Here is a 113,136-nt window from a genome sequence, read left to right on the forward strand (position 1 = left end):
GCGTCGCGGTCCATCAGGCCGTCGAGCGCACCGGCACCGACGGAGACCTTGATGAGCCAGCCTCCGGCGAACGGCTCGGCGTTCACGAGCGAGGGGTCGTCGACGACGGAGTCGTTGATCTCGACGATCGTGCCCGTGACCGGGGCGTAGAGCTCGCCGACCGACTTGGTCGACTCGATCTCGCCCACGACCGAACCGGCGGTGACCTCGGTGCCGACAGCCGGGAGCTCGACGAAGACGACGTCTCCGAGCTTGTCGGCCGCATAGTCGGTGATGCCGATGGTCACGGTGTCGCCGTCAGCGGCGATCCACTCGTGCTCGTCGGTATAGCGCAGTGCGTTGAGGTCGGTCATTTGGTCCTCCGGTAGAAAGGCAGAGCGGTCACGGTCGCAGGGATCCTGGTTCCCCGCACATCAAGGAATACTGCGGTTCCCGCCGCAGCGGAAGAAGGGGCGACGTAGGCCATTGCGATCGGATGGCCTAGTGTCGGGCTCAGGGCGCCACTCGTGATCTCACCCAGGGCGACACCGTCTGCGTCGACCACGGAGTAGCCCGCCCGTCCGGCGCGCTTGCCCTCGGCGACGAGACCGACGAGAACCGGAGCGTCGGATGCGGCATCCACCGCTCCCTTGCCGATGAAGTCCTCTTTGTCGGACACGACGACGCGACCGAGCCCGGCCTGCGACGGCTTCGTCTCACGGGAGAGCTCGTGGCCGTAGAGCGGCATGCCCGCTTCGAGTCGGAGAGTGTCGCGCGCTGCGAGGCCGGCGGGCACGAGTCCGTGCTTCTGTCCGGCTTCGGTGAGTGCGTCCCAGAGTGCAGGGGCATCGGCGACACGCACGAGCAGTTCGAAGCCGTCTTCGCCGGTGTACCCGGTGCGGGCGAGGAGAAGCGGCGCCCCCAGGAACATCGCGTCGGCCCACGCGTAGTACTTCTGCTCCACCCACGGAGTGCTGAGGTCGGTGATGCCGGCCGTCGACGAGACGATCGCCTCGGATGCGGGGCCCTGCACGGCGAGCAGCGCGTACTCGTCGGAGACGTCCTCGACGTCGACCCCGCGATCTCCGAGGAAGCCCTCGAAAGTGCGGTCCTCCCCTGCGGCGAGCGGCGCACGTTCACGTTCGATCCGCGAGGGGAACGAGCGCACTCGTGAAGCGAACGCCGAGTCGACGAATCCGCGGTTGCCCGCGTTCGCGATCACCAGGAAGCGGTCATCGGCGAGCCGGTAGACGATGACGTCGTCGATGATCCCGCCGTCGTCCGCGAGCATCAGCGAGTACTTCGCCTTGCCCACGGGCATCGCGGAGAGTCGTCCGGCCAGGGAGTAGTCGAGGAACTCGCCGGCGAAGTCACCGGTGACCAGGAACTCGGCCATGTGCGAGATGTCGAAGATCCCGGCGGCCTGCCGCACGGCGTGGTGCTCGGCGAGGTCGGATGTGTAGCGCACCGGCATCTGCCAGCCGCCGAAGTCGGTGAACGAGGCGCCGAGCGCCTCATGGCGCTCACGGAGCGGGGTGTAGCGAGGGTCGGACATGGAGTTCTCCCGGGCTGGGTCGGGCGGAACAGCGCAGACGCCGTTCCTCGGAACTCCCCCTCTGTCATGGGCCTGAGAGCTTCGCCCAGAGACTGGGCTTTCACCGTCGGCGGACCGCCGGCGAAGAGACGGAGACGCGCAGAATGCATGTCGCCAGGGTTTCGACTCGGGCGCCTCCGGCGGCCTCGCTCAACCCGATTTCTCGCTTCGCTGGAAATCGCTTTTCAGAGTGGCCGGAACCGCGCGGTACGCGTACCTGAGAGATTGGCGGGGAGGCTTGCTCCTTCGGTGCCCGGCTGCGTTCGCCGGGGCTCTCCCGCGTGGGTCATTCGGCCTGTCTTCACTTGTGGAATCAGTCTAGCGGGTCGTGTGCTCCGAGACGGATGCCGTTCCGGTCGCCCTTCGTGCCGCGCGAACGAGTGGCCGGCGGCGCGAAGGGGGACCGGAACGGATGCTCAGCGACCGGCGAGCTCCGCCCTGACCTCATCCCGGAGGCGGCCGAGGTTCTCGGGCTCCGGCGCCGCCCCGAGGAGCGTCTTCGTGTACTCGTGCTGCGGATTGAGGATGACCTCGTCAGCGGGCCCGCGCTCGACGACGTCGCCCTTGTAGAGCACCATGATCTCGTCGCTGAAGTGCCGAGCCGTCGCGAGGTCGTGCGTGATGTAGAGCACGCCGAGATTCTCCTCCCGCTGCAGGTCGGCCAGCAGGTTGAGCACGCCCAGCCGGATCGAGACGTCGAGCATCGAGACGGGCTCATCGGCGACGATGAAGCGTGCCCCCGGCGCGAGCGCCCGCGCTATCGCCACACGCTGACGCTGACCACCGGACAGCTCATGCGGGCGGCGCTCGGCGAAGCTCTCGCCGGGTGACAGCCGCACGCGCTCGAGCAACTCGATGGCGCGCGCACGCACTTCCCCACCGGAGAGCTTGGGGTGGTGGAGCCTGATCGGGCGCTCCAGGTGGTGGACGATCGTGTGGAAGGGGTTCAGCGAGGCGAAAGGATCCTGGAAGACCATCTGCACCTGCGAGCGGTAGTCCTCGACTGCGCGGCCCCGCATGCCCGCGTCCTTGCCGTCGAGCAGGATCTGCCCGCTGGTCGGAGTCTCGAGCTTCATCAGCATCCGCGCGATGGTCGATTTGCCCGACCCCGATTCGCCCACGAGGGCGACCGTCTTGCCCGCTTCGATCGTGAACGAGACGTCCTTGACCGCGTGGAGGGTCGATGTCTTGAGCCCGGATCGCAGGGTGAAGTCCTTCACCAGGTTGCGGGCTTCGAGGGTGGGAGCACTCATCGGATCTCCTCCTGACTGGGCTGGTTGCCGGTGCGGACGAAGTCTCCGCGCTCGCCGGTCAGACTCGGGAAGCTCGACAGCAGCTTCTTCGTGTACTCGTGCTGAGGCGTGCGGTAGATCTCCTCGGCGGTGCCCTCTTCCACGATCTGGCCCTGCAGCATCACGGCGATGCGGTCGCTGATCTCGATCAGCATCGGCAGGTCGTGCGTGATGAAGATCACTGCGAACCCGAGCCGCTCGCGCAGCCGCATGATCTCGCGGATGATCCCGCGCTGCACCACGACGTCGAGCGCGGTGGTGGGCTCGTCCATGATCATGACCTGCGGATCCAGCGCGAGCGCCATGGCGATCATCATGCGCTGCCGCATACCCCCCGACAGCTCGTGCGGAAAGCTCGTCAGACGCGACGGGTCGACCCCGACCAGAGTCAGCAGCTCTTCGGCCCGAGCCTGCTTGTCCTTCTTGGACATTCCGGGACGATGCGTGTCGAAGATGTCGAAGATCTGCGCCTTGACGCTGATCACCGGGTTGAGCGAGTTCATCGCCCCTTGGAACACCATCGAGATCTTGTCCCAGCGGAACGCGCGCAGACCGTCGCCGTCGAGCGCGACGATATCGATGTCGTGCCCGTCGCGGTCGTGGAACACGATCTCGCCGCTCGTCATGAGCGCCGGCGCCTTGAGCAGCCGGTTCATGCCGTAGGCGAGGGTGGTCTTGCCGCAGCCCGATTCGCCGGCCAGCCCCAGGATCTCTCCTCGGTTGAGAGTGAGCGAGACGTTGCGAACCGCCTTGACGGGCGGGTCCACCTCGTACTCGATCGACACGTTGCGTGCAGTGAGTACGGCATCCGGAGCGCTCATACAGCGACCCCCTTCGTCTTGGCCGCCTTGCGCACGCGTCGAGCGGCGTCGGGCGCATTGCGCAGCTTGGGGTTGATGACCTCGTCGATCGCGAAGTTGATCAGGGCGAGACCCGCACCGAGCATCGCGATCATGACACCCGGAGGCACGAACCACCACCACGCACCTCGTCCGAGCGCCTGCCCCGACTGCGCGTCGTTGAGGATGGTGCCCCAGGTGATCGAGGAGTTCGGTCCGAGGCCGAGATACGAGAGGCCGGCCTCACCGAGGATGGCGAAGATGATCGCGAACAGGAACTGGGCCGTGAGCAGCGGCAGCAGGTTCGGCATGATCTCGACCAGGATCACCCGGAAGGATCGCTCCCCGGCGACTTTGGACGCGTAGACGTAGTCGAGGGTGCGCAGCGATCGCGTCTGCAGCCGGAGCACGTAGGCGGCCCCGGCCCAGGAGGTGATGCCGAGCACGAAGGCGACGAGCTGCCAGCTTCGCTGCGGGACGAAGGACGAGATCACCATCACGAGCGGCAGGCCGGGGATCACGATCATCACGTTCGTCAGGAGCGCGAGAGTGTCTTCACGCCATCCGCCGAGGTAGCCGGCGAGAACGCCGAACAGCAGGGACAGGATGATGGCGATGCCGCCCGCCACCACGCCGACCAGGAGCGAGCCCTGGGCGCCGATGGCGAGCTGGGCGAACATGTCGTTGCCGAGCTTGGTGGTGCCGAGCCAGTGCTCCGGCGACGGCGGGAGCAGAGCCGGGTTGTCGGTGCTCCGCGGGTTCTGCGAGAACATCGGCGCGATGATCGCGAACAGGACGATCGCGATCACGATCGTCGCCCCGGTGATGAACTTCGGCGAGGTCGTCGGGAGCACCCTCCGGCGCTTGCGTCCCCGCTGCGTGGCCAACGAGATCGTGCTCGCCGGCTGGGTCATGGGCTGATCCTTGGTGATCAGGACTGCGTTCTCGGTGTCAGACATTCTGGCGCGCCCTCGGGTCGATGAATCCATAGACGAGGTCCATGATGAAGTTGGCGGCGAGCACCGTGATGGTGATGACGAGGAAGAGCCCCTGCATCAGCGCATAGTCGTTGTTCGTGACCGCCTGGAACATCAGCTTCCCGATGCCCGGGTAGGTGAACACCTGCTCCATGACGATGGAACCGGCCACCACGAAGCCCAGGGTGATCGAGAAGCCGGCGATCGACGGGATCGCGGCGTTGCGTGCCGCGTAGGTCGTCATGATGCGACGAGGACGGAGCCCCTTGGCCTCGGCCGTGAGCACGTAGTCCTCGGCCATGGTCTGCACCATCATGTTGCGCATGCCGAACATCCACCCGCCGACCGATGAGATGACGATGGTCAGCGCGGGCAGGATCGCGTGCGAGAGCGCGTCCGTGAAGAACGCCCAGGTCGGTTCGGGGCCGTCCGGGAAATCGAACACGTCGTAGCCCCCGAAGATCGGGAACCAGCCGAGCCCGACGGCGAACACCGAGACGAGGAGCAGCGCCATCCAGAAGTACGGGATGGACTGCAGCACGGTGGTCGCCGGGATCAGGTGATCGACCCAGGTTCCGCGCTTCCATCCGGCCCAGGCGCCGAGCACGACGCCGAGGATGAAGGAGATCACGGTCACCGTGCCGACGAGGATGAGCGTCCAGGGCAGGGCCTGCCCGATCAGCTCACTCACCGGGGCCGGGAACTTGGTGACGGAGATGCCCAGGTCGCCCTGGAACATGCGTCCCCAGTACGCGATGTACTGCTCCCAGAGAGACGAGTCGTCGCCGCCGAGCAGCAGCTTGATGTTGCGGATCGTGGTCTCGGAGACCTCGCCGCCCGCTCGCTGCATCTTGGCGATCATGATGTCCGCCGGGTTCCCCGGCATGAGCCGGGGAAGCAGGAAGTTGAGTGAGATCGCGGCCCACAGCGTGAACGCGTAGAACCCGATTCTTCGTGCATAGAACTTCATGTCACTGACCGCGCTTCCTGCTCCCCCGTCTTCATGTGCTTACTTGACCGGCTCGAGCTGCGTCAGGACGTAGCCCGCCGCGATCGCTCCCCAGGACGGCGGGAAGGCGTAGAGGTTTTCCTCCGTCGGCCATCCCGTGAAGTCCTTCGTGTTGTAGAAGGTCTGGGTCGCGTTGATCACGAGCGGGATGTAGGGCAGGTCACGGACGATCTCGGTCTGGATCGTGCCGTACAGCTCCTTCTTCTCCGCCTCGTCGTTCGTGCTGACGGCGGCCTGGATCGCCTGGTCCACGACCGGGTTGCTGTAGCGGCTGAAGTTCCAGCGGCCTGCCGGCACCTCAGTGCCGACCGCAGCCGTCGACTCGACGGCCGTGCCGCCGAACCAGTCGCGGTAGATCTGGAACGGGTCGGCGACCGAGGTGCCGATGACTCCGCCGACGATGAGCTGGAAGTCGCCGCCCTGACGGGCGTCGGAGAACTCCTGCCACTGCACGGTGGATGCCGTGACCTTGATGCCGGCCGCCTCCGCCTGCTCGGCGATCAGCTTGGCGGCGTCGTTGTAGTCGGTCCATCCGTCGACCGAGATCAGGCTGAGCTCGACGGGCACGCCGTCCTTCTCGTAGATGCCGCTCGATCCCTTGGTGTAGCCGGCGGCCTCGAGGATCTCGCCCGCCTCATCGGCGTTCGCCTCCTGAGGGCTGACCTCGTTGGCGGAGTCCGCGACCCACTTCTCGTCGCGCGGCAGCAGTGCGAAGGTGGGCGAGATGTCGCCGGTCAGGCCGACGAACGCCTTGTCCTTGATCGCGGTGCGGTCGATCGCGACGTTGAGCGCCTGGCGAACGGCCACGTCCGTCTGGGGACCGGTGCAGCCGAGCTCGGTGTTCGAGCAGGTGTACAGCACGGTCGGGTCCTGCGGGGTGTTGATCCAGTCGATCGCTCCGTTGCCCGTCACGTCGTCGGGGTTCGGGATGAACATTCCGGTCCAGTCGAGCTTGCCCGCGGCGAGCAGGTCCTGAGCGGTCTGGTTGTTGTCGACGGCGATGTACTGGACCTTCTTGACGCCGAGCTCGTCGGCATCGCGGAAGTTCTCGTTGGCCACGAGCGTGTACGACTCACTCGTCGTCTTGTCGACCACGTAAGCGCCCGAGCCGACCGGCTCCTCGTTGGCGAAGTTCGCGAAGTCGGTGACCTCCGACCACACGTGCTCGGGGAGGATGTAGGTCGAGCCGAGTCGCTGGAACTCGGTCGTGTACTGCGCGGTCGTGTAGGTGAGCACGACGGTGGTGTCGTCGGTCGCCTCGGCGGAGACGAGGCCGTTGCCCTCGGGGTTGTTCGCCTCGTAGGTGAATGAGAACGCGACGTCGGCCGCGGTGAGCGGCTCTCCGTCGCTCCACTTGAGGTCGGGCTTGATCGTGATCGTGATCGCCGTGCCGTCCTCGTTGTACTCGAAGGAGTCGCCGATCAGGCCGACCGGTTCGGCATCCGCCGTCTTGTTGTAGAAGAACAGCGGCTCGTAGATCGGCCCGAGCGCACCGTGGAGCACGGTCGGTGCGAACGGATTGTAGTTCGCGGTGATGGGGGTCTGGCTGCCGGCCCACACGCGAAGAGCACGGTCGCCGTCGCCACCGCTCCCCTCGTTGCCGCCGCCTGCGCCACAGGCTGTCAAACCCAGGGCGAGGACGGATGCCCCCGCCACAGCGGTGAGCGCGATCTTGCGCCTTCCGTTACGGATCATTCTGTATTTCCTCTCGGTGCTGCACTGCAGGAGGGATCTCCGGGATGGAGCCGAGTCCCAGATCGGAACCCGCGACAGATCCCCGCGAAGGGATTTGTTAGGACAGTAACCTAACAAATCGCTTTCATAGCGACAAGAGGTCAGAACGCTGGTATATAACGTTTCGGCCTCAGGACTCATCGGGTCGCGGAGGTGCACTAACAGTCCCGATGACACTAAGATCGGATCAGGAGGTTAAGGTACTTATGACCCAAAGCGGAGGGATCGACGTCGCCGTGTCGACAGTGATCCTCACTCTTCGGCGCACCGATGACGGTTCGGCGGTGCTGGCGCTGCCTCTCGTGCTGCGTACGCGCGAGCCCTTCGCCGACCAGTGGGCCCTCCCCGGAGGGTGGCTCACCGAGACCGAATCACCCGTCGACGCCGCAGCTCGAACCCTTGCGGAGACCACCGGACTGACCCCGAGCTATCTCGAGCAGCTCTATGCGTTCGGGGCGGTCGACCGCTCCCCCACGCGCGTCGTGTCGATCGTGTACTGGGCGCTGCTCCGCCAGGACGACGTCGACGCGCAGAGCTCGGCGCACCGCGCATCGGGTCGCGCCCCCGAGAACGTGCGCTGGTTCGGGCTCGACGAGCTGCCAGCGCTGGCCTTCGACCACGCGAAGATCGTCGAGTACGCCCTGTGGCGGCTGCGGAGCAAAGTCGGCTACAGCCGTGTCGCGCATGGTTTCCTCCCCGCCGAATTCACTCTGGCCGACCTTCGCGAGGCCTACGAGGCGATCCTCGGCAAGAACCTCGATCCCGCCAACTTCCGCCGTCAGGTCGAGTCGGCCGGCAACCTCCTGCCCACAGACCGCTTCCGCACCGGCAACCACCGCCCCGCCCGCCTGTACCGCTACAACACCGATGTCGAGCTCGCCGATCACGGCCCGCTCGGCCCTGAGGAGACGAGCACCCGATGAGCATCACCTTCGTTCCGACACCGGCCGTGCAGCCGTTCGACGCCTCCGTCGACCACGCGATCCAGTCGATCGTGTCGGGCGCTTCGACCGACGCGACGTGCACGACCGACCTCGCCGCCGGCCCCTGGGACTTCGACTCCCGCCCGGGCTACGGCCCAGGATCGTCGATGGGCGACGTCATCCCGACCGGAGCACCGCGTCAGGGTGAGCTCCCCGCCGCGTACCGGGCGGCGAGCGAAGCCGAGCTCGACGAGCGCATCCGCACGGCGAAGACGGTGCTGGGCGACCGCGCCGTCATTCTCGGGCACTTCTACCAGCGCGAAGAGGTCGTGCGTCACGCCGACTACGTGGGCGACTCCTTCCAGCTCGCGACCGCGGCGAAGGAGCGGCCGGATGCCGAGGCCATCGTCTTCTGCGGCGTGCACTTCATGGCCGAGACGGCCGACCTGCTCTCGGGCCCCGACCAGGCCGTGATCCTGCCGAATCTCGCGGCCGGATGCTCGATGGCGGACATGGCGGACATCGACCAGGTCGAGGACTGCTGGGAGCAGCTCGCAGAGGTTCTCGGCGACCTCGACGCGCAGGACGAGGACGGCCGCGTGCCCGTCATCCCCGTCACGTACATGAACTCCTCCGCCGCGATCAAGGGCTTCGTCGGCCGACACGGCGGAATCGTCTGCACCTCGTCGAACGCGCAGACCGTGCTCGAGTGGGCATTCGAGCGCGGGCGGCGGGTGCTGTTCTTCCCCGACCAGCACCTCGGACGCAACACCGCGAAGGCGATGGGCGTGCCTCTCGAGCAGATGCCGATGTGGAACCCTCGCAAGGCTCTCGGCGGCTCCTCCGCATCCGAGCTCGTCGACTCCCGGGTGATCCTCTGGCATGGGTTCTGCTCGGTGCACCGTCGGTTCACCGTCGACCAGATCGACCAGGCGCGGGCCGAGCACCCCGGTGTGCGAGTGATCGTGCACCCGGAGTGCCCCATGGCGGTCGTCGACGCGGCCGACGAGGCGGGCTCGACCGACTACATCCGGAGGGCGATCGCCGCTGCGACCACGCCGACGACCTTCGCGATCGGCACCGAGATCAACCTCGTCCGCCGCCTCGCCGCGCAGTTCCCCCAGCATGAGATCTTCTGCCTCGACCCGGTGGTGTGCCCCTGCTCGACGATGTACCGCATCCACCCCGGGTACCTCGCGTGGGTGCTCGAAGAGCTCGTCGCGGGTCGCACGCCGAACCGGATCACGGTGACGGCTGATGTGGCCGGCCCCGCCCGCATCGCTCTCGAGCGGATGCTGGCGGCGAAGCCGCCCGTGGTGACGAGCGCACGATGAACGTCGTCGTCGTCGGCTCGGGGATCGCCGGACTGACCGCGGCGCTGCATGCGCGAGAGGCAGGGCACTCGGTCACCCTCGTGACGAAGGGAGCGATCGGCGACGGCTCCACGGGGTACGCGCAGGGCGGCGTCGCCGGGATCTACGGCACCGGCGACTCTGCGGCGCAGCACGCGGCCGACACGATCGAAGCGGGGGCAGGCCTCTCGGATGAGGTCGCCGTCGGGGTTCTCGTGCGCGACGGCGCGGCTCGGATCGCCGAGCTGATCGCCCGAGGCGTCGCATTCGACCGGTCGCCGGACGGCGAGCTCCTGCTCGGACGCGAGGCTGCTCATCGTCACGCCCGAATCGTGCACGCCGGCGGCGATGCCACCGGTGCGGCGATCGCCCAGTCGTTGGTGGCTGCTGTTCGCAGCACCGACGTCACCGTGGTGGAGGGCGCCTTCCTCGCCGACGTGCTCGTCGAAGACGGCATCGCGCGCGGCATCCGCGTGGTGGTCGACGGCGTGGCCTCCGACCTCTCCGCAGATGCGGTGATCCTCGCGACGGGCGGTGCCGGTCACCTCTATGCGCACACCACGAACCCCCTGGGGGCCACCGGCGACGGCATCGCCGCAGCTCTCCGTGTCGGCGCGGCTGTCGCGGACCTCGAGTTCGTGCAGTTCCATCCGACGATCCTGGGCGAAGGCCCCGCCTTCCTCGTCTCCGAAGCCGTCCGCGGCGAGGGCGCGACCCTGATCGACGCGGCCGGTCGTCGGTTCGTCTTCGACAGCCACCCCGACGGGGAACTCGCCCCGCGCGATGTCGTCGCACGCGCGATCGCCCGCCAGGCAGCCCGGCAAGGCTCCCCCGTGCGTCTCGACGCGACGATGATCGGAAGACTCCGGCTCGCACATCGGTTCCCGACGATCGATCGGGTGACACGCGAACGCGGTTTCGACTGGGCTTCCGAGCCGATTCCCGTGACACCGGCAGCGCACTACCTGATGGGCGGCATCGTCACCGACCTCGACGGCCGCACATCCATCCGGGGCCTCTTGGCCGTGGGCGAGGTGGCGCGCACGGGCGTGCACGGAGCGAACCGCCTCGCTTCGAACTCCCTGCTCGAGGGTGCCGTCTTCGGCGCTCGCGCGGCAGCGGCGCTTGAGGGACCTTGCCAGCATCCTCCGATGACCAGGCGTGGCGGTCAGGTGAACCGCCCGACGCGCGGCGATGGCCGCGGCTCAGACGTGGACGATCACGGCACTGCATTCAGTCGGGCAGCACTCCAGCGACTGATGTGGGACCACGTGGGCCTGCTGCGCTCGGAAGACGGTCTCCGGTACGCCCTGACCACGCTGCGTCGCTGGATCGCCACCGCTCCCGATCCGACCACCGTCGCCGAGCGCGAGGACGCGAACCTGCTCCTGCTCGCCGACGCGACGGCGTCCGCAGCTCTCGCTCGCACCGACTCGATCGGTGCGCACTTCCGCGAATCCGTCGCCGCACCTCTCCTGGAGACCGTCTGATGCTCACCCCCGCCCACATCACCCGCGTCGTCGGCGCTGCGCTCGAGGAGGACGCTCCCTGGGGCGACCTCACCAGCACGACTCTGCTGCCCTCGGACGCCACCGCCACCGCCGATCTGGTCGCTCGAGAAGCCGGGGTCTTCAGCGGGGGCGAGGTCTTCGCGGCTGCGTTCCATCTCACCGGTCCGAGCATCTCGGTCGATGTGCACGTGGGCGACGGCGACGCGTTCGTGGCGGGTGACGTGCTCGCCTCGGTGTCGGGCCCCGCCCGCGGAATCCTCACCGCCGAGCGCATCGCACTCAACTTCGCTCAGCGGATGAGCGGCATCGCGACGGTCACGGCCGCATACGTGCGTGCGATCGAGGGAACGTCGGCACGCATCGCCGACACCCGGAAGACGACCCCGGGGCTCCGCGCCTTCGAACGACATGCCGTGCTCTCGGGGGGCGGACACAACCACCGCCACTCCCTGTCCGACGCGGTGATGGCCAAGGACAACCATCTCGCGGTGCTGAAGCGCTCGGGAGTCGACCTCGCCACCGCCCTGCGCGACGCCCTCTCGCGCCTGCCCCACACCACCCACGTGGTCGTCGAGGTCGACCGGCTCGATCAGATCCCGGCTGTGCTCGACGGCGGCGCGCACACCGTGCTGCTCGACAACTTCTCGGTCGACGAGCTGCGCGCAGGAGTGGCTCTGATCGGCGACCGCGCGCAGGTCGAGGCCTCGGGCGGGGTGAGTCTCGACACGGTCGGCGGCATCGCGGCGACGGGAGTCGATGTGATCTCGGTCGGCGCATTGACGCACTCGGCCAGGGCGCTCGACCTCGGCCTGGACGTGCGGATCGACTGACGCGGATGCTCTATCTCGACCACGCCGCGACCTCCCCGGTCCGTCCGGAGGTGCTCGACGCGATGCGCCCGTTCCTCGCCGGGGTGTTCGGCAACCCGTCGAGCCATCACACATACGGCGAAGCTGCGGCGAGCGCGCTCGACGAGGCACGCGCACGGGTCGCGCGGGTGCTCGGCATGCGCTCCGGAGATGTGATCTTCACCTCCGGCGGAACAGAATCGAACAACCTCGCGGTGAAGGGGATCGTGCTCGCGGCTCTCGCGCGCGGCCGCGGGCATCTGGTCGTCTCGCCGATCGAGCACGAGTCGATCCTCGAGTCCGCCGACTATCTGCATCGCTTCCATGGGGTCGAGGTGTCGGCCGCTCCGGTCGACGCCCTCGGCAGGATCTCGGCCGCTGCGCTGACGGAGACCCTGCGTGAGGACACCGCTCTGGCGGTCATCGGACACGCCAACAACGAGATCGGCACGATCCAGGACGTGCCCTCACTCGCCGCGGTGGCCCGTGATGCCGGCGTACCGCTGCACGTCGATGCCGTGCAGTCGGCAGGGTGGCTGCCACTCACCGATCTCGGGGCGGATGCGATAGCGGTGGCCGGGCACAAGCTCGGGACCCCCAAGGGGATCGGCGTGCTCGGCGTGCGCGGGCGCGTCGCTCTCGAACCCCTGATGCACGGTGGCGGGCAGGAACGGGGTCGCCGCTCCGGCACCGAGAACGTCGCGGGAGCGGTGGCCCTCGCCACGGCGCTGGAGCTCGCCGAAGCGGAGCGCGACGAGGTGAACGCCCGGCTCAGCGCATCCACGGGACGATTCATCGAGGTGGTTCAGTCGCTCGTGTCGCAGGCGTCGCTCACCGGTGATCCGGTGGCGCGGCTTCCCGCGACGGCGAGCTTCACGTTCACCGGTGTCAGCGGCGAGGCCGTTCTGCTCGAGCTCGAGCGACGGGGAGTCGTGTCGTCGAGCGGCTCCGCGTGCGCTGCCGGAAGCGACGAGCCTTCGCATGTGCTCCTCGCGTGCGGGGTGTCTCCTGCGGTCGCACAGACCTCGGTGCGCTTCACCTTCGGACGCGAGGCGCTGCCCTCCGATCTGCCCGAGCGACTCGGCGCGCTGGTGGCCGGGTCGGTGAGGGCGGTCGCCCACCCCTGAACGGCGAGAGCTGCGCGTGCGGCCATAGACTCGGCTGGTGACCGCCACCGCCCCGATCGTGACTCTGATCGTCCCCGGCCGCGACATCGGCGCCTTCGCTCCGGCCGCTCTCGACTCGCTGCGCGCGCAGTCCGAGACGCGGTGGCGCGCTCTCCTCATCGACGACGGCTCCGTCGACGACACCGGCGAGATCTTCGCCGCAGCCGCCGCGTCGGATCCGAGGTTCCGAAGCCTGCGGCACGAGGCGTCCCGGGGGCTCGGCGCTGCGCGCAACGTGGGCCTCGAGCTGGTCGACACCCCCTTCGTGGGGTTTCTCGACGGCGATGACGAGCTCACCTCGACGGCGCTCGGGCGCCTCCTCGGCACCCTCGCCGAGACCGGCAGCGATTTCGTCGCGGGCGCGTATGTGCGATCGCGCTTCGACGGCGAGAGCTATGTCGCCGGGCGGGTGCAGCCATGGGTGTCGGCGGCGACGTCTCCTGCACGGCTGGGCACCACGATCATGGAGCACCCCCGCGCGAGCGCCAACATCGTCGCGTGGTCGAAGGTCAGCCGCACCGACTTCTGGAGCGACCTGAGGTTTCCCGAGGGCGTGGCGTACGAAGACCAGGTGGTCGCGCAGCTGATGTACACCCGCGCCCGCGCCTTCGATGTCATCCCCGACACCGTCGTGCGGTGGCGTCTGCGGGCCGACGGCACCTCGATCACGCAGAGCCGGGCGCAGCTCCCGGTGCTGCGCGACTACCTCGACGCTCTGCGCGGGGGAATCCGCGTGCTGCACGAGGCGGGCGCCCGCGCCGCCGTCACGGCCCGACTCGAACTGATCCTCGCGATGGATGTGCCTCCACTGGTCGAGATCGCGCGCACTCACGCCGATCCCGCGTACTCGGCGGAGATCGACGCGTTCGTCACCGAGATCGAAGCGCTCCCCGAGCACGCCGACGTCCGCCCCGACCCCGCCCTCACCGCCGCCCTGGCGTGGTGAGGCTCGCCACCAGGAGACCGATGAACCAGTACCTCGCCGATCTCTTCTCGCTCGAGGGCCGCACAGCCGTCGTCACGGGCGGCAGCTCGGGCATCGGACGCGGCATCGCGACCGCGCTCGCGAAGGCCGGGGCCGCCACAGTGATCGTCGCACGCGGCGAAGCCCGGATCGCCGAGACCGTCGCCGAGCTCACGAGCGCCGGATGCCGGGCGGCCGGAGTCGTCGGCGATCTCGGCTCCCGAGAGGGGATCCGGGCCCTCGCCGAGGCCGCCACCGAGCCGTTCGGCGAGCCGGACATCCTCGTGAACTCCGCGGGGATCAACATCCGCCCGCCGTTCGCCGAGATCACCGAGGACGACTGGGATGCGACGATGACCGTCAATGCGCTCGCCCCGTTCCTGCTCGGACAGCGCTACGCCACGGGCATGGCCGAGCGCGGCTTCGGGCGCCTGATCCACATCAGCTCGCAGCAGGCGCATCGTGCCTTTGTCGGCAGCGGCGTCTACGGAGCGTCGAAGGGAGCCGTGGAGTCGCTGATGCGCTCGGAGGCCGAGGCATGGGGCGGCACCGGAGTCACGAGCAACACCCTGGTTCCCGGATTCGTGCTCACTCCGCTCAACGCACGCTTGCAGGAGGATCCGGAGCAGATCGCGGCGCTGGCGGCCCGGACGATGATCGGGCGCAACGGACTGCCCGCCGACTTCGCGGCGGCCTCCGTGTTCCTCGCGGGCGTCGGCTCGAGCTATGTCACCGGGCAGTCGCTGTTCATCGACGGCGGCCTGTCGGTGCACTGACCGCGTCTCACCCTTCGGCCGGGTACACCCGCTCGTCCGCGCGAGGCATATCGAGCAGCGGAACCGGCGCGGTGAGCGCATCGACCGCATCCGCTCCGGCCGAATCCTCCGGCGCCCGGTCCGCTCTGCGGTCGGCCAGAGCGGCACGCATGCCTCCCGTGACCGCCGTCTCGATGACCATCTCCGTGTCGAGCACGCGTGATGCGGCGACCTGCTGCGCGGCGAGCTCGGCGTAGAGACCGCCCAGAGCGAGGAGTTCGGCATGCGTTCCCGACTCCACGATCAGACCCGCCTCGACGACGTGGATGACATCTGCGCCCATGATCGTCGAGAGACGGTGCGCGATCGTGAGCGTCGTCCGCCCCTTCGCGGCCTCGTCCAGTGCCTCCTGCACGACCCGCTCCGACACGGTGTCGAGAGCGGAGGTGGCCTCGTCGAGCAGAAGCACGGGCGGATCCTTCAGCAGCACACGCGCGATCGCGATGCGCTGCTTCTCTCCGCCCGAGAGACGGTATCCCCGCTCCCCGACCACCGTGTCGTAGCCGTCTTCGAACCCGCTGATGATGTGGTGGATGTTCGCTGCGGTGCAGGCCGCGATCATCTCCTCGTCGGTCGCCTCCGGGCGGGCGTAGAGGAGGTTCTCGCGGATCGTGGCGTGGAACAGGTAGGTCTCCTGAGACACGATGCCGACCTGATCGATGATGGACTCCTGCGTGAGGGTCTTCACGTCCGCGCCCGCGAAGAGCACGGCGCCGCTGTGCGCCTCGTACAGCCGCGGAGCGAGGTACAGCACCGTCGTCTTGCCGGCGCCGGACGGACCCACGAATGCCACGTGCTGTCCCGGTTCGGCGACGAACGACACGCCCTGCAGCGTGGGTCGAGCGTCCGGCGCCGCATCCGGGTAGCGGAAGACGACATCCGCGAACTCGATCCGTCCGCGCGGCCCCGGGGCTTCGGCGACGGTGATCGCATCCGGAGCGTCCTGGATCTCGGGGACGAGGTCGAGGTATTCGAAGATGCGCGCGAACAGCGCGGATGATGTCTGAAGGTCGAGCGACACCCGCATGAGTCCCATCAGCGGCTGCAGAAGACGCGCCTGGACGGTCGTGAAGGCCACGACGGTGCCGGCGGTGATGGCGCCGGTGCCGCCGGCGATGAGGTAGCCCGAGACGAGGTAGATGACGGCGGGCACGCTCGCCATCAGCACCTGGACGACGGCGAAGAAGCCCTGGCCGCTCATCGCTCGCCGCACCTGCAGCGTGACTTGGTTGCGATTCTCGGCCTGGTATCGCTGGGACTCCGTGCGCTGGCGGTTGAACGCCTTCGACAGCAGCATCCCCGAGACGCTCAGCGTCTCCTGCGTGATGGAGGTGAGCTCCGAGAGGGACTCCTGCGTCTCTCCCGCGATGCGCGCACGCACCTGGCCCACGCGGCGTTGGACGATGATCAGGAACGGCATCAGCACGACGGCGATCAGAGTGAGACGCCAGTCGATGAGGATCATCGCGACGAGCGACGCGATCACGGTGACGACATTGCCCAGGATGCTGGTGACGGTGTTCGTCAGCACCCCTGAGACGCCGCCGACGTCGTTCTGCAGGCGGGACTGGATCACGCCTGTCTTCGTCCGGGTGAAGAAGCCGAGTTCCATCGCCTGCAGGTGCTCGAACAGGCGCACACGGAGGTCGCCGGTGACGCTGTTGCCGACCGTCGAGGTGAGCCAGGTCTGAGCCACTCCGAGCACGGCCGAGACGAGGAAGAACCCGACCATCGCCGAGACGAGCCAGATCAACAGCTGCAGCTGCGGACCCCCGCCGTCTACCGGGAAGAGGGCGTCGTCGAAGATGCGCTGGACGATCAGCGGAGGGATCACCGCGATCGCGGCGCCGATGACGACCAGCACGCCGGTCCAGAAGATGCGCCATCGGTAGGGCCGGAAGAGGGCGATCACTCTGGCGCCCAGGCCGCTGATCCGGGGCGCCTCTGCGTTGAGCCGACGCTGCGCGGTCTCATCCACCCCGCGGAATCCACCGCGTCCGCCACCCATGCTCATCACGCCAGCGTAGTCAGCGAGGTCGACATCGGGACCGATGCGGCGCGGCTGAGCCTCCGCTGAGAGCGGATTCGCCCGGATCCGGAATGGAATGTCCGAAGCTGTGGTTACGCTGAATGTCCAACGCGCACTCGCGCGCCTTCCCTCTTTCTCTCGTGCCCAGGAGGCCGTATGTCTGCCGTCGACACCGGTTCGATCACCACGCCCCCGGCTGCGGCGAGCGGTGAGATCGCTCGCAGCGACATGCGCGTGATCTGGCTGCTTCTCGTCGCCGCGTTCGTCGCCATCCTCAACGAGACGACGATGGGGATCGCGATCCCGCATCTGAACTCCGATCTGGGCATCCCGCCCGAGCTCGGCCAGTGGCTGACGAGCGCGTTCATGCTGACCATGGCCGTCGTGATCCCGACCACCGGGTTCATCCTGCAGCGCTTCACGACCCGCCAGGTCTTCATCGCGGCGATGGTCTCGTTCTCGCTCGGCACGCTGGTCGCCCTCGTGGCGCCCGGCTTCGGGGTCCTCCTCGTGGGTCGAGTCATCCAGGCCGCCGGCACCGGAATCATGATGCCGCTGCTCATGACGACGATCATGAACGTGGTCCCTCCGCAGTCGCGCGGTCGCATGATGGGCCGGGTCGGCCTCGTCATCTCGCTCGCTCCCGCGATCGGCCCGACGCTCGCCGGCGCGGTCCTCGAGACGCTCCACTGGCGCGCGCTGTTCGCGATCATCCTGCCGATCGCCCTCATCTCGCTCTTCATCGGGGTCAAGTGGATGACGAACCTCGGAGAGACGCGCAAGGTTCCCCTCGACGTGCTCTCCATCCCGCTCGCGGCACTCGGCTTCGGCGGCATCGTCTTCGGTCTCAGCCAGTTCGGCGGCGAGGGCGGATCCGGCGAGACCAGCGGCGTGATCGCACTCGTCGTGGGTGCCGTCGCCCTCGCGCTGTTCGTCTGGCGTCAGCTGGTGCTGCAGCGCATCGATGACGCTCTGCTCGATCTGCGGGTGTTCCGCTCGGTCAACTTCACGTTCGCGGTCATCATCATGGCGATCCTCGCGCTGTCGATGTTCGGCACGCTGACGCTGCTCCCGCAGTACCTGCAGAACGTCGCCGGACTCAACGCCCTCGAAGCAGGTCTCATCCTGCTTCCCGGCTCCGTGCTGATGGGTCTGCTCGGCCCCGTCATGGGTCGCGTGTACGACGCCCGCGGAACGCGCCCGCTGCTGATCCCCGGAACGATCCTCGTGTCGGCAGCGCTTTTCTATTACTCGACCGTCGGAGAGCACACCGTGTGGTGGGTGCTGATCATCGTGCAGGCCGCGATGTCGGTCGGGCTCGCGATGTCCTTCACGCCCCTGTTCTCCGCATCGCTCGGATCACTGCCGCGCTCGCTGTACTCGCACGGCTCCGCGGTGCTGAACACTCTCCAGCAGGTCGGCGGGGCCGCCGGCGTCGCCGTCCTCACCGTCACCTATTCCGCCATCCTGCACGCAGGAGAGGCCGAGGGACTGGAGACGGCCGCGGCTGGAGCACCTGGCGCTCGGATGGCGTTCCTCATCGCCGCGATCATCTCGCTCGCCGCCGTCGCGCTGAGCGCGTTCGTCCGCAAGCCCGCAGACGATCTGGCCGACGCGATGCATGGCGGGCACTGAACGTCGCCGCTGCGGCGGCGTCTGATCGCTACTGCGTCTTCGGCGCAGGGAAGTGGCAGACGCCGCCGCTGCAGTACCCGGCGGCGTCGTCATCGAGAAGGTTCGGAGTTCCGGTCAGCGGCTGAAGCACGGTCGGTGCGTCCTGCTCTGCGGAGTCCTGTGTCTTGGCCACCATTCGATCGTACGCCCGTGGCGACGAGATGGCGCGAAACGGCCCTCCTTCGCCCGACGACAGTGGCTCACCAGGAGTTCTGCCCTACGGTTGACGAGTGCTCAAACGACTCCTCGCCCGCCTCTTCTGGGCAGTCAGCCGCTGGACCCTCACTGCCGAGGCGACGCCTGTGCGACCCACCATCCTGATCGGTGCGCCGCACACGTCGAACTGGGACTTCGTCCTCATGCTGGCGATCGCGTGGCGGCTCGACATCGAGGTGCATTGGCTCGGCAAGAACAGTCTGTTCCGGGGTTGGCGGGGGCCGATCATGCGGAGCATCGGCGGCATCCCAGTCGATCGAGCCGACCCGGCACGAGTGGTCAACGACGTCGTCGCGCAGGTGCATTCCGGCAGCGTCTTCGGTCTCGTCATCACGCCCGACGGCACTCGCGGGGGCAACGAGTACTGGAAGTCCGGCTTCTACCGCATCGCAAGAGAGACCGGGATGCCGGTGACGCTCGGATTCGTCGACCGCACCACGATGACCACCGGTCTCGGGCCCACTCTCGAGCTGACGGGGGACGTCGCCGCCGACATGGACAGGATCCGCGCGTTCTACGCCGACAAGGCGGGTCTGCGTCCGGAACGCCGAACCACACCCCGACTGCGCGAGGAGCAGGCCCCCGAAGACAGCTGAGTGCGTCGAGTCAGTCGGAGTCCTCGTCGGCGATCTCCGAGCGCGTCTCGGAGCGGGCGTATTCGAGGTCCTCGTCCGAGAGGGTCTCCTTCATGCCGACCACCGCACCCGTGATCGTCCGGATCTCCTCTCGAGTCCGTTCGCTCAGCTGCGGCGCCGACTCGCCGAGCACGTCGACCCGCGCCTCGAGCGACAGCGCTGACCACCATTCCCGGATCGGGGGAAGCGTCATCATGGTCTCCTTCTCGGTCGACGCACAAGTGGCTGGACAGGATTCGAGGCCTCCCGCGAGACTGGCCGCATGGAACCCGATGACCACCCCACGCGCTCCGGGGAGCTCGACGACCGCCGTGACGGGCGCGATGAGACGCGCAACGAGCGAGCAGACCGCAACTGGGAGGAGCTGCTGCAAGAACTGCGCGTGATGCAGACGGGCACCCAGATCCTCACGGGGTTCCTGCTCGCCGTGGCATTCACTCCTCGATTCGAGGACATGGACGAGTTCCAGCGAGACGTGTACGTGGTGCTGGTGGGGCTCGCCGCGGTGGCCACGATTCTGGCGCTGGCACCGGTGGGGATGCATCGAGCGCTGTTCGGCCGCCGCCGCAAGCCCGAACTCGTGCGGGTTGCCGCTCGCATCGTGAAGATCGATCTCGTGGCGATCGCCGCGCTCACGATCGGCGTCACGACCCTCATCATCGATTTCACCGTCGACCGCTCCGCGGGGCTCATCGCGCTCGTGTCCTCATGCGTGGCTGTGCTCCTCCTGTGGCTCGTCCTCCCCCGCCTCGTGCGGCGCGAGGCCGAACGAGGCGGGGCGGACGACAAGACCTGACGCGAGGTTCCCCGCAGAGGTCAGCGGCCGGCCGGGGTGCGGTTCTCGGCGCTGACCATCCATGCGAACTGCTCGAGGCTCTCGAGCACCGCGTGCAGGATGTCGGCAGAGGTGGGATCTTCTTCGTCGACCGCGTCGTGCACGTCGCGGATCGTTCCGACGACGGCATCCAGACGCGCGGTCACGAGATCGATGGTGTCGGTCGTCGAGACCTCGCCCATCGGGAACGCGGGAAGCGACGTCGACTCGGCGATCGTATCGGTGCGCCCGTCGGGCACGGCGTGCAGCGCGCGCATGCGCTCCGCGACCGTGTCGCTGAACGTGCGCGCGGCGTCGATGATCTCATCGAGCTGTCGGTGCGTGTCCCGGAAGTTGCGGCCGACGACGTTCCAGTGCGCCTGCTTGCCCTGCAGCGAGAGCTCGATCAGGTCGACGAGCACGAGCTGCAGATTGGCGGCGAGCGTCGTGGATGCCGTGAATCCCTTCTCGGCGTTCTGTCGTCTGGTCGTCTTCGCTCCGCGCTTGGATGCGGTGCCGGTCTTGGACGCGGTCTTCTCAGCCATGGAGTCCTCCTGAGGTTGGGAACTGCGAGGCTAGCTCCGCGGCGCGCCCGGATCGAGGGGGTTGACAGTCCCCCCGGTCTCATCAGATCGTGGCGCAGTGACGAAATCAGAGAGAGCACAGACGGACATCGACGAGAACGCATCGGACGTGGTGATCGGGCCCGTCTCAGAATCGGATGCGGGCGAGGTGCTCACCCTTCAAAGGGCGGCGTTCGTCTCGGAGGCGCAGATCTACGGCAGCGCCGACATGCCTCCGCTGACCCAGACCCTGCCCGAAGTCGAGGCCGAGCTGCGGTCGAGCAGGGGGCTGACAGCCCGCCAGAACGGCCGTCTGGTGGGAGTGATCCGATTCGTCGAAGCCGACGGAGTGCTGCTGATCGGCCGGATAGCGATAGCCCCCGACATGCAGGGCGAGGGCATCGGACGCACGCTGCTCGACGCGGCCGAGCGTTCGTCGACGGCCCGCGAAGCCGAGCTCTTCACCGGCAGCCTGAGCGAAGCGAACATACGTCTCTACAAGGCGTGCGGCTATGAAGAGGCGGAGCGGGTGCCCCAGGGCGACGGAACCGAGCAGGTGTTCCTGAGAAAACCTCTGCATCAGGTGGGAGACCCCTCCGAACCGGGCGCGTCGGGTTGAATCGCCCCAGGTGTGTGCGGAATCGTAGCCCGGACGCGTCGCACCCGCGGCGTGACCGCAACCGGAAGGAGAGTCTCGTGCTCACCCTCACCGATAACGCCACCGCAATCGTGAACACCCTCGTCAGCCGTCAGACCGACGCCACCGACGCAGGCCTTCGCATCCATTCCACGCCTACTGCCGGCCCGGACGGGGGCGCACGCCTCGCGGTCCTCGTGACCCCGGACCCCGAGCCCGACGACCGGGTGGTCGAGGTCGCCGGCACCCGACTCTTCCTCGACGAGGCCGCTGCCGCAGCGCTCGATGAGAAGGTGCTCGACGCCGGTGTCGACGACGAAGGCTCTGTGTCCTTCGCGGTTCTCCCGCAGGTCGCCTGAACGACAGGATCACCGGATGCCGCGGCTCATCGAGCCGCGGCATCCGTGTCTGTGTGGGGCGGCCGCGCATCCGCCTCGCGTAGGTTAGGTGGGGACCCGCGATCGTCGCGGATTCAGAGAGATCGTTCACCCGCATGAAGCTGGCACTGCTCCGTCGCTACGTCGTCGTCGCCGAGACGCTGCACTTCCCCCGAGCCGCCAAGCAGCTGGGCATCCCCCTGGCATCGCTCTACACCTCTCTCGACAAGCTCGAGGACGAGGTGGGACACACCCTGATCAACCGCGAAGGGACACCGAGGCTGACGAGCGTCGGCGAGCTGTTCCTCGTCGAGGCTCAGGCGACTGTGGCCGCTGCTCCCCCGCCCGCGCCGAAGACGGCGGGCCCGGCCGGCGGCAAGGCCAAGGCGTCGAAGGGCAAAGGCCGTGCGCCCGTCGTGAAGGGGCAGCCGAAGCCCTACAAGAAGCGTCAGGGGCGCTGAGCCTCAGACCTCGCTCACCTGGCCGTTCTCGACGCTCCATCGACGGTTCGTCTGCACGGCCTCCAGCATCCGCCGGTCGTGCGTCACGAGCAGCAGCGTGCCCGCGTACGACTCGAGCGCCTGCTCGAGCTGCTCGATGGCCGGCAGATCGAGGTGGTTCGTGGGTTCGTCGAGCACCAGCAGGTTGACTCCGCGCGCCTGCAGCAGCGCCAGCGCCGCCCGGGTGCGCTCGCCCGGAGACAGGGCGCCGACGGGGCGGGTGACGTGGTCGGCTCTGAGGCCGAATTTGGCCAGCAGGGTGCGCACCTCCGCCGATGTCAGCTCGGGAACGAGAGCCTCGAACGCGTCCGCGAGCGCCGCGTCACCGGTGAGCAAGGATCGGGCCTGATCGATCTCGCCGATCTGCACGCTGCTCCCGAGACTCGCCGTCCCCTCGACCGGCTCCTGCCGCCCGAGAAGAGCTCGCAGCAGCGTCGACTTGCCGGCACCGTTCGGGCCGGTGATGCCGATGCGGTCGCCGGCATCGATCTGCAGCGAAAGCGGCCCCATGGTGAAGGTCCCCTGCCGGAACACCGCACCGCTGAGCGTGGACACCACACTGCTCGATCGAGGCGCCGAACCGATCGTGAACTCCAGCTGCCACTCCTTGCGGGGCTCCTCGACCTCGTCGAGGCGCGCGATCCGGCTCTCCATCTGACGCACCTTCTGCGCCTGCTTCTCGCTCGACTCGGCTGACGCCTTGCGCTTGATCTTGTCGTTGTCCGGCGACTTCCTCATCGCGTTGCGCACACCCTGGCTCGACCACTCGCGCTGGGTGCGGGCACGCGAGACGAGGTCGGCCTTCTTGTCGGCGAACTCGTCGTACTTCTCCCGCAGGTGCCGGCGCACGACGGCTCGTTCTTCGATGAAGGCGTCGTAGCCGCCGCCGTAGAGGCGATTCGATCCCTGTGCGAGATCGAGCTCGAGCACACGAGTCACGCTGCGCGCCAGGAACTCGCGGTCGTGGCTGACGAGCACGACACCGCCACGGAGTCCGCGGACGAACGACTCGAGTCGATCGAGCCCATCGAGGTCGAGATCGTTGGTCGGCTCGTCGAGGAACACGATGTCGAAGCGCGACAGCAGCAACGCCGCGAGCCCGACGCGAGCAGCCTGACCACCCGACAGCCCCGTCATGAGCGCATCAGCCGCGACACCGCTGCCGCTCGGGAGCCCGAGGTCGGCGAGCACGGCAGGGATGCGTTCGTCGAGATCGGCCGCCCCGCTTGCGAGCCACCGGTCGAGCGCCTGAGAGTAGGTGTCGGCCGGGTCTGTGCCCGCCGGCGCGAGCGTCGGGTCTCCGAGCGCCGCCGCAGCCGCATCCATATCTCGCGTCGCCGCCGCGCACCCGGTGCGGCGCGCGATGTACTCCGCGACCGTCTCACCTTCCACTCGCTCGTGCTCCTGTGGCAGCCACCCGACGAACGCGTCGCTGGGTGCGAGCGAGATCGACCCTCCCATCGGCGTGTCCACGCCGGCGAGAAGGCGGAGAAGCGTCGATTTGCCCGCTCCGTTCGCCCCGACGACGCCGATCACGTCGCCAGGAGCGACCGTCAGGTCGAGCCCCTCGAAGAGGATGCGGTGGCCGTAGCCGCCTGCCAGGTTCTGGGCGACGAGGGTGGCGGTCATCAGACCATCATCTCAGGCGGCGAGGGAATCTCAGACTCGGATCGGGTCGTCAGAGAACGACCTGATCGTGCGTCGCGATCCCGAACTCCTGCTCCGGATACCGCAGTCCTGAGAAGTACATGTTGGTGTGTGCGACGATCTGCTCGCCCGAGATCGGCACGCCGTCCCATTCGGTGTCGACCGTGGTGTGCGCGTCGCTCACGAGCGTGACGTCGTACCCCTCGGCTGCTGCGCGCTGCGTGGTGGTGCGCACGCAGAAGTCGGACTGCGCGCCGGTGATCACCAGACGCGTCGCACCCAGCTCGTCGAGCGTCGCTCGCAGGGTCGTGTCGGCGAACGAGTCCCGGTAGTCCTTGCGCACGAGGGGCTCGCCCTCTGCGCGATGCAGCGGAGCCGCCAGCTCCCATTCAGGCGTGCCCACGCCGACGGGGTCGTGATGCACCCAGACGACGGGCACTCCGGCTGCGCGAGCTCTGTCGACCAGGGCTGCGGCGCGGGAGAGCACGCCCTGTTCGTCGAAGCACCCGGGGGTCACTCCGGCCTGCAGATCGATCGCGAGGACGACGGTGCGGCCAGATGCTGCCATCGGAGTCAGTCCCAGTCCAGGTATTCCTCGATGATCACGCCGGTCTCGATCGGGTGGTGCATCGGGAACAGGTGGTCGCCCGCGATCGTCTTGATGCTCGACCGGTCAGGGATCGTCGCCTGCAGTGCTTCTGCGTTCGCTGCGGGGGTGTCGGTGTCTTCGGTCCCCTGCACGATGAGCACGGGGATCGCCGGTGCGACCGCGATGTCGACGTCCTCGACACCGAGCAGCAGCAGGCCGTTGGCCCGGTCGCTGTGCGCTGACACCAGCGCACGTGCGATCGTGCCGCCGAAGCCGTGACCGCCGACCCAGGTGTCTTCGATGCCCACGTGATCGATCACGGCGATGACGTCCTCGACGCGCTCGTCGAGCGTCGCCTCGGACTCCGACCGGTGCCCGATCCGCAGCACGTGGAAGCCCGCCTCCTCGGCGAGGTAGTGCGCGGCGACGCCCAGAACGTCGGCGGCGAGCCCCTGCTCCTGGATCAGAACCAGCTTCACGGGGCCGTCTCCCTCGTCCACGAAGGGGATGGCGCGGCCCTCTGGCTCGAAGATCTGGGTATCGGTCATGGGCGCGCGGCTCCTCGTTCGAGTGTCAGGGATCGACATCAAGCGTAGCCCGAGCAGGATGCGAAGATCGGCCCCGCGCGACGCCCCGCCGCCCAGGGGCATAGAGTCAGGGCAGGAGCTGACCCTGGTTCCCCGAAGATGGGAATCCGTTGTCCGACACGACACGCTCGTCCGCAGTTCGCACGTCACCCTCGACTTCGACCGCGACCCAGGGGCTTCTGACCCTCGGTGTGCTGGCGAACTCCTCGATGGAGAACGAGCGACGCCTCCCCATCCATCCCCGCCACCTCGACCGCATCGACGCAGATATTCGTGCTCGCATGATCGTCGAGCGCGGCTACGGCACCGACTTCCAGCTCGAGCCCGGCTACGTCGAAGCCCGCGTGGGACGCGTCGCCGATCGCGCCGAGGTGCTCGCCTCCGCCGACGTCCTGCTGCTGCCCAAACCGCAGCTCGCAGACGTCGCCGAGCTCGCCGAGGGGCGGATTCTCTGGGGCTGGCCGCACTGCGTGCAGGATGCGGCCCTCACGCAGACCGCGATCGACAGCCGCCTCACACTGATCGCGTTCGAGGCCATGAACCACTGGACCTCACAGGGCGACATGAGTCTGCACGTCTTCCACAAGAACAACGAGCTGGCCGGTTACTGCTCGGTCATCCATGCTCTGAGCCTCGTCGGTTCGACCGGCGACTACGGGCCGCGACTTCGCGCCGTCGTCATCGGTTTCGGCGCGACGGCACGAGGTGCAGTGACCGCACTGAACGCGCACGGAGTCCACGACATCGAAGTCCTCACGCAGCGCGGGGCAGCGGCGGTGGGCTCCCCCATCCACAACTCTCATCTCACCCAGCTCAACACCGACGACGGGCCCACGCACCTCAGCACAGTCGAGACGGAGGACGGCCCCGTGCTCCTCCCCGATTTCCTGGCGACGTACGACATCGTCGTCAACTGCACCCTGCAGGACGTCGCAGCGCCGTTGACGTATCTGCGAACCGAGGACCTCGACCGATTCGCATCGGGCAGCCTGATCATCGACGTCTCCTGCGACGAGGGCATGGGCTTCGAATGGGCCATCCCGACGTCGTTCGAGGAGCCGATGTTCACGGTGGGTCAGGGCGTGAACTACTACGCCGTCGATCACAGCCCGTCATACCTGTGGAATTCCGCCACGTGGGACATCAGCGAAGCGCTGCTGCCCTTCCTCCGCACCGTGCTCTCGGGTCCCGAAGCATGGGCTGAGAACTCGACGCTCACACGCGCGATCGAGATCCGCCAGGGAGTGATCCAGAACCCCAGCATCCTGAGCTTCCAGGGCCGAGACGCCACCTACCCGCACCCCCTCGTCGCGTAGCGAGGGTCCGAGCTTCGCAGACGGCGACGGCAGCCGCCGTCACCGGCCCGAGGCGAGATCAAGACCGTGCGCGTGGCCTTGCGCGACTACGCGTGCCAAGCACGCGCCACGGCCTCACCCCAGCCTCAGACGCCTTCTCACTCGGAATAATCGCTGCGGTCTTCGAGGTCGGGTTCCGTCCGCAGCACATCGGCGATCTCCTCCTCCGGTCGCGGCGCGACGGTCTCGTCGAGTTCGAGTTCCGGGACTGACGGCTCGTCCGGGGCGGGTATGTGCACATTGTGATCAGACACGGCTAAGTCCTTCGGTCGGCAACACGGCTAGCGTACGCCGCTAGATGTGCCGTTTCAGCCCGACGTGGGCAGTCTGATATCCGAGTCGGGTATAGAAGGCGCGAGTCCGATCCCGTGCTTCGTCTGTGGTCACCTGCGCCAGTCGCGCGCCCCGCGCGCGACCGAATTCGTGTGCCCACTCGAGCATCGCCGTGCCCAAGCCCCGTGACCGCTCCCCCGGCGCAACCCGCAGTCCCTCGATCTGCAATCGGGTCGAACCACCGCGCGAGAGGCCGGGGATGACGGTGAGTTGCATCGTGGCGACCATGTGGTCGGCACTGTCGCGGACAACCCCCAGATAGTGGGAACTGTCGCGAGCGACCGCGCTGAAGGCGGCTTCATATCGCTCGAGCTCGACGCTCTCACGGTCCGAGCCGAATTGATCATCGAGCAGCAGCGCAGCGATGGCCTCGATGTCATCGCGGCTCGCACGCTCGAGCCGGAAGGTCCGGTCGGCGACCTGCAGTCGCCCACGGACAGAGGACCGCGCGTCCGCCTGCAGTCTGGCCACAAGCAGGTCGAGCCACCCGCCGACGTTGGCGCGAGCCTCAGCGGTATCGGGATAGCGGCATCGCAGGTGCAGGCCCGACTCATCGAGGATGAACCACAGCATGACGCCGTCGGTGTCGGTCGCCGCGCTGACATACTGGGCGTCGAGCGCGACGGAGTCGATTCGCACAGGCAGCCTGCGCAGGTCCAGCCATGAGATCGCGAACATGCCAGGCGCTACGGGCATGCCACCCCACGGAGCGAGTACGTCGGCGAGCGGCCACGCACCGAGTTGCACCGCCTCTTTCACCGCGGCCGCCGCCGCGCGCGGCTCGGCGACGTCCGACTCGAGGACGGAGTTGGTGATGAACCAGCCGACCGAGTCATGCCACGTGTCCTCGAAGCGGCTGTGCACGGGAAACACGGCTCGAAGCGGGGTGCCCGCCAACTCGCGCGTCACCGCGGTCATCGCGACCACCGCGCGTGCGAGGGTCGAGACGCCGTCGTCACGCGCCTGCACGGCAAAGGCTGCGGCGTCGTCGACGTCGAACACATCGCGCACTTCCACGCGCTCACGATGCGGCTCGGGCGTGCCGAGCGGCAACGGGAACTGCGGCATCACACCGCCGCTGTCCTCGATGATGGCTTTCCATCGCTGACGAACGTGGTCTGGCGCAGCATCCCGATCGAGCAATGCTTGCGTGTGTTCGACGAACGCCGGCGCCGCCCCCCGCATCGGTGTCGCGCCTGCCCTCTCGGCGTCGAGCGCAGACAGCAGGTCGCGCGCGATCACCAGCATCGACCACATGTCGACGTGCGCGTGGTCCGCCGCGATCACGACCGTGAGCCCCGCAGCGGTCTCCAACACGCACAGGCGATGCGAAGGATGCTGGTACGGCGAACATGCCGCGTCGAGGATGTCCCGCAAGGCATCGTTGACAGCCTGGCCGGGGGCCACCTGATGCTCGACCCAGCTTCCGGGGCCGATCTCGATCTCGTGAAGCACGGGATCGCCGTCAGCACCGGGCGCGAATGCCGATCGCAGCGTGCCGTGGCGAGCGACGACAGCCAGCCAGGCATCGGCGATCGACTCGCGTCGAGTCGCTGCAGGCAGCCGGAAGGACAATGCCATCCACGAGCCGGATCGGTCGCCTGCTCCGACATGGAGTCGCTGATCGAATGACACGGGGATGCGTCGCCCGAGCCCAGACGCGCTCACGTCGTACCCCCAGAGCCGTCCGAACGGGAGGCGGAGGTGCGTGACGTTGGTCAGTCGCATGGGCAGTACCTTAGCGGCCCCAGATAACCTGAAAACTCCACGACTGCCCGAGCCGACGCGGTGAGTCCCCGATCGAGGAGCCCGATGCCCACTTTCGAGGTGCCCGGAGCCGAGCTGGCTGTGTCCTTGAGCGATGAAGGCGGACACCCGGTGGTCCAGCTGCACGGTCTCACGTCGAGCCGTGCCCGCGATCGAGTGCTCAATCTCGATCTGGGTCGAGGGCTCAGCGGAACACGACTGCTGCGATACGACGCACGCGGCCATGGCAGGTCGACGGGGCGAAAGGTCCCGGAGGACTACCGCTGGCACAACCTCGCCGAGGATCTTCTGCGATTGCTCGATCACTGGTTCCCGGGCGAACGCGTCCATGGAGTCGGCCCCTCCATGGGCGCCGCGACGCTCTTGCACGCCGCGTCGCTCGAGCCTGACCGCTTCACCGGGCTCACGCTCATGGTGCCGCCCACCGCGTGGGACACCAGACCCGATCAGGCCGCGAACTACCGAGCAGCGGCTGCGCTCATCGAGTCTGACGGTGTGGAAGCATTCCACGCCGCCACGCGGGGATCAGTTCCGCCCCCGGCCACCGTCGGCGCCCCGGAGACATGGCCCGACGTCGCCGACGCTCTGTTGCCGTCGTTGCTGCGCGGCGCGGCCCTCAGCGACCTTCCTGCCCCTGAGGCCGTCGCGCAGATCGATGTGCCGACGACGATCTTGGCATGGGTCGATGATCCCGGCCACCCGTTGTCGACCGCCGAATCCCTCGCCGCACTGCTCCCGAATGCAACTCTTGCGGTCGCTCGCACCCCGGGAGATGTCGAAGCGTGGCCCGAGGTCTTGCGTCAGGACGTCGAGCGTCGCGGCTAGACCGGCTGTTCGCGCCGAGTGATACCTTCATGCGGTGAGGCCAGAGTTCCGGGATACCGCAAACGCGGCTTTCGTCGTGACCATCGTCGTGGACATGCCGATCACGAAGCTCCATGCGCTGGACGTCATCGCTTTCGCGTCGGACAGTGCCATCAGAGACGCACGCACCGCGTCCCCTCGGGTGCCGCTTTCGCCCGACGCCTGGGCGGAGGTGCAGATACCACGCTTCGCCGATCCGCCGCCGATCGCCGTCGACGTCTGCTCCGATGCGAGCTTCGACGTCGCGCGGGCTGCCGCCGACCGCCTTGCGGAGGCATTGGTGCAGGTCGGCTGGACCGTGCGTGCTCTGCGTGGCGACGAGATCTGATTCGCGACCCGCGGCGTCGTGCGAGCCACCCTCAATCTCCTCAGCGCTCGGGCCGGACCCCGCTCAGTTGTTGAAGCGGAACTCCACCACGTCGCCGTCCTGCATGACGTAGTCCTTGCCCTCGAGGCGGGCCTTGCCCTTGGAGCGGGCTTCGACGACGGAGCCGGTCTCGACGAGGTCGTCGAACGAAACGATCTCGGCCTTGATGAAGCCCTTCTCGAAGTCGGTGTGGATGACGCCGGCAGCCTGCGGCGCCTTGGATCCCTTGGGGATCGTCCACGCGCGAGCCTCTTTGGGGCCAGCGGTGAGGTAGGTCTGCAGACCGAGGGTGTCGAAGCCGATGCGGGCGAGCTGGTCGAGACCGGACTCGTCCTGGCCGGTCGACGCGAGCAGCTCTGCGGCATCCTCGGGGTCGAGGTCGATCAGCTCGGACTCGATCTTCGCGTCGAGGAAGATCGCCTTCGCCGGAGCGACCAAAGCGGCGAGCTCCGCCTTGCGCGCATCGTTCGTGAGCACGCCCTCGTCGACGTTGAAGACGAAGATGACCGGCTTGGCCGTGAGAAGCCCGAGCTCGCGGATCGGGGTCAGATCGATGCCGGCGACAGACAGCAGCACACCGCGCTCGAGGGCGTCCTTGGCCGCGTGGGCGGTCTCGAGGACGACGGGCTCGATCTTCTTGCCGCGCACCTCCTTCTCGTACCGCGTGATCGCCTTGTCGACGGTCTCGAGGTCGGCGAGCATGAGCTCGGCGTTGATGGTCTCCATGTCGGATGCCGGGTTGACCGCGCCGTCGACGTGCACGACATCGTCATCTGCGAAACCGCGCACGACCTGGGCGATCGCATCTGCCTCGCGGATGTTCGCGAGGAACTTGTTGCCGAGCCCCTCGCCCTCGCTGGCACCGCGCACGATACCGGCGATGTCGACGAACGACACCGCTGCGGGCAGGATGCGCTCGCTGCCGAATATCTCGGCGAGCTTGTCGAGACGCGGATCGGGAAGATTCACCACCCCGACGTTCGGCTCGATCGTCGCGAACGGGTAGTTCGCCGCGAGCACGTCGTTCTTGGTGAGAGCGTTGAAAAGGGTGGACTTGCCGACATTGGGCAGGCCGACGATTCCGATAGTGAGAGCCACGGGGGTCGAGTCTACCTGCCGCAGATGCGCAGCCCCTCCGGGATGCCGGTCAGGCGCGCACGGCGCGGAACGCGTGCGCCACGTAGGGGAGGTCGATCGTCGAGTCGCCCTCGAGCCCCAACTCGTCGAACAGGTCGTCCATCTGTCGCGTGATCTCCGCGCGCTCGTCGGCGGGAGCGGTGATGAGGTAGCTGCGTGAGAGCGCCATCTGGTGCAACTTCGTCCTGCTCATCGCGCGCGTCCACTCCCACTGCTGCTTCTCGACGTGCGTGAAGGGCGCCTCGATGCGCGGACCATCTGACCCGGGGCCGTTGACCATGTTCTCGGCCGGGCTGCTGTGCATGATGTCCGTCAGGCGACGAACCCACTCCACGCGCTCGTCGCGGATGTTCCAGATCAACCCGAGGACTCCCCCGGTGCGGACGACTCGTCCGAGCTCGGCAGACGCGGCTGCCGGCTGCACCCAGTGCCACGCCTGACCGAGCACGACGGCGTCGAGGCTCGCGTCGGGCAACGGCATCCGCTCGGCGGTCCCCTGGAACGTGGGAACACCGGGAACGCTCAGACGCAGGGTCTCGAGCATGGTGGCGTCCGGGTCGACGGCCACGACCTCGGCGTCCGGCGCCTGAGCGAGCACGCGAGTGAGCTTGCCCGTGCCCGCGCCGACATCGGCGATGCGACGAGAACCGTGCGGCATCGGCTCGAGCATCCACGCGACCGCTTCGAAGGGATAGTCGGGTCTCCCGGCCTCGTAGTTCGCGGCTTCGGCGCCGAAGGATGTCGCTCGCTCGGTACTCATGTCGCCAGCCTACGGCGAGTCATCCGGGAGCGTCTCGGATGCCGGGAGAGAGTGGGGATGTGCCACTGGACTTCACCGCTATCGACTTCGAGACGGCGAATTCCAGCCCCGCCTCCGCCTGCTCCGTCGGCCTCGTGCGTGTGCGCGATGGCCGGATCGTCGCGACGGCCGGATGGCTGATCCGCCCGCCCGCCGGGCACGACGAGTTCCAGGAGTGGAACACGAAGATCCACGGCATCCGGGCGCACGATGTGCGGGACGCCGCGAGCTGGGCGGATCAGTTCGACCGCCTGTGCGCCTTCGCAGGTGCAGACGTGCTCGTGGCGCACAACGCGGGCTTCGACCTCAATGTGCTCCGCCGCGCGTCAGAGGCCACGGGTGGCGATTGCCCGCCGTATCGCTCGCTGTGCAGCCTGCAGGTGGCGCGCAAGACCTACGAGCTCGAGTCGTACCGTCTTCCGAAGGCCGCCGAGGCCGCCGGTTTCACCGGATTCTCGCACCATGACGCGCTCGCTGACGCGCTCGCCTGCGCGCACATCATCATCGATGCCGCCCGCCGGCACGGCGCGTCCGACGTCTTCTCCCTGGCCGATGCGCTCGCGCTGCGTGTGACCGATCCGGTCATCGCCACTCCGGAGCGCGCGGTCGCCTGAGTCGCACCGGACGAATGTCCGTGGCCGAGCGCATCATGGAGCACATGGATGCTCTCACGCTCGTTCTCTTCCTGGCCGCGCTCGTGGCCGGCGTCGCAGTGGGCTGGTTCCTCCACGGCTCGCGCGGTGCGGCGGATCTCGCGCGCATCGAGGCGGAGCTCGCCGCCGCCCGAGACGATCGCGACCGGCAGTACGACCTGTATCGGGATGCCGTCGAGCACGCGCGACTCGAGCAGCGCGCCGAGGCGCAGCGTGTGCAGCAGCAGAATGCGGTGCTCACGGCGCTCGCCCCCGTTCGCGAGAGCCTGCAGCAGATGCAGCAGAAGGTCTCGGCCATCGAGCAGGAGAGGCATGCGCAGTTCGGTTCCCTCGCGGAGCAGCTCAGGCGCGCGCAGGAGTCCGACGAGGCGCTGCGATCGACCACCGAATCGCTCGCCGGGGCGCTGCGATCGACAGCCACGCGAGGCGTCTGGGGCGAGACCCAGTTGCGCCGCGTCGTCGAGGCCGCAGGGCTGATCCGTCACGTCGACTTCGACCTGCAGTCGACCATCTCGTCAGACCGCGGCCAGGGCCGCCCCGACATGGTGATCCGCCTGGCCGGCGGCACGTCGATCGCGGTCGACGCGAAGGTGCCGCTCGACGCCTATCTCGAGGCCTCGGCGCTGCCGATCGGCGACGCGCACGAGGCCCAGCGACGCGCGCACATGCAGAAGCATGTGAAGGCGGTGCGCGCCCACATCGACGCACTCGCGAAGAAGGCCTACTGGTCGGGTCTCGACGCGAGCCCCGAGTTCGTCATCTGCTTCCTCCCGAGCGAGTCGCTCCTCGCGGCGGCCATCGATGAAGACCCGACGCTGCTGGACTACGCCTTCAGCAAGCGGGTGGCGCTCGCATCGCCCGTGAACCTGTGGGCGGTGCTCAAGACCGTCGCGTACAGCTGGACGCAGCAGGAAGTGTCGACCGAAGCACGAGCGCTGTTGAACCTGGGAACGCAGCTGTACGACCGGCTCGGGGTGCTCGCCGGTCATGCCGATGATCTTCGCCGCGCGCTCGAGCGCACGGTCGACAGCTACAACAGGTTCGCCGGCTCGCTCGAGAGCCGAGTGCTCGTGACAGCTCGGCAGTTCCCCGGCATCAGCTCGTCGACACTCGACTCGGTCGCACCCGCGGTCACCGCGCAGACCCGACGCTTCACCGCGCCTGAGCTCATGATCGACTCGGAGAAGGAACTCGACTCGAACGTCGGCATCCGCAACGCCGAGGGCGAGGCATCCGAGGAGCCGGGTTCACCGATTCAGGCCGACGTCGGAGACGTCCGCTCTCGTCTCGGCAACGGAGAGTCGGTGCAGACGGGCTCGGCCTTCGGAGCGATCGACCCCGAAGAGCCCCGGAACTGAGGTCAGGCGACGCCCGGCACGCCGCTGAGAAGAAGGATGACGAGACCGCTGGTCACGACGAAAGCGCCGATCATCCACCAGGAGCTGACTTCGTGCCCCTCATCGAGGCGCTTTCGGAACAGCACGTCAGCGCGACGAGCGGGGTCTGCGACAGCGGTCTTGACCACAGGCGGCGCCGGAGTCCCCGTCGGAAGAGGCACACCGGCCTCATCGACATTGATCCGCATGATGCGACCGGTGGGCGTCGTCACGATCTTGGTCGGCGCGGCCTTGGAACCATTCGTGTGCTGCGTTGTCATCGGTCTGCCCTCCTGTGCCTGCGGTGCCTGGCGGCTCCGTCGACGGCGACAAATCCAGTGACAATTGTGACACGGACGCGCGGGAAACCTCGGCTCGGCGCTGCGCACGGCGGTACCGGGTCGGTAACGATGACCGGTTCCGCTCAGATATCAGAGATCAGAGCCACTTCGAGACGAGGTGCTCCGAGGCGATCCTCCGAAGGGTTCCCGACGCGCCGCGCAGCACGACGCTCTCGGTGTAGATGTACCCGTGCTCACGGCGGACGCCGGCCACCAGCTGCCCATCCGTGACACCCGTGGCAACGAAGATCGTGTTGTCTCCGCGCACCAGGTCGTTGGCTTCATAGACCTTGTCCATGTCGAGTCCGGCATCGATGCCGCGCTGGCGCTCGTCGTCGTCGCGAGGCCAGAGTCTCCCCTGGATGTGCCCGCCGAGCGCCTTGATGGCACACGCCGTCACGATTCCCTCAGGGCTGCCTCCGACGCCCACGCACATGTCGGTGCGCGCGGCGTGCCTGGCCGCGTTGATGCCACCGGCGACGTCACCGTCGCTCATCAGTCGCGTACCGGCCCCGGCATCCCGGATCTCCTGAATCAGCTGCTCATGACGCGGGCGGTTCAGCACCGATACGACGATCTCGTCCACCGGCTTTCCGAGGGCCCCCGCGAGCTTGCGGATGTTCTCACCGATCGGAAGACGGATGTCGACCACTCCGACGCCGGCGGGTCCCGTGACGAGCTTGTCCATGTAGAACACGGACGACGCGTCGAGCATCGAGCCCCGGTCGGAGACGGCGATGACGGAGAGCGCGTTCTGGCGCCCCGCGGCTGTCAGCGACGTGCCATCGATCGGGTCGACCGCGATGTCGCACTCGGGGCCAGTGCCTGTGCCGACCTCCTCGCCGTTGAAGAGCATCGGCGCGTTGTCCTTCTCACCCTCGCCGATCACGACACGACCCTGGAAGGCCACGGTTCCGAGGAACGCACGCATGGCATCGACGGCTGCGCCGTCGGCCGCTTCCTTCGCGCCACGACCGATGAAGGGGACGGCACGGATGGCGGCTGCCTCAGTGGCCCGCACCAGCTCCATCGCGAGATTTCGATCGGGACGAAGGGGGCTCAGATCCGCTGTAAGACTAACCATGCGGTCAGCCTAACCATCGGGCGGGCGCGAGACGCCTGTTTTCGGTCAGGCGGCGACGAAGGAAGTGCGATTCTTAACGTGGGCGCAGGAGGAGGAGGTCGGCCGGTCCGCTCCGACAGCATCCGACAGTCAGCCCCGATAGAGTGACTGCTGTCCCGGCTTCCCAAATCGCAGGAGTTCTCATGCCCGTCGCCACCCCGGATCAGTACGCCGAAATGCTCGACCGCGCGAAGGCCGGCGGCTTCGCGTACCCGGCTTTCAACGTCTCCAGCTCGCAGACGATCAACTCGGTCCTCCAGGGCCTGACCGAGGCAGGTTCCGACGGAATCATCCAGGTCACCACCGGTGGAGCGGACTACTTCGCCGGCCACACGGTCAAGGCACGCGCGACCGGCGCACTCGCCTTCGCCCGCTTCGCGACCGAGGTCGCGAAGAACTACCCGATCACCGTCGCGCTCCACACGGACCACTGCCCGAAGGATGCCCTCGCCGGCTTCGTCGAGCCGCTGATCTCCGCCTCTGAAGAAGAGGTCAAGGCCGGACGCAACCCGATCTTCCAGTCGCACATGTGGGACGGCTCGGCTGTCCCCCTGGCGGAGAACATCGAGATCGCCAAGGATCTCCTCCCCCGCATGAAGAACATCAACGCGATCCTCGAGGTCGAGATCGGCGTCGTCGGCGGCGAGGAAGACGGTGTCGCGCACGAGGGCTCCAACGACGCGCTCTACACGACCTTCGCGGACGTCGACCAGGCCGTGCAGGCTCTCGGCCTCGGCGAGCAGGGTCGCTACATCGCCGCTCTCACCTTCGGCAACGTCCACGGCGTGTACAAGCCCGGCGGAGTGAAGCTGCGCCCCGAGCTCCTCGGCGAGATCCAGCAGCAGGTCGCCGCGAAGTACAACACCGGCCCGAAGCCGCTCGACCTCGTCTTCCACGGCGGCTCGGGCTCGACCGACGACGAGATCGCCCTCGCGGTGGCCAACGGCGTCATCAAGATGAACATCGACACCGACACGCAGTACGCGTACACCCGTGCGATCGCGGACTACATGTTCAAGAACTACGACGGCGTCCTGAAGGTCGACGGCGAGGTCGGCAACAAGAAGCAGTACGACCCGCGCGCCTGGGGCAAGATCGCCGAGACGGCCATGGCCGCTCGCGTGGTCGAGTCCACGCGCCAGCTCGGCTCGTACGGACAGTCGAAGAGCTGATCCGTCCCGAATGACAGATGCCCCCGGCCGATCGGCCGGGGGCATCTGTCGTTCAGACGGTCACTGACCGGCTGTCTTGGCGACGAAGTCGATGAAGGCGGGATCGTTCATCAGCGGGATCGAGGCGCAGACGGACGCCACGAGCAGAGTGATCGCCGCGCCGGCGAGCGGCACCCACCACGAGCGCTTGCCGGTGCGAAGGCGACGGATGGAGAAGAACGCGGTCAGCGACCAGCCGACCGCCAGGACGATCGCCGCGATCGTGCCCCAGGTTCTCCCCTGCGCGAAGTTCGTGAACTCTCCGCCCACACCGAGCACGCTCATCATCTGATTCATCGCCGTGGAGAAGTCGAGGTACGACAGGCCCGTCATGACGACGTTCACCAGACCGTAGGCGAGCAGGGCGATCGTGACGAATCGGTCGACCGGACGCGGACGCGCGGGGGCCGAACCGGTCGGAGCGCTGCCAGTCTGAGCGGGCCGGCTCGAGGGTGCACCGACCTCGGCGGTCGGAACCTCGCCCAGCGGAGGCAGCCCGGCTGCCCTGCGCTGCTCGTCGAGGGTCGCGATTTCGCCGTATTGGGGCCGCTGGTCCGTCATCCCAGCATGCTAGTCCGATCGACTAGGAGATGTTCCCAGGGAGCGTCTGAACCGCCCGCACATGATGGCGGCCCCGGAGGAGTGGGGACTCCTCGGGGCCGCGGACTCGGAACGCTGGGGACGTTCGTCATCCAAGTGGATCGAGGAACGCTGGGGACGTTCCACCACCAGTAGCGCCGATTGCACAGACGACTACTTCTCACATGTTATGGAAAGCGTGTGCCCGAGCACCAGTGGCACTTCTTCAGATAGTGAAGAGACGCAGGCGCTGTAAGCGGCGAGCGTCAGAACGACGTCGCGAGACGGGAGGCACTGCCGCCCAGCGCTTCTGCACCCAGCTGGAGCGACAACCGCCGTGCCACCAGTCGGAGCTTCTCGACGAGGCCGCGATCGAGCCGCGGATGGCCTATCGGAAGCGAGACGGCGAGCGACGCTCTGATGTTCGGAGCGGTCACCGGAACGGCGACACAGGCATTTCCGATCGCGTACTCCTCACAGTCCACGGCGAATCCGCGGGAACGCTCGAGCGCCGTCAGCAGAGCCTGTGGGTCCCGTATCGTGCGGGGCGTGAGCTGCTCCAGCGGGTGGCGCGAGAGATAGTCCATCCGCTCATCGCGACTCAGGTCCGCGAGGATCTGCTTGCCGAGCGCTGTCGCGTGCGCGCTCGAGTCGAGACTGACCGACAGGTCGATCCGCGGGCTGCGAGCAGCATCCACGATGTCGACGAGGTGCAGCTCGCCATTCTCGTAGCGGGAGAGGTAGGCGGTGGCGCCCACCTCTTCGGTGGCGCGGCGCAGGGCCGCGCGGACATGGGCGAAGAACACGCCGCCCGCATCGGACCGCGAACGGAATGCGGGAAAGTTCTCGCCGAGGACCAGACCGTCGGGCTCGCTCACGAGATACCCCTCATGCACCAGCGTCCGCACGAGGTTGTACGTCGTCCCGGGGGTGAGACCCGTTCGCGCCGCGAGACTCTTGACCGGCACGGGTCGTGGCGAGTTCGCCACGATGTCGACCAGCCGGAGCGCACGCTGAACCGAGCCGATCAGCGTCGGTGCCGCCTCAGTGGCGCCACTGTCACGCATTCCCACCGGAGGAACGACCTCCCAGCGCACGCGCATCGCGCTGGCCCGCGGCATCCTGCCGCAGTTCCTTCGGCAGCGAGAACATCAGGTCCTCTTCCGCCGTCTTGACCTCTTCGACGTCGCGGTAACCGGCTCCTTCGAGCGCCTCGAGCACCTCGTGCACGAGAACCTCCGGAACGGAGGCACCGCTGGTGACGCCCACCGTGGCGACGCCGTCGAGCCACTCCTGCTTGACCTCTTCGGCGTAGTCCACGCGATAGGCGGCCTTCGCGCCGTACTCGAGTGCGACCTCGACCAGGCGCACCGAGTTCGACGAGTTCGACGAACCGACGACGATCACGAGGTCGGCGTTCGCCGCGACCTTCTTGATGGCGACCTGACGGTTCTGCGTCGCGTAGCAGATGTCATCGGACGGCGGATTGTGCATCTCGGGGAACCGCGCACGCAGGCGATTCACCGTCTCCATGGTCTCGTCGACCGAGAGCGTGGTCTGCGAGAGCCAGACGACCTTCGAGGGATCCTTCACCTGCACGGTGTCGGCTTCGGCCGGCGAGTTCACGATGGTCACGTGCTCGGGGGCTTCACCCGCAGTGCCTTCGACCTCTTCGTGGCCCTCGTGGCCGATGAGCAGGATCTCGAAGTCGTCGCGGGCGAAGCGGACGGCCTCGCGGTGCACCTTCGTGACCAGAGGGCAGGTCGCGTCGATCGCATGGAGTCCGCGGTCGGATGCCGCCTCGACGACGGCAGGTGAGACGCCGTGCGCGCTGAAGACGACGTGCGCACCCTCGGGAACCTCGTCGACCTCCTCGACGAAGATCGCACCCTTGTCCTCGAGCTCGGTCACCACGTGGATGTTGTGCACGATCTGCTTACGCACGTAGACAGGGGCGCCATAGCGCTCGAGCGCCTTCTCGACGGCGACCACGGCGCGGTCGACCCCGGCGCAGTATCCGCGCGGAGCGGCGAGCAGAACGCGCTTGTTCCCGACGACCGGGTTATCCTGAAGCCGCCCGGCCGCCCCACGTACTCGTGGAACGCGCGGAAGGGGCAGATGAACGGCAGTCGAGGTCACTCTTGAATTCTACCGTCGACAACCTGAGCAGGAGCGGGAAGGTGCACTGAGCGGATGACGGTCTTCGAAGCCTCGACGGGATCCGGCGAGACTCCCCCGGCGGATGCGGTCGCTCCGCGCGACTCATCGGCCGATGCTCCGACATCGGTCGCACGCCTCAACGCCACGATCCGCGACTTCGTGGCCCGGTGGAACACCGTGTGGGTGGAGGGCGAGATCACGTCCTGGAACGTCCGCGGCGGCAACATCTTCGCCCGTCTCAAGGACACCCGCTCGGATGCGCAGATCTCGATCCGGGTCTGGTCGAGTGTGCGCCCGCGGATCCCCGGCGACCTGGCAGTGGGCGATCATGTCGTGGCCGCGGTCAAGGCCGACTACTTCGTGAAGGCCGGCGACTTCAGCTTCGCCGTCTCCGCGATGAAGCACGTCGGTCTCGGCGACCAGCTCGAGAAGCTCGAGAAGCTCCGTCTGCAGCTGCGCCAGGAGGGACTGTTCGATCCGGCACGCAAGAAGCGCCTGCCCTTCCTCCCGCACGTGATCGGTCTGATCACCAGCGAGAAGTCCGATGCCGAGAAGGACGTGCACCGCAATGCGGAGCTCCGCTGGCCGCAGGTGCGGTTCCGCACCGAGTACGCCGCCGTGCAGGGCGACCGGTGCGTGCCGGAGACGCTCGCGGCGCTGGCGCGTCTCGACGCCGACCCCGATGTCGACGTCATCGTCATCGCCCGGGGCGGTGGCGACCCGCAGACGCTTCTCGGATTCAGCGACGAGCGTCTCGTGAGGGCCGTGGCGGCAGCATCCACGCCGATCGTCAGCGCGATCGGCCATGAGAACGATCACCCGCTGCTCGACGACGTCGCCGATCTGCGCGCCTCGACTCCCACGGATGCCGCGAAGCGCGTCGTCCCCGACGTGAGCGAGCAGCGGGCGTTGATCGCGCAGCTGCGCTCGAGAGCGACGACGAGGCTCACGCAGCGGCTCTCGCACGACATCGCGCAGCTGGAGCAGTTGCGCTCGCGCCCCTCTCTCCGCTCTCCCGACCCGATCATCGAGTCGCGTTCCCAAGACGTGTGGCTGCTGCTCTCGCGCGGCCGCGACACGATCAGGCGCCAACACGATGCGGCCGGTCGCGCGACCAGCGAACTTCGGGCCTCGCTGAGGGCGCTCTCTCCTGCAGCCACGCTGTCGCGCGGCTACGCGATCGCCCACCTCGACGGCGGAGTGATCCTCCGAGACGCCGCGGACGCACCGGCAGGCAGCGGCCTGACGATCACGGTCGACCGGGGCTCGATCGCGGCGCGCTCCGAAGGCGAGATCGAGGAAGCACCGGTGCCTCGTTCCGGCTGAGGGTGTCGTGCGCACCGCGTAGGATGGAGGCGTGAGTGCGCTGAATGACACCCCCGTGGACACCCTGTCATTCGAGGCCGCTCGCGATGAGCTCGTGAAGGTCGTCTCCGAACTCGAACAGGGCGCTCCGACGCTCGAACAGTCGCTCGCACTCTGGGAGCGCGGCGAGGCGCTCGCTGCTCGCTGCGAAGAATGGCTGCTCGGAGCGAAGCGCCGCCTCGAGGCCGCGCGCGCCACGTCGACCGGCACCGCCGAGGGAGACGAATCGTGAACAAGCCGGCTCCCATCGTCGCCGAGCTCGGGCGTCCGGAGACTCCCGAGGAGACCGCCGCACGCAAGGCCGCCTCGAGCAAGGCCTACCGCTCGAGTCAGACCGTGCGCAGTCTGGTCGCCGCGCTGATCGTCACCCTCGCCATCGTCGCGGTGATCGTGCTGGCCGTTCCGCGCGGAGAGCCTGCGACCACGCAGAAGATCGACGTGGTCGGCATCGCCGGCGACGTGGAATCCACCATGGATCGCCCGGTGATCGTGCCCGATCTGGCGGACTTCTGGCGGGTCAACACCGCCGAGCTCACGAGCGCCGCCACCGTGGTCTGGGACGTCACCCTGGCGCCGTCCGCCGAGGACGAGCGCGGATTCATCAAGCTCGCGCAGGCCTTCGACGCCGACTCCTCATGGGCGCCTCAGCGTCTCAACGGCACCGCGCCCACCGACACGACGTCGATCGGCGGCCTGGAATGGGATGTCTACGACCTCGGTGATGCCGGGGCGAAGCAGAACATCACCTACGCCATCGGCACCCAGGCGGGTGACGACTACCTGTTGCTCTACGGCTCGCGTTCCGCCGATTCCACCGCGGAACTCGCCGAGTCTCTCGTCCCCCAGATCCGCGACCTCTCGGAGTGACCATGACCCACGCGCTCACGCCCGCTGCTGCCTGGAAGCAGATGCAGGACGGCAATCGGCGATTCGTCGCCGACGCACCTCAGCACCCGAACCAGGACGTGGCTCGACGCAAGCACCTCGCTGAGGCACAGCATCCGGTCGCGACGCTGTTCGGCTGCTCGGACTCGCGCCTCGCCGCGGAGATCATCTTCGACCTCGGACTCGGCGACCTGTTCGTCGTGCGCAACGCCGGCCAGGTGATCGGCGAGTCCATCGTCGCGAGCCTCGAGTATGCGGTCGCCGTGCTGAACGTGCCTCTGATCGTCGTCCTCGCGCATGACTCGTGCGGTGCCGTCCGCGCTGCCATCGACGGAACGGCCATCGACGCCGCGCCCCTGCCGCCGCACATCTGGAAGCTCATCGCCCCGATCGTCCCGGCGGCGCGCAAGGTGCTGGCCGAGAGCGGCGGCACCACCGTCGCCGAGATCGACGCGGAGCTCGTGGGCGAAGAGCACCTGCGCAACACGGTCCGGGACCTGCTGCAGTCGTCCGAGGTGATCTCGCAGGCTGTCTCCGACGGCCGTCTGGGCATCGTGGGCGCCAACTACCGTCTGGCCGAGGGCACTGCGGTGCCCGTCATCACGGTCGGAATCGACACAGACGGAAACGACACCGAGGGGCACGGCCCCGCAACCAAGGAGGGTTCGGAATGACCGACCAGCACAGTGGCGCAGACGCGCAGGGGTACCGCATCGAGCACGACACCATGGGCGAGGTGCGGGTTCCCGTGAACGCGCTCTATGGCGCACAGACGCAGCGCGCCGTCGAGAACTTCCCGATCTCGGGCAAGGGCCTGGAGTCCACGCAGATCGCCGCGCTCGCGCGCATCAAGAAGGCCGCTGCACTCGCGAACAAGGAGCTGGGAACCCTCGACGGGGCCATCGCCGACGCGATCGCCCAGGCCGCCGACCAGGTGGCCGCCGGTGCCCACGACGGTGAGTTCCCGGTCGACACTTACCAGACGGGCTCCGGCACGTCGTCGAACATGAACATGAACGAGGTGCTCGCCACTCTCGCCACCCGCATCCTCGGTGCGAACGTGCACCCGAACGACCACGTGAACGCCTCGCAGTCGTCGAACGACGTGTTCCCGACCTCCGTGCACATCGCCGTCACGCAGGCGCTCATCGACACGCTCATCCCCGCGCTCGACCACCTCGCCGTCGCCTTCGAGGCGAAGGCCGAGCTGTGGAAGGACGCGGTGAAGTCCGGCCGCACGCACCTCATGGACGCCACCCCGGTCACGCTCGGCCAGGAGTTCGGCGGCTACGCCCGTCAGATGCGCCTCGGCATCGAGCGCGTGCAGTCTGCACTCCCCCGCGTCGCCGAGGTTCCGCTGGGCGGCACCGCCACCGGGACCGGCATCAACACGCCGCTCGGATTCCCGCAGAAGGTCATCGAGCTGCTCGCCGCCGAGACCGAGCTGCCGATCACCGAGGCGAAGGACCACTTCGAGGCGCAGGCCAACCGCGACGGACTCGTCGAGGCCTCGGGCGCGCTGCGCACGATCGCGGTATCGCTGACCAAGATCAACAACGACCTGCGCTGGATGGGCTCGGGCCCCAACACGGGTCTCGGAGAGCTGCACATCCCCGACCTTCAGCCCGGCTCGTCGATCATGCCGGGCAAGGTCAACCCGGTCGTCCCCGAGGCTGTGCTGATGGTCTGCGCGCGAGTGATCGGCAACGACGCGACCGTCGCCTGGGCCGGCGCGTCCGGGTCCTTCGAGCTGAACGTCGCCATCCCGGTCATGGGCACGGCGCTGCTCGAGTCGATCCGTCTGCTCGCGAACGCCTCGCGTGTGCTCGCCGACAAGACCGTCGACGGACTGCAGGCGAACCTCGACCGCGCGGCGGCATTCGCCGGCATGAGCCCGTCGATCGTCACCCCGCTCAACAAGCTCATCGGCTACGAGGCAGCGGCGAAGATCGCCAAGCACTCGGTCGCGAAGGGCATCACGGTGCGCGACGCCGTGATCGACCTCGGATACGTCGAACGCGGCGACCTGACGCTCGAGCAGCTCGACGAGAAGCTCGACCTGCTCTCGATGACCCACCCCGGTTGATCGTCAGGCTCTGAACACGGATGCCGCAGGGACTCGGTCCCTGCGGCATCCGTCGTCTACGGCGTCAGCAGCAGCGGGCACCCGGGTCGGCATCCTGCTGCGCGTAGTGCGCCCTCCAGAACTCCCGCTCACTGAGCGGCTCTCTCTCGGGATGCCGCTCGCGCTCGTGCGCGACGTAGGACGCGTACCGCGACTGCCCGGTCACGCCGTTCACGTACCAGGCGACCGCGTGCCAGGCCCGCCGAACATGGTCGGATACCACGGCGGCCATCAGTGCCCCCTCGTGGGCTGAGCGGACGAAGGGAGTGCGTTCCACTGCTTCTCGACGGCGCGTTCCTCCGACGAGGCGATGAGACCGGCCGGTGCGAAGCGGTGCGACGGCACCTCCGGGTCCTCCTGGTCGATGACGGGCCCGGGGCGCACGGCCTGGATGACCTTGATGATCGAGATGGTGATCACGATCACCGACAGCACGAGGAACGTCACCGACAGGATGCCCTGGATCATGGTGTTGCGGACGACCGCTTCCATCGCGGCGACGCTGGTCGCCGTGCCGAAGGAGGTCTCCCCCGCCGCGAGAGCGTCGCGGAAGGCGACATGGTTCGCGAAGTAGCCGACCTGCGGCACGGTCGAGAAGATCTTCTGCAGCGAGGCCGTCACCGTCACGACCGTGACGAATGCCAGCGGCAGCGCCACCACCCAGAGAACCCTGAAGGTGCGTCTGCGCGCCACGATCGTGAGCACCACGGAGAGGGCGATCGCCGCCAGCAGCTGATTGGCGATGCCGAACAGCGGGAACAGGGTGTTGATGCCGCCGAGAGGATCCGTGACCCCCATGATCAGCACTGCGCCCCACCCCGCGACCATGACGGCCGTGCAGATCCAGGCGCCCACCCGCCACGAGGTGTCCTTGAAGCGAGGGAAGACGTTGCCGACCGAGTCCTGCAGCATGAAGCGCGCGACGCGGGTGCCGGCGTCCACCGCAGTCAGGATGAACAGCGCCTCGAACATGATCGCGAAGTGATACCAGAACGCCATCATCCCGGTGCCGCCGATCCACTGCTGCATGATGTGTGCGAGGCCGAGAGCCAGCGTCGGCGCGCCGCCCGTGCGGGAGACGATCGATTCCTCCCCCACCGCCTCTGCCGTGCTCGTGAGCATCTCGGGTGTCAGGTTCACCCCGGTCAGGCCGAGACCGTTGACGAACGCGACCGCGCCCTCGACCGTGCCGAGCGTCGCCGCCGGCGAGGAGTTCATGGCGAAGTACAGCCCGCGGTCGATAGAGATCGCGGCGACGAGCGCCATGATCGCGACGAACGACTCCATGAGCATCCCGCCGTAGCCGATGAAGCGCGTCTGCTTCTCCTTCTCGATCATCTTCGGCGTCGTGCCCGACGCGATGAGCGCATGGAATCCGCTCAGCGCCCCGCAGGCGATCGTCACGAAGAGGAACGGGAAGAGCGCCCCTGCCCAGACCGGCCCCGTCTCGCCCGCGGCGAACTCGCTGAAGGCCGGGACGGTGATCTCGGGCCGCACGAACAGGATCGCGACGGCGAGCGCCACGATCACGCCGATCTTCATGAACGTCGAGAGGTAGTCGCGCGGAGCCAGCAGCATCCACACGGGCAGCACCGCCGCGATGAAGCCGTAGACGATGATGCCCCACGCGATGGTCGTCCGGTCGAGCGTGAAGATCGCCTGACCCCAGTCGGTCTCGGCGACCATGCCGCCGCCGATGATCGCGGCCATCAGCAGCACGAAGCCGATGATCGACACCTCGGTGATCTTGCCGGGGCGGATCCATCGGAGGTACGCCCCCATGAACAGGGCGATCGGGATCGTCATCGCCACGGAGAACACGCCCCACGGGCTCTCCCCGAGGGCGTTCACGACCACGAGGGCGAGGATCGCCGTGATGATGATCATGATGAGCAGCGTCGCGATGATCGCCGCCGTTCCACCGAATCGGCCCAGCTCGTCGCGGGCCATCTGACCGAGAGAGCGTCCGCCTCGCCGCATCGAGAAGAACATCACGAGGTAGTCCTGCACCGCACCCGCGAGCACGACTCCGACGATGATCCAGATCGTGCCGGGAAGGTAGCCCATCTGGGCGGCCAGCACCGGACCGACGAGTGGACCGGCGCCCGCGATGGCGGCGAAGTGGTGGCCGAACAGCACCCGACGATCCGTCGCGACGTAGTCCTTGCCGTCCGCCTTGTACTCGGCGGGAGTCGCTCGCCGGTCGTTCGGCTTGACCAGGTTCCGCTCGATGAACTTCGAGTAGAAGCGGTAGAACACGAGGTAGGTGCAGACCGCCGCGAACACGAACCAGATCGCGTTCACCGTCTCTCCCCTGACGATCGCGAGCATCGTCCAGGCGATGCCGCCCAGCAGCGCGATCGCCACCCAGAGCACGATCTTCAGCGGTGTCCACCGCGGCTTCTCGTCCACCGCCACGGGCGGCAGCTGGTCATCTTCCACGGTCTTCGTCGCATCACTCATCGCGCATCACTCCATCGTCTGCGTTCGGTGCCACGAGCGTATGCCGACGTCAGCGCGGAGGGAAGCGAATCGCCGACGCGTCCTCCGGAATACACGACAGCGGATGCCGTGAGACCACGGCATCCGCTGTCGAAGAGTCAGCTCAGCTGAGCTCGCCTCCCTCCAGAAGCTCAGTCACGAGGGCGGCGATCGCGGAGCGCTCCGAGCGCATCAGGGTCACGTGGGCGAAGAGGTCGTGTCCCTTGAGCGTCTCGATGACGCTGGCGATGCCGTCGTGGCGTCCGACGCGGAGGTTGTCGCGCTGACCGACGTCGTGGGTCAGGATCACTCGGGAGTTCTGCCCCATGCGGCTGAGCACCGTCAGCAGCACGTTGCGCTCGAGCGACTGCGCCTCGTCGACGATCACGAACGCGTCGTGCAGCGACCGACCGCGGATGTGCGTGAGCGGAAGCACCTCGAGGATGCCCCGTTCGACGATCTCCTCCATGACGTTGCCCGAGACCACCGAGCCGAGCGTGTCGAAGACCGCCTGCCCCCACGGGCCCATCTTCTCGCCCTGGTCGCCGGGGAGGTACCCGAGCTCCTGGCCCCCGACGGCGAACAGCGGTCGGAACACGATGATCTTCTTCTGCTGCTGCCGCTCGAGCACCGCCTCGAGACCCGCGCAGAGCGCCAGTGCCGACTTTCCGGTGCCCGCACGCCCGCCGAGCGAGACGATGCCGATGTCGGGGTCGGTGAGCAGGTCGATCGCGATCCGCTGTTCGGCGGATCGCCCGTGCATCCCGAAGATGTCGCGATCGCCGCGCACGAGCTTGTACTCGCCGTCGCCGGTCACCCTGCCGAGGGCGGATCCGCGCTCGGAGTGGATGATGAGGCCGGTGTTGACCGCCAGGCCTCTGGCGTCTTCACTGATGCCCACCTCGCTCTCGTACAGGTCGCTGATCTCATCGCCCGACAGGTCTAGCGTGGTGATGCCGGTCCAGCCCGAGTCGACGGCCTGCTCGGCGAGGTACTCCTCGGCGCGAAGGCCGAGGGACGCCGCCTTGACCCGCATCGGAAGGTCTTTCGAGACGATGGTGACGTCCTGCCCGTCCTGCGCGAGGTTCATGGCGACGGAGAGGATGCGGGTGTCGTTGTCGCTCAGCCGGATCCCGGCGGGGAGCACCGACGAGTCGGTGTTGGCCAGCTCGACGCGGAGCGTGCCGCCCTCGCCCACCTCGACCGGGAAGTCCAGACGACCGTGCTCGATGCGCAGGTCGTCGAGGTGACGCAGCGCCTGACGGGCGAAGTAGCCGATCTCGGGGTCGTGGCGCTTGCCCTCGAGCTCGGTGATGACCACGACCGGGACGACCACCGAATGCTCGGCGAACCGGAAGAAGGCCTGAGGATCACTCAGCAGGACGGACGTGTCGAGCACGTAGGTCCGGAGATCCTGATCAGGATCAGCGGACGCTGCTCGCGTCGTCGTCTTACGGGTGGACTGCTGCGCTGTGCCTGTGGACTGCTGCGCTGTACGTGAGGTCACGACCCACTCCCGACCCGGGGAATCCCGGTTTGTTCGAACGAGTCGACCAGGGGGTCACGAGTCGTCAACCTGAGGCCGACCCGACGGGCGCCTTGCCCGATGCCTAGAAGTTACGACCAGGTGCCGACATTCGCCTGGCTCGACACGCCACCAGTTCGTTACGTGTTGATTAACGGGATGTGACCGGCCCCCTGATGCACCGTCTCAGCGGCCGAAGCGCCGATCGCGGTCGGCGAAGTCGCGAATCGCTCGCAGGAAGTCGACCTGGCGCAGATCCGGCCCGAGCGCCTCGACGAAGTAGAACTCGCTGTGCGCGCTCTGCCACAGGAGGAAGTCGCTCAGTCGCTGCTCGCCGCTCGTGCGGATGACGAGATCGGGATCCGGCTGGCCGCCGGTGTAGAGATGTTCGCCGATCATCTCGGGTGTGAGATGCGCGGCGAGGTCTTCGATCGTCCCTCCGGACGCCTGATGCGCGGTGACGATGCTGCGCACGGCGTCGACGATCTCGTTGCGGCCGCCGTAGCCGACCGCGAGGTTGACGTGCAGCCCCGTGTGGTCGCGCGTGCGCTCCTGTGCGTCGTCGAGCACTCTCGCGAGCTCCGCGGGGAGGATGTCCGAGCGGCCGACGTGCTTCACTCGCCAGTTGCCCTCGCGCGACAGAGCCTCGGCGAGCTCCGCGATGATCTCGATCAGGTCGGCCAGCTCTGCCGAGTCGCGCTTGAGCAGGTTGTCACTCGACAGAAGATAGAGCGACACGACGCGGATGCCGAGCTCGTCGCACCATCCGAGGAACTCCCGCATCTTGGCGGCACCGGCCCGATGCCCCTCAGCCGGAGTGTCATAGCCCAGCTGTCGCGCCCAACGCCGATTGCCGTCGATCATCATTGCGACGTGGTGCGGAACCGACTCGGGGTCGAGGTGTCGGCGAAGCCTGCTGGTATAGAGCCGGTACAGCGGCCCCCGCCCCTGAACATCGCGTGACATCACCTCCCTACGCTATCGTGTCGGCGGTCTCGGGACCGAGGACCGATCCTCAGGATATGTACGCTCGGCTGCATGATCGCCCGCATAGAGTGAGGGCGTGAGCACACCCGACTCCTCGGTACCCGACGTCCCCCAGCTGCCCCTCCTGGAGGATGCCGCGCACGACGTCGCCGCGGCCGAGATCAAACCCACCTGGCGAGGCTGGCTGCATGCGGCCACCTTCCCGATCGCCATCGTCGCCGGTGTGGTGCTGATCGTCGTCGCCCAGGGTGGTGCCGCGAAGTGGGCTGCGGCGGTGTTCATGGCGTCATCGCTGCTGCTGTTCGGCAACTCGGCGCTGTATCACCGGATCGACTGGAGTCCGAAGGTCAAGATGATCCTCAAGCGGATCGACCACGCGAACATCCTGCTCCTGATCGCCGGGACGTACACCCCGCTCGCCGTGCTGGCGCTCCCCCCGGGCAAGGGCGCGCTGCTCCTCGTCTTCGTCTGGTCGGGTGCGCTGGTCGGCATCCTGTTCCGCGTGTTCTGGATCAATGCCCCTCGGTGGCTGTATGTCGCGCTCTACCTGCTGCTCGGATGGGCGGCGGTGATGTACCTCGCCGACCTGTTCGTCGCGAACGCGACCATGATGGCGCTCGTCATCGTCGGCGGCCTGCTCTACACGGGCGGCGCGATCGTCTACGCGCTCAAGAAGCCCAACCCGTGGCCGGGCCATTTCGGCTTCCACGAGATCTTCCACCTGTGCACGGTGCTCGCGTTCCTGTGCCACTGGGTCGCGTGCCTGCTCATCGCGCTGGCGCCGCTGTCCCCGTCGCTCGGGGCCTGAACCGCTCCGGTCAGGTCAGCGCTTCTCGGGGTCGTCGTCGCCCTCGCGGACGATCGGCAGATCGGTATCCGTCTCGGTCGCCTCGTCGGCCGCGAGCGCGGCCTCTTCGGCATCGAGCTCGTCCCTGACCTCTTCGCGGTAGCGCACCCGACGGATCCGACGGTTCATGTCGAGGATCAGCAGGATCACCGCGATGAGGATGATCACCACGGCGGCGAAGCCGACGAATCCGGGCGTGACCAGCTCCGGTGCCACGGTCATCGTGGGCGTCGGCATCGGGGTCTCGGTCAGAGCAAGCATGGAGTCTGCCTTTCATGCGCAGGTCGCATAACCTGGAGTTACCAGCCTAACGACCGGAAGACCCACCCCGTGACGACCGCACAACAGCTCGACGACCGCTATGGCCGCACCCGCACCCGACGGGGTCCGTGGATCATCGTCATCGCCATCGCCGCACTTCTCGTCGGCGCGTTCGGCTGGATGATCGTCACGTCGCAGATGAACGCCGTCGACTCCGACGACCTCGGCTTCGACCTGGTCGACGAGCACAGCGTCACCGTGCGCTTCCAGATCACCGGCGTGCAGGGCAAGGACGTGGCCTGCGTCGTCGAGGCGCTCGACGAGGAGTTCGGAGTGGTCGGCTGGAAGGTCGTCGAGATCCCTGCGGGAGACACGCATTCGCAGGCGCTCTCGGCCACGGTTCCCACCGTCTCGGCCGCGACGACAGGTTTGGTGAACAGCTGCTGGGTCGCCTAGACTCGTGCCAGACAGATGACGCCCTGGCACGTGCCGGGGCGTCTTGGCATATCCCCCGCGGAACGTCGCCGGGTACCTACCGAAGGAGCTTCGTCATGTCTACTGACGCTCAGGTTCCCTTCCTCACGCAGGAAGCGTATGACCGGCTCGTCGCCGAGCTCGAGCACCTCTCCACCACCGGTCGCGAAGAGATCGCCAAGCGCATCGAAGCGGCCCGCGAAGAGGGCGACCTCAAGGAGAACGGCGGCTACCACGCCGCCAAGGACGAGCAGGGCAAGCAGGAGGCGCGGATCCGCACCCTCGAGAACCTCCTCAAGACGGCCAAGGTCGGTGAGGCGCCCGCGAGCCGCGGCATCGTCGAGCCCGGCACCGTCGTCACCGCGATCGTCGCCGGCGGCGAAGAGGTCTTCCTGCTCGGCAGCCGCGAGATCGCCGTGGGCAGCGACCTCGACGTCTACAGCGAGGCCAGCCCGCTCGGACAGGCGATCCTCGGACTCAAGGTCGGCGAGAAGTCGTCCTATGAGGCTCCGAACGGCCGCGCGATCTCGGTCGAGATCGTGAACGTCGACACCTACACGGGCTGACACCGGTCAGCATCGGGCTCGTGCCCTGACATGCAGATGCCCCGTCCGACCGGACGGGGCATCTGCATGTCAAGGCTGTGTGCGCGTCGCGTCAGTCCGGCACGACGATCGGCTGGAAGCCGGCGTGGCGGAGCGTGTCCAGGGTGTGCTCGGAGTGCTCGGCACCGCGCGTCTCGACGCTGAGCTCGAGGAACACCTCGCTGATCTGCAGGCCGTGCCCGTGCCGGGTGTGCATGGCCTCGATGACGTTGGCTCCCGCCTGGGCGATGAGCTCCGAGACTCGCGCGAGCTGACCGGGGCGATCGGGCAGCGGGATGCGGATCGTGAGATAACGGCCCGAGGCCGCGAGGCCGTGGGAGACGACACGCTGCAGCAGCAGCGGGTCGATGTTGCCTCCGGAGACAACGGCCATGGTCGTGCCGCTCGCCTTCACCTTGCCGGCGAGGATCGCGGCGACACCCACCGCTCCGGCGGGCTCCGCGATCACCTTGGACTGCTCGAGAAGAACCAGAATGGCGCGCGCCAGGTCGTCGTCGGTCACGGTGACGACTTCGTCGACGAGGTCCTTGATGATCTCGAACGGTATGGCCCCCGGTCGCGCGACCAGGATTCCGTCGGCGATCGTCGGCTTCGTCTCGATGTCGACGGGGTACCCGGCCTCCAGCGAGGGGATCATCGCCGCGGCGTTCTCGGCCTGTACGCCGATGATGCGCACAGAGCGCCCGAGTTCGGCAGCCTTGGCCTTCACCGCGGCCGCGACGCCGGCGATGAGGCCCCCGCCGCCGATTCCCAACACGATCGTGTCGACATCGGGAGCGTCCTCGAGCAGCTCGAGTCCGAGTGTGCCCTGCCCGATGACGACGTCGCGGTGGTCGAACGGGTGGATGATCACTGCCCCCGTACGCTCGGCGAACTCAGCGGCGAGTCGCAGCGAGGTCGCCACGGTCTCTCCCTCGAGCACGACCTCGGCACCGTAGCTCCTCGTCGCCAGCAGCTTGGGCACCGGAATGCCCAGGGGCACGAAGATGGTCGCCTGGATTCCGAGCGTCTGAGCCGCGAGGGCGACGCCCTGTGCATGGTTTCCGGCGGACGCTGCGACCACGCCGCGTGAACGCTCCTCGGCGCTCAGCTGCGAGAGGCGGTATGCCGAACCACGGATCTTGAAGGATCCCGTTCGCTGCAGGTTCTCCATCTTGAGCACCACCGGTGCGCCGAGCACGTCCGACAGGGCGCGCGAGGGCAGGGTCGGCGTTCGCGTGATCACCTCAGCCAGACTCTGAGCGGCGTTCTCGAACTCGGTCAGGCTGGGGACTGCGCTCATCGATTCCTCCGTGTGCGCTCGCGCGGCACTGTGCTCCAGATAAGGTCTGCGTTCGGTTTATCGCCGGTGCGCCAGGCGCCGGTGCTGACTGTCACCGCGGCGACGTTGACGAAGGCCGCGAGAGGCACCGCGAACAGCGCGCCGGGGATGCCGCCGACCATCGAGCCCCCGGCGACCACCAGGACGACGGCGAGCGGATGCACCTTCACTGCCGAGCCCATGAGGATCGGCTGCAGGATGTGACCCTCGAGCTGCTGCACGCCGAGCACGACGGCCAGCATCGCGAGCGCGATCCAGGGGCCGTTGTAGACCAGCGCGAGCAGTACGGCGATCGCGCCGGTCACGACGGCACCGACGATCGGCACGAACGAACCGAGGAAGACGAGCACGGCGACGGGGATCGCCAGCGGCACGCCGAGCAGAGCGGCGCCGACGCCGATGCCGACCGCATCGATCGCGGCGACGAGCAGTTGGGTTCGGGCGTAGTTGACGATCGTCGCGAAGCCGTTGCTCGCGGCGGCGTCGGCGGCGGGGCGCGCAGCGCGCGGGAAGAGGCGCAGCGTCCACTCCCAGATGCCCCGGCCGTCGGCGAGCAGGCAGATCAGGATGAAGAGCGAGAGGACCGCACCGGTCACGACGTGCGCCGCGGTCGTGCCGACTGCGAGCGCACCGTTCAAGAGCGTCTGAGTCTGCTCGTTGACGACCTGGAGGGCCTGGTCGATGTATCCCTGGATCTGCGAGTCGCTGAGGTGCAGCGGTCCGGTGAGCAGGAACTGACGGAACTCGTCGACCGCCTGCGCACTGCGCTCCTGCACGTCGGGCAGCTGCGCACGGACCTGCCAGATCACGAGCCACATGAGCAGGGACACGATCGCGAGCGTGCCGATGATCGAGAGGGCGACGGCCAGCCACCGCGGGAAGCGGTGGCGCAGCATCCACTGGAATCCCGGCCACAGCAGGGCCGTGATCAGGATGCCGACCATGAGCGGGATCACGAGGAGCTTCAGCTCGATGACGAGCCAGATGAATCCGGCCACCACCGCGGCGATCAGCAGAATCCGCCACGAGTATGCCGCCGTGACGCGCAGCCCTCGCGGGACCGCCTCGTCGGCCTCGGTGGTCACCGTGCGATCAAGGGAGACGGGGCGCGGACGGAAGAGGTCTCTCAGCCGCGGACGCTGCTCTTCGCTCATCGCCCAAGTCTACGGCGCAGCCGCCGACCGTCGTGACGGGCCGGGCGCGGATGTCGGCGCTCGGCGCTACCCTGACGAGGTGACCGACACCCTCAGCGCCGCCCAGGCCCGTCGCATCGCGCTCGCCGCGCAGGGCTTCTCTCGTGCACGCCCGGCCTCGGTGTCGGCCCGGCACATCCACCGCGTCATGGATCGTCTCGGCGTGCTGCAGATCGACTCGGTCAACGTGTTCGCACGGTCGCACTACATGCCGCTGTTCTCGCGCCTGGGTGCCTACGAACCGGCGCTCTTCGATCGCGTCTTCCATTCGCGCACGACCCATTACGTCGAGTACATGGCTCACGAGGCGACGTTCATCCCCATCGAGGACTGGCCTCTGTGGCGATTCCGCATGGATCACTTCCGCGCCAGATGGGCGGCGCCCGACTCATGGATGAGCACCAACACGCGCACCCTCCGCTGGGTGCAGGACGAGCTCCGAGCCAGGGGGCCGCTGCGACCGGCCGACCTCCGCGACGACGCTCCTCGCGAGCGTGGCACATGGTGGGATTGGGATGACGTGAAGCTCGCCCTCGAGCACCTGTGGCGCACCGGCGACGTGGCGATCAGCGGTCGAAAGGGCTTCGAGCGCACGTACGCGCTCGCCGAGCAGGTGATCCCCGACGCCATCCTGTCGCAGCATGTGCCCCGAGAGGACGCGATCCGCGAGCTCACCCGGCGCGCGGCACGATCGTCGGGGGTCGCGACCCAGTCGGACCTCGCGGACTACCACCGCATCCGCGACCGAGCGGCGGTGTCGCAGTCGATCGCGGATCTGGTCGACTCAGGCGAGATCCTCGCGGTCTCCGTGCGCGGCTGGGACCGCGGCGGTCGTCCGCTGCCCAGCTGGAGGCACCGCGACGCCGTGCTGCCGCGCAGGATCGACGCCGCCGCGCTCCTGACGCCTTTCGATCCCGTGGTCTGGTTCCGTGACAGGGCTCTGCGCGCCTTCGAGCTCGATTACCGGATCGAGATCTACGTTCCTGCCGAGAAGCGGCGATACGGGTACTACTCGCTGCCCGTGCTCGTCGGCGACCGCATCGTGGCGCGTGTCGATCTCAAGGCCGACCGCGCGACGTCGACGCTCCAGGTGCAATCGGCCTGGTGGGAGCCTCAGGGCCAGCCGGGCGCGGATGCCGAGAAGATCGCCGCCGAGCTCGCCCTCGCGGCGGCGTGGCAGGGACTGGCGCACGTCTCCGTCTCGCGCTGGGGCACCGCGTCCGAGGCTCTGCATGCGGCGCTGTCCGGTCGCGCAGACGCATCCGTGCGTCGCCATGTGCACGCCAGAGAGGCATCCGGGTGAATCGCCGCCTCGCGTGGACGATCGGGGGCGGTGTCGCCGCGCTCCTGGTCGCGGGGGCAGCCGTGTGGCTCTGGCAGGCGTCGAGCGACATCCCCTCGGCACGGACCACGCCGACCGCGACGAGCTCGCCGACACCCGATGCCGATCCGCGGGCTCTGGCGCAGCGGGCGCTCGACGATCACCTCGAGGACTGCACCTCTGCCGAGCTCACCGACGGCGTCGTCCCCGAGGGGTGCGGGATCAGGATCCCGTGGGGCACCGAGTTCGCCGCGGTCGACGACGTCCGCTTCCGCGTCGAGCGGATGCCGGTGCTGGAGCTGACCGATGACGGATTCATCGCCGAAGGCGGCATCCTCGTCGCGACCGTGTCGGGCACCGGACAAGACGGCAGTCCGCGAACCGAGACCTATCGCACGGACTCGTGGACGCTCCGCGGCGACGCGAGCGTCGAGGATGGGGACGTCGATCTCGACGTGTGGTGAGCAGCGCTCCGAGTCAGCGCCCGAATACGCAGAAGGCCCGATGCGACGATGCGCATCGGGCCTTCCCGCAGGTCAGAACTGCACGCGCGGCGGCTCGGAGATCGCGCCGCTGTCGGCGACCTCGAAGAACTCGCGTTCGGTGAATCCGAGCCCCTTCGCGAAGAGGTTGTTCGGGAAGACCTTGATCTTCGTGTTCAGCTCGCGGACCCCGCCGTTGTAGAAGCGGCGCGCGGCCTGGATCTTGTCTTCGGTGTCGACGAGGGCCTGCTGCACCTGCAGGAAGTTCTGGCTCGCCTGCAGCTGCGGATAGGCCTCCGCGACCGCGAAGAGGCTGCGAAGCGCCTGCTGGAGGTGCCCCTCTGCGATTCCCGCCTCACCCGGGCTGCCGGCCGAGAGCGTCTCCGCTCGCGCACGAGTGACGTTCTCGAAGACCGCCTTCTCATGCGAGGCGTAACCCTTGACCGTCTCGATGAGGTTGGGTATCAGATCTGCCCTGCGCTTCAGTTGGACCGTGATGCCACTCCACGCCTCGTCGACGCGGACGTTCAGCTGCACCAGCGAGTTGTAGGTCGCCCAGAGGTAGATTCCGATGAGCAGAATCACACCGACGACGATCAGTACCGGCACGAGCCATTCCATCAGAGGCCCACCCTTCCTCGTGTTTGTCTCATCCTATCGGCGCAGCCTGCGCGTCGACTGGGTGCGGCGGTCAGGCGCAGAACCCGGATCATGCGCCGAGAACCCGATCGAGGTATCGATTGGTGAACCGACGCTCGGGGTCGAGCCGGTCGCGCAGCGCGGTGAAATCGCCGAAACGGGGATAGCGCTCCTGCAGCTGCTCGGCTGTCTGCGTGTGCAGTTTGCCCCAGTGCGGGCGCCCGCCGTGCTCGAGCATGATCTGCTCCACGGCCTCGAAGTAGGCGGACGGGTCGGCGCGCCAGTAGCGGTGGACCGCGATGTATCCGCTCGCCCTGCCGTATGCCGTCGACAGCCACCTGTCGTCCTCCGCCGCGAAGCGCACCTCGATCGGGAACTCGATGCGCCACCCGCGTCGCTCGATGAGGTCGCGGACCGCGCGGAACGCCGGCACCACGTTCTCGGCGGGCACCGCATATTCCATCTCACGGAACCTGACAGTACGGCTCTGGGTCAGGACTCGATGCGAGAGCTCTGTGTACCGCCGGTCGCCCGTGAGCTTCACCGCAAGCCTGTTGAAGGGCGGGGTGATGGCCGGCATCGCCTGTCCCGTCGCGCACACCGCTCGGTACACGCCGTTCGAGAGCACCGTCTCGTCGATCCAGCGCCCCAGGACGGGAAGCGGCTGCCGCCTCGTCGACTCCGGCACCCTCGTCTGTCTCTTGGTCAGGGCGATGTCGGTGTGCGGAAACCAGTAGAACTCGAAGTGGTCCGATGCCTCGACCCTGTCGTGCAGGGCCTCGAGAACGTCGTCGAGCGGTTCCGGCTCATCGATCGCCTCCATGAGGAAGATCGGCACGCACTGCAGCGTCACCTCGACCAGGATGCCGAGCGCGCCCAGACCCAGCGCGATAGCGGGGAGCAGGTCTGCGTTCTGTCCCTCGTCCACCCGGAGGAACTCCCCTGCGGCGGTCACCAGCGTCGCGCCGACGACCTGGGTCGCGAGGCCGCCGAAGCCGGCGCCGGTACCGTGCGTCCCCGTCGAGACCGCACCCGAGATGGATTGCCGGTCGATGTCGCCGAGATTCTCCATCGCGAGGCCGAACGGTGCGAGGAGCGAAGGGATGCGGTGCAGTCGTGTGCCCGCGAGCAGCGTCGCTCGTCCGGTGGCCGCGTCCGCCGACACCAGGCCCTGCATGTCGTCGAGCTCCAGGAGCACGCCGGGAGCGACGGCGATGCCCGTGAAGCTGTGTCCCGCGCCGACCGCCTTCACCGTGAGCCCCTGCGCGACCGCGGCGCGGACCGCGCGCTGCACGCCTTCAGGGCTTCGCGGGCGCTCGACGCGCAGCGGTGTGACCTGCGCAGACCTCGCCCAGTTCTGCCAGGTGCCCCCGATCCGGGTCACAGGAACGCCTTCCCCTCGCCGCGATACGTCGGAAGCTCGTCGACGATCTCATCGCCCGACACGAGCTGGTAGCTGTCGATGCGCTCGGCAGGCTCGCCGCTCTTCGCGTGGCGGAACCAGACACGGTCGCCCACTCCGAGCCGCTCGGCCTCGCGGCCCTGCAGCGGTGTCTGCACCTCGCCTGCGGCCTCGCGGGACAGCGTGCGCAGCCCCTGCGGCCAGACGGGCAGCGGTTGCCGCGACGCGACAGCGGGGCCGGAAGCGATCCATCCGCCGCCGAGCACGGTTGCGATGTCGGCCGCGGGGCGCCGCACCACGTCGAACGCGAAGGCGGACGCCGGTGCGGGGCGGAATGATCGATAGCCGTCGAAGAGATGCCCGCCGAGCAGTCCGCTGCCCGCGCTCGCCTCGGTCAGCGATTCGTCGCTGCCAGTGAACTCGAGCGAACCGGTTCCGCCGCCGTTGAGGAATTCGAGCGATGCGACCTCTGACAAGGCGCCGACGATCGCGGCTCGACGCTCACGCAGCTCGGATCGGGAACGCGCCTGCATGAGACGGATCACCGGCGCATCCGCTCCGGCGTTGTCTCCCTGGCCCGCGATCTGAGCCTCGTACATCTGAAGTCCGACGAGCCGGAACCCGGGGCGGCGCACGATCTTGCGTGCGAAGGCGGCGACCTCGCCCGCGGTGAACAGAGCAGACCGTCGCACCCCGATGTGGCCGAGCGCGACGGATCGCAGTGATGCGTCGGCGTCGACCGCGACCCGGATGTCCGGGCGGCTGCCTGCGGGCGCGACGCTGTCGATGATGTCGAGGTGCGCCGGATCGTCGACCATCAACGTGATCCGTTGCGCCGCCTCCTCGGATTCGAAGAGCTGTGCGAGTCCCGCGCGGTCGACCGTCGGATAGCCGACGACGATGTCATCGTGCGTCTCGGCGAGCCACAGAGCTTCGGCCAGCGTGAAGGCGAGGATCCCTCTGAACCCGGGCAGCTGCAGCACGGCGTCGAGCACCGAGCGCACCCGCACGGACTTCGACGCGACGCGGATCGGCAGTCCGCCCGCGCGAACCAGCAGATCCAGGGCGTTGTAGCGCAGAGCTTCTCGATCGATCACTGCCACGGGAGCCGGCAGATGGCCGGTCGCCGCAGACAGGCGCGGCCAGAATCGTGACGGGTCGAGCCACTCGGGGGAAACGGCGTTTCGTTCCTGATCGGGGCTCAGATCGGCGGTGAGGTCGAGCACTCCCCCACCTTATGGGGTGGGCGGACTCGGATTCAGTCTTTCTGAGATCGAGTTGCACTGCCTGTCGCGACCCCTATCTGGAAATCCCGATACATCAGCGGCGATCGTCGTAATGAACAGCACGGATCGCCGTCTTGATCTCTGAGGCCGCCATTCACGGCGGTCTCACCGGCCATGCCCGGCCGGTCGCCGGGGGGCGGCGATGCTGTCTGATCAGCATCACGGGGAGGCGGGCGCGGGGGGCGCCCGCCTCCCCTCGCGCGGCTCGGGCAGCACGGCGAGCGTGGCACCGCGTCTGTCGCGCACCCAGATGCGACCCCCGTGTACTCTGAGCCAGTCACGGCATGGAGCCCCCGTAGCCCAATGGCAGAGGCAGGCGACTTAAAATCGCTTCAGTCTGGGTTCGAGTCCCAGCGGGGGCACGTCGTGCTCTGCTCAGTCCTCCACGAGCCAGTCCGCGAGATCGGGTGGACGCGTGCTCCGCGCCTTCGACCCACGTGCCTCACGGACGCGTCGGACGATGAGCACGGCGAGCGCGACGGCGAGCGCGGAGTACACGGCGTAGTCGAGGTAGCCGAGCAGGTGCTCCAGCTGTTCGTGCTGAGTGCCGAGCAGCGCACCGACCCCGATGAGCAGCGTGTTCCACAGGCCACTGCCCACGATCGTGTACACGCTGAAGCGGGTCAGGTTCATGCGAGTCGCGCCCGCGGGAATCGAGATGAGGCTGCGCACGCCGGGAACCATCCGGCCGACGAGCACCGTCCACCCGCCGCTTCGCCGGAACCAGTGCACTCCGCGATCCAGGTCCGCACGGCTGACCAGCTTGGTGGCGGAGAGGAGCCGTACCGCCCGATCGATGCCGATCGCCGCACCGAGCCAATAGAGCAGGAGTGCGCCGATCCACGACGCCAGAGTGCTCCAGACGATCAGCCATCCGAGGGTGAGCTCGCCGCTCTGGCTCAGATACCCCGCGAAGGGCAGGATCACCTCGCTGGGAATGGGCGGGACGAGCACCTCGAGGAACACCAGCACACCCACCCCGATGTCGCCGAGCTGGGTGAGAACGTCAGCGGCGAATCCGGTGAGGCCGGAGAACCCGTGATCCGACGCCGACGGGGCGGCGGTCATGCTGGCGGTGCTCATGCCGGCGGTGCTCATCGACCGAACAGATCGCCGATGCCCGGAATGCCGAGATCACCGAGCCGCTGTCCCCATTCGCTCGCCGTGTCGCCGAGGCCCGAGACGGTCTCGCCCGCCGACCCGAGAACGCCTTCCGCCGCTCCCGCAAGCTCCTCGCCGCCGAGGCCGCTCGCGATCGCCTCGACGTCGACGCCCTGGGCGAGGGCGTCGAAGTCGACTCCGAGACCGGCAGCCTGCTCGAGGAGAGGAGCGGCGACGGCACTGCCGACCGCGCCCACCGCGACGACCCCCAGCGCGCCCACCGCGGCTCCGCCGACCGCACCGGCAGCACCGAACCCGCGCACGCGCGAGAGGATGCCGCGCATGCGCCCCGGACGGGCAGCCTCGGACCGACCGGCGGCGCGGGCGAGATCATCGGCCGATGCCGATGCCGGGCGCTCGCCCGGAGCGAGTTCTGCGTTCATGCGCTCCTGCACCTGCGCACGCTGCGCGGGAGTCAGGCGCGCGAAGGCCTCGCGATGGATCTGCTCCACGCGGTGCGGATCGGCAGTCTCGAGCAGGTAGTCGTACCGCGCGATGGCTGCCCGGTCGGCATCCGACACCGCACCGGCCGCACCGCGCGCACCGGCTGCACCGCGCGCGCCGGCCGCAGGCGGCGAGTAGGGATCCCGGCCCGACGGACGCGCGGGCGGGGGCGAGTAGCGATCGGGTCCGGCCTGACGCCCGACCGGTGAAGACGGCGTCGCTGCCTGCGAACCGGTGCGATCCGTGCGGGATCCGTTCTCGTCGAGATCGAGGGCGCGAGCGGCCATCCCGAGCAGTCGGTTGAGTTTTCCCATGGTGACGGTTCCTTCGTGGGTGTGGACGACCACGGAACTCGACAGCGGGGCAGTGAGGGTCCATGGTCGTCCGCGGATACGGACGCCAGGTCTCCTCCACCCTCACGGGCCGGTGGGCCGGAACACGACTTCGTGTCCGTAATGACGACGCCACCGCAGACGGGAGTACTCCCCTTGCGCTGCCGAGGCTAGCAAGCGCGCCTATGAGGCCGGTGCAAGACACGCCCTCGCCGGAGACGAGGAACGCCCCGACTCCGAAGAGTCGGGGCGTTCGAGGGGATGACTACTTGGCGGCAGCCGTCGCAGCGGTCTTCTTCGCAGCCGGCTTCGTGGCGGCGGTCTTCTGACCTGCCGGCTTCTCGTCGGCGGCCTTGTCGGAGGCGGTCGCCTGAGCGGCCGGAGCCGTTACGGCGGGAGCCGGAGCGTCAGCGGCCGGACGCGGGCGTGCAGCGAACTCCTCGAAGACGTAGCGCGGGTTCTGCACCGTCTCGAGGTTCACCAGGTCGCGGCCGAGCCACAGGTTGTTCCACCAGCCCCAGACCACGCGGAACTTGCGCTCCCACGTCGGCATAGCGAGACCGTGGTAGCCACGGTGCGCGACCCAGGCGACGAAGCCCTTGAGCGCGATCTTGCCGGACTGGAAGACACCGTTGTAGAGCCCGAGGCCGGCGACGGCACCGAGGTTCTTGTGGAAGTACTCCTTCGGGTCCTCACCACGCAGCACGGCGACGAGGTTCTTCGCGAGGAGCTTCGCCTGACGCACGGCGTGCTGCGCGTTCGGCACGCAGAAGCCGCCGACGCCACCACCCGAGAGGTCGGGAACGGCCGAGACGTCACCGGCGGCCCAGGCGCCCTCGACGAAGGCCTCGGGCGTGCCGACACGGAGGTCTGCGCGGGTCTGGATGCGGCCGCGCTCTTCGATCGGCAGATCGCCGCCGCGCACGACAGTCGGGTTCGCCATGACACCGGCGGTCCAGACGATCAGGTCGGTGGGGATGACCTCGCCGGTCGACAGCTCGACGTTGCCGTCGACGGCGCTGGTGAGCTGCGTGTCGAGGTGCACGTTGGCGCCTCGCTTCGCCAGGTCCTTGAGGACCCACTCGCTCGTCGGCAGCGACACCTCGGGCATGATGCGGCCCATCGCCTCGATGAGGTGGAAGTGCGTGTCTTCGAAGCTGATCTGCGGGTACTTGCCCACGAGCGACGACGCGAGCGAACGGAGCTCTGCGAAGACCTCGATGCCGGCGAAGCCACCACCGACGACGACGACCGAGAGCAGACGATCGCGCGCGGGTCCGGCGGGCAGCGAGGCCGCCTTGTCGAAGTTCGACATCAGGCGATCGCGGATCGCGACCGCCTCTTCGATGGTTTTCAGACCGATCGCGTTGTCGGCGATGCCGGGGATCGGGAAGGTGCGGGAGACCGCGCCAGCGGTCACCACGATCTGGTCGTACGAGAACTCGTACGGCTCTCCCACCGGAGGGGTGATCGTCGCGACCTTCTCAGCGTGGTTGATGCCCGTCACCTTGGCGGTGAGCACGTTCGTTCGCTTGAGGTGACGACGGTGCGCGACCACCGAGTGGCGGGCTTCGATCGAGCCGGCGGCGACCTCGGGAAGGAACGGCTGGTACGTCATGTACGGCAGCGGGTCGACCATGGTGACGTCTGCTTCACCCTTGCGAAGGTGCTTCTCCAGCTTCCACGCCGTGTAGAAGCCTGCATAGCCTCCACCGACGATCAGAATCTTGGGCACAGTGCTGTTCTGAGGCACAGGGGGACAACTCCTCGGGAGTCAGGGATGTGGCGTGCGAGCGCGCGCCGATCGGATGCGCCGGGCAGCTGCGGTGACGCCAAGCGCTATCAGGATACCAGGGACTGTGAGCGCGATGAGCGGCAGGGTACCGTAGCGCAGCGAATCAGCGCTGGGAAGCAGCGGTGAACCGGGCTCGGTCGGCGCGTCGGCATCCGGCAGGGGCGGCACCTCGACCGGCGCGGCGGTGGGTTCGGGCTGCGGAACGCTCTCTGCGCGTCGGAACAGGCGGACCCACTCGGCGAGGTCGCCCATCGGATTCTCGGAGACCTTCGGCACGTCCGCGGTGATCGCCGCGTCGGCATCCACCAGCCCGTAGCCGTAGAGAGGATCGGGGAGGTCGGCCATGCCCGGCACCTTGATCGCGGTCTTGATGATGCGATTGATGACGTTGGCGGCATCGAGCTCGGGGTGCGCAGACCGGACGAGCGCCGCGATGCCCGCGACGATGGGCGCCGCACCGCTGGTGCCGCTCCAGGGCACGACGGTGCCGTCCGCCGAGACGCCCCGCAGCCCCTCACTGGGCGCGGCGATCCCGATGGTGATCCCCTGGGTCGACGCCTCGATGCTCGCTGTCCCCGTCTGGTCGACTCCGCCGACCGTCAGCACGCCGGGGATCGTCGCGGGAGCGCCGATGATGTTGGTGCCGCTCCCCCGGTTTCCCGCGGCGACGACCACCACCACGTCATGCTCGAATGCGTAGAGGAACGCGTCGTCCCAGCTCCTGTCCCAGTCCAGCGTGTTCGTGGTGAACGAGAGGTTGATGATGTCGGCCCCATGGTCGACCGCCCACCGCATGGCCTTCGCGACCTGCTCGGTGAACGGCACTGCGGCGGCGGCGCCGAAGCCCACGGAGATCGAAAGCAGATCGGCCTCGGGGGCGACTCCGATCATGCCCTTGCCGTCGGCGGAGCCGCGTCCGGCGGCGAGCGAGGCCACCCACGAGCCGTGATTGCCGTCGATGGCACCCACCGGGGTGCGGCCGTCGGGGGTTCCGGTGCCGGACACGTCGGTGCCACCCACGACGGCGTCATCGAACACGCCAGGGACCTTGCCGATCCCGGTGTCGATGACGGCGATCGTGACCCCGTCGCCGCGAGTGGTCTGCCAGGCGTCGCGGATGCCGGCTCCGTCGAGCCAGTACTGAGCGGCGCGATCCGGATCTGCGGGGTCGTCCGGCACCGGCGGCGGGGTCGCTGCCGCGCCGAGGAGCAGGACGGATGCCACGATCGTCGCCATCGCGACGCCGTTGCGCAGCATCCGCGGCCGCCTCATGCGGTCGATGCCTCGACGTCACGCAGGGCCGCACCGGGGTCGTCGCACCGGCACTTCTCCGGCGACCACGTCGAGCGCTCGAGCGCCGCGTCGCCGATCGGGTTCACGCCGGGACCTGCCGCGAGAGCGTGACCGGCCAGAGCATGCAGGCACTTGACGCGCGACGGCATGCCGCCGGCGGAGATCCCATCGATCTCGCCGACCTCGCCGAACTGCGCCCGGTCGGCGAGGTACGCCTCATGCGCGGCGAGGTACGCCGCGGCGACGCCCTCGTCCTCGGCGAGCAGCGCGGAGAGCTCGGGCATGACCTGCGTGGCCTCGAGGGTCGACATCGCGGCCGTCGCGGCCGGATGCGTCAGGTAGTAGAACGTGGGGAACGGTGTTCCGTCCGGGAGCCTGGGTGTCGTGGCGACGACCGTGGGGTTGCCGCACTCGCAGCGGGCTGCGATTCCCACGACGCCACGGGCGGTCCTGCCCAACTGGGCCGACACCACGGCGAGCTCGGCGGTCGTGGGGGCGGGGAATGGCGGCGTGGTCACCTATCCAGCGTACGGGAGCCGACCGGGAGGATGCTCTGAGCGCGCTCCCCGCTCGGCGACGCCCGACGGTCAGCGGCTGACGGCGGCCGTGTCGCTCAGCCCCGCGGACGTCAGCGTGCGCAGCAGCTGCGGCATCCAGTCGGAGGGCGTCTCTTCGAGGGTGTCGCTGACCGGCCCCTGCTGCTGCGGGAGCGCTGCGGGGTCGAGATCGTTGTCGATCAGATACACGACCTCGCCGGGCTTGACATAGTACAGGCGCTCGCGCGCCTGGGTGGTGATGTAGGCCGGGTCGCTCCAGCGCTCACGCTCTTTCTCGAGCGCCGCGATCTGGTCTTCGGAGACCTGGATCGACTGCTCCAGAGCCGAGATCTTCTGCCGCTGGTCGATGAAGGTGCCCAGCGTCGGCACCAGCACCCATGCCCCGAGCACGACGAGCGACAGCATGATGACCGAGAACGCCGAGAGGCGGATGCCGGAGGCCCACTCACGCACGTCGACCCGACGCTCCTGGGAGCCTCGATTCGCGGCTCCCCTGGGCCGACGGGCGGACGGACGCGGGGTCGACTTCGCCGCCGGCATGGTGCGGGATGCGCCCGAAGACGCCGAAGGAGGAGCCGGTCGTCGTGCCACGGCTCCTCCTCCGTACGTGCCGCTCAGGCGGCGTGTGTCTGTCTCTGCTGTGTTCAGCCCTGGTAGCGCGGGAACGCGGAACGGCCGGCGAAGACAGCCGCGTCGCCCAGCTCCTCCTCGATGCGCAGAAGCTGATTGTACTTCGCGACGCGCTCGCTGCGAGCAGGCGCACCAGCCTTGATCTGACCCGCGTTCGTCGCGACCACGAGGTCGGCGATCGTGGTGTCCTCGGTCTCACCCGAACGGTGCGACAGCATGGCGGTGTAGCCCGAGCGCTGCGCGAGGCTGACCGCGTCGAACGTCTCGGTGAGCGTTCCGATCTGGTTGACCTTGACGAGCAGCGAGTTGGCGACGCCGCGCTTGATGCCGTCGGCGAGACGGGTCGGGTTCGTGACGAACAGGTCGTCGCCGACGAGCTGGACCTTCGAGCCGAGAGCGTCGGTGAGGAGCTTCCAGTTGTCCCAGTCATCCTCAGCCAGCGCGTCCTCGATCGTGACGATCGGGAAGTCGTTGACCAGGCCCTCGTAGTACTCGATCAGCTCGGGGCCGCTCCAGTCCTTGTTGTCGAGGCGGTAGACGCCGTCCTTGAAGAACTCGGTGGCTGCGACGTCGAGGCCCAGCGCGATGTCGGTGCCCGGCGTGAAGCCGGCCTTCTCGATCGCCTTGACGAGGAAGTCGAGACCCTCGCGGTTGCTGGGCAGATCGGGGGCGAAGCCGCCCTCGTCGCCGAGACCCGTCGCGTAGCCTGCGGCCTTCAGCTCGCCGCGCAGCACGTGGTAGGTCTCGACGCCCCAGCGGAGTGCCTCGGAGTAGGTCTCGGCGCCGATCGGGGCGAGGAAGAACTCCTGCATGTCGATGCCGTTGTCGGCGTGCTCGCCGCCGTTGATGACGTTGAAGAGCGGAACGGGCAGCAGGTGCGCGTTCGGGCCGCCCAGGTAGCGGAACAGCGGCAGGTCTGCGGAGTCGGCCGCGGCCTTGGCGACCGCGAGGCTGACGCCGAGGATCGCGTTGGCGCCGGTGCGCTGCTTGTTGTCGGTGCCGTCGGTCTCGATCAGGATCGCGTCGACGATGCGCTGCTCGCTCGCCTCGACACCCTCGAGCGCCGGGCCGAGCTCGTCGATGATGGCGTCGACCGCCTTGAGGACGCCCTTTCCGCCATAGCGGCTCTTGTCGCCGTCGCGGAGCTCGTACGCCTCGAATGCGCCGGTGGATGCACCGGACGGGACGGCCGCCCGCTGGACCACACCGTCGTCGAGGAGCACCTCCACCTCAACGGTCGGGTTACCGCGCGAGTCGAGAATCTCGCGTGCGCCTACAGCCTCGATCAGTGCCACTGATGTGCTCCTTGCTCAGAGAAAAGGTTGTGTGGAGCGTCGTCGATCCGCGCCCAGTCTAGCCCGCCCGCGCTCGACCTCCCGGGTCCGTCTCGGCGGCTCACACCACGACGGCGAGGGCGAAGCCGTCCCAGCCCTTGGCGCCGACCGTCTGCAGGGCGGTCGCGTCGAAGCGGGGATCCTCCCCCAGCATCCGCAGCGCGTCTCTGGTGCCGACGACCTTGGAGTCGGTCGAGTCCGCACGGACGATCTCGCCCTCCCGTCCGATGTTGTCGAGCACGATGACGGTTCCGGGATGCCCCAGCTTCGCCGCCCAGTCGAGGTAGACGGTGTTCGACTCCTTGTCGGCATCGATGAAGACCAGGTCGAAGCCGCCGACCAGCGTCGGGAGCACGTCGGCACCCCGGCCGATCCGGATGTCGACACGCTCTCCGACCCCGGCGGCATCGATGCTCGCCCGCGCGACGGCGGCGTTGTCGGCTTCGGCCTCGACCGTGACGACGCGGCCTTCCGGCCCCACGGCCCGAGCGAGCCAGATCGTCGAATAGCCCCCGAGCGTGCCGATCTCGAGCACGCGGCGAGCGCCGCTGATGCGCGCGACGAGGTTGAGCATCTTGCCGCCGACGGGCGCGACCTCGATCTCGGGAAGACCGGCGTCGCGCTGGGCCGACAGCGCCGACTCGAGGTGCGGATCGTGACCCACGAGCAGCTCGGCGAGATAGGCATCGGCGTTCGACCAGGCTGCGGGAGTGGAATCCATGCCCTCAGCAAACCGTGACGCCTCGGGAGCGTCAAGAGGGTTGCGGAGGCTAATCCGCGCGCGGAGCGGACAGCAGTCGGCCGGGCCCGTCGGCGAGCTCGGGCTGTTCACGGAACTGCCCGGTGACGACGAGGACGGCGATGACCGCTGCCGCGACGATCCACCCCGCGAGGCCGAGCGGTCCGGCGAGCGCGAGATCGGGCTGCGATGCGGCGAAGATGACGATCAGCCCGGCGGCGGCGTTGAGGGAGCCATGGGCGAGCACAGCCGGCCAGACCGAGGCGGAGCGCAGGCGCAGCCAGCCCAGGAGAACACCCCAGGCCATGCAGCCACCGATCATGAAGAGCACACCGGTGATGTCTGTGCGTCCGAAGTTGTAGCCCAGCAGGATCAGCGGGCTGTGCCAGACGCCCCAGATCGCTCCGCTGAGGAGCAGCGTGGGCCAGGTGCCGAGCGGACGCAGCGCGGGCACCAGCCATCCGCGCCATCCGAGCTCTTCGCCGAACGCCAGCACGCTGTTGAGGAGTGCGCCGAAGGGGATCATCACGATCTGCGAGATCACGACGACCTCGATCGGCGGCATCGGCGCACCGGCGGGGAGCGCCTTCGCGACCTCTGCGGAGAACGCGGCGAAGGTCAGGTCGAGCTGCACGAACCCGAGCGCTGCCGCGAGCACGATGCCGAGGGCGACGAGAAGGGGCGGTACGAGCCAGCCGGCCACCATCAGCCAGACGACCCGCTTCGCCGGACGCAGCGGCCACAGCCCGAGGAATCGCGCCCGCTCGCCCCTCGACGGGATTCGCATCGTGAAGGTGACCACCAGTGCGGCGATCGCGGGGGTCAGCATCATCACCGGCAGGAGGAACCAGGTGCTCGGCTCGGCGAGTCCGTCGCCCAGCCAGAGAGGGAGGGCGACCACCCACGCGAGTCCGCACGCGAGTGCGACGAAGACGATGATGGCTGCGGCTCGGATGCGAGTCATGGGTTCTCTCCCTGTTCGGGTTCGCCGAGGGGCGTGGTCATCGGGATGCGGCCGAGGCCAGGACGGATGCCGCAGTGGCCGCGTCGTCGACGGTGACGACGAAGACGCGGCCGTCGGTGCGAGTGACTTCGAGGGCCTCTCCGGTGCGCAGGACGAATCCTCGCCGCCCGTCCGTGCCGAAGCGGTAGCCCCAGCCTCCGAACTCTGCGAAGGGGTTGACCTGAACCGCCCGGGTGCTCGCGATCTCCGTGGCGGGGATCTCGAGTCGTGGCCAACCCGCTGCCGAGCGCACCCGGAGACCCGCGGCGCTGGCGCGGACCCGGAACGAGAGACCGCTCGCCACGAGGATCACGAGGATCAGCGCGATGACCGCGACGATCCATCCGGCAGCCACGCCCCGTGCAAGGAGCAGCACGCTCATCGCGATCGTGAGGAAGACGCCGATCCCCAGGACCACCTGACCGCTCCGGGCGATGCCGACGGTCTTCATCCATACGGCGCGTTCATGATCGGCGAGCGGCAGGGGTTCAGCCGGTGGCTCGGATGCTGCGGACGCGAACTGCACCTTCGGCTGCAGGAACCACCCGGCGGCGGCCAGCCCGGCTGAGACCACGAAGAAGACCGGGACCCACGGCGCGATGTCGGCGGCCTCGGCCGCATCCGAAAGGCCGCGCTGAGCGGCGGTCGAGACGACGGCGAGCATCGACATCATGCCCGCGATGCCGAGGCTTGCGGCTCCGAGCAGACGGGCGGTCGTCGACCACTGCGGTGGTGCACTCGACGTCGATGCACCGTGCGCGGGCAGTCTGTGCGAGAACAGGGCGATGATCGCGAACAGCACGATCGTCCCGCCGCCCAGACCGATGAGCAACGCCAACGGCGTCCACCGCGGCCCGAAGCCGTCGACCCCGTCGAGGCCCCAGTGGACCGCCGCCGGATCGGGGATCTCGGGCAGCCAGGCGACGACGACGACTGCGGCGAGCGCGATCAGGGCCGCGGGGACGATCACCCCCACCCACCAGAACGCGGTGCGGGCTCGGCGGATCTCGGCGGTCATGCTTCGGTCTCCTTGATGAGGGCGGCCAGGGTGGGGGGCGAGAGGCCGAGCGACGCCGCACGGGCCACGAGGGCGGCGATGTCGTGGGAGAGCTCGGCGAGTGGGGCGGCGGTCGGGGACACGACGGCTCCCCTGCCCCGTCGCAGATCGATCAGCCCTTCGTCTCGCAGCTGCTGGTAGGCGCGGAGCACCGTATGCAGGTTGATCTCGAGCGCATCCGCGAGCTCGCGGGCGGAGGGGAGTCGGTCGCCCGGCGTGAGCCGGCCGGCGAGGACGTCGGCGCGGACGGACGCCGCCACCTGATCGAAGAGCGGCCGAGCGCTGTCGGGGTCTATGCGGATCAGCATCCCGCCTCCTCTCTTCTACTAGTTCTACACAAACTATAACAACTGTTCGATCCCTCCAGTGATCTTTGTGGCGATCCCGGCATCATCCACACTGACTTCATGCGCATCACTCCCCGACGCCTCGCCATCGGCATGAGCCTGTGGATCCCCAATCTCTTCAGCGGCATCCGCATCCGCCGATTCAGCGAGGACTGGACCCACGCGACAGTCGAGCTGCATGTGAACGTCTTCACACGCAACTACGTCAAGACGGCGTTCGGCGGCTCGATGTCTGCGATGACCGACCCGTACTTCTTCATGCTCGTGATGCACCAGCTCGGACGCGACTACGTGGTGTGGGACACCCGCGGCGAGATCGAGTTCCTCAAGCCCGGCCGCGGGATCCTCACAGCCGAGTTCGAGGTCAGCAGGGAGCGGGTCGAGGAGATCCGCGAGCGCGCGCACGGCGGCACGAAGGTGCTCGAGTGGTTCGAGACCGTGATCACCGACCGCGACGGCGATGTCGTCGCGAAAGTGCGACGCGAGGTCTACATCCGCGAGAAGAAGCGCGTGACCGCGGCTCGCGGCTGAGCAGCGAGGAAGTCACCGCGAATTCACCCTCGCATGACACGATGACGGGATGCCCCTCGCACGCCGCCTGAGACTCGGCGACGCCGTCGCCATCGGACTCGGCTCGATGATCGGTGCGGGCGTGTTCTCGGTGTGGGCGCCCGCGATGGGCGTCGCCGGCAGCGGCATCCTGATCGCCCTGGGGATCGCCGCGATCGTCGCCTACTGCAACGCCACCGCGTCGGCGCAGCTCGCCGCAGCGCACCCCGTTGCCGGCGGCACCTATGCGTACGCCAGAGCAGAGATCGGTCCGTGGTGGGGTTTCGTGGCCGGCTGGAGCTTCGTGATCGGCAAGATCGCGAGCTGCGCCGCGATGGCCATGACCTTCGCCGCCTACGCGGCGCCCGAGGGCTGGCAGGTGCCGGTGGCCGTGGCAGCAGTCGTCGCGCTCGCAGCCGTCAACTGCTTCGGCGTCACGCGAACCGCGCTCGTCACCCGGGTGCTCGTCGCGTGCTCCCTGCTGGGGCTCGCGCTCGTCGTCGCGACCGGACTCGGCGGATCGTCTACGGCGACCCCCGCCCCTCTTCCCGATGCCAGCGCGTACGGCGTGCTGCAGGGCGCAGGACTGCTCTTCTTCGCGTTCGCAGGGTACGCGCGCATCGCGACCATGGGCGAGGAGGTCGTCGACCCTGCCCGGACGATCCCGCGCGCCATCGCCCTCGCGCTGGGCGGTGCGGTCGTCGTCTACACGCTCGTCGCGATCACGGTCGTCCTCGTCCTCGGTGGCGACGCGGCGACGAGCACGACGCCTCTGTCCGACGTCGCAGCGGCCACCGGGTGGCAGGCTCTCACCCCGGTCATCCGCATCGCGGCGGCGGCGGCCTCGCTCGGCGCTCTGCTCGCGCTGCTCACCGGCATCGGGCGGACGACCCTGGCCATGGCCCGCGAGCAGGACCTGCCGCGGTTCCTCGCGAAGGTCGACGAGCGCTGGCAGGTGCCGCGTCGTGCCGAGATCACGATCGCGCTGATCATCGTCGGGATCGTGGTCATCGCCGACCTTCGCGACGCGATCGGGTTCTCCTCGTTCGGGGTGCTGCTGTACTACCTCATCGCGAATGCCGCGGCGTTCCGACAGCAGGCGGCTGCTCGCCGCTATCCCCGCGCGTTGCAGGTCATCGGAGCTCTGGGCTGCCTGCTGCTCGTGAACACGCTGCCCGTCGTGGCCTCGGCGATCGGAACCGCGGTCGTGCTCGTCGGAGTGCTCTATCGGATGACTCGCCTCAGACTGTCGCGGTGATCACATGCGCGCATTCTCGTCCGGGGACTGCTCGGACGATCCTGCGCGATACGTGCGAGGGGCCATGCCGAGGATGCTGCGGAAGTCACGTGTGAGGTGCGCGTGATCGGCGTATCCGAGGTCTGCCGCAAGGCCCGACAGCTCGATCCCCGGATCGAGGCGCAGCCGCTCGGCGGCCTCCTGAAGGCGACGCCGGCGGATCATCGCCGCCGGTGAGACGCCCACGTGTCGGTGGGCCATCCGCTGCAGTGTGCGCACCGAGACGGCCAGACGCATCGCCGCCTCTTCGACGCTGCCGGCGGCATCATCACCCATGAGCACGTCGACGAGCGCGTTCGCGTGCCGTGCGGATTCGTCGACAGCCCCGACCCGGCGCACGAGCCAGTCGGAGAAGACCGCGACGGCGCGTTCGCGGCGCCCCTCCCCTGTGCTCATGGCGGCACCGATCGCATCCGCCAGGTCAGGCGCGTCGATGATCGTCTCGGTGTCGACGAGCGCAGCCGGGTCGTCGACGAGCGCTGCCACAGCCGCTGGCCGCAACAGCGCGCCGACCGCCCAGCTGGTTCCGCGCAGGTCGCGATGCGACGCCCGCGTCGTCGCGCCCGACAGAGTGACCGCGCCCTGCTCGACCACGAGATTGAGCGCCGGGTAGCCGACGATCTCCTGCCGCGATGACCGGCCGGGCTCTATCGACCACTCCGGGATCCAGAACCACACGGCGAGATCCCGCGCGCCCGCCGCGGGCGGCAGCCGATGGAACTCGGGCAGCCGGGCCGGGTAGAGCACTCCACGCGTCGGACGCATCTCTATTTGTCGCTATTCGTCGCTCGGGCGAGCTGTGGGAGGCCCCGCGACACGCGGGGCCGGCGCCGGGACCGGGTCGGCAGACGGCCACACCACGAGCAGGAACGCCGCGATCGGCCCGAGGAACACGGTCAGCACGAACCATGCGAGCGCAGACCTGTTCCGCGTTCGGGCGAACCCGCCGGCGAGGATCGCCACGGTCAGCCACATCGCGGACACCGTCGGTCCGAGGTATTCGACATCCATGTCTTCGACCCTACGACCCTCGCGCCACGCGCAGAGGACGCGCTCCGCAGTCTGTCGTCGATGTTCAAGCGCACACCCCGAGGGCTCCGTACCGTGAACGCATGACCACCGAGAACACGACCGGCGTGACCGGCGAACACACCACCGACGGCCGCCCGCACAGCGCGACCTCGCTCACTCCGTTCCTCGCGATCGCCGGAGCCAGAGAGGCGATCGACTTCTACCGAGACGTCTTCGGCGCCCGCGTCGTCGACGTCACGGAGTTCGGGGGCGTCGTCGCCCACGCCGATCTCGACTTCGGCCTCGGTCGCCTGCAGCTGGGCGAACCGAGCCCCGAGTATCACCTGGTTCCCGCGCCGTCGGGTGACGACGACTGCTACTCGATGGGCCTCTACGTCTCGGACGTCGACGCCGTGGTCGAGCGGGCGGTCGCCGCGGGAGCGACCGTGCGCGAAGCGCCGTCTGCCTTCGTCTCGGGCGACCGATTCGCGAGCATCCGCGACCCCTTCGGCGTGAGGTGGTCGGTGATGACCCGCGTCGAAGACCTCTCGGACGACGAGAGCGCGCGTCGCGTCGCCGACTGGGCCGCGTCGTTCAGCGCGGCACCGTCTGACGACGCGAGCTGAGAGCCGCCTCTGCCGCGAGGCACGCGGCCGGGAGCAGCACCTCGGCCGTGCGCCGGTAGCCGAGCGGGCTCGGATGGAAGCGATCCAGGCTGAACATGGCATCGGGATCGTCGAAGAACATCGGGCCCACGGCTCGGCGGAGATCGACGGGCCGCGCCCCGGCCGAGCGTGCGGTCTCGGCCTGCGCTTCGGCCAGCCTGCGCGACACGCTCGAGATCAGCCTCCGCAGCGGCTGTGGCACGGGGCGCAGCGCGCCGAGGTCGGGGCATGTGCCGACCACGACCTCGGTGCCCTGGCGGCGCAGGTGCACGATCGTGTCGCGTAAGTGCTGTGTGGAGACGGCGATCGGGAGTCGGTGGGTGACGTCATTGCCTCCGACCACGATCACTGCCACGTGCGGTGCGTAGCCATCGGGCAGACCCGCGAGCTGAGCGGCGAGATCGGGCGACTCCGCACCGACGACCGCGGCAGTGCGCAGGCGCACGGGCCGCCGCATCCGCCGTGCCATTCCTTTCGCGAGCCGTCCGCCGAGCGTCTCCTTGCGGCGGTCGGCGCCGAGACCCGCCGCCACCGAGTCGCCCAGCACGAGAAGCTGCACAGGATCGCCGTCGAGCGCACGGCGCCAGACGCGATCAGCATCGATCGACTGCTCGCCGAGCGGTTTGCCGATGCGCCGACGCGCGATCGCCGCCTGACGCGTGAGCACGAACCGGATGGCGACGGCGGCCGAGACCGACGCGGCACCGATCGCGGCGAAGGCGACGAAGTACTGTCGGCTCATGCCCTGATTCGATCCGACCCGCGTGAACGCCGAGTGAACGGCATCCGCAGTGTCCGTCTGCAGGACCGGGGCACGTCCGCAGGACGAAACCAGCGGTCTGCCCCTGCATCCCGTGCGGTCTTCCTGCAGACGGACCCAGAGTTCGAACGCCGTGCCCGGAATGCGAAGGAAGAGCCGCGCCTCAGGCCAGCGGCTTGAGCTCCAGCTCGGCGGCGCCCGCCGAGACGGTCGCGAACTCGGTGTATCCGTCGGCGGCCGAGCGCTCGAGCAGTGCCTTCACGTTCTTCGTGCGCCGCTCGAGCCTGACCCTGGCCCCGGATGCCACGAGCCCCGCCTTGTGCGTGACGAGCTCGGCGACCGGCACGTCGGCGTCGTGGATGAGCACGACGGCGCGTTCGCCGGCATCCGCTCCCGCCGTCACGAGATCGACGAGCCTCTCGAAGCCGAGGGAGAAGCCCACGGCCGGGACCTGCTGACCGAGGAACCGCCCGATCATGCCGTCATAGCGGCCGCCGCCGCCGAGCGAGTACGACACAGACGGATGCGCGAGCTCGAAGATCGTGCCGGTGTAGTAGCCCATGCCGCGCACGAGGAACGGGTCGAAGACCAGCGGGATGTCGGTCGCGCCTCGCCCCGCGGCGACGGCCTCGCCGATGCCGACGAGGTGTCCGACGATCTCCTCCGGAGCGTTCTCGGGGAGCGCCTTGCGGATCTGTCGCTCACCGAACGGGTTGTACTCCATGGTCTGCGGGCGAAGGAGGAACGCCTCGAACGCGTCGACTGCCGCTGCTGCCGAGCCGCGCTCGCGCAGTTCGGCGGCGACGCCGTCCGGACCGATCTTGTCGAGCTTGTCGATCGTGATCAGAACGCCGGGGCGCTCGTCGCCGGTGAAGCCGAAGCTGTCGAGCATCCAGTCGAGCGCACGCCGATCATTGATGCGAACGGTCGCTCCTTCGAGGCCCAGCGCGTCGACCGCGTCGAGCGAGGCGACCATGAGCTCGGCCTCTGCGCGCGAGGAGTCGTCGCCGATGATGTCGATGTCGCACTGCACGAACTGGCGGTAGCGGCCCTTCTGGGGGCGCTCGGCGCGCCAGACCGGCCCGATCTGGATGGCGCGGAACACACCGGGGAGCTGCCCGCGGTTGCTCCCATAGAAGCGCGCGAGGGGAACCGTGAGGTCGTAGCGCAGACCCAGGTCTGCCAAGGCGCTCTGATCGCCGGCGGCGTCACGGATCGCCTCGGCGTCGAGGCCGCGTCGCAGCACGTTGTATGCGAGCTTCTCGTTGTCTCCGCCGATGCCGGCGTGCAGTCGCGAGTACTCCTCGAGCGCGGGGGTCTCGATCTCGTCGAAGCCATGCGAGCGGTATCGATCGCGGATGACGGCGAGGACGCGCTCGCGGCGGGCCTTGTCGGCGGGGAGGATGTCGCGCATTCCGCGCGGCGGGTTCACAGTAGCCACGCCTCCATCTTTCCAGGTCGGCGGGGCGGCCCGCGGCCTCAGGCCCCCGATTCCGCCTCGCGGACCTCGGCCTCGACCGCTCTGAGCCGTTCTCGCAGTGCCCGTTCCGCATCCCAGCCCTCGGCACGGGCGACCGCGACGAGAGCGAGCAGAGCGTCGCCCAGCTCGGTCTCCGAGGACGGCCTCGCGTCACCTGACGCCGCATCCGCCCCGGCGACGACACCGGCCCCCGCCGCCCGACCGACGATCTTCTGCGCCAGGGCGAGCGCCGGCATCCCGCGCGGGATCCCGTCGAGAACGCTCCGTCTCGTGCGCTTCTCCGCCGCCTTCGCGGCGTTCCAGTGCACGAGGACCTCTTCGGGCGTCGTCGCGACCTCTCCGGCGAAGACATGAGGATGCCGCCGCACCATCTTCTCGGTCAGCGTGGCGGCCACATCGTCGATGTCGAACGGGTCGTCCGCATCCTGCGCAGCTATCGCGGAGTGGAACAGCACCTGCCAGAGCAGGTCGCCGAGTTCTTCGCGCAGATCGTCTCTCGTGCCGTTCTCGACGGCGTCGATCACCTCGTGCGACTCCTCGATGAGGTACGGCACGAGGTCGCGGTGGGTGATCTGCTGCGACCAGACGCAGCGCTCTCGCACCTCGCGCATCGTCTCGGCGGCGGCGCGCAGCGGGTCGCGGTGCGACTCTGCGCTCGCTGGCCCTTCCTCGGACATCACCGTGCCTGCTTTCTTCGTCTCTGTCTCGTGATCACGATGTCACGACGCCCTGGCGTCGGTACGCGCGTGCACGCAGCGAGACGATGATCCCCGACAGCACGAGCGCCACGAGCGAGCCGACGAGCACGCCCAGGATCGCCTGGTCGCGGATGCCGGCATCGGTCGCGAAGGCGAGGTTCGCCAGCAACAGCGAGACGGTGAAGCCGATTCCGCCGAGTGCGCCGGCGGCGACGATGTCGGCGAACGGCAGGGCGGGCGCCGCGCCCCGGGGGCGGATCCGCATCGCCAGCCACCCGAACAGGGAGATGCCGATGATCTTGCCGACGGGCAGTGCGACGGCGATTCCCCAGAAGGCGGGCGACAGTTCTGTCGGCGAGAGCGCGGGGATCACCACGAAGGCGGCGACGAACGCGAAGATCGGCAGGATCGCGCCGTTCACCGTCGGCTCGAGAGCGTGTCGGGTGCGTGCGGCGGGAACGGGCGACATCACGAGCCCGAGCATCACGCCCGCGATCGTGGCATGGATCCCCGAGGACGCCACCAGGCCCCAGGCGACGATGCCGACCACGACCATCGCGACGGCGACCGCCGGATGCCCCTTGGCATGCAGCAGCCTGCTGAGCAGCCAGAAGGCGACGACGGCGGCGACGGCGAGCGCGAGGAAGAGCCACTGCACATCGTGCGCGAACAGCACGGCGATGAAGATGATGCCGATGATGTCGTCGAGGATCGCCAGCGCGAGCAGGAACACCCGGACGTTCGACGGAAGCCCCCGGCCGAACATGGCGAGGACGCCGAGCGCGAAGGCGATGTCGGTCGCGGTCGGGATGGGCCAACCGGTCGCGGTCGCCGAGTCGCCCGCGATGAGGAGATAGACCGCGATCGGCACCAGCACACCACCAGCGGCGGCGATGGCCGGCTGCACGGCCTTGCTCGGCGAGTCGAGCTCACCGTGGGTCAGCTCATGCCGCAGCTCGATCGCCACGACGAGGAAGAACACCGCGAGCAGCCCGTCGGACACCCAGTGCTCGACCGAGAGGTCGAGGACGGTGCCGGGGATCGCGATATGGAAGTCGAGGACTGCGGCGAGCGCATCGTGCGAAGGGAGGTTCGCCAGCAGGATTCCCAGTCCTGCCGCGACGAGCAGGAGGACAGCGGGGAACTGCTGACCACGGAGGGGGTTCGCGGAGATGCGCATCGCCCCCATGGTAGTTGCGGCTGTCTCGCGCGTCTCACATCGTCATGCGTTCAGAGCACGGCCCCGAGCCGGGATACTCTCGAACGGTGACCCCCGAACACGCCTTCCCCGAGCCCACTGACACCTCGGCCATCCGCATCATCGGCCGTTTCGAAGCAGGCCGCGGCATTCCTGATGCCATGCGCACCGATGTGAGAATGCTCGGCGCCCTTCTCGGCCAGGTTCTGCGCGAGTCGGGTGGTGACGACCTCTTCGAGGACGTGGAGCGACTGCGACTGGCGACGATCCAGGCCTATGACGAGGAGACGTCCGACGCCTTCGACCGCGCTGCGGCGATCGCCGAGTCGTTCACGATCGCACGCGCCGACGAGGTCGCCCGCGCGTTCACCTGCTACTTCCACCTCGTCAATCTCGCCGAGGAGCACCAGCGCGTGCGGGTTCTGCGCGAGCGCGCCGGCCAGCCCGGTCGCGAGGATGCGGCAGACACGGTCGCCACCGCGTACGCGCGCCTGAAGACCGAGGTCGGCGACGACGAGGCTCGCCGTCGTCTCGAGGGCCTGCGCTTCCACCCGGTGTTCACCGCCCACCCGACCGAAGCGCGCCGTCGCGCAGTGTCGTCGAGCATCCGCCGCCTCTCCGATCTGCTCACGCAGCACGACGCGGCGAGCGAGGGCGGGTCCGAGGAGCACCGCGCCCGGCGTCGGATGCTGGAGGAGATCGACACCCTCTGGCGCACGGCACCGCTGCGAGCCGAGAAGCCGTCGCCGACCGACGAGGTGCGCACGGTCATGGGCGTGTTCGACGAGACGCTCTTCACCACCGTGCCGCACGTGTATCGCCGCATCGACGACGCACTGCGCGGTGACGACTCCGGCTCGAGTGCACCGGTCGTCCCGGCCTTCGTCCGCATCGGCTCCTGGGTCGGCGGCGATCGCGACGGCAACCCGTTCGTGACGGCATCCGTGACCCGAGAGGCGTCGCAGATCGCTTCCGACCATGTGCTGCGCGGTCTCGAGCGCGCTCTCGAGCGCATCGGCCGCACGCTCACCCTGAGCGCCGAGGACACTCCCCCGAGTGACGCCGTCTCGGCGCTCTGGGATTCGTTCGCGGCCGCCGAGCCGCGGGTCGCGCACGAACTGGCCGCCCGCTCCCCCGGCGAGCCCCACCGACGGGTGCTGCTCGCCCTGGCACATCGCGTCGCTGCCACCAGGCACGGCGACGAGGAGGGGTATGCCCGCCCGGAGGAGCTGCTCGAAGACCTTCGCGTGGTGCAGTCGTCGCTGTCGGATGCGGGTGCGAAGCGCCACGCCTTCGGAGGCGTGCAGCACCTGATCTGGCAGGTGGAGACGTACGGCTTCCACCTCACCGAGCTCGAGGTGCGCCAGCACTCGCAGGTGCACGCGAAGGCCCTCGCAGAGCTCGAGAGCGGCGAGGCGATCAGCACGCAGACCGAAGAGGTGCTCGAGGTCTTCCGCGCGATCGCCGAGATCCAGCGCGACCGCGGACTCCGTGCCGCCGGTCGTTACGTCGTGTCGTTCACGCAGGCCGCTTCCGACCTCGCGAACGTCCACAGGCTCGCGGCGCATGCGCTCGGCGACGATGCGCCCGTGCTCGACGTCGTGCCCCTGTTCGAGACCTTCGCCGACCTCCAGGCGGCTCCCGGCATCCTCGCCGAGGCGGTGACCTTCCCCGAGTTCCAGGCTCGCCTCGCAGCGACCGGGAACCGACTAGAGGTCATGCTCGGCTACTCGGACTCGTCGAAGGACGTCGGCCCGGTCGCCGCCAACCTCGCGCTGTACGAGGCGCAGGAGAAGATCGCGCAGTGGGCACAGGAGTCGGACATCGAGCTGACGCTGTTCCACGGACGCGGCGGCGCCCTCGGACGCGGCGGCGGACCGGCCAACTCGGCGATCCTCGCGCAGCCGCCGCACTCGGTCGACGGGCGCTTCAAGCTGACCGAGCAGGGCGAGGTCATCTTCGCCCGTTACGGCGAGCCTGCCATCGCCATGCGGCACATCGACCAGGTCGCCGCGGCGACCCTGCTCGCGTCCTCGCCGAGCGTCGAGAAGCACACGAGCGACGCCGCGGCGCGTTTCTCCGACATCGCCGCCGTCATGGACGCCTCGTCACGCGAGCGGTTCTTCTCGCTCGTGAAGGCCGAGGGCTTCGCTCCCTGGTTCGCCACGGTGACTCCTCTGGAGGAGATCGGTCTGCTCGCCCTGGGCTCGCGTCCCGCCAGGCGAGGGCTGTCGGTCGAGTCGCTCGAAGACCTGCGTGCCATCCCGTGGGTGTTCGCCTGGACCCAGGCCCGCATCAACCTGGCCGGTTGGTTCGGCCTCGGCACGGCTCTCGCCGCCGTCGGCGACGAGGCACGACTCATCGAGGCCTACCGCGATTGGCCGCTGCTGCGCACCATGATCGACAACGTCGCCATGAGCCTCGCGAAGACCGACGAGCGCATCGCCCGCCAGTACCTCGCACTCGGTGACCGCGACGATCTCGCCCAGCTCGTGCTGGACGAGCTCGCGCTCACCCGCGAATGGGTCATCCGCCTCACCGGTGGCGTCGGGCTGCTCGAGAACAAGCCGATCCTGCAGCGCGCGGTGCAGTTGCGCACGCCGTACGTCGACGCGCTGTCGCTGCTGCAGCTGCGCGCACTGCGCGCCCTGCGCGACCCCGGTGAGGCGACCGGATCCGGAGCCGACGACGAGCAGAAGCGCCTGCTGCTGCTCTCGGTCAGCGGCGTCGCGGCCGGTCTGCAGAACACCGGGTGATCGACGCCCATCGCGCCTGAACGAGCGCATGCCGGTGCGAAGGTCCTCACATCGGCGTGCCCGCTAGAGTGAAAACTCCGCCCGATCCGGCGTACCCTCACGCGACACGATCGCACGCAGCACCATCCCCCGATCAGAAAGCTCTTTCGCGTGACCTCTTCGCCATCCGCCGACTTCCACCCGCTCGCAGAGTCCGTGCAGCCCGTGTTCGACACGGTGCTCGTCCGCAGCCCGCACGAGCCCGAATTCCAGCAGGCCGTGCACGAGGTGCTGAACTCGATCGCCCCTGTGCTGGCACGCAACCCGCAGTTCGTCGACGGCGGCATCCTCGACCGCCTGGTCGAGCCGGAGCGGCAGATCCTGTTCCGGGTGCCCTGGGTCGACGACGCCGGTCGCCTGCAGGTCAACCGCGGCTACCGCATCCAGTTCTCCTCGGTTCTCGGCCCGTACAAGGGCGGACTGCGCTTCCACCCCTCGGTGAACCTGTCGATCATCAAGTTCCTCGGCTTCGAGCAGATCTTCAAGAACGCGCTGACCGGTCAGGGCATCGGCGGCGGCAAGGGCGGCTCCGACTTCGACCCGCACGGCCGATCGGATGGCGAGATCATGCGCTTCTGCCAGTCGTTCATGAACGAGCTCTACCGCCACCTCGGCGAGCACACCGACGTCCCCGCGGGTGACATCGGCGTCGGCGGCCGCGAGATCGGGTATCTCTTCGGGCAGTACCGCAAGATCACCAACCGTCATGAGTCGGGCATGTTCACCGGCAAGGGCACCGGCTGGGGTGGCGCCGAGGTGCGCACCGAGGCCACGGGCTATGGCGCCGTGTTCTTCGCGCAGGAGATGCTCGGAGTCCACAACGACTCGCTCGACGGCAAGCGCGTCGGCGTCTCAGGCTCGGGCAACGTCGCGATCTACGCGATCCAGAAGGCATCGCAGCTCGGCGCGACCGCTGTCACCGCATCCGACTCCTCCGGATACGTCGTCGACGACGCCGGGATCGACGTCGACCTGCTGCGCCAGATCAAGGAGGTCGAGCGCGCCCGCATCGTCGAGTACGCGAACCGTCGCCCCGGCGCGCGCTTCGTCGAGGGCGGCAGCGTCTGGGAGGTTCCCGTCGACATCGCCGTGCCCTCTGCCACGCAGAACGAGCTCGACCTCGACGCTGCCGAGGCGCTCATCGCCAACGGCGTGCGCGCCGTCTCGGAGGGCGCGAACATGCCCTGCGTCCCCGCCGCCGTCGAGGCGTTCCAGGGCGCCGGCGTGCTCTTCGCGCCCGGCAAGGCCGCGAACGCCGGAGGCGTGGCGACCTCCGCACTCGAGATGAGTCAGAACGCCTCGCGTCAGCGGTGGAGCTTCGACGCCAGCGAGAACAAGCTGCGCGAGATCATGGCCGACATCCACAGCGCCGCGTTCGACGCCGCAGAGCGTTACGACGTCGCGGGCGATTACGTGGCCGGGGCGAACATCGCCGGCTTCGAGCGCGTCGCCGGCGCGATGCTCGCGCAGGGCGTGATCTGAGCCCACTCGCGTCCCGCACACAGGTGAAGAGCCGCCTCCCTCACGGGTGGCGGCTCTTCTGCATCCCGCGTCGTCAGCTCTCGTCGACCGGCACCTTCACGACCTTGTTGAATCCGGTCACCGCCTGGTTCTCGTCGAACGCGACGACCTTCTTGCGGAAGCCCCTCGTGATCACAGCGAGGTAGATCAGCCCGAGCGCCGTCCATATCAGACCACCGGTCAGGGCGTCCGCGTGCAGGTTCGCCCACAGCAGTCCGGTGAGCAGCATGCCGATTCCCGGCATCACGATGTAGGAGAAGATGTCGCGCGGCGTGTGACGCCGACCCTTGCGGATCGCGAACCAGGCGATCACCGAGATGTTCACGAAGGTGAACGCGATCAGCGCGCCGTAGTTGATCCACGCCGCGATCAGCTCGAGCGTGAAGGGGATGGCGAGCAGTGAGATGGCGCCGACCAGCACGATGTTGAAGGTCGGCGTGTGCGTGCGGGGGTTGATGTAGCCGAAGGCCTTCTGCGGCAGCACGTTGTTGCGTCCCATCACGAGGAGCATGCGCGACACCGATGCGTGCGAGGCGAGCCCGGACGCCAGGGTCGCGCAGAAGCCCGCAGCCGTCAGCACGGCCATGAGCACGTTGCCGCCGACGAGGTTGCCGATGATCGGCAGGGTCGAGTCCTCGACGTACTGCATGTCGCCACCGGGAGCGAACTCGTTCCAGTCCGGGAACCGCAGCTGCGTCACGTACGCGGCCACGAGGAAGATCGCTCCGCCGAGCAGCACCGTGAGCAGGATCGCCTTCGGCATGATCTTCGGGTCCTTCGCCTCCTCGGCGTACATCGTCACGGCGTCGAAGCCGATGAACGAGAAGCAGACGATCGTGGCGCCCATGAGCACCGCGCTCATCGTCGCCCCGTCGTGGATGAACGGAGCTGCCGACGCGATCGTCCCCGCACCCTCACCACGCATCAGCTGGGCGACGACCATGACGACGAACACGACCATCACGACGATCGAGAACACGAGCAGGATCATGTTCATGTTCGAGGTGCCGCGCATGGTCATGTAGATGATGCTCGTGACGAGGATGCAGTAGAGCACCACCCAGATCCAGCCGGGGATGTCGGGGAACAGCGCCTCGAGGTAGCTGCGGATGATGAGGCAGTTGACCATCGGGAGAAGCACGTAGTCGATGAGCGAGGTCCAGCCGACCATGAAGCCGAGGTTCGGATGGATCGACTCGCGCACGTAGGTGTAGGCGGAACCGGCGCTCGGGATGGCACGGGAGATCTTGCCGTAGCTGATCGCCGTGAAGACCATCACGACGAGGGCGACGAGGTAGGCGGCGGGAACGACGTTGTCGGTGTCGCGAGCCACCATGCCGAAGGTGTCGAAGACGACGGTCGGCGTCATGTAGCCGAGACCGAGACCGACGATCGCCCAGAGACCGAGGTTGCGTCGCAGTCTTCCGCCGCCCTGCGCGAGCGGCTTCGTCTTGATGGGCGTGGCCATGAGTACTCCTTCGGGAACAGCGCATGGGTCGGACTTCGGGCGATCCGACGCTGACGCTCAGTATGTACCCGGGATATTCCTCAGCGGAAGAGCAGATCTGATTCGAAATACGCATTTAACATGCCGCGAACCGACTCGATTCGAAGATCCGGCCTCCGATCACCACCCGTCGGTGAGCACTCGATCCAGCATCGCGACCACGTGGTCGGCGCTCTCGATCGTCAGACAGAGCGGAGGCTTGATCTTCAGCACGTTCGATCGCTCGGAGGTCGTGAGCACGATCACGCCCAACTCCCGCATCCGCTCGCAGATCGCTGCGGCCTCGGCATCCGCCGGCTCCATCGTCTCGCGATCGCGCACCAGCTCGACGCCGAGATAGAGCCCCTGGCCGTGCACGGGACCGATCAGCGGATGCCGCTCCGCGAGCGCACGAAGAGCGTCTGCCAGATGTCCACCGACCTCGAGGGCGTTGCGCTGCAGATCGTCCTCGACCATGGCGTCGAGCACGGCGAGGCCGACGCTGCTGCTGAGGGTGCTGCCACCCGCTGAGGAGAAGAACTGCCCCTGGCTGCTGAGCGCGTCGGCGATCCGCTTCGATGTGATCACGCCCCCGATGGGGAAGCCGTTGCCCATCGGCTTGGCGATCGTGACGATGTCGGGGACCACTCCGGACTGCTCGAACCCCCAGAAGGTCGATCCCATGCGACCGAAGCCCACCTGCACCTCGTCGGCGATGCAGAGGCCACCCCGCGCGCGCACGAGTTCGTAGGCGCCTGCCAGGTAGCCGTCGGGCAGGAGCACTCCCCCGGCGTTTCCGAGCACGGACTCGCACAGGAAGGCTGCGGGCTCTCGGCCGTCCGCGACGAGACCGTCGAGGTCTGCGGCGAGATCGGCGAGGTAGCGGCCGGCCGTGTCGTCTCCGCGGTAGGTGCCGCGGAACGGGTTGGGCACGTCGGCGACGTGCACCCAGTCGGGCCGCGTCTCGAGAGCATGCGGGTTGTCGTAGGCGCTGGTCGTGACCGCGTCGCTTGCCATCGTCCACCCGTGGTAGGCCTCTCGGAGCGCCACCACCGTGCGTCGTCCGGTGGCCGCCTGCGCCAGACGGATGCCGAGATCGACCGCCTCCGAGCCGCTGTTCACCAGCAGCACCGTATCGAGATCGCTCCCCTCGGGCATCAGCGCGATCAGCCTCTCGCTGTACTCGGCGAGATCGCGGAACAGGAACCGCGAGTTGGTGGCGAGCGTCTTCAGCTGCCGGTTCGCGGCCGCCGCGACTCCGGGATGACCATGGCCGAGTCCCGCGACGTTGTTCACCATGTCGACATAGCTGCGACCGGTCGTGTCGACGAGATGGTGCCGCCAGCCGCGTTCGATCTGCGGCGGATGCTCGTAGTAGCGCTCCTGAGCGCTCGCGAAGATGCGCTCCCTGCGCTCGAGCTCCTGGGCGGCCTCGTCGTGCTGCGCGTGGGAGGGAAGCCCGAGCAACGCAGCCGGGTCGGCGGTGAAGCGGCACCACGCCGCGACGCGATCGGGTGCCACGAGATGCGCGGTGACTGACGTATCGGGCCGCGGCGCCGGAAGTGGCGGAGCATCGGCTCGGCTGAGACCGATGATGATCGTCCTGTTCTCGAACGATGCCGCGAGCCTGCCGATGCTCTCGCCCCGTTCGACTCGGCCGCTGCGGTTCGGCTCGAGGTCGGCGCCCCGGAGCTCGAGCACCCACCCGGTGTCGAGCGCGATGCGCACCCCACCCTCTGTGGTCTTGAGCTCGCCCTCTGCCGGCGCGATCATCCGCGACGACGGCCCAGGGGCGACGTGCACTTCGGTCTCGATCGGCCAGGTGGCCGCAGCGCTCGCGGTGTCGACCGCCGTGCGGGTGAGCCGGAACACGCCGTAGGGCACGACGGCAGCTCGCGCACCCCGCGCGTGGGCCTCGGCGACGAGGAGCGCCTCGGCGTCGGGATGCGCCCACCGGCCTGCGCCCAGCCCCTCGGCCTCGACACCGGGGTCGACCACGACGACGCGACCGTCGAGCTCCGGAAGAAGGGTCGACAGCTCGGGGCGCTCATCGTCAGCAGCGTCGAGTGGCGAACGGCCGGGCTCAGGAGTCTCGGGCTCAGGAGTCCCGGGCTCGGTCTTCTCGGGCTCGGGAGCCTCCGCCACTGCTGCCTCGGGCTCTTGCGCCTCGGGCTCTTGCGCCTCGGGCTCCCGGGTCTCCGGCTCCGGCACCGCCGTGTGCGAGGCGGTCGGCGTCGGCGCCTCGAACTCCGGCGACTCGAACCCGAGCCGAGCGAGGACCAGCTCGGTCGCCTCGGCGAGCGGAACCGCCGTCGCGGCGTCGAAGATCGCCTGCTCGCCGGCGATCCGCTCGCGGGCATAGTCGTTGTCTCCGTCGATCGCGAGCTGTCTCCACCCGCTGGCGACGAGCAGAGCCGCTCGCAGCACGACCAGTGGCCACACGGCGAGCGCTTCGTCACGGCTGAGCGGCGCGTCGGCATGGAACGCGGCCACGGTATCGAGGGCACGGAGCGGGCGCTCCGGCTCGTGGTGCAGCATCGACGAGACGCATACGGCCAGTTCGGCGACCCGCCAGCCGAGCCCCAGATCGCCCAGGTCGAGGACGGTGTGCGGGTGCAGCCGGGAATCGTCACCGCGCGTCCCGGTGACGTTGTCGTCGGTGAGGTCGCCGTGGATCGGCTGCACCGGCAACGCAGCGGCCACGATCGACAGTGCCTTGTGCGCGTCCTCCGCGGCCGTGCGCACGCGGGAGCGCAGCTCGGCCTCCGTCACCGCCGGGGCGAGCGCGCTGATCTGGGCATAGGCGACGCGCATGTCCCACATCTGGTCGCGCTCGAGCCCTGGATGCGCGAGACCCGCGAGCGCGTTCACGGATGCCGCCGCCAGCGCGCCGAACTCGGCGAGGACCACGGGAGCCAGATACCCCGCATCGACCATCGGCTCACCCGCGGCGAACTCACTGCGGCGCACCGCGAATCCCCGCCAGCGCTGCGTGAGCTGACCGTCGAGTCCGGGGAGCACCGCGGGAACCCGCACGCCGGCCGCGCGATAGGCGTCGAGCGCCGCATGCTGCGCGGCTCTCGCGTCGTCACCGAAGACGGGGTTGTCGACGCGCAGCACGCTGCGCGAGCCGTCCGGCTCGACCAGCACGAAATTGCGGTCCTGATTGCTGCCGAGCTCGGTCGCCACCGCCTCGACTCCGTAGCATTCGCGAGCGATCAGCGCGGCGTCGTCCGTGCTGATGTCCGGTCGGACGAGCCCCGCGCCGTCACTCACCCGCGACCCGCCGCGCGACCGTCGGCGTCGAGACGCACATCGTCGGCGTGCCGGGCCAGCGAGCTGCCGTAGCGCTCGGTGAGCTGCACCATGAGGTCGGGGGTGTCGCGATCCACGCCGAAGACGTGCCCGGGGAAGTCGAGTTCGGGTTGCGCGGCGGAGATCTCCTCCTCCCTGTCGGGAGACAGGAGCTGCACGGGATCTCCGACCGCGACCCAGCCGATCGGCACGACCGTTCCGGCCGGGAGCACCGCTCGTCGGTGCACGATGGCGTTCACCCGCACCTCGCATCGATCCCCGACCAGCGCACCGTTGAAGATCCGTGCCCCGGACGCGAAGAAGACCTCTTCGCCCACGGTCGCGCCGGCGATGCTCGCGAGCGTTCCCACGAGGGTGTGCGCACCGATGTGCACGGCGTTCGCGGCCGTGGCTCTGATGAGCGCGTTCTCCATCACGATCACGTGCTCGCCGATCGTGATCGGCCCTCCTTCTGCGGTGATCACGGCGCCATGGAGCACCTGGCAGTCAGGGCCGATGGTCACGTCTCCGGAGATCACGGCGGTGGGAGCGACGACGGCGGTGTCATGGATCCGGGGCCGAGCCCCGAGGTGCTCGTACAACATGACGCCAGCGTAGCGCCGCCGCATACGTGTCGAGAAGGCTGACCGAGCCTCCTGCTACGCTGACGCCCATGAAGTGCAGCTGACTCGATCCCTCCCCCGCCTCCGACCGCCGTTCGGCGTGCCCGGGGCTCCATCGATCGAAAGGCGCATCGCCATGCACTCCCACGACCTTCCCCTGTTCGGACGCACTGCTCTGGTGACCGGCGTCTCCCGCAGACGCGGCATCGGATTCGCGACCGCGACGACGCTCGCGTCCCTCGGCGCGAACGTGTTCTTCCACCACTTCCGCCCCCATGATCTCGACCACCCGTGGGGCGGGGACAACCTGGACGCGGTTCGCGCCGGCATCCACGACTCCCTCGCATCCGGGGCCGTGATGGGCGACGCCCAGGCGGATCTCCGCGACCCGGCCAGCATCGACCCTCTGCTCGACGCGGCGTCAGCGCTCTCGGGTCGGCTCGACATCGTCATCTGCAACCAGGCGATGAGCGGCGGCGACGGCACGATCTTCGACATGACCGCCGACCGACTCGACGCGCACTGGCAGGCCAACACCCGCGCCTCGCTGCTGCTCACAGCCGGGCTGGCGAATCGAGTACGCCGAGAACTCGGCGGTGCAGAGACTCCGGTCGGTCGCCCCGGCGACAGCATCCCGTCGCTCGGCCCCTTCGAGAAGCCGACCGCTCACGTCGTCTGGATGACCTCGGGTCAGGGGCACGGGGCGATGCGCGGCGAGATCTCGTACGCGACGAGCAAGGCCGCGCTCGCGGGGATCACCCGTTCGACTGCGGCCGAGCTGCTCGATGTCGGGATCGTGCTGAACACCGTCAATCCGGGTCCGGTGAACACGGGCTACCTCGATGCCGACACCACGGATCGCGATCTGTCGGGCGTCGAGGACTGGATCGCGGGCACGCCGTTCGGCCGTGTCGGTCGCCCCGACGACCCTGCCCGCCTGATCGGCTGGCTGTGCACGGACGCCGGCTCGTGGGTGGTCGGTCAGGTGCTGACCACCGACGGCGGATTCTCGCTGTAGCCGGTTCCCGTCACTCGACCTTCGCCGGCTCGGGGAAGATCGCTGTGAAGAGCTGGTCGACCCAGTCGAGCAGCTCGGCCGCCTGCAGCGGTTCGAGTCCCACTCCCACGGCGGCGGGCACTGTCGGCATCGGCACGACGAGCGCCTCGCCCCCGCCGACCAGCTTCGCCTTGGGGTACAGCCGCTGCAGGCGCACTTTGATCGAGTCCTCGAGTCGAGCCGGCGCGATGCGCAGGTTCGAGCCCATGACCACGACGTCGGAGAGTCCGGCTCTGGCTGCACGACGGCGAAGGCGGGAGACCGCGATCAGGCCCGTGACCTCGTCGGGAGGGGTGCCGTAGCGGTCGGTGAGCTCGTCGATGACGAGATCGATCGCGTCGTCCTTCGCCGTCGCCGTCGACGCCGCTGACAGCTTCTGGTATGCCTCGAGACGAAGTCGTTCGCTGTCGATGTAGTACTCGGGGATGCGCGCGTCCAACGGCAGCTCGAGGCGCAGCTCCTGGCCCGACTCGACGTCTTCGCCACGGAACGTCGCGACGGCCTCGCCGATCATCCGGAGGTAGAGGTCGAATCCGACCCCGGCGATGTGTCCGGCCTGTTCACCGCCGAGCAGGTTGCCGGCGCCTCGCAGTTCGAGGTCTTTGAGCGCGACCTGCATTCCCGACCCCAGGTCGTTGTTGACGGCGATCGTCTGGAGGCGGTCGGCCGCCGTCTCGCTGAGAGGCTTCATCTCGTCGTAGAGGAAGTACGCATAGGCGCGCTCGCGACCTCGACCGACACGTCCGCGCAGCTGGTGCAGCTGGCTGAGCCCGTACTTGTCGGCCCTGTCGATGATGATCGTGTTCGCGTTCGCGATGTCGAGACCCGTCTCGATGATCGTGGTCGAGACGAGCACGTCGAACTTGCGCTCCCAGAAGTCGTCGACGACCTGCTCGAGCGCGTGCTCGCCCATCTGACCGTGCGCCACGGCGATGCGCGCCTCGGGCACGAGCTCGGCGAGCTGGGCAGCGACGCGCTGGATCGACTGCACGCGGTTGTGCACGAAGAACACCTGGCCCTCGCGCAGGATCTCTCGACGGATCGCCGCCGCCATCTGCTTGTCGCTGCGGGGTCCGACGAACGAGAGGATCGGATGCCGGTCCTCCGGCGGCGTCGCAAGCGTCGACATCTCGCGGATGCCCGTGACCGCCATCTCGAGCGTGCGCGGGATGGGCGTCGCGCTCATCGCGAGGATGTCGACATTCGTCTTCATCTTCTTGAGGGTGTCCTTGTGCTCGACGCCGAAGCGCTGCTCCTCGTCGATGATCATCAGGCCGAGGTCTTTGAACATGACCTGATCGGTGAGGATGCGGTGGGTGCCGATCACCATGTCGACGGTGCCGTCGAGCAGGCCGTCGAGAGTGAGACGCGCCTCCTTGTCGGTCTGGAAGCGCGACAGCGGACGCACCTTGACGGGGAATCCGGCGAAGCGCTCGGTGAACGTCTCGAGATGCTGCTTGACGAGCAACGTCGTCGGCACGAGCATCGCGACCTGCTTGCCGTCCTGGATCGCCTTGAACGCCGCGCGCACGGCGACCTCGGTCTTGCCGAAGCCGACGTCGCCCGACAGCAGCCTGTCCATCGGGATCGGCCGCTCCATGTCGGCCTTGATCTCATCGATGGTCTGCAGCTGATCGAGGGTCTCGGCGAACGGGAACGCCTCTTCGAGCTCGCGCTGCCAGGGCGTGTCCGGGCCGAACGCGTGACCCTTCGCGCTCATCCGCGCCGAATACAGCTTGACCAGCTCGACGGCGATGTCGCGCACGGCCTTGCGAGCCTTGCCCTTCGCCTGCGACCAGTCGCTGCCGCCCATCTTCGACAGGGTCGGCCCCTCGCCGCCGACGTACTTCGAGAGCAGGTCGAGCTGATCGGTGGGCACGTAGAGCTTGTCGCCGGGATAACCGCGCTTCGACGGGGCGTACTCGAGCACGAGATAGTCGCGCACGGACTTCGTCGCGTTGCGCCCGCCGGTCGACACCTCGCGCTGCGTCATCTCGACGAATCGGCCGATGCCGTGCGTGTTGTGCACGACGTAGTCGCCCTGCTTGAGCTGCAGCGGATCGACGACGTTCTTGCGACGCGACGCGAGCTTCTTGACGACGCGCTGGTCTCCGCCGATCGTGCGCCCGTAGAACTCGTTGTCGGTGAGGACGGCGAGCTTGGCCTCGGGGATCTGGAATCCGGCTTCGACCGAGCCGGTGACGAGAGTCGCGACGCCGGTGTCGGGCGCGTCGGTCAGCTCGGACACGATGCGGGCGGCGATCCCTCGGTCGGACAGCACGTCGCGGGCACGGTCGACGAGGCCCGCTCCGGCGGCGATCACGACGACCCGCCAGCCGTCTGCGACCTTCGCCTCGACGAACGAGATCGCACCGTCGACGTTGCCGTGGAACGACGGGATGACCGAGGCGTCGATGGTCTCGGCGTCCTCGCCGCCCATCGAGAACGGGCTCAGTCGCCACCAGACGCCGCCGCGATCGCGGACGACCTCGCGCAGCCGGGCGATGGTGAGGAAGTCACCGGCACCGAGATCGATGGGAGCCGACGCGCCGGAGGTCGCCGCACTCCAGGCCGCGTCGAGGAACTCGCGGTTGGTCTCGCCCAGTGTGATCGCACGGGCGCTCGACCGCTCGGGGTCGACGACGGCCGTCGCGACGCCCTCGGGCAGGTATTCCGCGAGCGATTTCAGCGGACCGGAGACCGCCGGAAGAAGAGACTCCATGCCCTCGACCGGGATTCCCTCGGCCATCTTCTCGAGCATCCCCGCGATCGCCGGGAACCCGCCGATCAGCGCTCGCGCGCGATCGCGAACGTCAGGAGTCAGCAGCAGCTCGCGGCTCGGCGGCAGATCGACGCCGTCGACGTCGCCCGGGAGCGAGCGCTGATCAGCGACGGAGAACGAGCGGATCTGGTCGATCTCGTCGCCGAAGAACTCGACGCGGAACGGATGCTCCGAGATCGGGGGGAACACATCGAGGATGCCGCCTCGGACGGCGAACTCGCCTCGGCGCGACACCATGTCGACGCGCGAATAGGCGCGCTCGACCAGCTGCTCGACGACGTGGTCGAGTTCGTGACCGCGGCTCGCGGTGCGCAGCTCGAGAGGCGCGATCTCACCGAGGTTGCCCGCGATCGGCTGAAGGGCGGCTCGCACGGAGGCAACGACGACGAGGGGGTGATCGCCCGACCATTCCGCGATGCGACGCAGGGTCTGCAGTCTCTGACCCACCGTGTCGGTGCTGGGGCTGAGTCGCTCGTGCGGCAGCGTCTCCCACGCGGGGAAGGTCACGACCTCGGCATCGGGGATGTACGCGGTGAGCGCGGCAGCGAGACTCTCGGCCCGCCTGCCCGTCGGGACGACGGTCAGGAGCGCGGCGGGATGCCCCGCTGCCCGGCGCTTCTCGAGCAGACCCGCGAGCGCCGGAGCGTCGAGTCCGTCGACCAGACCGAGATCGGCATCGGTCTGGGCCCACGTCAGGGCGTCACGAAAAAGAGATGCCTCTTCCAAGGCGCGCAGAATCCCCGGCACAGTCACCGGACAAGCCTAGCCGCGGCCGCAGACACCGGCATCGGGATCGTCCCGGACCCGCGCGGCGAGACCCGTAGGATGCCGGGATGGAACCGGTCACTCTCACCACCGAGCGCCTCGTCCTGCACGTGCCGGACGACTCCGACATCGACGCGATCACCGCGGCCTGTCAGGATCCGGAGATCCCTCGATGGACCACCGTGCCGAGCCCGTACACGCGCGAGCACGGCGAAGGGTACGTCCGCCTGATCGGCGAGTGGTGGGCCGATGGCAGTCAGGCGATCTGGTGCGCCTATCGCGACGACGAGCTGGTGGCCTCGATCGGACTGCACCGCATCGTCGAGCACTCGACCGGCGGGGACGCCGAGATCGGCTACTGGGTCACGGCATCCGCCCGCGGCAACGGCTACCTCGTCGAGGCTGCGCGCGCCGTCGTCGACTGGGCGTTCGACGAGCTCGGCCTCGCCCGCCTCGGCTGGCGTGCGGTCGCGGGCAACGTCCCGTCGGCCCGAGCCGCCCGCGCCCTCGGGTTCCGGTATGAGGGTCTGGGGCGACAAGCGCTCACGAGCGACCGCGGGCGTGATGACGGATGGTTCGGCGGGCTCCTCGCGACCGACGATCGCACCCCGGTGGACTGGTCGATCCTCTGAGGAAGCGCCCTAGCCGCGTGTCCGACGTCGGTGGCAGGATGAGCGCATGCCTGAGATGCCGGAGGTCCAGGGCCTGACCGCCTTTCTCGCCGAACGCACGGTGGGGCGCACGATCGTCCGGACGAGCGTGGGCGCGATCGCTGCTCTGAAGACCTACGACCCGCCCAACACGGCTCTGCACGGGGCAGAGATCACCGCAGCATCTCGCCGAGGCAAGTTCATCGTGCTCTCGTGCGGCGACGACCTGCACCTCGTGTTCCATCTCGCCAAGGCAGGCTGGCTGCGGTGGTACGAGACACTGCCGACGACGCTCATCAAGCCCGGCAAGTCACCCATCGCCGTGCGGGTGGGCCTCGACGACGAGAGCGGCTTCGACCTCACCGAGGCGGGCACGAAGAAGTCGCTCGCCGTCTATGTCGTGCGCGACCCGGAAGAGGTGCCCGGCATCGCCCGCCTCGGCCCGGATCCACTCGAGGAGACCTTCACGCGTGATGTATTCGCCGGGCTGCTCGACGGCCGGCGGACGCAGATCAAAGGGCTGCTGCGCGACCAGAGCTTGATCGCCGGGATCGGCAACGCCTACTCCGACGAGATCCTGCACGCCGCGCGCATGTCGCCGTACGCGATCGCCGCCACGCTGAGCGGCGACGAGATCGATCGGCTGTACGCCGCCATGCGGACGACGCTGACGGATGCCGTGGCCGAGGCCTCCGGCAAGCCGCCGGCTGACCTCAAAGACGCGAAGCGCCGTGGGATGCAGGTGCACGCTCGTCGCGGCGAGGCGTGTCCGGTGTGCGGCGACACCGTGCGCAGCGTCTTCTTCGCCGACCGCTCGATGGAGTACTGCCCGACCTGCCAGACCGGGGGCAAGCCGCTCGCCGATCGCCGCCTGTCGCGGCTGCTCAAGTAGCACTTCGACGCGGAATGAAACGCAGTCGGATGTGTTGAGTACACTCAGAGCATCAACGTGCTCCGGGGTCGGTGAGAATCCGAACCGGCGGTGACAGTCCGCGAGCGTCTCGGTTCTCCGAGATGCCGATCCGGTGGAATTCCGGGACCGACGGTGGTGCGAGGCCCAGCCTCGCTAGTCCGGAAGGGAGGCAGCACGGTGCGCCGCTGCGCGCGCGTTCTGCCGACGTCTCCTCCCGAGGAGAATCCCCGGAGCCTCAGAGAGGACCACGGATGGCAGTGAACGAGGCGGAACGGCGGGCGATGACCCGCGCGCTCGAGCTCGCGACGCTCGGCCCACGAGGCGTGAACCCTCAGGTCGGCGCCGTCATCCTCTCCCCCGAGGGCGAGATCATCGCCGAAGGCTGGCACCACGGTGCCGGCACGCCGCACGCCGAGGTCGATGCGCTCTCGAAGCTCGCACCCGGCGCGGCCGACGGCGCGACCGCTGTCGTCACCCTCGAACCCTGCAACCACACCGGGCGAACCGGCCCGTGCGCCGTCGCGCTCATCGACGCGGGCGTCTCGCGCGTCGTCTACGCACTCGACGACCCGGGCGAGGTCTCGGGCGGCGGCGGCGAGCGTCTCCGCGCCGCGGGGGTGAGCGTCGACTCGGGCGAACAGGCCGATGCCGCGCACGCGATCATCGGGGACTGGCTCACCGCTCAGCGTCTGGGGCGCCCGCACGTCACGGTGAAGTGGGCCCAGTCCCTCGACGGTCGGGCTGCGGCATCCGACGGCAGCAGCCAGTGGATCACAGGACCGCAGGCCAGGGCCGACGTTCATCGACGTCGAGCCGCTGCGGATGCGATCGTCGTCGGAACCGGCACCGTGCTCTCTGACGACCCCTCGCTGACGGCCCGCGACGGCGACCTGCTCTACGACCGGCAGCCGATCCCGGTCGTGATCGGCTCGCGCTCGACCCCCGACGACGCGTCGATCCGTCGGCACCCGAAGACACCTCTCTTCTTCGACACGCACAACCTGAGCGCCGTGCTCGCCGACCTGCATTCACGCGGCGTCCAGAGCGTGTTCGTCGAAGGGGGTCCGACCCTGGCGAGCGCGTTCATCGCAGCCGGACTCGCCGACCGCGTGCTCGCCTACGTCGCTCCCGTGCTGCTCGGCGGCGATCGACTGGCGCTCACCGACATCGGCGTCGACACCATCGACGCCGCCCGACGCCTGACGATCGAGGAGTGGCTGCCCCTCGGTGCAGACCTGCTCGCCGTCGCACACCCCGTGCTCACCACTGAAGAAGGAGCCGCCTGATGTTCACCGGAATCATCGAGGAGATCGGCGAGATCACCGCGATCGCGCCCGCCGGAGACGGGTGGCGTCTGACGGTCAGGGCCCCCAGAGCTGTGTCCGACGCCGTGCACGGCGAATCCATTGCGGTCTCCGGCGTCTGCCTCACGGTCGTCGATTCGACAGCCGACACGTTCGACGCCGATGTGATGAAGCAGACCCTCGACGTCGCCGCCCTCGGCGGAGCGACCGTCGGCACTCGCGTGAACATCGAGAAGGCGATGCCGGTCGGCGCCCGCCTCGGCGGTCACATCGTGCAGGGTCACGTCGACGGTGTCGGCAGCGTGCTCGAGGTGCGCCCCGGCGAGCAGTGGAGCGTGCTGCGCATCTCGCTGCCAGACGACCTCGCGCCGCTCGTCGTCGACAAGGGCTCCATCTCGGTCGACGGCACCTCGCTCACGGTGAGCGCGGTCAGCCCCGTCGACGTCGATGTCCACTGGTTCGAGATCTCGCTCATTCCCGAGACTCTCGCCGCCACCACCCTCGGCTCGCGTGCGGTCGGCGACCGCGTGAACCTCGAGACCGACATCCTCGCCCGGCACGTCGAACGTCTGCTGGCGTTCAGGGCAGCACCGGAAGGAGGCTCGCGATGAGCCTTTCCACCATCCCCGAGGCCCTCGAGGCCCTCCGCGCCGGGCGACCGGTCCTCGTCGCAGACGACGAGAACCGCGAGAACGAGGGCGACGTCATCCTCTCGGCCGAGCTCGCCACGCCCGAATGGGTCGCCTGGACGGTTCGCTGGTCATCCGGCTTCATCTGCGCGCCGATGCCCGCCGACCTCGCCGACAACCTCAACCTGCAGCCGATGGTCGCGGCATCCGAGGACGCACGCTCGACCGCCTACACGGTGAGCGTCGACGCGGCAGAGGGCGTGACCACCGGCATCAGCGCTCACGACCGCGCCCACACGCTGAACGTCCTGGCGAACCCCGAGTCGACCGCGACGAGCATCATCCGCCCCGGACATGTGCTTCCTCTCCGCGCGGTCGACGGCGGCGTGCGCGAGCGCAGCGGTCACACCGAGGCCGCTGTCGACCTGATGAAGCTCGCGGGTCTGCGCCCGGTCGGCGCGATCGCCGAGGTCGTCGCCGAGGACGGCAGCATGATGCGGCTTCCCGGGCTCATCGAGCTGGGTGCGCGCGACGGCGTGCCGGTCATCACGATCGAGCAGCTCATCGCGCATCTCAACGAGACCGACCCCACCGGCTGGTCTCCCGAACGAGCCAGCAGGCGCGTGAGCCTGCGCGCGGATGCGACCGTGCCCACCACGCACGGCACGTTCCGCTTCCTGGCGTACAAAGACAGGGTGACCGGCACCGATCACATCGCCGTCGTGTCGGGCGAGCTGAGCGAGACCGCTCTCGTGCGAGTGCACTCGGAGTGCCTGACGGGCGAGGCGTTCGGGTCGCTCAAGTGCGAGTGCGGCCCCCAGCTCGACGCCGCTCTCGACGCGATCGAGCAGGACGGCGGCGTCGTCATCTACATGCGGGGCCATGAGGGCCGGGGCATCGGCCTGATCAACAAGCTCCGCGCGTACAGCCTGCAGGAGGAGGGCCTCGACACGGTCGACGCGAACCTCGCGCTGGGGCTCCCGGCCGACGCCCGCGACTATGCGGCTGCGGCGGGAATCCTCGCCGACCTCGGTGTGTCGAAGGTGCGCCTGCTGACGAACAACACCGACAAGGTGAACCAGCTGCGCGGCCTCGGGCTGGATGTCGTCGAGCAGGTGCCGCTGATCGTCGGCGTCGGACCCAACAACCACCAGTACCTCGAGACCAAGCGTGACCGGATGGGTCACATCATCGGAGAGGCGGAGCTCGCAGAGGCTCTTGCCGACGGACGGAAGGACGACGCATGAGCGGCGCAGGAGCACCCAAGACCGAGAAGATCGACGGACGCGGACTGAAGGTCGTCATCGTGGCCGGCACGTGGCATGACGTGATCACCGACGGCCTGATCGCCGGTGCGCAGCGCGTCCTCGACGAGGCCGACGCCGCATACCGGCTCGTGCGCGTGCCGGGTTCGTTCGAGCTCGCTCTCGCCGCGCAGGCCGCGTTCGCGGGCGGGGCGGACGCCGTCGTCGCCCTCGGCGTGATCATCCGCGGCGGAACCCCGCACTTCGAGTACGTCTCGGCCGCGACGACCGACGGACTGACCCGCGTCTCGCTCGATGCGGGCAGGCCCGTCGGCTTCGGCGTGCTGACGCTCGACGACGAGAAGCAGGGCCTCGACCGCGCCGGTCTCGAGGGCTCGAAGGAGGACAAGGGCGCGGAGGCTGCGGATGCCGCGCTGCGCACCGCGCTCCTCGTGCGCGCACTGCGGGGCTGAGAGGTCAGCCTGCCCTTGCTGGCGCGAGCACCTCGCGTGCTCCTAGCGTGAGGGTATGGAGACTCTGCGTCATGTCGTTCTGTTCGTCCACCTGATCGGCTTCGCCGTGCTCTTCGGCGCCTGGGCGGTGCAGGCCTTCGGCGGCAAGCGCGAGTTCACCCGTCTGATGAGCATCGGCATGACGATCGCCGCGGTCGCGGGGCTCGCACTCGCAGCACCGTGGGGTCTCCCCGAGGGCGTCGAGATGAACTTCGCCAAGATCGGCACGAAGCTCGTCGTGCTCCTCGTGATCGGTGCGCTCCTCGGCATCGGCACCTCGAAGCAGCGCAAGTCCGGATCCGTGCCCGTCGCGATGTTCTGGCTCGTCGGCATCCTGACGGCGCTCAACGCAGGCATCGCGGTCATCTGGCGCTGAACCGCGGATCACTCGGTCACGAGCGCAGCGGTACTCGCACGTCTGCTCCGGCCTCCTCGGTCAGCCGCTCCCCCATCTGCGCGAACGTCGGCTGCGCGATGAACCCACCGGCGAACAGCGCCTGTCCCTGAGCGAATCCCTGGGCCCGGCGGATGTCGTCCTCCCCGACGAAGCCGAACACGTCCGCCAGTTCGGCGATGTCCCGCGGGGCGTTCACGCGCATGAGGCCGAGGTTGTCGCACTGCGAGAGCACGTTGGGGTGGATCTTGGTCGGGCGCTGCGTCGACAGGAGGAGCCAGAGGCCGAACTTGCGTCCCTCGGCCGCGATCTGAACGAGCCTCTCGGTGACAGCCTTCTCGACGGCGGTGCGCGGCTCGGGTGAGCAGAGGTTGTGCGCCTCGTCGATCACGATGAGGAGCGGCCGACGGCTCTCTCGCTGCATCCACAGCGCCTCGAGCACGGCGAGCGCCGCCACCTTCGGCTCCGCAGGGTGGTCGAATCCCCCGAGGTCGAGGACGGTGGCCCTCGGCCTTTCAGCGATCACATCGACGACGGATCCGGCTCCTCTGGACCAGAGGTCCCACTCGAGCACCTGCAGGTTCTCCATGCGATTCGCGAGCCGGATATGCGCCGGGTCTCCTGTCGCGCGGAACTGTCTCAGCATGTCGTCGGCGTCGAAGTCCGTGGTGCTGACGGGCCAGTGGAGCAGGACGTTGTACTCCTCGGCATCGGCGATCGGGGCGATCTGCAGAACCGCGGCCTTGGCTGCCGGAGACAGATCGATGTATCGGGCGTGCAGCTTGTCTCCCTCTCCGTGACCCGATCGGAACACGCGGATGTCGGTCTGCGCGATGGCGGCCGCATGCTCGGTCGAAGCGCCTGCTCTCGTCTCCGCCAGCCTCACGAAGTCGGCATTCGGATCGAGGATGAGCATCGGCAGTTCGGTGTGCAGCAGGAGCTGCTCGAGCACGACGCCGAGCGCGTATGTCTTGCCGCTGCCGCTCTGGCCGCACCAGAACGTATGTCGGTTGAAGCGGCGTGCGTCCAGCTGCACAGACGTTCCCGCATCATCCGTCATCGTGCCTATGGTCAGTTCGGTCATGCCCGGCCTCCCGCCCTTCGTCGGCCTCCAGCTTGCCTCGGACTCTCGACGGGGTCATCACACTTCTCGGGTGACGAGGCTCGCCCGTCCAGGTGGTCGACGGACGTCCTCCGCCCGTCGGCCGCTCCCCGGATCGGCTAGGACGCGAGCGCCTTCGCCTTGAGCGTCTCGAACTCGGCCTGGGTGATCACGCCCGAGTCGAGCAGACCCCGCGCCTTCGTGATGTCGTCCGCCGGCGAAGAGCCTGCGGTCTCCCGGATGTAGGCGGTCTGGGCCGCTTGCAGTTCGGCGATCTGCTCGCCGCGCCGCTGCGCCATCCCCTGCCCGCGGGCGATGAGATACACGAGTGATGTCAGGAACGGGAGGAAGACGAGGAAGATGATCCACACCGCCTTCAGCCACCCGTTGAGAGAGCTGTCTCGGAAGATGTCGCCGATGATCGTGAAGACGACCATGAGGTACGAGATGAAGACGAAGGCCCAGAAGAACCAGGCCACGAGATCCCAGATGGACATGCGCGATGCCTTTCGGTCGGAGGTGGTGAGTACCAGCTCCGAAGCTAGCCACGTGCGGATGCGCCCGCGTCACCCTGCCTGGGTGACCCGTCCTGCACCGCGGGGACGGGATTCACCGAGATGACCTCGATGTGGAGGTCGTCGAAAGCCCCGAGAAGGCCCAGCAGACGCGGCTGATCATCGACCGGTCCGAGGATGCTCGTGAGTCCGCCTGGTCGGGCCTGCACCGTGAAGCCGTCCAGCGCCTGTGCGAGCTGCGGGCTCATCCGTCCTCGGACGAGCACTTCGAAGACCCGGGTCATGACGGCAGCCTCTCTGGAGCACGAGCAACATCGGCGCGAGCGCGATCGTCCCATGATGCACGCGCGGATCACGGCCGTCCTCATCCTCTGCGGATGATCTGAACCGGCTGTGGATGATGCGACCGCGCCCTGCCGTACTGACAGCGGAATCGCCGATGACAGCCATACCTCCCCCGCCGGCCCACGCCGTCGAGCGACCACGATTGCGTAGCCGACTCGACGCGACGCTGAACGCGCCCCTCAGCGTCGTCGTCGCCCCGGCCGGCTCCGGCAAGACGGTGCTGCTGTCGCAGTGGGCGGCATCGCACCCCGACGTGCGTGTCATCTGGATCGGGCTGGAGCAGGCGGACAGCGATCCGCGCCGTCTCCTCGACCATCTCCTGAGCGCGGTGCTGCCTCCCGGCCATGGGACGACGGATCTCGGACGACCGCACGCAGTCACCGCGCGAGCCTTCGGGCGCCCCGTCCTCGAGTCTCTCGTCGGAGTCTTCCGCGAGCATCCCCCGGTCGTGCTCGTGCTCGACGACCTGCAGCACCTCGCCGGATCGCCGCTGCTGCCAGACCTCTGGTGGCTCGCCGACAACGTTCCCGAGCACACCCACTTCATCTTCTCGTCACGCATCGACTACGGCCTCGGCTGGGGGCGTCACCGGCTGAGCCACTCGCTGATCGAGCTGCGACAGAGCGACCTTGCGCTCGATGAGGCCGCGAGCGCGACGCTGCTCGAACGGATCATCGGCGCTCCCGTCAGCCCCCGCACTCTCTCAGCAGTCATGGAGCGCACCGAGGGGTGGGCCGCCGGCGTGGTGCTGACCGGTCTCGGTCTGCGCAGCGAAGCCGATCCGGAGCAGTTCGCGAGGGAGCTGCGCGGCACCGATCGCCTCATCTCCGAGTATCTGAGCGAACAGGCTCTGGCCCAACAGCCTCCCGAGCGCCGATCACTGCTGCTGCGCCTGTCGGTCCTCGACCGGATGTCCGCAGAACTCGTCGAGTCGATCCTCTCCGTCGACGACGCGACGTCGCTCTTCGAGGAGCTCGAGAGAGAGTCGATGTTCCTCGTCGCCCTCGATCAGAATCGGGAGTGGTTCCGCTTCCACCCGATGTTCCGAGAGCTCCTGCGCTATCGCTTGAAGGCCGAGCACCCCGGAGCGGCGACCGAGATCCTCACGGCCGCGGCCGACTGGCATATCGCACGGGGCGACGCATCGTCGGCCATCGACTACCTTCTCGAAGCCGGCTCGTGGGAGCGTGCGGCGACCGTCATCTCCGGATGCGGCCGCGAGATGCTCGAACGCAACGACACCGTGTCGGTCAGCCGGTGGCTGGATGCGCTGCCGGGAGAGTTCCGTGCGCCCCGTCCTGACGTCGAGATCCTGCGCGGGATGCTGATGATGATGAACGGGGATGCGGCCCGAGCCGAGGACGTGCTCCGCGAACAGGCCGATCGGCCGACCCTCACACCGGGCCGATCGGCGATCATCCACACGTATCTCGCCGCGCGGGTGCAGTTCCGGCCTGATCCCCGCGTCGCCCTGCAGGCTGCCGAATCAGCGGTGACGCTGCTCGGCGAGAATCCGGATCTGCACCCGCCAGAGCTGCTGGGTCTCACGCACCCGCACCTGCTGCGCGCGAGTTCGCTGACCTCGGCGGGCCGCGCGCTCTTCCTCGCCGGTGATCTCGGCGCTGCGCGACGACGATTCGACGAGGCGCTGGCCGAGCCAGGGGCCCAGTACAGCCTGTACCGCATCCATCTCCTCGGCTCTCTCGCGCTGCTGGAGGCGTGGGCCGGACGGCTGCGTCTTGCCGCGGCGATCTCGCAGGAGGCACTGGACCTCGCAGCCGCGACCCGCCTGCTCGCACATCCGTCACCGGCAGACGCCTTCCTGGCCGCGGCGCTCGCAGCGATCGAGCGGGGCACCCCGTCCGCCGCCGCCACACCCCTGCATGAGGGCGCACTCCGCGCCGCCGCGAACCACCGCACTCAGCTCATGTGGATCGCGCACCTCACGAGGGTTCTCAGCGAGGGAGACGTCGTCGACCCGGTCGATCCGCTTCCGTCGACGCCGCCGCCGATCGTCGCGGCGGCGCTCGAGGCCGAGGAGGCTCGCACGCTGCGCCTCGCGCATGCGTCGAACGGTGGATTGCGTCATCCGTCGGCAGGACGCTGGTCGCCTCTGGTGTTCGAGGCGACCGCCGCCGCACTCACCCGCAACCGTCCCGACCTCGCTCGCGCCCACCTCGATGCTGTCTCCCCGGAGCCGTCTGAGTCGGTGCCTCGCGCCGGCGTGGAGCAGCTCATCCTCCGCTCGTGGCTCGATGCCCGCGAGCGCGGCGCGGGCGCGGGCGCGGACGCCATGCACCGGGCCCTCGACCTGGCCTCGCAGCACGATCTGGTCGCCGCTTTCGTGCGCGCGGGCCCCGAAGTCACGCGTCTGATCTCCGACCTCCCCGGCACCCCGACGCCGTTCCGCGCCACCGTGCTGGAACGGGCGAGCCTGCTCCGTCGCGCCCGCTCATCCTCGCCCGAGCTGGCCGAGCAGCTCACGGATCGCGAACTCGAGATCCTCGCGTACCTGCCGACCCGGATGACCAACATCGAGCTCGCGGCCCGCTGCTACGTGTCGCCCAACACGATCAAGACCCACATGGCTCACATCTACCGAAAGCTGGCGGTTCCCAACCGCAACTCCGCCGTCGCGCGCGCCCAGGATCTCGGACTGATCTGACGCCGCGGTATATCGCCCTGAAAGGGTGACGCGGCCGCACGTCCTGAGCCCGAGAGTGGCACCGTGAGCCATGCGAACGTGCTTGAGGAGTCACCCCTCATCATCGGGGCGCTCATCGGCGAGGCCGTGCTCGGTGCTCTGGTGTCGATCCCGATCACCGCAGCGATCCTGCTGGTCATCACGCAGGTGCTTATCCCCGTCAGAACGCGAAAAGTCTGAGGAAGGAGAACCCTCATGGCACGGTCCACGGTCCAGGAGCTGCAACGGCGCCTCGCTGCCCTCGAAGCCGAGAACAGCGCGCTCCGCGGCGGCATCCCGGCGGCCACCCCCGCCCCGACGCCCGGTCCGGTCGAGTCGCGCCGCCGATCCCGCGGGTGGGGACGCACCCTCTCAGCGACCGTCCTCATCGTGCTGGGTGCGCTCATCGCACCCGTCGCCCTGGTGGCCGCCTGGGGCAACGTGCAGCTCACCGACACCGACCGGTTCGTCGCGAGCTACTCCGTGCTCGCGAGCGATCCTGCGGTGCAGTCCGCGGTCACCGATCAGGTGGTCGAGGCGATCGAGGGGCAGGTGGACATACCGACCCTCACCACGGACGTGATCGACGGCGTCATCGAACTCGGCACCGGCCCCGCGGCGACTCGCGCGCTGGAGCTGCTCAAGGGCCCAGCCGCCCAGGGACTCCAATCGCTCGTGGGCACCGTGGTCGAGCGCTTCGTCGAGTCCGAGGCGTTCGCGAACGTCTGGGCATCCGCGCTTCGCATCAGCCACTCGCAGGTGGTGTCCGCGCTGCAGAACGATCCCGATGCGACCATCGCGCTCGGGTCCGACGGCACGATCGGGATCCAGCTGGCGCCGATCATCGACGCCGCGAAGGACGTGCTCGTCGACCAGGGCGTCGGGTTCGCGGCATCGATCCCGACGGTCGATCGCACCATCACCGTCGCGCAGGTCGACTCCCTCGCCTCCGTCCAGCTCGCCTACGAGCTGGTGGTGGCGGCCGGGCTGTGGCTGCCCTGGGTGGCCATCCTCTTCCTCGCCGCCGGGGTGGTCGTCGCGCGACGACGCTCGGTCGCGCTGGTGACCGCGGCGCTCTCCCTCGGTCTCGTGATGCTCATCGTGCTCGCAGGCCTCGCCGTCGGCAGGGTGTTCTTCGACTCGGCCCTGCGCAGCAACGGCATCCCGGCGGATGCCGGCGGCGCGATCTACGAACTGGTCGGCGGCGCCATGCGCGACACCGCCGTGGCTGTGCTCGTGCTCGCGCTCGTCACGGCCGTGGTCGCGTGGTTCGCCGGCCCCTCCGACGTTCCTCGACGACTTCGAGCCGTCGTCCACGGTGGCGCCGCCTCGCTACGCGGCACCCTGGAGCGGCGCGGTCTGAGCACCGGGCGCGTCGGCGCGTGGCTGCACTCGCGACGCGCTCTTTTGAGGGGCGTGATCATCTTGGCGGGTGCGGCGGTCGTGTTGCTCGTGCGGCCGCTCAGCCCCGCGCTCGTGCTGTGGACACTGGCGCTGTCGCTCCTCGCCGTCCTGATACTGGAGGTGGTCGAACGTCCGCCGTCGGATGATGCCGATGCCGATGCCGATGTCATCGACGTCGTGCCGTCCGAGGACGACGCGCTCCACGACGTCGCGGGTGAGAAGGCGGCCCTCGCCTCCGCCGACCCCCTTGGTCCGGCCAGCTCATGACCCGGCCGGCTGAGGTCGCGAAGCCGTTCGCAGAGCGACGCGAGAGAGGACGCGCCGCTCGATCGCGTGTGCCTCGGGCGCATCTCGGTGCGTGGTCACCTGCCCCGGACCGCCCGGACCCCGTGGCTCTGCTGGAGGAGCAAGGACGGTCACGGGTTCAGGAGCTCACGCCGGTGCGGTACGCACGGATGGCGGTGTCGCCGCTCGCCTTCTACCGCGGCGCGGCTCTGCTCATGGCATCGGATCTCGCCTCCTCCGAGCACACCGGGATCATCGCGCAGCTCTGCGGAGACGCGCACCTGTCGAACTTCGGCCTGTTCAGCACCCCGGAGCGGCACCTGATCTTCGATATCAACGACTTCGACGAGACGCTCCCCGGCCCGTTCGAATGGGATGTGAAACGGCTCGCCGCGAGCTTCGCGGTGGCCGGCAGGCAACGCGGATTCAGCGCCGAGGAGGAGCGCGCCTGCATCGTGGCCGCGGCGCACGGCTACCGGATGGCGATGAGGAGGGCAGCGACGTCGAGAGTGATCGATGCCTGGTACGACCGACTCGACGCAGAGCGTGCGAGAGCGTCGATCCGCCAGGCGCAGCTCGACCAGCTGGTGGGAGACGAGGAGGTGCGTCGGCTGGACGCGACGATCGAGAAGGCGCGAAGACGCGATCATCGGAAGGCCTTCAAGAAGTTGGTGCGCATCGTCGACGGCCGCCTGCGCATCGTCGCGGCGCCGCCGTTGATCGTCCCCGTCGAGGATCTCATCCGCGAAGCGGGGCGTGCCGCAGACGAAGCGGATGTCATGCATCAGGTGCTCGGCGCGTATCGGACGACGCTCGTCGGCGAACGGCATCCGTTCGCCGAGTACCGGTACCGTCATATGGCGCGAAAGGTGGTCGGGGTCGGAAGCGTCGGGACGCGAGCCTGGGTGATCCTCTTCAGCGGACGCGACGACGACGACCCGCTGCTCCTCCAGGCCAAGGAGGCGCAGGCGTCCGTCCTCGAGCGCTTCCTCGGTCCGAGCGAGTTCGACGACCACGCAGAGCGCGTCGTGCGGGGGCAGCGACTGATGCAGGCATCCAGCGACATCTTCCTCGGGTGGCAATCCGTGGTCGGCCTCGACGGGCAGCACCGTGACTTCTACATCCGGCAGCTGCAGGACGGGAAAGGGGGCATCGATCCGGAGACGATGACCGTGCGGGGTGCGACCCTGTATGCGCGGATCTGCGGCGAGACGCTGGCGCGAGCCCACTCCCGATCCGGAGACCGGGTGCAGATCGCGGGGTATCTGGGGCGGAGCGACACGTTCGAGGAGGCGATCTCGGACTTCGCCGTCGCCTACGCGGATCAGAACCACAGTGACTTCCTGGCGCTGAAGGCAGCTCTGGCGTCGGGGCGTCTGCCGAACGAGCACGGAACCGTGTGAGGCGCCTCCATGGAATCCGGCGACACGATGCGTGAGCCCTCGCCCCTCGGCTCACACGTCGCGAGACAGGTGGTCGGCCGGCCGTCCGGGTACTGGGTCGTGCTCGCACTCCTCGTGCTCAGCTATGTGCTGTGCGCCGCTCAGGGGACGACCGACCCGAGCCCACCGGCGTTCGTGCTGCAGCTGGTCACCGTCGCCGTCGTCCTTCGAGTGACCGAGGCGCATACTCGGGTGCAGCGCATCGCCTGGATCGTGCTCGCGGCGGCAGGCATCGCCGCGGTCGTGGTGTCGGTGTTCGACCTTGAGGGACACGCCCTCGACATCTCGCTGTCCGCCGCTTCGATGCTCGCCTTCCTCATCGCGCCGGTCGCGATCATCCGACACCAGGTGCGGCGCCGGGGCCTGGACGCCGAGGCTCTGCTCGCCGCGATCTCGGCGTACGCCCTGGTGGGCATGTTCTTCGCCCTGGTCTACAACCTCGTCGCACTTCTGACCGTCGCGCCGACCTTCGGCCCGACGGTCGTCGACTCGCTCTCGAGCCAGCTGTTCTTCTCGTTCACCACCCTCACGACCACCGGCTACGGCAACATCGTGCCGGCGAGCCCCACTGTGCAGGGGATCGCCGTCGCCGAGGCGATCACCGGTCAGCTGTTCCTGATCACGGCCGTGGCGCGGATCATGCGCGGCAACCGCCGGCCCGCGTACGAGACAGCTCCCGCACCTGCACCCGCACCCGCACCCGCGCCTGCACCTGCACCCGCATCCGAGGAGACCTCGTGAAGAAGTGGAACGTCGTCATCGTCCTCGGCTCCGCGCAGTTCGTCATGGTGCTCGACGGAACGGTCATGAACGTATCGATCTCGACGGTCGTGAGCGATCTCGACACGTCCGTGACGGCGATGCAGGCGGCGATCACGTTCTACACCCTGACGATGGCGGCGTTCATGCTCCTCGGCGCCAAGCTCGGCGATGTGTGGGGACGACGCCGCGCCTTCGTGATCGGCTCCTGCGTCTACGCCGCAGGCTCCCTCATCACCGCGCTGAGTCCGTCCGTGGGGTTCCTCTTCCTCGGCTGGTCGATCATCGAGGGGCTGGGCGCGGTGCTGGTGATCCCCGCGATCGCCGCACTCGTCGCCGACAACTACCGAGGTGCTGAGCGCGTCACCGCCTTCGCCGTCATCGGCGCCGTGTCGGGTGCGGCGGTCGCGGCCGGTCCGCTCATCGGCGGGGCGGTGACCACGTACTCCAGCTGGCGGTTCGTCTTCGTCGCCGAGGTGGTGATCATGCTCGGCGTCGTCCTGTGCGCTCGCATCATCACCGACTCCACCCCACGGCAGAGCATCCGCATCGATATCGGCAGCGTCCTGCTGTCTTCGGCCGGCCTCGTCCTGATCGTCTTCGGCATGCTGCAGAGCAAGACCTGGGGATGGGTGGTCCCCCTGTACACGCCGGAGATCGCGGGCGTCCCCATCGCGCCCCTCGGAGTCTCTCTGACGACCTGGTGCATCGCGCTCGGAGCCGCTCTGATCGCGCTCTTCATCAGCTGGCAGCGACGGCTGATACGCGACGGCCGCTCTCCTCTCATGCAGCCGGATCTGTTCTCCATCACGACTCTGCGCAGCGGGCTCTCGGTGCTCGGCGCCCAGTACGCCGTGACGGCCGGGCTGTTCTTCATGGTCCCGGTGTACCTGCAGATGACGCTCGGATACGACGCGCTCGAGACGGGCCTCAAGATCTTCCCGCTCTCGGTCTCGCTGATCCTCTTCTCGATCGTCGGCACCGCGCTGTCCCGCAGGTGGTCCCCTCGCCGCATCGTGAGAGTCGGGCAGTCGACCCTCGTGCTCAGCGCCGTGCTGCTGCTCGGTGCGGTGACCGAGGACCTTCGCGGCGTTCTGTTCGCGGCCGGCATGTTGCTCGCCGGCAGCGCCCTGGGGCTCCTCGCCTCGCAGCTCGGCAATGTCAACATGTCGAGCGTCAGTGAGAAGGACACGAGCGAGGTCGGCGGGCTGCAGGGCGTCTTCCAGAATCTGGGCTCATCGCTCGGAACCGCGCTGATCGGATCGCTGCTGATCGGAGCGCTGTCGACCTCGTTCGCGTCCGGCGTCGCCGTGAGCGATCTTCCGAGCGACGTGCGCGAGACCGTGAGCGCTGCGACGGACCGCGGCGTCACGGTGGTGCCCGCGGCGGATGTCGCCGGGATCGGCGAGGCGGCCGGCCTCAGCGACGACGACTCGAGCGAACTCGCCGACATCTACCGAGAGTCGCAGCTCTCGTCACTCCGTGTGTCCTTCGTCGGGCTGATCCTGATCAGCCTGCTGTCGATCCTGTTCTCACGCGGCATCCCGGCGCACGTGTCGATCCGGCGAAGAGAAAGCGCCGGCGCGGCCGAGAGGTCCTGACCGCCGGCGCACCCGCTGCCTGCGGTCAGACGCGAGGCGGCGCCGTGCTCTCGCGGACGACGAGCTCCGTGCCGACGAGCGGGGTCTGGATGCGCTCTCCCCCGTCGAGCTCGGCGAGCAGCGCGTCGACCGCGAGCGCGCCGACCTTCTCAGGATGCTGCTGCACGGTGGTCAAGGGCGGCCACAGCTGTGCGGCATCCGGCAGGCCATCGAAGCCGACCACGCTGACGTCCCTCGGAATATCACGGCCGGCCTCACGGAAGGCCCGCACGACGCCGATCGCCATCTGGTCGTTCGCGGCGAAGACCGCAGTGACGGCGTCGTCGTCACGCAGCCGGAGCCCCGCGCGGTAGCCCGACTCGGCGGACCAGTCGCCCTGCAGCGGCTCGGGCGCGACGACCCCGCGGGATTCGAGGGTGCGCCTCCAGGATTCGCGACGACGTTCGGCGGAGTACGACTTCGCCGGACCCGCGATATGCCAGACGGTCCGGTGTCCGAGGTCGAGCAGATGCTCGGTCGCGAGCCGCGCGCCCTGCGCCTGGTCGGTGTCGACGAAGGGATGACTCGCTCCACGGTTGGAGTCGACCAGCACGACGGGCAGCCCGTCGGGGATCTCGACCTCGGCCTCATCGAGCTGGTGCGCCTCGATCACGATGATGATGCCGTCGACCGCATGCTCCTCGAGGCGGCGGAAGGCGCCTGCCACGGTGTCACGAGCGCTGGACTCCACGGGGATCAGAGTCAACGCGTATCCCATCTGCGACGCGCGCACCGCGATCGCATCGAGCGTGCGCTGATTGCCGTATGAGCTGAAGGAGAACATGATCACACCGATCGCGCGGAATCGGCCCGAGCGCAGGGCGCGGGCCGCGCTGTTGGGCCGATAGCCGAGCCGTTGCATGGCGTCTTCGACGCGCTCCCTGGTGGCGGCGCCGACGTACCCGCGCGCGTTCACGACCCTCGAGACGGTCTGCCCGGAGACGCCAGCCTCTCGCGCCACGTCCTCCATGGAGGGGTCTCGCCGCCGCTGCGGCGGCTCTGCCGACTGTTCCGAGGTCACGAGCACTCATCCATTCATGTGTTGACGTTGACACACTAGCAGCGCATCGAATATGTTGACGTTGACACACGGCGCCGTGAGCGCCCGATCTCTAAGAAGGTTCTCGTCGATGACGACTCAAGACTCCGCAGCCCTGGCGGACCACGGCATCCGCCGGCGTGAAAAACGCGACTGGACGGGATGGGCCTTCGTCGGCCCGTTCATGGTCGTGTTCGCCCTGGTGTTCCTCACACCGCTCGCCTATGCGCTGTACCTCAGCTTCTTCCAGGAGAAGCTGATCGGCGGCACCGCGTTCGTCGGGTTCGACAACTACGTGCGCGCCCTCACCGACCCGCAGTTCTGGGAGGCGTTCGGCCGCGTCGTGCTGTTCCTCGTCGTGCAGGTGCCGATCATGCTGGTCCTGGCCCTCGCCGCGGCACTGGCACTCGACAGCGCGCGACTGCGCGGAGCATCCTTCTTCCGCATCCTGATCTTCCTGCCCTATGCGGTGCCCGCCGTCGTGGCGGTGCTCATGTGGGGCTACATCTACGGCGACCAGTTCGGACTGACGTCGAACTTCAACGACCTGCTCGGCAGCGACCTCATCACCCCCTTCGCCCGGGAGTGGATCCTGGTCTCGATCGGCAACATCGTGACGTGGCAGTTCGTCGGCTACAACATGCTGATCTTCTACTCCTCGCTGAAGACGATCCCGACCGACATGTACGAGGCGGCATCGCTCGACGGAGCCGGCGCCTGGCGCACGATCTTCTCGATCAAGATCCCCAACGTCCGCGGCGCCCTCGTGATCGCGACGATCTTCTCGATCATCGGCAGCTTCCAGCTCTTCAACGAGCCCAACATCCTGCGGCCTCTGGCACCGAACGTGATCACGACGTACTTCACACCCAACATGTACGCGTACAACCTCTCGTTCGCCGGACAGCAGTTCAACTACGCCGCGACGATCGCCATCATCATGGGCGTCATCACCGCAGTGATCGCCTACGTCGTGCAACTGCGCGGCTCGAAGTCGGAGGTGCGCTGACATGGCACTCCCCCTCGCCCGCCCCTCGCAGAAGCGCCACGATCTGATGAATCCGCGCAAGTCGAAGATCCTGCTGATCGTGATGGTCGCGTACGCGCTGTACACGCTCGTGCCGCTCGTCTGGCTGCTGTTCAGCTCGACGAAGACGCAGTCGGGACTCTTCAGCTCGTTCGGTCTGTGGTTCTCCGACGACTTCGCGTTCTTCGACAACCTCGTGGCCACGTTCTCGTACCAGGACGGCATCTTCCTGCGCTGGCTCGGCAACACGCTGCTGTACGTGGTCGTCGGAGCCGGCGGCGCGACCCTGCTGGCGACCATGGCCGGCTACGGACTCGCGAAGTACCGCTTCCCCGGTCGCCGCGCCGTGTTCGCCGTCGTGCTCGGTGCGGTCGCCGTGCCCGGCACCGCACTGGCCGTGCCGACCTTCCTGCTCTTCAGCGAGCTCGGCCTCACGAACACGCCGTGGGCCGTGATCATCCCCTCGCTGATCAGCCCGTTCGGCCTGTACCTGATCTGGGTCTTCGCCTCGGATTCGGTGCCGACCGAGCTGCTCGAGGCGGCGCGCATCGACGGTGCCGGCGAGTTCCGCACCTTCTTCACGATCTCGATGCGACTGCTCGCACCCGGAATCGTGACGGTCACCCTCTTCACCGTGGTCGCGACCTGGAACAACTACTTCCTGCCGCTGATCATGCTGTCCGACCCCGACTGGTACCCGCTCACGGTCGGCCTCAACCAGTGGAGCAACCAGGCGATCGGCGCAGGGTCGCAGCCGATCTACAACCTCGTGATCATGGGTTCGCTCCTCACCATCATCCCGATCGTCATCGCCTTCCTGCTGCTGCAGAGGTTCTGGCAGTCAGGTCTCACCGCCGGAAGCGTCAAGCAGTAGCCCCCGGCATCCCTCCGCACCGCACACGTCGGTCCGATGCCGGACCGCACCCCCGAAAGGACACAGCAATGAAGCACCTTCCCTCACCCGCCGCACGGCGCACCCTCACGGTGCTCGCGGCCGGAACCGTGGCAGCGCTCGCGCTGGCCGGCTGCAGCACCGGCGACACCGGCTCAGGCGGCAGCGCTGCCGGCGACGGCTCGTTCGACTCCGTGGAGGCGGCGCTCGAGAAGGGCGGCGAGATCACGTACTGGTCGTGGACCCCTTCGGCCGAAGCCCAGGTCGAGGCCTTCGAGAAGGAGTACCCCAACGTCACGGTGAACGTGGTCAACGCGGGCACCAACAACGAGGAGTACACCAAGCTGCAGAATGCGATCAAGGCGGGCTCCGGCGCCCCCGACGTCGTGCAGATCGAGTACTACGCCTTCCCCCAGTTCGCCCTCACCGATGCGTTCGTCGACCTCTCGCAGTACGGCTTCGCCGACTTCGAGGACGACTACACCGCGTCGACGTGGAACTCCGTCACCGACGGCGACGCCATCTACGGGCTGCCGCAGGACTCCGGCCCCATGGCGCTGTTCTACAACAAGGCCGTGTTCGACGCCGCGGGCGTCACTGTGCCCACCACCTGGGACGAGTACTACGAGGCCGCGAAGGCGATCCACGCCGCGAACCCGAACGCCTACATCACGAACGACACCGGCGACGCCGGCTTCGCGACCTCGATGATCTGGCAGGCCGGCGGCAAGCCGTTCGAGACCTCCGGCACGGATGTCACGATCGACCTGCAGGACGACGGCTCGAAGAAGTGGACCGAGAACTGGAACCGCCTCGTCGAGGAGGATCTGCTCGCCCCCTACGGCAGCTGGAGCGACGAGTGGTTCCGCGCCCTCGGCGACGGCAGCCTCGCCACCCTCGTGATCGGCGCCTGGATGCCCGGCAACCTGATCACCGGCGCTCCCGACGGAGCCGGCGACTGGCGCGTCGCGCCGATGCCGACCTACGACGGCACCCCTGCGACGGCGGAGAACGGCGGCGGCGGCCAGGCCGTGACGACGCAGAGCAAGAACCCGGAGCTCGCAGCCGGATTCCTGTGGTGGCTGAACAACTCGGAGGACAGCATCTCGACCTTCCTCGAGTCGGGCGGCTTCCCGTCGACCACGGCGGAGCTCTCGAGCGAGGAGTTCCTCGCCGACGCTCCCGAGTACTTCGGCGGCCAGAAGATCAACGAGGTCCTCGCGGCCGCGGCCGACGACGTCGTCGAAGGCTGGAGCTACCTGCCCTACCAGGTCTACGGCAACAGCATCTTCGGCGACACCGTGGGCCAGTCGTACCAGAACGGCACCGACCTGAACGAGGGGCTGGTGACCTGGCAGGACGCGCTGGTCGAGTACGGCAACTCCCAGGGCTTCGCCGTCAACCAGTAATCGCACGTCCGGGCCGGACGGGGACTCCCTCCCCGTCCGGCCCTCCCATCGAAAGCACCACATCGTGACCTCCTTCTCCATCGGCGAGACCGACTTCCTCCGCGCGGGGCTCCCCCACCAGGTGATCGCCGGCGCCATCCACTACTTCCGGGTGCACCCCGACCAGTGGCAGGACCGCATCCGCAAGGCCCGCCTGATGGGGCTCAACACGATCGAGACGTACGTGGCCTGGAACGCCCACGAACCCCGCCGGGGCGAGTGGGATGCCACGGGGTGGAACGACCTGGGGCGCTTCCTCGACCTCATCCAGGCCGAGGGCATGGACGCGATCGTCCGCCCCGGCCCCTACATCTGCGCCGAATGGCACAACGGCGGTCTGCCGAACTGGCTCACCGCGGGCGAGCGCGAGCTGCGCTCGTCCGAGCCCACCTTCCTGGCCGATGTGAGCGAGTACCTCCGTCGGGTCTACGAGGTCGTCGCTCCGCGGCAGATCGACCGCGGCGGCTCGGTCGTGCTCGTGCAGATCGAGAACGAGTACGGCGCATACGGCTCCGACAAGGCGTACCTGCAGGCGCTCGTCGCGCTGACCCGCGAGTCGGGCATCACGGTCCCCCTCACCACCGTCGACCAGCCCACCGATCAGATGCTCGACGACGGCAGCCTTCCCGAGCTGCACAAGACCGGTTCGTTCGGCTCGCGCAGCGCGGAGCGCCTCGCGACCCTGCGCAGCCACCAGCCCACTGGTCCGCTGATGTGCTCGGAGTTCTGGGACGGATGGTTCGACTGGTGGGGCGGCGTGCATCACACCACCGAGGTCACCGCCGCCGCCGCCGACCTCGACGAGCTGCTCGCTGCCGGCGCGTCGGTCAACATCTACATGTTCCACGGCGGCACGAACTTCGGCCTCACGAACGGCGCCAACCACAAGGGCCGCTACCTGCCCATCGTCACGTCGTACGACTATGACGCGCCTCTGGACGAGGCCGGGAACCCGACCGCGAAGTTCTTCGCATTCCGCGACGTCATCGCGAAGTACGCCCCGGTGCCGGATGAGCTTCCGGCCGCCGCCGAGCCCGCGCCGGTCTTCTCGGTGCCGCTGAGCGCGGCTGGTGCATGGACGGATGCTGCGGCGAGCGCTCCCTCGTCGTCAGAGCCCGTCACGTTCGACGAGCTGGAGCACCTGAGCGCCCTGGTCCGCTACGACGTCTCCCTGCCCGAGGGCCGGGGCGGGCAGCTCGTCCTCGAGGAGGTTCGCGACCTCGCCTGGGTGAGCGTCGACGGCCAGCCCGTCGGCACCCTCTCGCGCACCCGTCATGACCGTTCTCTGCGGATCCCCGCGGGGCGTACGCTCAGCATCCTCGTCGAAGAGGGCGGCAGGGTGAACTACGACCACCGGCTCGGCGAGCAGAAGGGCCTCATCGGCGCTCCTGCACTCGACGGTGTCGCGCTGACCGGCTGGCACTCGACACCGCTCGACGTCGCGGCCCTGGCTGCGGAGATCGGATCCCGCGCCGCAGACGCGTCCGCCGCGGCGACGACCGGTCCGTCGGCATGGGTGGCGGACTTCGACCTCGATGCCCCCGCAGACCTGTTCCTCGACACCGCCGCCTGGAGCAAGGGCTACGCGTTCGTCAACGGCTTCTTCCTCGGTCGATACTGGCGAAACGGCCCGCAGCGCACCCTTTTCGTGCCCGCGCCCGCCACGAAGACAGGAGCGAACCGACTCGTCGTCCTCGAACT

The 113,136-nt window shown here is 68.4% G+C and carries 110 protein-coding genes, 1 tRNA gene and 2 riboswitches (2 of these 113 cut by a window edge); of the genes, 53 read left to right on the plus strand and 58 right to left on the minus strand.

Features of this window, described 5'->3' with window-relative positions:
* The 7 genes from gcvH to RU09_RS17050 form a co-directional block, all read right to left on the minus strand.
* Positions 1–353: the 5' portion of a glycine cleavage system protein GcvH gene (gene gcvH / locus RU09_RS17020; RefSeq protein ID WP_042542013.1), read on the minus strand. 25 nt of this gene lie to the left of the window's left edge; only the first 353 of its 378 coding nucleotides appear in the window; its start codon is at positions 351–353; its stop codon lies off the left edge, out of view.
* Positions 350–1,534 (minus strand): glycine cleavage system aminomethyltransferase GcvT, encoded by a 1,185-nt coding sequence (locus RU09_RS17025; RefSeq protein WP_042542014.1) that lies wholly within the window; start codon positions 1,532–1,534, stop codon positions 350–352. Before RU09_RS17025 ends, gcvH begins: the two co-directional genes overlap by 4 nt.
* 234 nt (positions 1,535–1,768) lie before the next feature.
* Positions 1,769–1,863: riboswitch (glycine riboswitch) on the minus strand.
* A gap of 126 nt (positions 1,864–1,989) precedes the next feature.
* The gene (locus RU09_RS17030; protein WP_042542015.1) at positions 1,990–2,826 is read right to left on the minus strand and encodes an ATP-binding cassette domain-containing protein; all 837 of its coding nucleotides are present in this window, start codon (positions 2,824–2,826) and stop codon (positions 1,990–1,992) included.
* Positions 2,823–3,686 carry an ABC transporter ATP-binding protein gene (locus RU09_RS17035; protein ID WP_042542016.1) on the minus strand — a complete coding sequence of 288 codons (864 nt, stop codon included), beginning with the start codon at positions 3,684–3,686 and terminating at the stop codon, positions 2,823–2,825. Before RU09_RS17035 ends, RU09_RS17030 begins: the two co-directional genes overlap by 4 nt.
* Positions 3,683–4,663, minus strand: coding sequence for an ABC transporter permease (locus tag RU09_RS17040; RefSeq protein WP_042542017.1), 981 nt, complete (start codon positions 4,661–4,663; stop codon positions 3,683–3,685). The genes RU09_RS17035 and RU09_RS17040 overlap by 4 nt, the downstream gene beginning before the upstream one ends.
* Positions 4,656–5,651, minus strand: coding sequence for an ABC transporter permease (locus RU09_RS17045; RefSeq protein WP_042542018.1), 996 nt, complete (start codon positions 5,649–5,651; stop codon positions 4,656–4,658). Before RU09_RS17045 ends, RU09_RS17040 begins: the two co-directional genes overlap by 8 nt.
* A gap of 39 nt (positions 5,652–5,690) precedes the next feature.
* Positions 5,691–7,385 carry an ABC transporter substrate-binding protein gene (locus RU09_RS17050; protein ID WP_042542019.1) on the minus strand — a complete coding sequence of 565 codons (1,695 nt, stop codon included), beginning with the start codon at positions 7,383–7,385 and terminating at the stop codon, positions 5,691–5,693.
* A gap of 245 nt (positions 7,386–7,630) precedes the next feature.
* On the opposite strand from RU09_RS17050, the gene RU09_RS17055 reads away from it, so the two are divergent.
* The 7 genes from RU09_RS17055 to RU09_RS17085 are packed head-to-tail and all read left to right on the plus strand — an operon-like array spanning position 7,631 to position 14,964.
* Positions 7,631–8,347, plus strand: a complete 717-nt coding sequence (locus RU09_RS17055) for an NUDIX hydrolase (protein ID WP_042542020.1) — start codon at positions 7,631–7,633, stop codon at positions 8,345–8,347.
* Positions 8,344–9,681 carry a quinolinate synthase NadA gene (nadA, locus tag RU09_RS17060; RefSeq protein WP_042542021.1) on the plus strand — a complete coding sequence of 446 codons (1,338 nt, stop codon included), beginning with the start codon at positions 8,344–8,346 and terminating at the stop codon, positions 9,679–9,681. The genes RU09_RS17055 and nadA overlap by 4 nt, the downstream gene beginning before the upstream one ends.
* A complete protein-coding gene (gene nadB, locus RU09_RS17065; RefSeq protein WP_042542022.1) occupies positions 9,678–11,189 on the plus strand; it encodes an L-aspartate oxidase in 1,512 nt (503 codons plus the stop codon). The genes nadA and nadB overlap by 4 nt, the downstream gene beginning before the upstream one ends.
* Complete coding sequence (nadC, locus tag RU09_RS17070; RefSeq protein ID WP_042542023.1) at positions 11,189–12,040, plus strand: carboxylating nicotinate-nucleotide diphosphorylase; 852 nt, start codon at positions 11,189–11,191, stop codon at positions 12,038–12,040. The genes nadB and nadC overlap by 1 nt, the downstream gene beginning before the upstream one ends.
* Positions 12,041–12,045: 5 nt before the next feature.
* Complete coding sequence (locus tag RU09_RS17075; protein ID WP_042542024.1) at positions 12,046–13,185, plus strand: cysteine desulfurase family protein; 1,140 nt, start codon at positions 12,046–12,048, stop codon at positions 13,183–13,185.
* Between the two features lie 37 nt (positions 13,186–13,222).
* A complete protein-coding gene (locus RU09_RS17080; protein WP_042542025.1) occupies positions 13,223–14,170 on the plus strand; it encodes a glycosyltransferase family 2 protein in 948 nt (315 codons plus the stop codon).
* Positions 14,171–14,190: 20 nt separating this feature from the next.
* Positions 14,191–14,964 carry an SDR family NAD(P)-dependent oxidoreductase gene (locus RU09_RS17085; protein WP_042542026.1) on the plus strand — a complete coding sequence of 258 codons (774 nt, stop codon included), beginning with the start codon at positions 14,191–14,193 and terminating at the stop codon, positions 14,962–14,964.
* Between the two features lie 7 nt (positions 14,965–14,971).
* On the opposite strand, the gene RU09_RS17090 is transcribed toward RU09_RS17085, so the two are convergent.
* Positions 14,972–17,017 (minus strand): ABC transporter ATP-binding protein, encoded by a 2,046-nt coding sequence (locus tag RU09_RS17090; protein WP_042542027.1) that lies wholly within the window; start codon positions 17,015–17,017, stop codon positions 14,972–14,974.
* 171 nt (positions 17,018–17,188) lie between these two features.
* Here RU09_RS17090 and RU09_RS17095 point away from each other — a divergent pair, with 171 nt between their 5' ends.
* Complete coding sequence (locus RU09_RS17095) at positions 17,189–18,667, plus strand: MDR family MFS transporter (RefSeq protein ID WP_042542028.1); 1,479 nt, start codon at positions 17,189–17,191, stop codon at positions 18,665–18,667.
* A gap of 28 nt (positions 18,668–18,695) precedes the next feature.
* On the opposite strand, the gene RU09_RS18810 is transcribed toward RU09_RS17095, so the two are convergent.
* A complete protein-coding gene (locus RU09_RS18810; RefSeq protein WP_164481686.1) occupies positions 18,696–18,839 on the minus strand; it encodes a hypothetical protein in 144 nt (47 codons plus the stop codon).
* Between the two features lie 97 nt (positions 18,840–18,936).
* On the opposite strand from RU09_RS18810, the gene RU09_RS17100 reads away from it, so the two are divergent.
* Positions 18,937–19,518 (plus strand): 1-acyl-sn-glycerol-3-phosphate acyltransferase, encoded by a 582-nt coding sequence (locus tag RU09_RS17100; protein ID WP_042542029.1) that lies wholly within the window; start codon positions 18,937–18,939, stop codon positions 19,516–19,518.
* Positions 19,519–19,528: 10 nt separating this feature from the next.
* On the opposite strand, the gene RU09_RS17105 is transcribed toward RU09_RS17100, so the two are convergent.
* Complete coding sequence (locus tag RU09_RS17105; RefSeq protein ID WP_042542030.1) at positions 19,529–19,750, minus strand: hypothetical protein; 222 nt, start codon at positions 19,748–19,750, stop codon at positions 19,529–19,531.
* Between the two features lie 69 nt (positions 19,751–19,819).
* Here RU09_RS17105 and RU09_RS17110 point away from each other — a divergent pair, with 69 nt between their 5' ends.
* Positions 19,820–20,353, plus strand: coding sequence for a DUF6328 family protein (locus RU09_RS17110; protein ID WP_042542031.1), 534 nt, complete (start codon positions 19,820–19,822; stop codon positions 20,351–20,353).
* 20 nt (positions 20,354–20,373) lie between these two features.
* On the opposite strand, the gene RU09_RS17115 is transcribed toward RU09_RS17110, so the two are convergent.
* Positions 20,374–20,916: a Dps family protein gene (locus RU09_RS17115; RefSeq protein WP_042542032.1), complete on the minus strand. Its 543-nt coding sequence runs from the start codon at positions 20,914–20,916 to the stop codon at positions 20,374–20,376.
* Between the two features lie 97 nt (positions 20,917–21,013).
* Here RU09_RS17115 and RU09_RS17120 point away from each other — a divergent pair, with 97 nt between their 5' ends.
* The 3 genes from RU09_RS17120 (at position 21,014) to RU09_RS17130 (ending at position 22,409) form a co-directional block, all read left to right on the plus strand.
* A complete protein-coding gene (locus tag RU09_RS17120; RefSeq protein WP_228385670.1) occupies positions 21,014–21,553 on the plus strand; it encodes a GNAT family N-acetyltransferase in 540 nt (179 codons plus the stop codon).
* A gap of 77 nt (positions 21,554–21,630) precedes the next feature.
* Positions 21,631–21,930, plus strand: coding sequence for a Fe-S cluster assembly protein HesB (locus RU09_RS17125; RefSeq protein WP_042542033.1), 300 nt, complete (start codon positions 21,631–21,633; stop codon positions 21,928–21,930).
* A gap of 134 nt (positions 21,931–22,064) precedes the next feature.
* The gene (locus tag RU09_RS17130) at positions 22,065–22,409 is read left to right on the plus strand and encodes a LysR family transcriptional regulator (protein ID WP_042542034.1); all 345 of its coding nucleotides are present in this window, start codon (positions 22,065–22,067) and stop codon (positions 22,407–22,409) included.
* Positions 22,410–22,412: 3 nt separating this feature from the next.
* On the opposite strand, the gene RU09_RS17135 is transcribed toward RU09_RS17130, so the two are convergent.
* From RU09_RS17135 to RU09_RS17145, 3 genes are read right to left on the minus strand one after another with little or no spacing between them, the layout of a single operon-like run.
* Positions 22,413–24,077, minus strand: a complete 1,665-nt coding sequence (locus RU09_RS17135) for an ABC-F family ATP-binding cassette domain-containing protein (RefSeq protein WP_042542035.1) — start codon at positions 24,075–24,077, stop codon at positions 22,413–22,415.
* 49 nt (positions 24,078–24,126) lie between these two features.
* Positions 24,127–24,663, minus strand: a complete 537-nt coding sequence (locus RU09_RS17140) for an isochorismatase family protein (RefSeq protein ID WP_042542036.1) — start codon at positions 24,661–24,663, stop codon at positions 24,127–24,129.
* 5 nt (positions 24,664–24,668) lie between these two features.
* Positions 24,669–25,232 carry an alpha/beta fold hydrolase gene (locus RU09_RS17145; protein ID WP_042542037.1) on the minus strand — a complete coding sequence of 188 codons (564 nt, stop codon included), beginning with the start codon at positions 25,230–25,232 and terminating at the stop codon, positions 24,669–24,671.
* A 248-nt stretch (positions 25,233–25,480) separates the two neighbouring features.
* Here RU09_RS17145 and RU09_RS17150 point away from each other — a divergent pair, with 248 nt between their 5' ends.
* Positions 25,481–26,587, plus strand: a complete 1,107-nt coding sequence (locus RU09_RS17150) for a N(5)-(carboxyethyl)ornithine synthase (protein ID WP_042542198.1) — start codon at positions 25,481–25,483, stop codon at positions 26,585–26,587.
* Positions 26,588–26,724: 137 nt separating this feature from the next.
* Here RU09_RS17150 and RU09_RS18630 read toward each other — a convergent pair whose 3' ends face one another.
* Positions 26,725–26,880 carry a hypothetical protein gene (locus RU09_RS18630; protein WP_156145963.1) on the minus strand — a complete coding sequence of 52 codons (156 nt, stop codon included), beginning with the start codon at positions 26,878–26,880 and terminating at the stop codon, positions 26,725–26,727.
* 40 nt (positions 26,881–26,920) lie between these two features.
* Complete coding sequence (locus RU09_RS17155; protein WP_042542038.1) at positions 26,921–28,687, minus strand: GNAT family N-acetyltransferase; 1,767 nt, start codon at positions 28,685–28,687, stop codon at positions 26,921–26,923.
* Between the two features lie 84 nt (positions 28,688–28,771).
* Here RU09_RS17155 and RU09_RS17160 point away from each other — a divergent pair, with 84 nt between their 5' ends.
* Together RU09_RS17160 and RU09_RS17165 are read left to right on the plus strand one after the other, a co-directional pair.
* Positions 28,772–29,551 (plus strand): alpha/beta fold hydrolase, encoded by a 780-nt coding sequence (locus RU09_RS17160; protein ID WP_042542039.1) that lies wholly within the window; start codon positions 28,772–28,774, stop codon positions 29,549–29,551.
* 76 nt (positions 29,552–29,627) lie between these two features.
* Positions 29,628–29,918 carry a hypothetical protein gene (locus RU09_RS17165; RefSeq protein ID WP_231567657.1) on the plus strand — a complete coding sequence of 97 codons (291 nt, stop codon included), beginning with the start codon at positions 29,628–29,630 and terminating at the stop codon, positions 29,916–29,918.
* A gap of 63 nt (positions 29,919–29,981) precedes the next feature.
* Here the strand turns inward: RU09_RS17165 and ychF are convergent, their stop codons facing one another.
* Entirely contained in the window at positions 29,982–31,055 is a 1,074-nt protein-coding gene (gene ychF / locus RU09_RS17170) for a redox-regulated ATPase YchF (protein ID WP_042542040.1), read from the minus strand.
* 49 nt (positions 31,056–31,104) lie between these two features.
* The gene (locus RU09_RS17175; protein WP_042542041.1) at positions 31,105–31,854 is read right to left on the minus strand and encodes a class I SAM-dependent methyltransferase; all 750 of its coding nucleotides are present in this window, start codon (positions 31,852–31,854) and stop codon (positions 31,105–31,107) included.
* Positions 31,855–31,913: 59 nt separating this feature from the next.
* Between RU09_RS17175 and RU09_RS17180 the strand changes: the two genes are divergently transcribed.
* Both RU09_RS17180 and rmuC read left to right on the plus strand, forming a co-directional pair.
* The gene (locus tag RU09_RS17180; protein ID WP_042542042.1) at positions 31,914–32,507 is read left to right on the plus strand and encodes an exonuclease domain-containing protein; all 594 of its coding nucleotides are present in this window, start codon (positions 31,914–31,916) and stop codon (positions 32,505–32,507) included.
* 44 nt (positions 32,508–32,551) lie between these two features.
* On the plus strand, positions 32,552–33,904 hold the full coding sequence (gene rmuC, locus RU09_RS17185) for a DNA recombination protein RmuC (protein WP_042542200.1): 1,353 nt from the start codon (positions 32,552–32,554) through the stop codon (positions 33,902–33,904).
* 2 nt (positions 33,905–33,906) lie between these two features.
* On the opposite strand, the gene RU09_RS17190 is transcribed toward rmuC, so the two are convergent.
* Together RU09_RS17190 and glpX are read right to left on the minus strand one after the other, a co-directional pair.
* Complete coding sequence (locus RU09_RS17190) at positions 33,907–34,203, minus strand: hypothetical protein (protein WP_042542043.1); 297 nt, start codon at positions 34,201–34,203, stop codon at positions 33,907–33,909.
* Positions 34,204–34,360: 157 nt separating this feature from the next.
* On the minus strand, positions 34,361–35,347 hold the full coding sequence (glpX, locus tag RU09_RS17195) for a class II fructose-bisphosphatase (RefSeq protein WP_042542044.1): 987 nt from the start codon (positions 35,345–35,347) through the stop codon (positions 34,361–34,363).
* Positions 35,348–35,529: 182 nt separating this feature from the next.
* Here glpX and fbaA point away from each other — a divergent pair, with 182 nt between their 5' ends.
* The gene (gene fbaA / locus RU09_RS17200; RefSeq protein WP_042542045.1) at positions 35,530–36,558 is read left to right on the plus strand and encodes a class II fructose-bisphosphate aldolase; all 1,029 of its coding nucleotides are present in this window, start codon (positions 35,530–35,532) and stop codon (positions 36,556–36,558) included.
* A 60-nt stretch (positions 36,559–36,618) separates the two neighbouring features.
* Here the strand turns inward: fbaA and RU09_RS17205 are convergent, their stop codons facing one another.
* The 3 genes from RU09_RS17205 to RU09_RS17215 form a co-directional block, all read right to left on the minus strand.
* On the minus strand, positions 36,619–37,158 hold the full coding sequence (locus RU09_RS17205; RefSeq protein ID WP_042542046.1) for a DUF6264 family protein: 540 nt from the start codon (positions 37,156–37,158) through the stop codon (positions 36,619–36,621).
* A 284-nt stretch (positions 37,159–37,442) separates the two neighbouring features.
* Positions 37,443–38,243 carry an IclR family transcriptional regulator gene (locus RU09_RS17210; RefSeq protein WP_042542201.1) on the minus strand — a complete coding sequence of 267 codons (801 nt, stop codon included), beginning with the start codon at positions 38,241–38,243 and terminating at the stop codon, positions 37,443–37,445.
* Complete coding sequence (locus tag RU09_RS17215) at positions 38,236–39,315, minus strand: 4-hydroxy-3-methylbut-2-enyl diphosphate reductase (RefSeq protein ID WP_197066103.1); 1,080 nt, start codon at positions 39,313–39,315, stop codon at positions 38,236–38,238. Before RU09_RS17215 ends, RU09_RS17210 begins: the two co-directional genes overlap by 8 nt.
* 54 nt (positions 39,316–39,369) lie before the next feature.
* On the opposite strand from RU09_RS17215, the gene xseA reads away from it, so the two are divergent.
* From xseA to RU09_RS17240, 5 genes are read left to right on the plus strand one after another with little or no spacing between them, the layout of a single operon-like run.
* On the plus strand, positions 39,370–40,662 hold the full coding sequence (gene xseA / locus RU09_RS17220) for an exodeoxyribonuclease VII large subunit (protein ID WP_042542047.1): 1,293 nt from the start codon (positions 39,370–39,372) through the stop codon (positions 40,660–40,662).
* A gap of 31 nt (positions 40,663–40,693) precedes the next feature.
* Positions 40,694–40,933: an exodeoxyribonuclease VII small subunit gene (locus RU09_RS17225; protein ID WP_042542048.1), complete on the plus strand. Its 240-nt coding sequence runs from the start codon at positions 40,694–40,696 to the stop codon at positions 40,931–40,933.
* Positions 40,930–41,568 carry a DUF4245 family protein gene (locus RU09_RS17230; protein ID WP_042542049.1) on the plus strand — a complete coding sequence of 213 codons (639 nt, stop codon included), beginning with the start codon at positions 40,930–40,932 and terminating at the stop codon, positions 41,566–41,568. The genes RU09_RS17225 and RU09_RS17230 overlap by 4 nt, the downstream gene beginning before the upstream one ends.
* Before the next feature lie 2 nt (positions 41,569–41,570).
* Entirely contained in the window at positions 41,571–42,260 is a 690-nt protein-coding gene (locus RU09_RS17235; protein WP_042542050.1) for a carbonic anhydrase, read from the plus strand.
* Complete coding sequence (locus RU09_RS17240) at positions 42,257–43,672, plus strand: class II fumarate hydratase (RefSeq protein ID WP_042542051.1); 1,416 nt, start codon at positions 42,257–42,259, stop codon at positions 43,670–43,672. The genes RU09_RS17235 and RU09_RS17240 overlap by 4 nt, the downstream gene beginning before the upstream one ends.
* Before the next feature lie 64 nt (positions 43,673–43,736).
* Here RU09_RS17240 and RU09_RS17245 read toward each other — a convergent pair whose 3' ends face one another.
* From RU09_RS17245 to RU09_RS17260, 4 genes are all read right to left on the minus strand, one after another.
* A complete protein-coding gene (locus RU09_RS17245; RefSeq protein WP_042542052.1) occupies positions 43,737–43,943 on the minus strand; it encodes a YbdD/YjiX family protein in 207 nt (68 codons plus the stop codon).
* Positions 43,943–46,174 (minus strand): carbon starvation CstA family protein, encoded by a 2,232-nt coding sequence (locus RU09_RS17250; protein WP_042542053.1) that lies wholly within the window; start codon positions 46,172–46,174, stop codon positions 43,943–43,945. The genes RU09_RS17245 and RU09_RS17250 overlap by 1 nt, the downstream gene beginning before the upstream one ends.
* 142 nt (positions 46,175–46,316) lie before the next feature.
* On the minus strand, positions 46,317–47,699 hold the full coding sequence (locus RU09_RS17255) for a PhoH family protein (RefSeq protein ID WP_042542054.1): 1,383 nt from the start codon (positions 47,697–47,699) through the stop codon (positions 46,317–46,319).
* A gap of 204 nt (positions 47,700–47,903) precedes the next feature.
* Positions 47,904–48,683, minus strand: coding sequence for an isoprenyl transferase (locus tag RU09_RS17260; protein WP_042542055.1), 780 nt, complete (start codon positions 48,681–48,683; stop codon positions 47,904–47,906).
* A 97-nt stretch (positions 48,684–48,780) separates the two neighbouring features.
* Between RU09_RS17260 and trhA the strand changes: the two genes are divergently transcribed.
* Positions 48,781–49,512 carry a PAQR family membrane homeostasis protein TrhA gene (trhA, locus tag RU09_RS17265; protein WP_042542056.1) on the plus strand — a complete coding sequence of 244 codons (732 nt, stop codon included), beginning with the start codon at positions 48,781–48,783 and terminating at the stop codon, positions 49,510–49,512.
* Positions 49,513–49,527: 15 nt separating this feature from the next.
* Here the strand turns inward: trhA and RU09_RS17270 are convergent, their stop codons facing one another.
* Complete coding sequence (locus RU09_RS17270) at positions 49,528–49,812, minus strand: hypothetical protein (RefSeq protein WP_042542057.1); 285 nt, start codon at positions 49,810–49,812, stop codon at positions 49,528–49,530.
* Positions 49,813–49,881: 69 nt separating this feature from the next.
* Here RU09_RS17270 and RU09_RS17275 point away from each other — a divergent pair, with 69 nt between their 5' ends.
* The gene (locus RU09_RS17275) at positions 49,882–50,268 is read left to right on the plus strand and encodes a DUF4307 domain-containing protein (protein WP_042542058.1); all 387 of its coding nucleotides are present in this window, start codon (positions 49,882–49,884) and stop codon (positions 50,266–50,268) included.
* A gap of 95 nt (positions 50,269–50,363) precedes the next feature.
* Entirely contained in the window at positions 50,364–50,852 is a 489-nt protein-coding gene (gene greA / locus RU09_RS17280) for a transcription elongation factor GreA (protein WP_042542059.1), read from the plus strand.
* 91 nt (positions 50,853–50,943) lie between these two features.
* Here the strand turns inward: greA and ilvA are convergent, their stop codons facing one another.
* Together ilvA and RU09_RS17290 are read right to left on the minus strand one after the other, a co-directional pair.
* Positions 50,944–52,173, minus strand: coding sequence for a threonine ammonia-lyase (gene ilvA, locus RU09_RS17285; RefSeq protein WP_042542060.1), 1,230 nt, complete (start codon positions 52,171–52,173; stop codon positions 50,944–50,946).
* On the minus strand, positions 52,170–53,366 hold the full coding sequence (locus tag RU09_RS17290) for an AI-2E family transporter (RefSeq protein ID WP_079112501.1): 1,197 nt from the start codon (positions 53,364–53,366) through the stop codon (positions 52,170–52,172). Before RU09_RS17290 ends, ilvA begins: the two co-directional genes overlap by 4 nt.
* A gap of 79 nt (positions 53,367–53,445) precedes the next feature.
* Between RU09_RS17290 and RU09_RS17295 the strand changes: the two genes are divergently transcribed.
* The gene (locus RU09_RS17295; RefSeq protein ID WP_042542061.1) at positions 53,446–54,708 is read left to right on the plus strand and encodes a winged helix-turn-helix domain-containing protein; all 1,263 of its coding nucleotides are present in this window, start codon (positions 53,446–53,448) and stop codon (positions 54,706–54,708) included.
* Positions 54,705–55,190, plus strand: a complete 486-nt coding sequence (locus RU09_RS17300) for a hypothetical protein (RefSeq protein WP_042542062.1) — start codon at positions 54,705–54,707, stop codon at positions 55,188–55,190. Before RU09_RS17295 ends, RU09_RS17300 begins: the two co-directional genes overlap by 4 nt.
* A 72-nt stretch (positions 55,191–55,262) precedes the next feature.
* On the opposite strand, the gene RU09_RS17305 is transcribed toward RU09_RS17300, so the two are convergent.
* From RU09_RS17305 to RU09_RS17315, 3 genes are all read right to left on the minus strand, one after another.
* Complete coding sequence (locus RU09_RS17305; protein WP_042542063.1) at positions 55,263–55,829, minus strand: LemA family protein; 567 nt, start codon at positions 55,827–55,829, stop codon at positions 55,263–55,265.
* Between the two features lie 88 nt (positions 55,830–55,917).
* The gene (locus RU09_RS17310) at positions 55,918–57,231 is read right to left on the minus strand and encodes a D-arabinono-1,4-lactone oxidase (RefSeq protein ID WP_042542064.1); all 1,314 of its coding nucleotides are present in this window, start codon (positions 57,229–57,231) and stop codon (positions 55,918–55,920) included.
* Positions 57,228–58,475, minus strand: coding sequence for an alanine racemase (locus RU09_RS17315; RefSeq protein ID WP_042542065.1), 1,248 nt, complete (start codon positions 58,473–58,475; stop codon positions 57,228–57,230). Before RU09_RS17315 ends, RU09_RS17310 begins: the two co-directional genes overlap by 4 nt.
* Positions 58,476–58,824: 349 nt before the next feature.
* On the opposite strand from RU09_RS17315, the gene RU09_RS17320 reads away from it, so the two are divergent.
* Positions 58,825–58,897, plus strand: a tRNA-Leu gene (locus RU09_RS17320).
* A gap of 13 nt (positions 58,898–58,910) precedes the next feature.
* On the opposite strand, the gene RU09_RS17325 is transcribed toward RU09_RS17320, so the two are convergent.
* The 11 genes from RU09_RS17325 to RU09_RS17375 form a co-directional block, all read right to left on the minus strand.
* Entirely contained in the window at positions 58,911–59,618 is a 708-nt protein-coding gene (locus tag RU09_RS17325) for a DedA family protein (RefSeq protein ID WP_231567660.1), read from the minus strand.
* 11 nt (positions 59,619–59,629) lie between these two features.
* On the minus strand, positions 59,630–60,454 hold the full coding sequence (locus RU09_RS17330) for a hypothetical protein (RefSeq protein WP_042542205.1): 825 nt from the start codon (positions 60,452–60,454) through the stop codon (positions 59,630–59,632).
* Between the two features lie 283 nt (positions 60,455–60,737).
* Complete coding sequence (locus RU09_RS17335) at positions 60,738–62,207, minus strand: NAD(P)/FAD-dependent oxidoreductase (RefSeq protein ID WP_042542206.1); 1,470 nt, start codon at positions 62,205–62,207, stop codon at positions 60,738–60,740.
* Positions 62,208–62,246: 39 nt separating this feature from the next.
* Positions 62,247–63,524, minus strand: coding sequence for a S8 family serine peptidase (locus tag RU09_RS17340; RefSeq protein ID WP_052493021.1), 1,278 nt, complete (start codon positions 63,522–63,524; stop codon positions 62,247–62,249).
* An 11-nt stretch (positions 63,525–63,535) separates the two neighbouring features.
* Positions 63,536–64,078 carry a DUF501 domain-containing protein gene (locus tag RU09_RS17345; protein ID WP_042542067.1) on the minus strand — a complete coding sequence of 181 codons (543 nt, stop codon included), beginning with the start codon at positions 64,076–64,078 and terminating at the stop codon, positions 63,536–63,538.
* A 69-nt stretch (positions 64,079–64,147) separates the two neighbouring features.
* Positions 64,148–64,708, minus strand: coding sequence for an FtsB family cell division protein (locus RU09_RS17350; RefSeq protein ID WP_231567662.1), 561 nt, complete (start codon positions 64,706–64,708; stop codon positions 64,148–64,150).
* Between the two features lie 53 nt (positions 64,709–64,761).
* On the minus strand, positions 64,762–66,042 hold the full coding sequence (gene eno, locus RU09_RS17355) for a phosphopyruvate hydratase (RefSeq protein ID WP_042542068.1): 1,281 nt from the start codon (positions 66,040–66,042) through the stop codon (positions 64,762–64,764).
* Positions 66,043–66,142: 100 nt separating this feature from the next.
* Positions 66,143–66,802: an O-methyltransferase gene (locus RU09_RS17360; protein WP_042542069.1), complete on the minus strand. Its 660-nt coding sequence runs from the start codon at positions 66,800–66,802 to the stop codon at positions 66,143–66,145.
* A gap of 49 nt (positions 66,803–66,851) precedes the next feature.
* Positions 66,852–67,784 (minus strand): CPBP family intramembrane glutamic endopeptidase, encoded by a 933-nt coding sequence (locus tag RU09_RS17365; RefSeq protein ID WP_042542070.1) that lies wholly within the window; start codon positions 67,782–67,784, stop codon positions 66,852–66,854.
* A gap of 37 nt (positions 67,785–67,821) precedes the next feature.
* Complete coding sequence (locus RU09_RS17370) at positions 67,822–68,841, minus strand: DUF1648 domain-containing protein (RefSeq protein WP_042542071.1); 1,020 nt, start codon at positions 68,839–68,841, stop codon at positions 67,822–67,824.
* On the minus strand, positions 68,838–69,188 hold the full coding sequence (locus RU09_RS17375) for a GntR family transcriptional regulator (protein ID WP_042542072.1): 351 nt from the start codon (positions 69,186–69,188) through the stop codon (positions 68,838–68,840). The genes RU09_RS17370 and RU09_RS17375 overlap by 4 nt, the downstream gene beginning before the upstream one ends.
* Positions 69,189–69,287: 99 nt before the next feature.
* Here RU09_RS17375 and RU09_RS17380 point away from each other — a divergent pair, with 99 nt between their 5' ends.
* Positions 69,288–69,758 (plus strand): PaaI family thioesterase, encoded by a 471-nt coding sequence (locus RU09_RS17380; RefSeq protein ID WP_042542073.1) that lies wholly within the window; start codon positions 69,288–69,290, stop codon positions 69,756–69,758.
* A 49-nt stretch (positions 69,759–69,807) separates the two neighbouring features.
* Positions 69,808–71,034, plus strand: coding sequence for an APC family permease (locus RU09_RS17385; protein ID WP_042542074.1), 1,227 nt, complete (start codon positions 69,808–69,810; stop codon positions 71,032–71,034).
* On the opposite strand, the gene RU09_RS17390 is transcribed toward RU09_RS17385, so the two are convergent.
* Both RU09_RS17390 and RU09_RS17395 read right to left on the minus strand, forming a co-directional pair.
* Positions 71,035–71,838: an AraC family transcriptional regulator gene (locus RU09_RS17390; RefSeq protein ID WP_042542075.1), complete on the minus strand. Its 804-nt coding sequence runs from the start codon at positions 71,836–71,838 to the stop codon at positions 71,035–71,037.
* Between the two features lie 12 nt (positions 71,839–71,850).
* The gene (locus RU09_RS17395) at positions 71,851–72,084 is read right to left on the minus strand and encodes a hypothetical protein (protein WP_042542076.1); all 234 of its coding nucleotides are present in this window, start codon (positions 72,082–72,084) and stop codon (positions 71,851–71,853) included.
* Between the two features lie 101 nt (positions 72,085–72,185).
* Here RU09_RS17395 and RU09_RS17400 point away from each other — a divergent pair, with 101 nt between their 5' ends.
* Positions 72,186–72,710 (plus strand): VOC family protein, encoded by a 525-nt coding sequence (locus RU09_RS17400; protein ID WP_042542077.1) that lies wholly within the window; start codon positions 72,186–72,188, stop codon positions 72,708–72,710.
* Here the strand turns inward: RU09_RS17400 and RU09_RS17405 are convergent.
* The 4 genes from RU09_RS17405 to RU09_RS17420 all read right to left on the minus strand — a co-directional run bounded on the left by RU09_RS17405 (position 72,679) and on the right by RU09_RS17420 (position 76,867).
* Positions 72,679–73,491, minus strand: coding sequence for an SGNH/GDSL hydrolase family protein (locus tag RU09_RS17405; protein ID WP_042542078.1), 813 nt, complete (start codon positions 73,489–73,491; stop codon positions 72,679–72,681). The two genes, RU09_RS17400 and RU09_RS17405, sit on opposite strands and share 32 nt — an antisense overlap.
* Before the next feature lie 181 nt (positions 73,492–73,672).
* The gene (locus tag RU09_RS17410; RefSeq protein ID WP_042542079.1) at positions 73,673–74,923 is read right to left on the minus strand and encodes a histidine--tRNA ligase; all 1,251 of its coding nucleotides are present in this window, start codon (positions 74,921–74,923) and stop codon (positions 73,673–73,675) included.
* A gap of 65 nt (positions 74,924–74,988) precedes the next feature.
* On the minus strand, positions 74,989–75,666 hold the full coding sequence (locus tag RU09_RS17415; RefSeq protein WP_042542080.1) for a MazG family protein: 678 nt from the start codon (positions 75,664–75,666) through the stop codon (positions 74,989–74,991).
* Between the two features lie 34 nt (positions 75,667–75,700).
* A complete protein-coding gene (locus tag RU09_RS17420) occupies positions 75,701–76,867 on the minus strand; it encodes a Na+/H+ antiporter NhaA (RefSeq protein ID WP_042542208.1) in 1,167 nt (388 codons plus the stop codon).
* 86 nt (positions 76,868–76,953) lie between these two features.
* Here RU09_RS17420 and RU09_RS17425 point away from each other — a divergent pair, with 86 nt between their 5' ends.
* Both RU09_RS17425 and gdhA read left to right on the plus strand, forming a co-directional pair.
* Positions 76,954–79,641: a phosphoenolpyruvate carboxylase gene (locus RU09_RS17425; RefSeq protein ID WP_042542081.1), complete on the plus strand. Its 2,688-nt coding sequence runs from the start codon at positions 76,954–76,956 to the stop codon at positions 79,639–79,641.
* 150 nt (positions 79,642–79,791) lie between these two features.
* On the plus strand, positions 79,792–81,162 hold the full coding sequence (gene gdhA / locus RU09_RS17430; RefSeq protein WP_042542082.1) for an NADP-specific glutamate dehydrogenase: 1,371 nt from the start codon (positions 79,792–79,794) through the stop codon (positions 81,160–81,162).
* Positions 81,163–81,235: 73 nt separating this feature from the next.
* Here the strand turns inward: gdhA and RU09_RS17435 are convergent, their stop codons facing one another.
* From RU09_RS17435 to RU09_RS17445, 3 genes are all read right to left on the minus strand, one after another.
* Positions 81,236–82,669: an APC family permease gene (locus tag RU09_RS17435; RefSeq protein WP_079112487.1), complete on the minus strand. Its 1,434-nt coding sequence runs from the start codon at positions 82,667–82,669 to the stop codon at positions 81,236–81,238.
* Between the two features lie 159 nt (positions 82,670–82,828).
* Positions 82,829–85,963 (minus strand): aminotransferase class III-fold pyridoxal phosphate-dependent enzyme, encoded by a 3,135-nt coding sequence (locus RU09_RS17440; protein WP_042542083.1) that lies wholly within the window; start codon positions 85,961–85,963, stop codon positions 82,829–82,831.
* On the minus strand, positions 85,960–86,586 hold the full coding sequence (locus RU09_RS17445; RefSeq protein WP_042542210.1) for a gamma carbonic anhydrase family protein: 627 nt from the start codon (positions 86,584–86,586) through the stop codon (positions 85,960–85,962). Before RU09_RS17445 ends, RU09_RS17440 begins: the two co-directional genes overlap by 4 nt.
* A 154-nt stretch (positions 86,587–86,740) precedes the next feature.
* Between RU09_RS17445 and RU09_RS17450 the strand changes: the two genes are divergently transcribed.
* A complete protein-coding gene (locus tag RU09_RS17450; RefSeq protein ID WP_042542084.1) occupies positions 86,741–87,622 on the plus strand; it encodes an SDR family oxidoreductase in 882 nt (293 codons plus the stop codon).
* Between the two features lie 10 nt (positions 87,623–87,632).
* Here the strand turns inward: RU09_RS17450 and mfd are convergent, their stop codons facing one another.
* Positions 87,633–91,196: a transcription-repair coupling factor gene (mfd, locus tag RU09_RS17455; RefSeq protein ID WP_042542085.1), complete on the minus strand. Its 3,564-nt coding sequence runs from the start codon at positions 91,194–91,196 to the stop codon at positions 87,633–87,635.
* 80 nt (positions 91,197–91,276) lie between these two features.
* Here mfd and RU09_RS17460 point away from each other — a divergent pair, with 80 nt between their 5' ends.
* The 7 genes from RU09_RS17460 (at position 91,277) to RU09_RS17490 (ending at position 96,836) form a co-directional block, all read left to right on the plus strand.
* Positions 91,277–91,840: a GNAT family N-acetyltransferase gene (locus RU09_RS17460; RefSeq protein WP_042542086.1), complete on the plus strand. Its 564-nt coding sequence runs from the start codon at positions 91,277–91,279 to the stop codon at positions 91,838–91,840.
* A gap of 46 nt (positions 91,841–91,886) precedes the next feature.
* Positions 91,887–92,750, plus strand: coding sequence for an Fpg/Nei family DNA glycosylase (locus RU09_RS17465; RefSeq protein WP_042542087.1), 864 nt, complete (start codon positions 91,887–91,889; stop codon positions 92,748–92,750).
* 54 nt (positions 92,751–92,804) lie between these two features.
* Positions 92,805–92,950, plus strand: a riboswitch (FMN riboswitch).
* Between the two features lie 72 nt (positions 92,951–93,022).
* Entirely contained in the window at positions 93,023–94,057 is a 1,035-nt protein-coding gene (gene ribD, locus RU09_RS17470) for a bifunctional diaminohydroxyphosphoribosylaminopyrimidine deaminase/5-amino-6-(5-phosphoribosylamino)uracil reductase RibD (RefSeq protein ID WP_042542088.1), read from the plus strand.
* On the plus strand, positions 94,057–94,686 hold the full coding sequence (locus RU09_RS17475; RefSeq protein WP_042542089.1) for a riboflavin synthase: 630 nt from the start codon (positions 94,057–94,059) through the stop codon (positions 94,684–94,686). Before ribD ends, RU09_RS17475 begins: the two co-directional genes overlap by 1 nt.
* A complete protein-coding gene (locus RU09_RS17480) occupies positions 94,683–95,951 on the plus strand; it encodes a bifunctional 3,4-dihydroxy-2-butanone-4-phosphate synthase/GTP cyclohydrolase II (protein WP_042542090.1) in 1,269 nt (422 codons plus the stop codon). The genes RU09_RS17475 and RU09_RS17480 overlap by 4 nt, the downstream gene beginning before the upstream one ends.
* Positions 95,948–96,421 carry a 6,7-dimethyl-8-ribityllumazine synthase gene (ribH, locus tag RU09_RS17485; RefSeq protein ID WP_042542091.1) on the plus strand — a complete coding sequence of 158 codons (474 nt, stop codon included), beginning with the start codon at positions 95,948–95,950 and terminating at the stop codon, positions 96,419–96,421. The genes RU09_RS17480 and ribH overlap by 4 nt, the downstream gene beginning before the upstream one ends.
* A gap of 55 nt (positions 96,422–96,476) precedes the next feature.
* A complete protein-coding gene (locus RU09_RS17490) occupies positions 96,477–96,836 on the plus strand; it encodes a hypothetical protein (protein WP_042542092.1) in 360 nt (119 codons plus the stop codon).
* 16 nt (positions 96,837–96,852) lie between these two features.
* On the opposite strand, the gene RU09_RS17495 is transcribed toward RU09_RS17490, so the two are convergent.
* The 3 genes from RU09_RS17495 to RU09_RS17505 all read right to left on the minus strand — a co-directional run bounded on the left by RU09_RS17495 (position 96,853) and on the right by RU09_RS17505 (position 98,755).
* A complete protein-coding gene (locus RU09_RS17495) occupies positions 96,853–97,938 on the minus strand; it encodes an ATP-binding protein (protein WP_042542093.1) in 1,086 nt (361 codons plus the stop codon).
* A gap of 137 nt (positions 97,939–98,075) precedes the next feature.
* Positions 98,076–98,453 carry an SHOCT domain-containing protein gene (locus tag RU09_RS17500; RefSeq protein WP_042542094.1) on the minus strand — a complete coding sequence of 126 codons (378 nt, stop codon included), beginning with the start codon at positions 98,451–98,453 and terminating at the stop codon, positions 98,076–98,078.
* Between the two features lie 44 nt (positions 98,454–98,497).
* Positions 98,498–98,755, minus strand: coding sequence for a hypothetical protein (locus RU09_RS17505; RefSeq protein ID WP_042542095.1), 258 nt, complete (start codon positions 98,753–98,755; stop codon positions 98,498–98,500).
* A 203-nt stretch (positions 98,756–98,958) separates the two neighbouring features.
* On the opposite strand from RU09_RS17505, the gene RU09_RS17510 reads away from it, so the two are divergent.
* The 6 genes from RU09_RS17510 to RU09_RS17530 all read left to right on the plus strand — a co-directional run bounded on the left by RU09_RS17510 (position 98,959) and on the right by RU09_RS17530 (position 106,990).
* A complete protein-coding gene (locus RU09_RS17510; RefSeq protein WP_052493022.1) occupies positions 98,959–101,481 on the plus strand; it encodes a LuxR C-terminal-related transcriptional regulator in 2,523 nt (840 codons plus the stop codon).
* A 63-nt stretch (positions 101,482–101,544) separates the two neighbouring features.
* Positions 101,545–101,700, plus strand: coding sequence for a hypothetical protein (locus RU09_RS18635; protein ID WP_156145964.1), 156 nt, complete (start codon positions 101,545–101,547; stop codon positions 101,698–101,700).
* Between the two features lie 15 nt (positions 101,701–101,715).
* Entirely contained in the window at positions 101,716–103,170 is a 1,455-nt protein-coding gene (locus tag RU09_RS17515; protein WP_197066105.1) for a hypothetical protein, read from the plus strand.
* Positions 103,167–104,591 carry a DUF2252 domain-containing protein gene (locus RU09_RS17520; RefSeq protein WP_042542097.1) on the plus strand — a complete coding sequence of 475 codons (1,425 nt, stop codon included), beginning with the start codon at positions 103,167–103,169 and terminating at the stop codon, positions 104,589–104,591. Before RU09_RS17515 ends, RU09_RS17520 begins: the two co-directional genes overlap by 4 nt.
* A gap of 9 nt (positions 104,592–104,600) precedes the next feature.
* On the plus strand, positions 104,601–105,371 hold the full coding sequence (locus tag RU09_RS17525) for an ion channel (RefSeq protein WP_231567667.1): 771 nt from the start codon (positions 104,601–104,603) through the stop codon (positions 105,369–105,371).
* Positions 105,368–106,990: an MFS transporter gene (locus tag RU09_RS17530; protein ID WP_156145965.1), complete on the plus strand. Its 1,623-nt coding sequence runs from the start codon at positions 105,368–105,370 to the stop codon at positions 106,988–106,990. The genes RU09_RS17525 and RU09_RS17530 overlap by 4 nt, the downstream gene beginning before the upstream one ends.
* A 25-nt stretch (positions 106,991–107,015) precedes the next feature.
* On the opposite strand, the gene RU09_RS17535 is transcribed toward RU09_RS17530, so the two are convergent.
* Entirely contained in the window at positions 107,016–107,999 is a 984-nt protein-coding gene (locus RU09_RS17535; RefSeq protein ID WP_079112475.1) for a LacI family DNA-binding transcriptional regulator, read from the minus strand.
* A 160-nt stretch (positions 108,000–108,159) separates the two neighbouring features.
* Between RU09_RS17535 and RU09_RS17540 the strand changes: the two genes are divergently transcribed.
* The 4 genes from RU09_RS17540 to RU09_RS17555 all read left to right on the plus strand — a co-directional run.
* A complete protein-coding gene (locus tag RU09_RS17540; protein WP_042542098.1) occupies positions 108,160–109,077 on the plus strand; it encodes a carbohydrate ABC transporter permease in 918 nt (305 codons plus the stop codon).
* Positions 109,078–109,123: 46 nt separating this feature from the next.
* Positions 109,124–109,969: a carbohydrate ABC transporter permease gene (locus RU09_RS17545; RefSeq protein WP_042542215.1), complete on the plus strand. Its 846-nt coding sequence runs from the start codon at positions 109,124–109,126 to the stop codon at positions 109,967–109,969.
* Between the two features lie 68 nt (positions 109,970–110,037).
* Complete coding sequence (locus RU09_RS17550; RefSeq protein WP_042542099.1) at positions 110,038–111,396, plus strand: ABC transporter substrate-binding protein; 1,359 nt, start codon at positions 110,038–110,040, stop codon at positions 111,394–111,396.
* Between the two features lie 64 nt (positions 111,397–111,460).
* Positions 111,461–113,136: the 5' portion of a glycoside hydrolase family 35 protein gene (locus RU09_RS17555; RefSeq protein WP_042542100.1), read on the plus strand. The gene runs 67 nt beyond the window's last position; 1,676 of the gene's 1,743 nt are visible here — the first part of the coding sequence; the start codon lies at positions 111,461–111,463; its stop codon lies beyond the right edge, outside the window.

The sequence above is a fragment of the Microbacterium sp. MEJ108Y genome, assembly GCF_000834175.1.
GTDB classification, from domain to species: domain Bacteria; phylum Actinomycetota; class Actinomycetes; order Actinomycetales; family Microbacteriaceae; genus Microbacterium; species Microbacterium forte.

Coding starts and splice junctions, on each gene's coding strand:
- RU09_RS17105 (WP_042542030.1), bottom strand. CDS start 19,750: ATGACGCTTCCCCCGATCCGGGAATGGTGGTCAGCGCTGTCGCTCGAG.
- RU09_RS17190 (WP_042542043.1), bottom strand. CDS start 34,203: ATGACAACGCAGCACACGAATGGTTCCAAGGCCGCGCCGACCAAGATC.
- greA (WP_042542059.1), top strand. CDS start 50,364: ATGTCTACTGACGCTCAGGTTCCCTTCCTCACGCAGGAAGCGTATGAC.
- RU09_RS17525 (WP_231567667.1), top strand. CDS start 104,601: ATGGAATCCGGCGACACGATGCGTGAGCCCTCGCCCCTCGGCTCACAC.
- RU09_RS17035 (WP_042542016.1), bottom strand. CDS start 3,686: ATGAGCGCTCCGGATGCCGTACTCACTGCACGCAACGTGTCGATCGAG.
- RU09_RS17175 (WP_042542041.1), bottom strand. CDS start 31,854: ATGAGTACCGAGCGAGCGACATCCTTCGGCGCCGAAGCCGCGAACTAC.
- RU09_RS17420 (WP_042542208.1), bottom strand. CDS start 76,867: ATGCGCATCTCCGCGAACCCCCTCCGTGGTCAGCAGTTCCCCGCTGTC.
- RU09_RS17235 (WP_042542050.1), top strand. CDS start 41,571: ATGACCCACGCGCTCACGCCCGCTGCTGCCTGGAAGCAGATGCAGGAC.
- RU09_RS17365 (WP_042542070.1), bottom strand. CDS start 67,784: ATGACTCGCATCCGAGCCGCAGCCATCATCGTCTTCGTCGCACTCGCG.
- RU09_RS17095 (WP_042542028.1), top strand. CDS start 17,189: ATGTCTGCCGTCGACACCGGTTCGATCACCACGCCCCCGGCTGCGGCG.
- RU09_RS17550 (WP_042542099.1), top strand. CDS start 110,038: ATGAAGCACCTTCCCTCACCCGCCGCACGGCGCACCCTCACGGTGCTC.
- RU09_RS17085 (WP_042542026.1), top strand. CDS start 14,191: ATGAACCAGTACCTCGCCGATCTCTTCTCGCTCGAGGGCCGCACAGCC.
- RU09_RS17075 (WP_042542024.1), top strand. CDS start 12,046: ATGCTCTATCTCGACCACGCCGCGACCTCCCCGGTCCGTCCGGAGGTG.
- RU09_RS17145 (WP_042542037.1), bottom strand. CDS start 25,232: ATGACCGATACCCAGATCTTCGAGCCAGAGGGCCGCGCCATCCCCTTC.
- RU09_RS17495 (WP_042542093.1), bottom strand. CDS start 97,938: ATGACCGAACTGACCATAGGCACGATGACGGATGATGCGGGAACGTCT.
- RU09_RS17050 (WP_042542019.1), bottom strand. CDS start 7,385: ATGATCCGTAACGGAAGGCGCAAGATCGCGCTCACCGCTGTGGCGGGG.
- ilvA (WP_042542060.1), bottom strand. CDS start 52,173: ATGAGCGCAGTCCCCAGCCTGACCGAGTTCGAGAACGCCGCTCAGAGT.
- nadB (WP_042542022.1), top strand. CDS start 9,678: ATGAACGTCGTCGTCGTCGGCTCGGGGATCGCCGGACTGACCGCGGCG.
- RU09_RS17250 (WP_042542053.1), bottom strand. CDS start 46,174: ATGAGTGATGCGACGAAGACCGTGGAAGATGACCAGCTGCCGCCCGTG.
- RU09_RS17030 (WP_042542015.1), bottom strand. CDS start 2,826: ATGAGTGCTCCCACCCTCGAAGCCCGCAACCTGGTGAAGGACTTCACC.
- RU09_RS17130 (WP_042542034.1), top strand. CDS start 22,065: ATGAAGCTGGCACTGCTCCGTCGCTACGTCGTCGTCGCCGAGACGCTG.
- RU09_RS17545 (WP_042542215.1), top strand. CDS start 109,124: ATGAATCCGCGCAAGTCGAAGATCCTGCTGATCGTGATGGTCGCGTAC.
- RU09_RS17500 (WP_042542094.1), bottom strand. CDS start 98,453: ATGTCCATCTGGGATCTCGTGGCCTGGTTCTTCTGGGCCTTCGTCTTC.
- RU09_RS17055 (WP_042542020.1), top strand. CDS start 7,631: ATGACCCAAAGCGGAGGGATCGACGTCGCCGTGTCGACAGTGATCCTC.
- RU09_RS17090 (WP_042542027.1), bottom strand. CDS start 17,017: ATGAGCATGGGTGGCGGACGCGGTGGATTCCGCGGGGTGGATGAGACC.
- RU09_RS17480 (WP_042542090.1), top strand. CDS start 94,683: ATGAGCCTTTCCACCATCCCCGAGGCCCTCGAGGCCCTCCGCGCCGGG.
- RU09_RS17240 (WP_042542051.1), top strand. CDS start 42,257: ATGACCGACCAGCACAGTGGCGCAGACGCGCAGGGGTACCGCATCGAG.
- RU09_RS17370 (WP_042542071.1), bottom strand. CDS start 68,841: ATGACCGCCGAGATCCGCCGAGCCCGCACCGCGTTCTGGTGGGTGGGG.
- RU09_RS17045 (WP_042542018.1), bottom strand. CDS start 5,651: ATGAAGTTCTATGCACGAAGAATCGGGTTCTACGCGTTCACGCTGTGG.
- fbaA (WP_042542045.1), top strand. CDS start 35,530: ATGCCCGTCGCCACCCCGGATCAGTACGCCGAAATGCTCGACCGCGCG.
- RU09_RS17160 (WP_042542039.1), top strand. CDS start 28,772: ATGCCCACTTTCGAGGTGCCCGGAGCCGAGCTGGCTGTGTCCTTGAGC.
- RU09_RS17385 (WP_042542074.1), top strand. CDS start 69,808: ATGCCCCTCGCACGCCGCCTGAGACTCGGCGACGCCGTCGCCATCGGA.
- xseA (WP_042542047.1), top strand. CDS start 39,370: ATGACGGTCTTCGAAGCCTCGACGGGATCCGGCGAGACTCCCCCGGCG.
- RU09_RS17445 (WP_042542210.1), bottom strand. CDS start 86,586: ATGTTGTACGAGCACCTCGGGGCTCGGCCCCGGATCCATGACACCGCC.
- RU09_RS17535 (WP_079112475.1), bottom strand. CDS start 107,999: ATGGAGGACGTGGCGCGAGAGGCTGGCGTCTCCGGGCAGACCGTCTCG.
- RU09_RS17040 (WP_042542017.1), bottom strand. CDS start 4,663: ATGTCTGACACCGAGAACGCAGTCCTGATCACCAAGGATCAGCCCATG.
- RU09_RS17475 (WP_042542089.1), top strand. CDS start 94,057: ATGTTCACCGGAATCATCGAGGAGATCGGCGAGATCACCGCGATCGCG.
- RU09_RS17290 (WP_079112501.1), bottom strand. CDS start 53,366: ATGAGCGAAGAGCAGCGTCCGCGGCTGAGAGACCTCTTCCGTCCGCGC.
- RU09_RS17210 (WP_042542201.1), bottom strand. CDS start 38,243: ATGCGTGACAGTGGCGCCACTGAGGCGGCACCGACGCTGATCGGCTCG.
- RU09_RS17435 (WP_079112487.1), bottom strand. CDS start 82,669: ATGGCCACGCCCATCAAGACGAAGCCGCTCGCGCAGGGCGGCGGAAGA.
- RU09_RS17155 (WP_042542038.1), bottom strand. CDS start 28,687: ATGCGACTGACCAACGTCACGCACCTCCGCCTCCCGTTCGGACGGCTC.
- RU09_RS17025 (WP_042542014.1), bottom strand. CDS start 1,534: ATGTCCGACCCTCGCTACACCCCGCTCCGTGAGCGCCATGAGGCGCTC.
- RU09_RS17330 (WP_042542205.1), bottom strand. CDS start 60,454: ATGGGAAAACTCAACCGACTGCTCGGGATGGCCGCTCGCGCCCTCGAT.
- RU09_RS17490 (WP_042542092.1), top strand. CDS start 96,477: ATGGAGACTCTGCGTCATGTCGTTCTGTTCGTCCACCTGATCGGCTTC.
- nadA (WP_042542021.1), top strand. CDS start 8,344: ATGAGCATCACCTTCGTTCCGACACCGGCCGTGCAGCCGTTCGACGCC.
- RU09_RS17305 (WP_042542063.1), bottom strand. CDS start 55,829: ATGGAATGGCTCGTGCCGGTACTGATCGTCGTCGGTGTGATTCTGCTC.
- RU09_RS17410 (WP_042542079.1), bottom strand. CDS start 74,923: ATGCGCGACATCCTCCCCGCCGACAAGGCCCGCCGCGAGCGCGTCCTC.
- RU09_RS17205 (WP_042542046.1), bottom strand. CDS start 37,158: ATGACGGACCAGCGGCCCCAATACGGCGAAATCGCGACCCTCGACGAG.
- RU09_RS17140 (WP_042542036.1), bottom strand. CDS start 24,663: ATGGCAGCATCTGGCCGCACCGTCGTCCTCGCGATCGATCTGCAGGCC.
- RU09_RS17375 (WP_042542072.1), bottom strand. CDS start 69,188: ATGCTGATCCGCATAGACCCCGACAGCGCTCGGCCGCTCTTCGATCAG.
- RU09_RS17540 (WP_042542098.1), top strand. CDS start 108,160: ATGACGACTCAAGACTCCGCAGCCCTGGCGGACCACGGCATCCGCCGG.
- ribH (WP_042542091.1), top strand. CDS start 95,948: ATGAGCGGCGCAGGAGCACCCAAGACCGAGAAGATCGACGGACGCGGA.
- RU09_RS17245 (WP_042542052.1), bottom strand. CDS start 43,943: ATGGCCGCCGTGGTATCCGACCATGTTCGGCGGGCCTGGCACGCGGTC.
- RU09_RS17520 (WP_042542097.1), top strand. CDS start 103,167: ATGACCCGGCCGGCTGAGGTCGCGAAGCCGTTCGCAGAGCGACGCGAG.
- RU09_RS17380 (WP_042542073.1), top strand. CDS start 69,288: ATGCGCATCACTCCCCGACGCCTCGCCATCGGCATGAGCCTGTGGATC.
- RU09_RS17360 (WP_042542069.1), bottom strand. CDS start 66,802: ATGGATTCCACTCCCGCAGCCTGGTCGAACGCCGATGCCTATCTCGCC.
- RU09_RS17325 (WP_231567660.1), bottom strand. CDS start 59,618: ATGAGCACCGCCAGCATGACCGCCGCCCCGTCGGCGTCGGATCACGGG.
- RU09_RS17115 (WP_042542032.1), bottom strand. CDS start 20,916: ATGGCTGAGAAGACCGCGTCCAAGACCGGCACCGCATCCAAGCGCGGA.
- nadC (WP_042542023.1), top strand. CDS start 11,189: ATGCTCACCCCCGCCCACATCACCCGCGTCGTCGGCGCTGCGCTCGAG.
- RU09_RS17135 (WP_042542035.1), bottom strand. CDS start 24,077: ATGACCGCCACCCTCGTCGCCCAGAACCTGGCAGGCGGCTACGGCCAC.
- RU09_RS17405 (WP_042542078.1), bottom strand. CDS start 73,491: ATGAGCCGACAGTACTTCGTCGCCTTCGCCGCGATCGGTGCCGCGTCG.
- RU09_RS17505 (WP_042542095.1), bottom strand. CDS start 98,755: ATGACCCGGGTCTTCGAAGTGCTCGTCCGAGGACGGATGAGCCCGCAG.
- RU09_RS17340 (WP_052493021.1), bottom strand. CDS start 63,524: ATGCTGCGCAACGGCGTCGCGATGGCGACGATCGTGGCATCCGTCCTG.
- ribD (WP_042542088.1), top strand. CDS start 93,023: ATGGCAGTGAACGAGGCGGAACGGCGGGCGATGACCCGCGCGCTCGAG.
- RU09_RS17390 (WP_042542075.1), bottom strand. CDS start 71,838: ATGCGTCCGACGCGTGGAGTGCTCTACCCGGCCCGGCTGCCCGAGTTC.
- RU09_RS17415 (WP_042542080.1), bottom strand. CDS start 75,666: ATGTCCGAGGAAGGGCCAGCGAGCGCAGAGTCGCACCGCGACCCGCTG.
- glpX (WP_042542044.1), bottom strand. CDS start 35,347: ATGGTTAGTCTTACAGCGGATCTGAGCCCCCTTCGTCCCGATCGAAAT.
- RU09_RS17450 (WP_042542084.1), top strand. CDS start 86,741: ATGCACTCCCACGACCTTCCCCTGTTCGGACGCACTGCTCTGGTGACC.
- RU09_RS17400 (WP_042542077.1), top strand. CDS start 72,186: ATGACCACCGAGAACACGACCGGCGTGACCGGCGAACACACCACCGAC.
- RU09_RS17460 (WP_042542086.1), top strand. CDS start 91,277: ATGGAACCGGTCACTCTCACCACCGAGCGCCTCGTCCTGCACGTGCCG.
- RU09_RS17395 (WP_042542076.1), bottom strand. CDS start 72,084: ATGGATGTCGAATACCTCGGACCGACGGTGTCCGCGATGTGGCTGACC.
- RU09_RS17260 (WP_042542055.1), bottom strand. CDS start 48,683: ATGTCACGCGATGTTCAGGGGCGGGGGCCGCTGTACCGGCTCTATACC.
- RU09_RS17270 (WP_042542057.1), bottom strand. CDS start 49,812: ATGCTTGCTCTGACCGAGACCCCGATGCCGACGCCCACGATGACCGTG.
- RU09_RS17150 (WP_042542198.1), top strand. CDS start 25,481: ATGGAGAACGAGCGACGCCTCCCCATCCATCCCCGCCACCTCGACCGC.
- RU09_RS17515 (WP_197066105.1), top strand. CDS start 101,716: ATGGCACGGTCCACGGTCCAGGAGCTGCAACGGCGCCTCGCTGCCCTC.
- RU09_RS17110 (WP_042542031.1), top strand. CDS start 19,820: ATGGAACCCGATGACCACCCCACGCGCTCCGGGGAGCTCGACGACCGC.
- RU09_RS17465 (WP_042542087.1), top strand. CDS start 91,887: ATGCCTGAGATGCCGGAGGTCCAGGGCCTGACCGCCTTTCTCGCCGAA.
- rmuC (WP_042542200.1), top strand. CDS start 32,552: ATGGATGCTCTCACGCTCGTTCTCTTCCTGGCCGCGCTCGTGGCCGGC.